General features: G+C 73.6%; 95 protein-coding genes, 2 tRNA genes and 1 pseudogene. 59 read left to right on the top strand and 39 right to left on the bottom strand.

What is annotated here, in order from left to right:
• Positions 1–84: 84 nt before the first annotated feature.
• The gene (locus CUT83_RS29190) at positions 85–627 is read right to left on the bottom strand and encodes a GNAT family N-acetyltransferase (RefSeq protein ID WP_240958452.1); all 543 of its coding nucleotides are present in this window, start codon (positions 625–627) and stop codon (positions 85–87) included.
• Between the two features lie 456 nt (positions 628–1,083).
• Between CUT83_RS29190 and CUT83_RS29185 the strand changes: the two genes are divergently transcribed.
• Together CUT83_RS29185 and CUT83_RS29180 are read left to right on the top strand one after the other, a co-directional pair.
• Positions 1,084–2,136 (top strand): helix-turn-helix transcriptional regulator, encoded by a 1,053-nt coding sequence (locus CUT83_RS29185; RefSeq protein WP_101258792.1) that lies wholly within the window; start codon positions 1,084–1,086, stop codon positions 2,134–2,136.
• Between the two features lie 151 nt (positions 2,137–2,287).
• Entirely contained in the window at positions 2,288–3,607 is a 1,320-nt protein-coding gene (locus tag CUT83_RS29180) for a S8 family peptidase (RefSeq protein ID WP_240958454.1), read from the top strand.
• Positions 3,608–3,815: 208 nt separating this feature from the next.
• Here the strand turns inward: CUT83_RS29180 and CUT83_RS29175 are convergent, their stop codons facing one another.
• Positions 3,816–4,463 (bottom strand): TetR family transcriptional regulator, encoded by a 648-nt coding sequence (locus CUT83_RS29175; RefSeq protein WP_101258791.1) that lies wholly within the window; start codon positions 4,461–4,463, stop codon positions 3,816–3,818.
• A gap of 129 nt (positions 4,464–4,592) precedes the next feature.
• Here CUT83_RS29175 and CUT83_RS29170 point away from each other — a divergent pair, with 129 nt between their 5' ends.
• The 3 genes from CUT83_RS29170 to CUT83_RS30200 all read left to right on the top strand — a co-directional run bounded on the left by CUT83_RS29170 (position 4,593) and on the right by CUT83_RS30200 (position 8,877).
• Positions 4,593–5,474, top strand: a complete 882-nt coding sequence (locus tag CUT83_RS29170; protein ID WP_101258790.1) for a VOC family protein — start codon at positions 4,593–4,595, stop codon at positions 5,472–5,474.
• 190 nt (positions 5,475–5,664) lie between these two features.
• Positions 5,665–8,190: a protein serine/threonine kinase AfsK gene (gene afsK / locus CUT83_RS29165; RefSeq protein WP_101258789.1), complete on the top strand. Its 2,526-nt coding sequence runs from the start codon at positions 5,665–5,667 to the stop codon at positions 8,188–8,190.
• A 180-nt stretch (positions 8,191–8,370) separates the two neighbouring features.
• Complete coding sequence (locus CUT83_RS30200) at positions 8,371–8,877, top strand: hypothetical protein (RefSeq protein ID WP_158239068.1); 507 nt, start codon at positions 8,371–8,373, stop codon at positions 8,875–8,877.
• Positions 8,878–9,428: 551 nt separating this feature from the next.
• On the opposite strand, the gene CUT83_RS29150 is transcribed toward CUT83_RS30200, so the two are convergent.
• The 4 genes and pseudogenes from CUT83_RS29150 to CUT83_RS29135 form a co-directional block, all read right to left on the bottom strand.
• The gene (locus CUT83_RS29150) at positions 9,429–9,587 is read right to left on the bottom strand and encodes a sigma-like protein (protein ID WP_101258786.1); all 159 of its coding nucleotides are present in this window, start codon (positions 9,585–9,587) and stop codon (positions 9,429–9,431) included.
• A gap of 230 nt (positions 9,588–9,817) precedes the next feature.
• Positions 9,818–12,769 carry an SARP-family global regulator AfsR gene (gene afsR, locus CUT83_RS29145; RefSeq protein WP_101258785.1) on the bottom strand — a complete coding sequence of 984 codons (2,952 nt, stop codon included), beginning with the start codon at positions 12,767–12,769 and terminating at the stop codon, positions 9,818–9,820.
• A gap of 207 nt (positions 12,770–12,976) precedes the next feature.
• Positions 12,977–13,192 carry a hypothetical protein gene (locus CUT83_RS29140; RefSeq protein WP_101258784.1) on the bottom strand — a complete coding sequence of 72 codons (216 nt, stop codon included), beginning with the start codon at positions 13,190–13,192 and terminating at the stop codon, positions 12,977–12,979.
• Positions 13,193–13,206: 14 nt separating this feature from the next.
• Positions 13,207–13,602, bottom strand: a pseudogene (locus CUT83_RS29135) (CehA/McbA family metallohydrolase); the annotation flags it as partial.
• A 201-nt stretch (positions 13,603–13,803) separates the two neighbouring features.
• Here CUT83_RS29135 and CUT83_RS29130 point away from each other — a divergent pair.
• Both CUT83_RS29130 and CUT83_RS29125 read left to right on the top strand, forming a co-directional pair.
• Positions 13,804–16,404 carry a bifunctional FO biosynthesis protein CofGH gene (locus CUT83_RS29130; RefSeq protein WP_165869657.1) on the top strand — a complete coding sequence of 867 codons (2,601 nt, stop codon included), beginning with the start codon at positions 13,804–13,806 and terminating at the stop codon, positions 16,402–16,404.
• A 280-nt stretch (positions 16,405–16,684) separates the two neighbouring features.
• Positions 16,685–17,809 carry an ADP-ribosylglycohydrolase family protein gene (locus tag CUT83_RS29125; protein WP_101258782.1) on the top strand — a complete coding sequence of 375 codons (1,125 nt, stop codon included), beginning with the start codon at positions 16,685–16,687 and terminating at the stop codon, positions 17,807–17,809.
• 148 nt (positions 17,810–17,957) lie between these two features.
• On the opposite strand, the gene CUT83_RS29120 is transcribed toward CUT83_RS29125, so the two are convergent.
• From CUT83_RS29120 to CUT83_RS29110, 3 genes are all read right to left on the bottom strand, one after another.
• Complete coding sequence (locus CUT83_RS29120; protein WP_101258781.1) at positions 17,958–18,167, bottom strand: DUF397 domain-containing protein; 210 nt, start codon at positions 18,165–18,167, stop codon at positions 17,958–17,960.
• A 213-nt stretch (positions 18,168–18,380) separates the two neighbouring features.
• Positions 18,381–19,241 (bottom strand): helix-turn-helix domain-containing protein, encoded by an 861-nt coding sequence (locus CUT83_RS29115; RefSeq protein ID WP_101258891.1) that lies wholly within the window; start codon positions 19,239–19,241, stop codon positions 18,381–18,383.
• 244 nt (positions 19,242–19,485) lie between these two features.
• Complete coding sequence (locus tag CUT83_RS29110) at positions 19,486–20,247, bottom strand: GOLPH3/VPS74 family protein (protein ID WP_093846799.1); 762 nt, start codon at positions 20,245–20,247, stop codon at positions 19,486–19,488.
• A 264-nt stretch (positions 20,248–20,511) separates the two neighbouring features.
• On the opposite strand from CUT83_RS29110, the gene CUT83_RS29105 reads away from it, so the two are divergent.
• Positions 20,512–22,809 (top strand): serine hydrolase, encoded by a 2,298-nt coding sequence (locus CUT83_RS29105; RefSeq protein ID WP_241524838.1) that lies wholly within the window; start codon positions 20,512–20,514, stop codon positions 22,807–22,809.
• Between the two features lie 178 nt (positions 22,810–22,987).
• The gene (locus CUT83_RS29100) at positions 22,988–24,046 is read left to right on the top strand and encodes a YihY/virulence factor BrkB family protein (RefSeq protein ID WP_338104289.1); all 1,059 of its coding nucleotides are present in this window, start codon (positions 22,988–22,990) and stop codon (positions 24,044–24,046) included.
• Here CUT83_RS29100 and CUT83_RS29095 read toward each other — a convergent pair.
• The 4 genes from CUT83_RS29095 to CUT83_RS29085 all read right to left on the bottom strand — a co-directional run bounded on the left by CUT83_RS29095 (position 24,011) and on the right by CUT83_RS29085 (position 25,928).
• Positions 24,011–24,379: a DUF3618 domain-containing protein gene (locus CUT83_RS29095; protein ID WP_101258778.1), complete on the bottom strand. Its 369-nt coding sequence runs from the start codon at positions 24,377–24,379 to the stop codon at positions 24,011–24,013. The genes CUT83_RS29100 and CUT83_RS29095 overlap by 36 nt on opposite strands.
• A complete protein-coding gene (locus CUT83_RS29090) occupies positions 24,376–24,810 on the bottom strand; it encodes a phage holin family protein (RefSeq protein WP_240958457.1) in 435 nt (144 codons plus the stop codon). The genes CUT83_RS29095 and CUT83_RS29090 overlap by 4 nt, the downstream gene beginning before the upstream one ends.
• Before the next feature lie 348 nt (positions 24,811–25,158).
• A complete protein-coding gene (locus CUT83_RS30445; protein WP_165869658.1) occupies positions 25,159–25,332 on the bottom strand; it encodes a helix-turn-helix domain-containing protein in 174 nt (57 codons plus the stop codon).
• Complete coding sequence (locus tag CUT83_RS29085) at positions 25,332–25,928, bottom strand: hypothetical protein (RefSeq protein WP_101258777.1); 597 nt, start codon at positions 25,926–25,928, stop codon at positions 25,332–25,334. Before CUT83_RS29085 ends, CUT83_RS30445 begins: the two co-directional genes overlap by 1 nt.
• 264 nt (positions 25,929–26,192) lie before the next feature.
• Between CUT83_RS29085 and CUT83_RS29080 the strand changes: the two genes are divergently transcribed.
• From CUT83_RS29080 to CUT83_RS29055, 6 genes are all read left to right on the top strand, one after another.
• Positions 26,193–26,636: a helix-turn-helix domain-containing protein gene (locus tag CUT83_RS29080; RefSeq protein WP_101258776.1), complete on the top strand. Its 444-nt coding sequence runs from the start codon at positions 26,193–26,195 to the stop codon at positions 26,634–26,636.
• 330 nt (positions 26,637–26,966) lie between these two features.
• Positions 26,967–27,383, top strand: a complete 417-nt coding sequence (locus tag CUT83_RS29075) for a hypothetical protein (protein ID WP_093846789.1) — start codon at positions 26,967–26,969, stop codon at positions 27,381–27,383.
• A 159-nt stretch (positions 27,384–27,542) separates the two neighbouring features.
• Positions 27,543–28,130 (top strand): phage tail tube protein, encoded by a 588-nt coding sequence (locus CUT83_RS29070; RefSeq protein ID WP_101258775.1) that lies wholly within the window; start codon positions 27,543–27,545, stop codon positions 28,128–28,130.
• A 147-nt stretch (positions 28,131–28,277) separates the two neighbouring features.
• On the top strand, positions 28,278–28,568 hold the full coding sequence (locus CUT83_RS29065) for a hypothetical protein (RefSeq protein WP_093846786.1): 291 nt from the start codon (positions 28,278–28,280) through the stop codon (positions 28,566–28,568).
• 215 nt (positions 28,569–28,783) lie between these two features.
• A complete protein-coding gene (locus tag CUT83_RS31765) occupies positions 28,784–29,017 on the top strand; it encodes a hypothetical protein (RefSeq protein ID WP_420882502.1) in 234 nt (77 codons plus the stop codon).
• 151 nt (positions 29,018–29,168) lie between these two features.
• Positions 29,169–29,453, top strand: a complete 285-nt coding sequence (locus tag CUT83_RS29055; protein ID WP_143688646.1) for a hypothetical protein — start codon at positions 29,169–29,171, stop codon at positions 29,451–29,453.
• 271 nt (positions 29,454–29,724) lie between these two features.
• Here CUT83_RS29055 and CUT83_RS29050 read toward each other — a convergent pair whose 3' ends face one another.
• On the bottom strand, positions 29,725–30,141 hold the full coding sequence (locus CUT83_RS29050) for a hypothetical protein (protein WP_143688645.1): 417 nt from the start codon (positions 30,139–30,141) through the stop codon (positions 29,725–29,727).
• A gap of 67 nt (positions 30,142–30,208) precedes the next feature.
• Between CUT83_RS29050 and CUT83_RS29045 the strand changes: the two genes are divergently transcribed.
• The 15 genes from CUT83_RS29045 (at position 30,209) to CUT83_RS28975 (ending at position 45,040) form a co-directional block, all read left to right on the top strand.
• A complete protein-coding gene (locus CUT83_RS29045) occupies positions 30,209–30,880 on the top strand; it encodes a hypothetical protein (RefSeq protein WP_101258772.1) in 672 nt (223 codons plus the stop codon).
• Between the two features lie 194 nt (positions 30,881–31,074).
• Entirely contained in the window at positions 31,075–32,289 is a 1,215-nt protein-coding gene (locus CUT83_RS29040; RefSeq protein ID WP_101258771.1) for a phage tail family protein, read from the top strand.
• 91 nt (positions 32,290–32,380) lie between these two features.
• Positions 32,381–33,724, top strand: coding sequence for a hypothetical protein (locus tag CUT83_RS29035; RefSeq protein WP_101258770.1), 1,344 nt, complete (start codon positions 32,381–32,383; stop codon positions 33,722–33,724).
• Between the two features lie 25 nt (positions 33,725–33,749).
• A complete protein-coding gene (locus CUT83_RS29030; RefSeq protein WP_101258889.1) occupies positions 33,750–34,715 on the top strand; it encodes a phage distal tail protein in 966 nt (321 codons plus the stop codon).
• A gap of 70 nt (positions 34,716–34,785) precedes the next feature.
• Complete coding sequence (locus CUT83_RS29025; RefSeq protein WP_101258769.1) at positions 34,786–35,913, top strand: hypothetical protein; 1,128 nt, start codon at positions 34,786–34,788, stop codon at positions 35,911–35,913.
• A complete protein-coding gene (locus CUT83_RS29020; RefSeq protein ID WP_101258768.1) occupies positions 35,910–37,010 on the top strand; it encodes a hypothetical protein in 1,101 nt (366 codons plus the stop codon). Before CUT83_RS29025 ends, CUT83_RS29020 begins: the two co-directional genes overlap by 4 nt.
• 3 nt (positions 37,011–37,013) lie before the next feature.
• Positions 37,014–37,724, top strand: coding sequence for a hypothetical protein (locus tag CUT83_RS29015; protein WP_101258767.1), 711 nt, complete (start codon positions 37,014–37,016; stop codon positions 37,722–37,724).
• A gap of 145 nt (positions 37,725–37,869) precedes the next feature.
• Complete coding sequence (locus tag CUT83_RS29010) at positions 37,870–39,327, top strand: phage tail protein (RefSeq protein ID WP_101258766.1); 1,458 nt, start codon at positions 37,870–37,872, stop codon at positions 39,325–39,327.
• A gap of 98 nt (positions 39,328–39,425) precedes the next feature.
• Positions 39,426–40,277, top strand: a complete 852-nt coding sequence (locus CUT83_RS29005) for a peptidoglycan-binding protein (protein ID WP_101258765.1) — start codon at positions 39,426–39,428, stop codon at positions 40,275–40,277.
• 84 nt (positions 40,278–40,361) lie between these two features.
• Positions 40,362–40,613 (top strand): hypothetical protein, encoded by a 252-nt coding sequence (locus CUT83_RS29000; RefSeq protein ID WP_101258764.1) that lies wholly within the window; start codon positions 40,362–40,364, stop codon positions 40,611–40,613.
• Positions 40,610–40,873 carry a hypothetical protein gene (locus CUT83_RS28995; RefSeq protein ID WP_101258763.1) on the top strand — a complete coding sequence of 88 codons (264 nt, stop codon included), beginning with the start codon at positions 40,610–40,612 and terminating at the stop codon, positions 40,871–40,873. Before CUT83_RS29000 ends, CUT83_RS28995 begins: the two co-directional genes overlap by 4 nt.
• A 178-nt stretch (positions 40,874–41,051) precedes the next feature.
• A complete protein-coding gene (locus tag CUT83_RS28990) occupies positions 41,052–42,455 on the top strand; it encodes an FAD-dependent oxidoreductase (protein WP_101258762.1) in 1,404 nt (467 codons plus the stop codon).
• Positions 42,456–42,610: 155 nt separating this feature from the next.
• Entirely contained in the window at positions 42,611–43,288 is a 678-nt protein-coding gene (locus CUT83_RS28985; RefSeq protein WP_420882507.1) for an esterase/lipase family protein, read from the top strand.
• 223 nt (positions 43,289–43,511) lie between these two features.
• The gene (locus tag CUT83_RS28980) at positions 43,512–44,408 is read left to right on the top strand and encodes a RhiA family protein (protein ID WP_206282686.1); all 897 of its coding nucleotides are present in this window, start codon (positions 43,512–43,514) and stop codon (positions 44,406–44,408) included.
• A gap of 158 nt (positions 44,409–44,566) precedes the next feature.
• Positions 44,567–45,040 (top strand): hypothetical protein, encoded by a 474-nt coding sequence (locus CUT83_RS28975; protein WP_101258760.1) that lies wholly within the window; start codon positions 44,567–44,569, stop codon positions 45,038–45,040.
• A gap of 317 nt (positions 45,041–45,357) precedes the next feature.
• Here CUT83_RS28975 and CUT83_RS28970 read toward each other — a convergent pair whose 3' ends face one another.
• From CUT83_RS28970 to CUT83_RS31285, 3 genes are all read right to left on the bottom strand, one after another.
• Positions 45,358–45,729 (bottom strand): hypothetical protein, encoded by a 372-nt coding sequence (locus CUT83_RS28970; RefSeq protein ID WP_101258759.1) that lies wholly within the window; start codon positions 45,727–45,729, stop codon positions 45,358–45,360.
• A gap of 429 nt (positions 45,730–46,158) precedes the next feature.
• Complete coding sequence (locus CUT83_RS28965) at positions 46,159–47,055, bottom strand: DUF4365 domain-containing protein (protein ID WP_240958458.1); 897 nt, start codon at positions 47,053–47,055, stop codon at positions 46,159–46,161.
• A gap of 278 nt (positions 47,056–47,333) precedes the next feature.
• Complete coding sequence (locus CUT83_RS31285) at positions 47,334–47,495, bottom strand: hypothetical protein (RefSeq protein ID WP_240958459.1); 162 nt, start codon at positions 47,493–47,495, stop codon at positions 47,334–47,336.
• A 165-nt stretch (positions 47,496–47,660) separates the two neighbouring features.
• Here CUT83_RS31285 and CUT83_RS28960 point away from each other — a divergent pair, with 165 nt between their 5' ends.
• The 3 genes from CUT83_RS28960 (at position 47,661) to CUT83_RS28950 (ending at position 48,808) form a co-directional block, all read left to right on the top strand.
• Positions 47,661–48,038, top strand: coding sequence for a DUF6193 family natural product biosynthesis protein (locus tag CUT83_RS28960; RefSeq protein ID WP_240958460.1), 378 nt, complete (start codon positions 47,661–47,663; stop codon positions 48,036–48,038).
• 386 nt (positions 48,039–48,424) lie between these two features.
• Positions 48,425–48,616, top strand: coding sequence for a mobile element transfer protein (locus CUT83_RS28955; RefSeq protein WP_101258758.1), 192 nt, complete (start codon positions 48,425–48,427; stop codon positions 48,614–48,616).
• 12 nt (positions 48,617–48,628) lie between these two features.
• Entirely contained in the window at positions 48,629–48,808 is a 180-nt protein-coding gene (locus tag CUT83_RS28950) for a hypothetical protein (RefSeq protein WP_101258757.1), read from the top strand.
• Between the two features lie 79 nt (positions 48,809–48,887).
• Here the strand turns inward: CUT83_RS28950 and CUT83_RS28945 are convergent.
• Both CUT83_RS28945 and CUT83_RS28940 read right to left on the bottom strand, forming a co-directional pair.
• A tRNA-Arg gene (locus tag CUT83_RS28945) sits at positions 48,888–48,960 on the bottom strand.
• A 78-nt stretch (positions 48,961–49,038) separates the two neighbouring features.
• On the bottom strand, positions 49,039–49,650 hold the full coding sequence (locus CUT83_RS28940) for a DUF2752 domain-containing protein (RefSeq protein ID WP_101258756.1): 612 nt from the start codon (positions 49,648–49,650) through the stop codon (positions 49,039–49,041).
• A 151-nt stretch (positions 49,651–49,801) separates the two neighbouring features.
• Between CUT83_RS28940 and CUT83_RS28935 the strand changes: the two genes are divergently transcribed.
• Both CUT83_RS28935 and CUT83_RS28930 read left to right on the top strand, forming a co-directional pair.
• Positions 49,802–50,152 (top strand): hypothetical protein, encoded by a 351-nt coding sequence (locus CUT83_RS28935; protein ID WP_101258755.1) that lies wholly within the window; start codon positions 49,802–49,804, stop codon positions 50,150–50,152.
• Between the two features lie 84 nt (positions 50,153–50,236).
• A complete protein-coding gene (locus CUT83_RS28930) occupies positions 50,237–50,977 on the top strand; it encodes a hypothetical protein (RefSeq protein ID WP_101258754.1) in 741 nt (246 codons plus the stop codon).
• A 50-nt stretch (positions 50,978–51,027) separates the two neighbouring features.
• Here the strand turns inward: CUT83_RS28930 and CUT83_RS28925 are convergent, their stop codons facing one another.
• Both CUT83_RS28925 and CUT83_RS28920 read right to left on the bottom strand, forming a co-directional pair.
• Positions 51,028–52,875: a glycoside hydrolase family 3 protein gene (locus tag CUT83_RS28925; protein WP_101258753.1), complete on the bottom strand. Its 1,848-nt coding sequence runs from the start codon at positions 52,873–52,875 to the stop codon at positions 51,028–51,030.
• Between the two features lie 416 nt (positions 52,876–53,291).
• Complete coding sequence (locus CUT83_RS28920; protein WP_101258752.1) at positions 53,292–53,813, bottom strand: GNAT family N-acetyltransferase; 522 nt, start codon at positions 53,811–53,813, stop codon at positions 53,292–53,294.
• Between the two features lie 182 nt (positions 53,814–53,995).
• Between CUT83_RS28920 and CUT83_RS28915 the strand changes: the two genes are divergently transcribed.
• Positions 53,996–55,012, top strand: a complete 1,017-nt coding sequence (locus CUT83_RS28915; protein WP_101258751.1) for a sigma-70 family RNA polymerase sigma factor — start codon at positions 53,996–53,998, stop codon at positions 55,010–55,012.
• Positions 55,013–55,267: 255 nt separating this feature from the next.
• Here the strand turns inward: CUT83_RS28915 and CUT83_RS28910 are convergent, their stop codons facing one another.
• Entirely contained in the window at positions 55,268–56,320 is a 1,053-nt protein-coding gene (locus tag CUT83_RS28910) for a P1 family peptidase (RefSeq protein WP_101258750.1), read from the bottom strand.
• 53 nt (positions 56,321–56,373) lie between these two features.
• Between CUT83_RS28910 and CUT83_RS28905 the strand changes: the two genes are divergently transcribed.
• The gene (locus CUT83_RS28905) at positions 56,374–56,571 is read left to right on the top strand and encodes a hypothetical protein (RefSeq protein ID WP_101258749.1); all 198 of its coding nucleotides are present in this window, start codon (positions 56,374–56,376) and stop codon (positions 56,569–56,571) included.
• Between the two features lie 46 nt (positions 56,572–56,617).
• On the opposite strand, the gene mscL is transcribed toward CUT83_RS28905, so the two are convergent.
• The 6 genes from mscL to CUT83_RS28875 all read right to left on the bottom strand — a co-directional run bounded on the left by mscL (position 56,618) and on the right by CUT83_RS28875 (position 62,774).
• A complete protein-coding gene (gene mscL / locus CUT83_RS28900) occupies positions 56,618–57,208 on the bottom strand; it encodes a large conductance mechanosensitive channel protein MscL (RefSeq protein WP_240958461.1) in 591 nt (196 codons plus the stop codon).
• Between the two features lie 156 nt (positions 57,209–57,364).
• A complete protein-coding gene (locus CUT83_RS28895; RefSeq protein ID WP_338104295.1) occupies positions 57,365–57,847 on the bottom strand; it encodes an RcpC/CpaB family pilus assembly protein in 483 nt (160 codons plus the stop codon).
• A 411-nt stretch (positions 57,848–58,258) separates the two neighbouring features.
• Positions 58,259–59,089: an S-methyl-5'-thioadenosine phosphorylase gene (locus CUT83_RS28890; protein ID WP_101258746.1), complete on the bottom strand. Its 831-nt coding sequence runs from the start codon at positions 59,087–59,089 to the stop codon at positions 58,259–58,261.
• Between the two features lie 108 nt (positions 59,090–59,197).
• Entirely contained in the window at positions 59,198–59,533 is a 336-nt protein-coding gene (locus CUT83_RS28885) for an FmdB family zinc ribbon protein (RefSeq protein ID WP_101258745.1), read from the bottom strand.
• 145 nt (positions 59,534–59,678) lie between these two features.
• Positions 59,679–61,016: an MFS transporter gene (locus tag CUT83_RS28880; RefSeq protein WP_101258744.1), complete on the bottom strand. Its 1,338-nt coding sequence runs from the start codon at positions 61,014–61,016 to the stop codon at positions 59,679–59,681.
• A gap of 276 nt (positions 61,017–61,292) precedes the next feature.
• The gene (locus CUT83_RS28875; protein ID WP_101258743.1) at positions 61,293–62,774 is read right to left on the bottom strand and encodes a potassium/proton antiporter; all 1,482 of its coding nucleotides are present in this window, start codon (positions 62,772–62,774) and stop codon (positions 61,293–61,295) included.
• 220 nt (positions 62,775–62,994) lie between these two features.
• On the opposite strand from CUT83_RS28875, the gene CUT83_RS28870 reads away from it, so the two are divergent.
• On the top strand, positions 62,995–65,784 hold the full coding sequence (locus CUT83_RS28870) for a penicillin acylase family protein (RefSeq protein ID WP_101258742.1): 2,790 nt from the start codon (positions 62,995–62,997) through the stop codon (positions 65,782–65,784).
• Between the two features lie 43 nt (positions 65,785–65,827).
• Here CUT83_RS28870 and CUT83_RS28865 read toward each other — a convergent pair whose 3' ends face one another.
• Positions 65,828–66,412 carry a 5-formyltetrahydrofolate cyclo-ligase gene (locus CUT83_RS28865; protein WP_101258885.1) on the bottom strand — a complete coding sequence of 195 codons (585 nt, stop codon included), beginning with the start codon at positions 66,410–66,412 and terminating at the stop codon, positions 65,828–65,830.
• Positions 66,413–66,663: 251 nt separating this feature from the next.
• Between CUT83_RS28865 and galU the strand changes: the two genes are divergently transcribed.
• The 9 genes from galU to CUT83_RS28820 all read left to right on the top strand — a co-directional run bounded on the left by galU (position 66,664) and on the right by CUT83_RS28820 (position 73,275).
• A complete protein-coding gene (galU, locus tag CUT83_RS28860) occupies positions 66,664–67,569 on the top strand; it encodes a UTP--glucose-1-phosphate uridylyltransferase GalU (protein ID WP_093846697.1) in 906 nt (301 codons plus the stop codon).
• A gap of 4 nt (positions 67,570–67,573) precedes the next feature.
• Positions 67,574–69,007, top strand: a complete 1,434-nt coding sequence (locus CUT83_RS28855) for a molybdopterin molybdotransferase MoeA (protein ID WP_101258741.1) — start codon at positions 67,574–67,576, stop codon at positions 69,005–69,007.
• Positions 69,008–69,071: 64 nt separating this feature from the next.
• Positions 69,072–69,581 (top strand): cyclic pyranopterin monophosphate synthase MoaC, encoded by a 510-nt coding sequence (gene moaC / locus CUT83_RS28850; protein WP_093846693.1) that lies wholly within the window; start codon positions 69,072–69,074, stop codon positions 69,579–69,581.
• A gap of 107 nt (positions 69,582–69,688) precedes the next feature.
• Positions 69,689–70,183 carry a MogA/MoaB family molybdenum cofactor biosynthesis protein gene (locus CUT83_RS28845; RefSeq protein ID WP_194074738.1) on the top strand — a complete coding sequence of 165 codons (495 nt, stop codon included), beginning with the start codon at positions 69,689–69,691 and terminating at the stop codon, positions 70,181–70,183.
• Entirely contained in the window at positions 70,180–70,806 is a 627-nt protein-coding gene (locus CUT83_RS28840) for a GNAT family N-acetyltransferase (protein WP_101258739.1), read from the top strand. Before CUT83_RS28845 ends, CUT83_RS28840 begins: the two co-directional genes overlap by 4 nt.
• A gap of 172 nt (positions 70,807–70,978) precedes the next feature.
• Positions 70,979–72,166 (top strand): divisome protein SepX/GlpR, encoded by a 1,188-nt coding sequence (gene sepX / locus CUT83_RS28835; protein WP_101258884.1) that lies wholly within the window; start codon positions 70,979–70,981, stop codon positions 72,164–72,166.
• Positions 72,167–72,269: 103 nt separating this feature from the next.
• Positions 72,270–72,343: transfer RNA gene (locus tag CUT83_RS28830), tRNA-Ala, on the top strand.
• A gap of 222 nt (positions 72,344–72,565) precedes the next feature.
• Entirely contained in the window at positions 72,566–72,832 is a 267-nt protein-coding gene (locus tag CUT83_RS28825; RefSeq protein WP_101258738.1) for a hypothetical protein, read from the top strand.
• Positions 72,829–73,275 carry a hypothetical protein gene (locus tag CUT83_RS28820; RefSeq protein ID WP_101258737.1) on the top strand — a complete coding sequence of 149 codons (447 nt, stop codon included), beginning with the start codon at positions 72,829–72,831 and terminating at the stop codon, positions 73,273–73,275. Before CUT83_RS28825 ends, CUT83_RS28820 begins: the two co-directional genes overlap by 4 nt.
• Before the next feature lie 164 nt (positions 73,276–73,439).
• Here the strand turns inward: CUT83_RS28820 and CUT83_RS28815 are convergent, their stop codons facing one another.
• Complete coding sequence (locus CUT83_RS28815; protein ID WP_101258736.1) at positions 73,440–73,700, bottom strand: GntR family transcriptional regulator; 261 nt, start codon at positions 73,698–73,700, stop codon at positions 73,440–73,442.
• A 391-nt stretch (positions 73,701–74,091) separates the two neighbouring features.
• On the opposite strand from CUT83_RS28815, the gene CUT83_RS28810 reads away from it, so the two are divergent.
• Both CUT83_RS28810 and CUT83_RS29925 read left to right on the top strand, forming a co-directional pair.
• Positions 74,092–74,277, top strand: a complete 186-nt coding sequence (locus tag CUT83_RS28810) for a hypothetical protein (protein ID WP_143688644.1) — start codon at positions 74,092–74,094, stop codon at positions 74,275–74,277.
• Positions 74,274–74,771 carry a hypothetical protein gene (locus CUT83_RS29925; RefSeq protein WP_143688643.1) on the top strand — a complete coding sequence of 166 codons (498 nt, stop codon included), beginning with the start codon at positions 74,274–74,276 and terminating at the stop codon, positions 74,769–74,771. Before CUT83_RS28810 ends, CUT83_RS29925 begins: the two co-directional genes overlap by 4 nt.
• A 231-nt stretch (positions 74,772–75,002) precedes the next feature.
• Here the strand turns inward: CUT83_RS29925 and CUT83_RS28800 are convergent, their stop codons facing one another.
• Entirely contained in the window at positions 75,003–75,536 is a 534-nt protein-coding gene (locus tag CUT83_RS28800) for an NUDIX domain-containing protein (protein ID WP_101258733.1), read from the bottom strand.
• Position 75,537: 1 nt separating this feature from the next.
• Positions 75,538–76,695 carry a MerR family transcriptional regulator gene (locus CUT83_RS28795; protein ID WP_101258732.1) on the bottom strand — a complete coding sequence of 386 codons (1,158 nt, stop codon included), beginning with the start codon at positions 76,693–76,695 and terminating at the stop codon, positions 75,538–75,540.
• Positions 76,696–76,803: 108 nt separating this feature from the next.
• Here CUT83_RS28795 and CUT83_RS28790 point away from each other — a divergent pair, with 108 nt between their 5' ends.
• The 5 genes from CUT83_RS28790 to CUT83_RS28770 all read left to right on the top strand — a co-directional run bounded on the left by CUT83_RS28790 (position 76,804) and on the right by CUT83_RS28770 (position 81,367).
• Positions 76,804–77,046, top strand: a complete 243-nt coding sequence (locus CUT83_RS28790) for a hypothetical protein (protein ID WP_101258731.1) — start codon at positions 76,804–76,806, stop codon at positions 77,044–77,046.
• 2 nt (positions 77,047–77,048) lie between these two features.
• Entirely contained in the window at positions 77,049–77,687 is a 639-nt protein-coding gene (locus CUT83_RS28785; RefSeq protein WP_101258730.1) for a DUF4383 domain-containing protein, read from the top strand.
• Between the two features lie 146 nt (positions 77,688–77,833).
• On the top strand, positions 77,834–78,673 hold the full coding sequence (locus CUT83_RS28780; RefSeq protein WP_101258729.1) for a DUF4397 domain-containing protein: 840 nt from the start codon (positions 77,834–77,836) through the stop codon (positions 78,671–78,673).
• Positions 78,674–78,678: 5 nt separating this feature from the next.
• The gene (locus CUT83_RS28775; RefSeq protein WP_101258728.1) at positions 78,679–79,347 is read left to right on the top strand and encodes a class F sortase; all 669 of its coding nucleotides are present in this window, start codon (positions 78,679–78,681) and stop codon (positions 79,345–79,347) included.
• A gap of 283 nt (positions 79,348–79,630) precedes the next feature.
• Positions 79,631–81,367, top strand: coding sequence for a COG1361 family protein (locus CUT83_RS28770; protein ID WP_439145015.1), 1,737 nt, complete (start codon positions 79,631–79,633; stop codon positions 81,365–81,367).
• Between the two features lie 90 nt (positions 81,368–81,457).
• On the opposite strand, the gene CUT83_RS28765 is transcribed toward CUT83_RS28770, so the two are convergent.
• Both CUT83_RS28765 and CUT83_RS28760 read right to left on the bottom strand, forming a co-directional pair.
• Positions 81,458–82,426: an arylamine N-acetyltransferase family protein gene (locus tag CUT83_RS28765; protein WP_101258726.1), complete on the bottom strand. Its 969-nt coding sequence runs from the start codon at positions 82,424–82,426 to the stop codon at positions 81,458–81,460.
• A 146-nt stretch (positions 82,427–82,572) separates the two neighbouring features.
• The gene (locus CUT83_RS28760; protein WP_101258725.1) at positions 82,573–83,052 is read right to left on the bottom strand and encodes a GNAT family N-acetyltransferase; all 480 of its coding nucleotides are present in this window, start codon (positions 83,050–83,052) and stop codon (positions 82,573–82,575) included.
• 22 nt (positions 83,053–83,074) lie between these two features.
• Here CUT83_RS28760 and CUT83_RS28755 point away from each other — a divergent pair, with 22 nt between their 5' ends.
• Entirely contained in the window at positions 83,075–83,872 is a 798-nt protein-coding gene (locus CUT83_RS28755) for an exodeoxyribonuclease III (RefSeq protein WP_101258724.1), read from the top strand.
• On the opposite strand, the gene CUT83_RS28750 is transcribed toward CUT83_RS28755, so the two are convergent.
• Both CUT83_RS28750 and CUT83_RS28745 read right to left on the bottom strand, forming a co-directional pair.
• Entirely contained in the window at positions 83,860–85,137 is a 1,278-nt protein-coding gene (locus tag CUT83_RS28750; protein WP_158239066.1) for an FUSC family protein, read from the bottom strand. The two genes, CUT83_RS28755 and CUT83_RS28750, sit on opposite strands and share 13 nt — an antisense overlap.
• Before the next feature lie 89 nt (positions 85,138–85,226).
• Positions 85,227–86,108, bottom strand: coding sequence for a MerR family transcriptional regulator (locus tag CUT83_RS28745; RefSeq protein WP_101258722.1), 882 nt, complete (start codon positions 86,106–86,108; stop codon positions 85,227–85,229).
• A 210-nt stretch (positions 86,109–86,318) separates the two neighbouring features.
• Between CUT83_RS28745 and CUT83_RS28740 the strand changes: the two genes are divergently transcribed.
• Genes CUT83_RS28740 through CUT83_RS28730 form a run of 3 tightly spaced genes read left to right on the top strand, consistent with a single transcriptional unit; the run spans position 86,319 to position 89,697 of the window.
• Complete coding sequence (locus tag CUT83_RS28740; RefSeq protein WP_101258721.1) at positions 86,319–87,839, top strand: flavin-containing monooxygenase; 1,521 nt, start codon at positions 86,319–86,321, stop codon at positions 87,837–87,839.
• Complete coding sequence (locus tag CUT83_RS28735) at positions 87,836–88,810, top strand: alpha/beta fold hydrolase (protein WP_101258720.1); 975 nt, start codon at positions 87,836–87,838, stop codon at positions 88,808–88,810. Before CUT83_RS28740 ends, CUT83_RS28735 begins: the two co-directional genes overlap by 4 nt.
• Positions 88,810–89,697: an SDR family oxidoreductase gene (locus CUT83_RS28730; RefSeq protein WP_101258719.1), complete on the top strand. Its 888-nt coding sequence runs from the start codon at positions 88,810–88,812 to the stop codon at positions 89,695–89,697. Before CUT83_RS28735 ends, CUT83_RS28730 begins: the two co-directional genes overlap by 1 nt.
• Positions 89,698–89,966: 269 nt before the next feature.
• On the opposite strand, the gene CUT83_RS28725 is transcribed toward CUT83_RS28730, so the two are convergent.
• Entirely contained in the window at positions 89,967–90,845 is an 879-nt protein-coding gene (locus CUT83_RS28725) for a helix-turn-helix domain-containing protein (protein WP_101258718.1), read from the bottom strand.
• A 97-nt stretch (positions 90,846–90,942) separates the two neighbouring features.
• Between CUT83_RS28725 and CUT83_RS28720 the strand changes: the two genes are divergently transcribed.
• A complete protein-coding gene (locus tag CUT83_RS28720; protein ID WP_101258717.1) occupies positions 90,943–91,737 on the top strand; it encodes an NAD(P)H-dependent oxidoreductase in 795 nt (264 codons plus the stop codon).
• A 45-nt stretch (positions 91,738–91,782) separates the two neighbouring features.
• Here the strand turns inward: CUT83_RS28720 and CUT83_RS28715 are convergent, their stop codons facing one another.
• Both CUT83_RS28715 and CUT83_RS28710 read right to left on the bottom strand, forming a co-directional pair.
• Positions 91,783–92,001: a hypothetical protein gene (locus tag CUT83_RS28715; protein ID WP_101258716.1), complete on the bottom strand. Its 219-nt coding sequence runs from the start codon at positions 91,999–92,001 to the stop codon at positions 91,783–91,785.
• A 46-nt stretch (positions 92,002–92,047) separates the two neighbouring features.
• Positions 92,048–95,485 carry a S41 family peptidase gene (locus CUT83_RS28710; RefSeq protein ID WP_101258883.1) on the bottom strand — a complete coding sequence of 1,146 codons (3,438 nt, stop codon included), beginning with the start codon at positions 95,483–95,485 and terminating at the stop codon, positions 92,048–92,050.
• Positions 95,486–95,493: the final 8 nt, after the last annotated feature.

Here is a 95,493-nt window from a genome sequence, read left to right as displayed (position 1 = left end):
TCTCCTCCTCCGCCTTGCGATCGCACGCACCAGACGCCGCGGAGCCCGCCCTTCGGGCGGACAGCGCTATTTGTCAGACAGGGCCTAGAACGGCAGCGACAGCAGGTGCACCGGGCCGGGCGGCCAGCCGGCGCCCTCGCGCAGCGGCGTCCACATGGTGCGCATCGGCATGGTCACCGGCCCGTCGGGCTGCTCGACGCGGACGTGCTCCTCCAGCTCCCGCCAGCCCAGGGCCTCGTAGACCGGCATCCGCTCCGGCCAGCAGAACAGCAGGCCGGTGTCGGGGCCCATACCGCGTGCGTGGTCCATCGCCGCGGTGACGACCGCCCGGGCCAGGCCCTGTCCGCGCAGTCCGGGGGCGACGATCACACCGCCCAGGCCCACCGCCTCGGTGCGCCGGCCCGCGACGGACACCGGCACGGTCACCAGACCCGCGTGCGCGACCAGGCGGCCCTCCCGCCGGATGCCGAAGTGCTCCCGCTTGGGCCGCCACGCCATGACCAGCCCCTCGATCTGGTAGGGGTCGGGGACACCCCCGCGGACCTCCTCCCGGTCGGCCCCGGTGTACTCCGGCAGCCGCACCACCGCGAACTGCTCCCCGCACGTTCTCGCGCTCGTCGTCGTCACACACCGATCCTGCTCCGGCGGGGGGCCCGCCAATCCGCGCGGTGCGCGAAGGGAACGGAGAGCGGGGGACGGGGGAGGCGACCGGGGAGCGGGGAGGCGACCGGGGGCCGCCGGGACGCCGGAACCCGGCGTCCCGGCGGCCCCCGGCGCGATGCGGGGAGGCATCGCCGATCGCATCCTTCACCGGTTCGTCCCCGTGTGCCCGGACCCCAGGACGTGGGACCTGCGCCCTGGAGTCCGGATACCCGGAGATCGCCGCCCTGCCTCCGTGCGCCGTGCGGCGCCCGGGGGGACCTTCCCGGGCGCCGGGCCGTGACCGTCGCCACGGAAGCGGGCACCACCCCGCCCGGCGACCGGGGTTGCGGGCCGGTCGGCGAGCGGCGTACGCAGACTTTGTACACCCGGGCGCGGACGGCCGGTGACACCTGCGGGACAGCGGCACTAAGGTGCCGCAGCGTGAAGCGCGACGGAGGCGGGGCACCGGCGCAGGAGCCGTGCCCCGACACCCTGGCGACCCATCTGTCCGCGCTCGGCGTGGACGGCGGGGCCGTCGACCTGTACGTGGCACTGCTGACGGACCGCCCGGCGCCCCCGGCCTCCCCCGGGGCGCGGCGCGCGCTGCTCGCGCTCGGCCTGGCGGCCGAGGTGCCCGCCGGCGAGGGGGACGGGGGCGAAGGGCGCGGCGGGGACGGGCACGGCGGGCGGGACCCCGTCGGCGGGCTGGTACCCGTACCGCCCGCGTCCGCGCTGGAGTTGCTCTCCCGGCGCGAGACGCTGCGGCTGGAGGAGGCCCGCCTGGCGGTCGCGCGCGCCTACGAGCGCTACCGCCGCCGTACGCCGTCGGCCGTGGGCGGCTCGGTCGCCGAGGAGGTGACCGGCGGCGACATCGAGCGGGTGCTGGGCGAGGCGCTGGGCGGAGCGCGGCGCGAGGTGCTGCGGTTCGACTCGCCGCCGTACTTCTGGGACACCGAGCGCGGCGCCAAGGAGGAGGTCGGGCAGTTGCGCCGCGGGGTGCGCTACCGGGTGGTGTACACCCGGGAGTCGCTCGCCCGCCCCGGCTACCTCACCGAGAACGTCCAGCCGTGCGTGGACGCGGGCGAGGAGGCCCGGGTGGTGTCCGGACTGCCGGTGAAACTGATGGTGGTGGACGACCGCGTCGGCTTCGTCTCGATGTCCATCGCGGACGTGGACGTCAGCCGCAGCATGCTCGTGGTGCGGCCGAGCGCGTTACTCGCCGCGCTGCGGGCTCTGTTCGAGGCGTACTGGGACCGGGCGCTGCCCGTCCACCCCGACAGCGGGGCCGCCGCGCCGGGCGGCGCCCGGCCCGGCCCGGCCGAGCGCCGCATCCTGGCGATGCTGGTCGCGGGGGTGCCCGACAGCCAGATCATCCGCGAACTGGGCGTCAGCCGCCGAACCTTCTTCCGCCGCATGGAGCTGCTGATGGCGCAGGCCGGCGCGGGCAGCCGCTTCCAGCTCGCCCTCCAGGCGCAGCGGCGGGGCTGGCTGTGAGCCCCGGCGGCACGCGGCCGGACCGGCACACAGGCGGCCGGACCGGCACAGAAGCGCACCGGGGCACCACCGTGCCACGACACCCCGGTGCCCCGCGGGTGACGCTCCATCGGCTAGAACCGTGAGCGCTCCCCCGCACACGCACCCCCCAGTGAAGAGAGAACACACCGTGAAGAAGGCCAGAAGACCCCGAATAGCCGTCGGCGCCGTCCTGGCGGCGCTCGTCCTGACGGGCACCACCGCCGCGGCGGCCTCGGCCGCCTCCCCCGGCCCGGAGCCCGCTCCCCTGGGAGAGGTCCGGGGCGCGGACGCGCCCGGCGCGCTGGACGGCGAGTACATCGTGGTGCTGAAGGAAACCGGTGACCGGGCCCGCGGCCTGAGGACGGCAGGAGGCGTACGGGACCGGGCCGAGAGGCTGACCGGCACCTTCGGCGGCGAGGCGGAGCGCACCTACTCCTCGGCCCTCAAGGGCTTCTCGCTGAAGGCCACCGAGAAGCAGGCGCGGCGCCTGGCAGCCGACCCCTCGGTGGCGTACGTCGAGGCCAACCGAGTCGAGCGCGGCGACGTCCTGCCGCAGGCGCCGGACCTGCCGCGGGCGCCGGGCCCGTCGAAGGGACCGGATGTGAGCGGCACCCTGCTGCAGGCCGATCCGGGCTGGGGCCTGGACCGCATCGACCAGCGCGACCTGCCGCTCGACGCGAGCTACGGCTACGGCGCCACGGCGCCGAACGTCACCGCCTACGTCGTGGACTCCGGCATCAACATCGCCCACGAGGACTTCGGCGGGCGCGCCTCCTACGGCTACAACTTCGTGGACGGGAACCGGACGGCCTCCGACTGCCACGGGCACGGCACGCATGTGGCGGGGATCCTGGGCGGTGAGACCTACGGTGTGGCCAAGAGCGTGAAGCTGGTCGCCGTGAAGGTGCTCAACTGCCAGAACTCGGGCACCACCGAGGGCGTGCTGGCCGGCTACGACTGGGTCGCGGAGAACGCCACCGGGCCCGCGGTCGCCAACGTGAGCATCGGCGGCCTTGCGAGCGACGCCAAGGACGCGGCGGTGCGGAAGATGGTCGAGGCGGGGATCACCGTCGTGGTCTCGGCGGGCAACAAGGCCACCGACGCGTGCACCCAGTCGCCCGCACGCGAGCCGTCCGTGATCACGGTGGCCGCGACGGCGCGGGACGACTCCAGGCCCAGCTGGTCCAACCACGGCGACTGCGTGGACGTGTTCGCGCCCGGCGCCTCCGTCCCGTCGGCCGGGATCGGCTCGCGGACCGCGGAGCGGACGATGAGCGGTACGTCGATGTCGGCGCCGCACGTGGCGGGCGCGGCGGCGCTCCACGTCTCGAAGAACCCGGAGGCCACGCCCGCGGCGGTGACCCGGGCGCTGCTGGACGCCTCCAGCCCCGGCCGGGTGACGGGGCCGGGGGAGGGCTCGCCGAACCGGCTCCTCTACAGCCGCTTCTGACGCCCCCCGGGCGCCCCCGGGCCTCCGGGCCCTGGGGCGGCCGGGCATGGAGAGGCTCCCCGGGCGGCCGGTGACAGGGGCCGGCCGCCCGGGGAGCCGGGCACGGACAGGAACGGAAGCGGGTGCGGAACGGCCGCGGAACGGGTGCGGAACGGCCGCGGGCGCGGGGCCGGGCAGGAGAGGGCCGCGGCCGGGCGGGGCCGGACCCCTACCGGCTGGGCTTGCGGCCCGTGACGCCCAGGTAGAGCAGATAGGCGAGGTTCGGCTTCAGATCGGACTTCTTGGCGCCCCAGCTCTGCGCGGCCTTCTGCTGGCCGGCCACCGAGGTGAGCATCGACACCAGTGAGCCGGCGACGGCCGCCGGACTGATCTCGGAGTCCGCCTTGCCCTTGGACTGGAGCTTCCCGATGGAGTCGGCCAGCGGGCCGGTGATCCCGCCGAGGACCTTCGCGCGGATCTTGGAGAAACGTTTGTCCCCCTCGGCCGCGCCCAGGTCCACCACCCGCAGGATCGCGTCGTTCTCCCGCCAGAAGGAGAGGAGGCCGTCCACCACCTCCTCCGCCGTCTGCCACCCGGCCTTGCCCGTCCACGTGCGGTCGGTGGCCAGCTCGCTCAGCGAGGAGCTCTCCCGGGCCATCTCGTCGGCCAGCTCCAGGACGGCGCCCTCCACGTCCGGGAAGTACTGGTAGAAGGTCGCGGGGGAGGTGCCCGCGCGCCGGGCGACGTCGATCACCCGGACATCGCGGTAGGGCGACGAGCTGAGCATTTCGTCGAGGCAGGTGAGCAGCTTCTGCCGCGTCGCCTGGCCACGGCGCCCGGCCACCCGACCGTCAACAGTTCGTACTTGTCCTGTCATGTCGTCAGCTTACCGAGGGATGATCGGCCCGCGATTCGACCGACCCCAAATGGGGTGGTCTACTGCAAGAGGGGTGATAAGCGGGCAGCGTTCGCCTGTCGGGACGCAGCCGCACGGAAGGAGTGGGAGATGGTCGCTGCCGAAGGCGTCTTCGCCGAGGGCGCACCCTGCTGGACCGACGCGATGCTCCCCGACCTGGAGGCGGGCAAACGCTTCTACGGCGAGCTGTTCGGCTGGACCTTCGGCGACCCGGCGCCCCCCGAGCGGCCCGGACAGCCCGGACAGCCCGGACAGCCCGGACAGCCCGGACGGTCCGAGCGGCCCGGGCACTCCGTACAGGGGGCCCGCACGGTCGCGCTGCTCGGCGGCAGGCGGGTCGCCTCACTCGTCCGCAAGCCGGACGGCCGGCTGCCGACGGTGTGGACGGTCTACCTCGCCGCCCCCGACGCCGCGGCGACCGCCCGGCGCATCCGCGCCGCGGGCGGGCAGCTCGTCACCGAGCCCGAGGCGGTCGGCCGGGACGGGGTGGCGGCCACCGCCGTCGACCCGGACGGCGCGGTCTTCGGCCTGTGGCAGCCGGAGGAACTGGCGGGCTTCGAGGCGGTGCGCGAACCGGGCTCGTACGTGTGGACGGAGGTGTGCACCCGGGAGAGGGAACCGGTGGACGCCTTCTACCGGGAGGTCTTCGGCTACGTCATGTATCCGGCCGGTGACGAGAGCACGGGCGAGGCGGCCGACATCATGGTCTGGGCCCCGCGCGGGGAGCCCGCCGACGACGAGCACGCCGTCGGCAGCCGTACGATGATCGACGAGACGTATCCGGTGGAGATGCCCGCCCACTTCCTCGTCCACTTCGCGGTCGCCGACTGCGACGCGGCCGTCCGCACGACCGTGCGCCTGGGCGGCCGTACGATCGACGGCCCGCAGGACACACCCTTCGGGCGCTACGCGGTCCTCGCCGACAACCAGGGCGCGCGCTTCGGGGTCCTGGACACCTCCACCGCGCTCTGAGGCCGGACCCGGCGGCGCGGACCGGACACGTCCCGGAGCCCACCGGCCGGGGAAAGGGCGACTCACCGCCCCCGGGTTCGCAACCGAGGGCTCCGCCAGGAAGAATCGCTGTCGGACCGCGGGACCGGTACGGCGGTGGAAGGCTGCGCGGGGCGGCGATCGTCGACCCCGACGGGGAGGTGGCAGGCAAGTGGTGGAGCAGCTGACGCAGCACGATCCGCGGCGTATCGGCCCGTTCGAGGTGCTCGGACGGCTGGGCGCCGGGGGCATGGGGCTGGTCTACCTCGCCCGTTCGGCCTCCGGGCGCCGGGTGGCGATCAAGACGGTGCGCACCGAGCTCGCCGAGGACCAGCTCTTCCGCGTCCGCTTCACCCGTGAGGTGGAGGCGGCCCGCGCGGTCAGCGGCTTCTACACCGCCGCCGTCGTGGACGCCGACCCGCGCGCCGCGGTGCCGTGGCTGGCGACCGCGTACGTGCCCGCGCCGTCCCTGGAGGAGATAGTCAACGAGTGCGGGCCGCTCCCGGCGCAGGCCGTGCGCTGGCTGGCCGCCGGAGTCGCCGAGGCGCTCCAGTCCATCCACGGGGCGGGCCTGGTCCACCGCGATCTGAAGCCCTCCAACGTGCTGGTGGTCGAGGACGGGCCGCGGGTGATCGACTTCGGTATCGCCTCCGGGGTGTCCAACACCCGGCTGACGATGACCAACGTCGCCGTCGGCACCCCCTCCTACATGTCACCCGAGCAGGCGAGGGACTCGCGCAGCGTCACGGGCGCCAGCGACGTCTTCTCCCTCGGCTCCACCCTGGTCTTCGCCGCCACCGGCCATCCGCCCTTCCACGGGGCGAACCCCGTCGAGACCGTCTTCATGCTGCTGCGCGAGGGCCCGGACCTGGAGGGACTGCCCGACGAGCTCGGACCGCTCATCGAGTCCTGCATGCGCACCGAGCCCGACCAGCGGCCCACCCCGGCCGACCTCCAGGCGCAGCTCGCCCCGCACCTGTTCTCCTCCGGCGGTGACGACAGCGGCACGGCCTCCGCCTGGCTGCCGGCCGGTGCGGTGGCGCTGATCGAGCGGCACCGGGGCGGCCGGGCGCGGCCCGTGAAGCCGGCGTCCCGGCCCGGGCACCGGGCGCCGGAGCACGCGTCCGCGGCCGCCCACGCTCCTTCCCGGGCCCCGGCGGCCGGCCCCGGCGCCGAGTGGCGGCCCCCGGCCGCCGACCCGCGGGGCGGGGGGACGCCCGCCGCGTCCGTGGCCGCGCCCCCGGCGCCGCCTGCGGTCCCGCCGCCCCCGCACGCCCCGGTCCCGCCGCCCCCGCACCCCCCGGCGGACGGCGGCTCCGTACTGCTGCCGGGCGCCCCGCTGCCCATCGGCCCCGGCCCCCGGCGGCCCCGGGCGCGCGTCACCGAGGTGAGCGCCCCGACGTCCTGGGTGCTGCGCGCGCCGGACGGCGGCGGTGCGGACGGCACCGGCGCCCACGGCGCCACCGTGTCCCACCCCCCGCCGCGCACCCCCTCCCAGGCGTCCCCCCACAGCCCTTCCGGTGCTCCCGGTGCTCCCGGTGCTCCCACCGGCGGCGAGACCGCCGCGCCGCCGCGCTGGCGGCCGTGGCGCTTCCGGATGTCGAACGACGTGTGGGGCACCCCGGTCGTCGCCGACGGCCTGCTGTACGTCACCTCCTTCGAGGTCCACGCGCTGGACGTGGCGACGGGACGGCGGCAGTTCAAGACCCGCGAGGTGGCGTGGTCGATGGCCGTCAGCAACGGCCGGGTCCACGCCTCCGACGGCCCGAGCCTGTACGCCCTGAACGCCCGCGACGGCTCCGACGTCTGGCGCCTGGCGGCCGACGGCTGGGTGTACGCGCTGCGCGCCGACCGCGGCACGGTCGTCACCGGCACCCGCGGCGGCGGCGTACAGGCGTGGGACGCGGCGAGCGGCGAGCGGCTGTGGGAGCTGTCCGGCGCGCAGACCGACTTCGAGACCGCCGAGGCCGGCCCGGTGATAAGGGGCGGCTCGGTCTACGTCTGGGGCGACGGGCGGCTGTACGCCCTGGAGGCGCGCACCGGCGCCGAGCAGTGGTCGTACCCGGTCGGCGACTCCTCGGCCACCGGCGGCGTCCCGGTGCGGCTGCTGCCCGCCGACGACGGCGCGGTGTACGTCAGCGCCGGCTCGCGCGTCTTCGCCCTGGACGCGGTCACCGGAGCGGAACGGTGGCGCTTCGACGCGCCCGCCGCGTTCCTGTGCCCGCCGGCCTTCGCGCCGGGCGCGGCGATCGCGGGCGGTGGCGTCTATCTGGCGGACTACCTGGGCACGGTGTACGCGCTGGACGCCGCGAACGGCCACGACCGCTGGCGGATCGCCACCGAGTCCCGCCAGACGGCCGAGCCGGTGGTGGTGGCCGACGGGCTGGTCCACCTGGGCAGCGGCGGCGCGCTCTACACGCTGGACGCGGTCAGCGGCACCCCCCGCTGGCGCTTCGCGACGGGCGGCGAGATCACCGGCGCCCCGGTGTCGGCGGACGGCCGGGTCCACTTCGGCTCGGCGGACCACTGCCTGTACACGCTGGACGCCGTCGGGGGCCGGCTGCGCTGGAAGCTCGCCACGGAGGGCGAGATCACCGGATCGCCGGTGGTCGCGGGCGGCGTGGTCTTCGCGTGCAGCCGGGACCGCTGCGTGTACGCGCTGGACGCGGCCAAGGGGACGGGCCAGGCCCGCGCCTGACCCGTCCCCGCCCCCGTTCCCCGTTCCCGCGTTCCGCGCCGCTCTGCCCGCTCCGGTTTCCGGCGAACCGCCATGCGTGGGAACCCCGTTGGCCGTTCCCCGCGTGAACCCTGGTAGAAAGTCCGGCAGTCAACAGCGAGTGCGTACGCGCACCGAGCGTCCACCGGGGGAGAACGCGCCATGAAGCGCTCTGTGAAGCGCCACCTCAAGCTGATAGCCGTCGTCACCGTCGTGACGCTGGCCCTGTCCGGTTTCAGCCAGGCCCGCAGCGGCGGTGGCAAGGGCGGCGGCGGCCGGGGGAGCAGCAGCAAGAGTGGAGGAGGCGGAGGCGGCGGCTGCGGCAAGGACAAGGCCGGCAGCCGGTCGAGCTACAGCGGCTACCGGGGCACGACCGCCGGCAGCGGTTCCTCCGGGTCCTCCGGCTCCTCGTCCCGCAAGGACGAGCCGGACGCCGAGATCATCTCGTGCGCCAAGGGCAGGAAGGGGACAGTGGTCGAACTCTCCGACGGCGACGCCGGCACCTACACCGTCCGCGTGTATCTGGTCGACGACTTCGGGGACGCCATCGACACCTCTTCCCAGCGCGTCAGCGTGGGAAGGAACCAGACCAAGCGCGTCGAGGTGAAGCCGCGGGACCCGAGCATGGTGGGGGCCGCGGACGACTGCAGTGTCTATGTGACCGACTGAACCGGTCCGGGAACGGCGAAAGCCCTGGCGGGAGCCGGGCATGTGCTCAACGGGGGCGAACTCCTCCTCCCGGGGGAAGAGGTGAGAGGCCTCGTCAACGTGTCTGGGCGGATATGCTGTCGCGGCTCCGCCCAGACACGTTGCCGCTTGTGTCAGCTGACGTGGTTGTCACCTTGCGTCTCGGCTGCGGGGCTGCCGCACCCCGGCGCGGACACGTGGTTGTCGCACGCTCCCAGGGTGGAGACCCCCTGGGGACCGACGGATACGTGGTTGTCGGCCATAGCCGGGGCAGCTGCACCGCCCGCCAAGGCTGCTGCCAGGGCGAAGGTGGCGAGAACCTTCTTCGGGTGCGTCATAAAGGCTCCTCTGTGGATAACGATGTTCCCTTCACGGGCCAACCTAGCGATAGAAGAACGGCCATTCGATCTTCATGTCCGGAAAACGATCCAACGGTGGCGCGATCCGTGTGTTGCGTCCCAATAGGGACCGGCCGCAGCGGCTCCCCCTCCCCGCCGCCGGGACCGGTCCCTTGTACCCCCGTGAGATATGGCTCAGTTGGCGCTGTTCCCGGAGGCGTGGTTCTCCTGGGTGGTGACCTCGCCGCCCGAGGCGTGGTTCTCCTGAGGCTTCGAACCGCCCTCACCGGGAACCGGCGCGTGGTTCTCGAGCTGCGGGCCGTCCTTCGCGATCTTCTTGCCGGTGTCGCTCATGTGGACCAACTTCCTCTTTCCGGTGGCGGGAGGTCCAGAGCGCGTCCGGCGACTCCCCCGTGGGCCGCCGGACGCGCTCTTCGGGCCGCTCATCCCGTTGGCTCAGGGGATGTCAGACCCGTCGACCCGCCTGCCCCCCGACGCGGCGGATCGACATGTATGAGCATGGCGGGCGGCGATAAACAATTGATGAACGCCCACCGCCGAAGATCGCGGGACCACTCGTCCCGCTACGCGGCGACGGCTGACGACAGCAGTTTCCGCACCACTGAGGCCTCCGGGGAGTTCAAGGACTCGAAGATATCCAGCGCATCCTGCCAGCACGCCCGTGCGCGGCCCGTCTGGCCAAGTGCGTCTAAGGCACGTCCCAACACGGTCAGCACATTCCCGCGCCGCCAGTCCCCACCGACCGCGCGCAGCGCGAGGGCCTGCTCCGCGTGGGAGGCCGCCTGCGCGGGGCGCCGAGCGGCCATATAGGCCTCGGCCATCCGCAGATGGGCCGCGCCCTCCCACATCGGCTGGCGGCTCTCCCGGAAGAGCGGGAGAGCCTGGTTGAGCTGGTCGAGAGCTTCCGTGGCACGCCCGGCACCGGTCAGGGCCATCGCCAGGGCGTACTGGGCGTTCGCGAGCCGCATGGTCATCCCCATGTCGGCGTAGATGGCCACCCCCTGCTCGGCGAGCCGGATGGCGCTGTCCGTCCGCCCCAGACCCAGATGGGTCCGTGAGAGGTTGCACAGCACACTGGCCTCGCTTGGACGGTTGCCGTCCGCGCGGAACACCTCGATGGCCCGTTTCAGATACTTCTCGCCCTCTTCGTACCGGCTGCGGGAAAGAGCGCTGATGCCGCGGTCATTGAGAGCGTAGCCTCCTGTCACCGGGTCATCGGTGCGCTCGGCCAGCTCCATGGCACGCCGTGCGTTGTCGTCGGCCTGGTCGAACCGGCCGGTCACGGTGTGAACATGGGTGAGCATGATCTGGGCACGCCCCTCGGCCCAGGCGTCTCCAGCGGCCTGAGACGCTCGGCACAGGGCGGCGGCGGCCCGCTCGTAGCGCATCGAGTGGACTCCGGAGTCGGCCAGGTCCTTGGCCGCGATCAGCAGGTCGGCCGCGCGGCGCAGCGCGCCGTTCTCCGTCGACTGCTCCACGCAGGCCAGCAGGCAGTCGGCCTCGGTGAACAGCCAGTCCAGCGCGGTGGTCCTGTCGTTGAACTCCAGCCCGGAGTGCTCTGTGGCCGTCAGGTGTTCCACGGTCCGGTCGCCAGGGCGGGCCAGCGCGAACACCCGGGCGGTGGTGGCCAGGTAGAAGTCCAGCAGCCGGGACTGCGCGGCGGCCCGCTCCGAGGAGGAGTCCTCGTCGCGCTCGGCGCAGGTGCGCGCGTAGAGGCGGACCAGGTCGTGGTAGCGGTAGCGGCCGGGAGCGGCGGATTCCAGGAGGGAGGTGTCGACCAGGGACTCCAGCAGGTCCTCGGTCTCCTCCGGGGTGCGGTCCAGCATGGCGGCGGCGGCGTGGACGGAGATGTCGGGGCCGTCGGCCAGGCCCAGCAGGCGGAAGGCGCGGGCCTGCTCCGCCTCCAGCTGGCCGTAGCCCAGTTCGAAGGTGGCCTTGACGGCCTGGTCGCCGGCCTGGAGCTCGTCCAGGCGGCGGCGCTCGTCGGCGAGCCTGCGGGCGAGGAAGGAGACCGTCCAGGTGCGCCGGGCGGCCAGGCGGGAGGCGGCGATGCGGATGGCCAGGGGCAGGAAGCCGCAGGCGGCGACGGTGTCCATGGCGGCCTCGCGCTCGGCGCCGACCCGGTCGGCGCCGACGATCCTGGTGAACAGCGTCATGGCCTCCTCGGGGCTCATGACGTCCAGGTCCACCAGGTGTGCGCCGGCCAGGTCCACCATCCGCACCCGGCTGGTGATCAGTGCCGCGCAGCCCTCGGTGCCCGGCAGCAGGGGGCGCACCTGGGCGGCGTCGCGGGCGTTGTCCAGCAGGGTCAGGATGCGGCGCCCGGCCAGCGTCGAGCGGTACAGGGAGGCCCGCTCCTCCACCCCGTCGGGGATCGCGGAGTCCGGGGTGCCCAGGGCCCGCAGGAACGCGCCCAGGACCGCCTCCGGCTCCGCCGGGGCCGGGCCCGCGCCCTGGAGGTCGGCGTAGAGCTGGCCGTCGGGGAAGCGGTCACGGGCGGTGTGGGCCACGTGCACGGCCAGGGTGGTCTTGCCCACCCCGCCGATGCCCGCGACGGCCGAGACGGCCATGACGCGGCTCTCGGCGGTGACGAGCTGGTCGCCCAGCTCCGATACGAAAGCGGTGCGGCCGGTGAAGTCCGGCACGGTCGCAGGCAGTTGCGCGGGCCGCACGAAGGTGGCCGTGCCCGGCGGCGCGGAATCCTCGACGGGCCGCGCCAGTTCCTCGTCGGCCCGCAGGATGCGCTGCTGGAGTTCGGCCAGCTCCGGGCGGGGGTCCACCCCCAGCTCCTCGGCCAGCAGCCGCCGGGTGTCGGCGTAGACGGCCAGGGCCTCGGCCTGGCGGCCGCTGCGGTACAGCGCCAGCATCAGCAGCTCGCGCAGCCGCTCGCGCAGCGGGTGCTCGGCGGTCAGGGCGGTCAGCTCGCTGACCACCTCGGCGTGCGAGCCGAGCTGGAGGTCGAGGTCGAGGCGGTGCTCCAGCAGGGACAGCCGCCACTCCTCCAGCCGGGTCCGCTGGTTCTCGGCGTACGGCCCGGGGAGGTGGGCCAGGGGCTCGCCGTCCCACTGCGCCAGCGCCAGGCCGTACAGCTCGCGCGCCCGGTGGCGGTCGCCGCCGGAGGCGGCCTTCTCCGCCTCCAGGGCGTGGGCGGCGGCCGTGTCCGCGTCGATCTCGGTGCCGGGGCCCAGCCCGATCGCGTAGCCGCCGGACTCGCTGATCAGGGCCTCGGCGCCGAGCGCCTTGCGCAGCCGGGAGGCGTAGGTGCGCAGCGCCGCCAGGGCGCGCTGCGGCGGCTCCTCGCCCCACAGCGCGTCCACCAGCTCCTGCGCGGTGGCCGTCTGCCCGCCGCGCAGCAGCAGGGCGGCGAGCAGGGCGCGCTGCTGGGGCGAGCCGACGCCGACCGGCTCGCCGTCCCGCCAGGCACGCACCGGTCCGAGCACGGCGAAACGCAGCCGGTGACGATCGTTGTCCGGCTGCCGCAGTCGTTCGCGTCCGGTGTGCCCCTCGCCGTCCATGGTGCCCCCTGCGAAGTGTGACGACCCGCAGCGCACAGTGTGCCTTGTCAAGGGTCGGTACGTCAGCCGTGCCCCCGCCTCTCCTCACAGTCACCGCAAACCCGCGACGGAACCGATAGTTGATGATCCGACAGATACGGAGATGTCCGACCACGGTCAAATCCTTTATTTGTCATGGGAGTTGGCGATCGGTCGGGCCGTCGGACTTCAAAGGTCCCCCAGCCAAAGAGGGTTGGTCATCGCCGCCATCGGGCCCGGCAGCCCCGCGCCGCCGCCCTGGCCCGGGTGGCGCACCTCGGCGCGCACATACGCGGCCAGCGAGGCGGTGGTGCGCCAGAGGACCGTGCCGGAGCCCGAGGCGGGCAGGCGCTCCGAGCGCATCTCGCCCTGGTCGGTCAGCAGCCGCACCGTGCCGTCCGGCACCCCCGACACCTCCAGCCGCACCGCCACCGCGGCGTCGCCCGCTCGGCGCTGATGGCGAACTCCGTGCGGAAGCCGCCCGACCAGCCCCGGAAACCGCGCCCGCCAGCGCCCGTGCCGCGCTCGTCGAAGATCCCGATGTCCAGGGCGTTGCCCGGTGTGCCGGAGGGCACGGCCGGCCTGTCGTAGGAGTACGAGACGGCCAGCTCCCGCACCCCGCGCGGCACCTGAACGGGCAGATGGACGAAGTCCGGCGCGCCGTTGGGCAGATGACCGCGGACCTTCCTGCTCTCCTCGCCGCTCCCGCCTTCCCTCCCGCGCTCCCGCGCGTGCGCGAAGCTCACGCCCCGGAGCGTGAGCACGCTCGCCGCCCCCGCGGCGGCGGACAGCCCCAGTACCTCGCGCCGGTCCATGACAGCCCCCGTCCTGCCGCCTCCGATGTGGTTCGGGTCACTTTCCCACGGGTGGGTGACGAGCGGGAGAAGGCCTGTGGACAACCCGTCCGACACCGCGTGACGGCGGGCGCGTCGGCGGGAAGGGCGGGTGAGGAACACCGGGCGGCGACCCTCGCCCGCCTCCCGGCCGGTGCCGGGGGCGCTCGTATGCTCACTCCCATGACTTCGTCGAGCGGGCAGGCAGCACCCACCGCACCCACCGCCAACGCCATGCGGCGCGCCCTGCGGCGGGCCCGGGACGGGGTCGCGCTGGACGCGGCCGAGGCCGCCGTGCTGCTCCAGGCGCGCGGGGAGGACCTGGCCGACCTGACGGCCTCGGCCGCCCGCGTACGGGACGCGGGCCTGGAGGCGGCCGGACGCCCCGGGGTGATCACCTACTCGCGCAAGGTCTTCATCCCGCTCACCCGGCTGTGCCGGGACCGCTGCCACTACTGCACCTTCGTCACCGTGCCGGGGAAGCTGCGCCGTGAGGGGCACGGCCCCTACCTCTCCCCGGACGAGGTGCTGGACATCGCCCGCCGGGGAGCGGCGATGGGATGCAAGGAGGCGCTGTTCACCCTCGGCGACCGGCCCGAGGACCGCTGGCCCGAGGCCCGCGAGTGGCTGGACGCGCACGGCTACGACGACACCCTCGCCTATGTGCGGGCCATGGCGATCCGGGTGCTGGAGGAGACCGGCCTGCTGCCGCACCTCAACCCCGGGGTGCTGACGTGGACGGACTTCCAGCGACTCAAGCCCGTCGCCCCGTCGATGGGCATGATGCTGGAGACCACCGCCACCCGGCTGTGGTCCGAGCTCGGCGGCCCCCACCACGGCTCGCCCGACAAGGAGCCGGCCGTCCGGCTGCGGGTGCTCCAGGACGCGGGGCGCTCGTCCGTCCCCTTCACCACCGGCATCCTCATCGGCATCGGTGAGACGTACGCCGAGCGCGCCGAGTCGCTGTTCGCGATCCGCCGCGTCCAGCGGGCGTACCGGGGCGTCCAGGAAGTCATCGTGCAGAACTTCCGCGCCAAGCCCGGCACCGCCATGGGCGGTATGCCCGACGCCGAACTGGAGGAGCTGGCCGCCGCCGTGGCCGTCGCCCGCCACGTCCTCGGCCCCGCCGCCCGCATCCAGGCCCCGCCGAACCTGGTCGGCGGGGAGTACGCGCCGCTGATCGGCGCCGGGATCGACGACTGGGGCGGCGTCTCCCCGCTCACCCCCGACCACGTCAACCCCGAGCGCCCCTGGCCCCAGATCGACGAACTCGCCGGGCACACCCGCGCGGCCGGCTTCGAGCTGCGCGAACGCCTCACCGTCTACCCGGAGTTCGTCCGGCGCGGCGAGCCCTGGCTCGACCCGAGGCTGCTGCCCCACGTCACCGCCCTGGCCGACCCGGACACCGGCCTGGCCCGCGAGGACGCCACCGTCACCGGCCGCCCCTGGCAGGAGCCCGACGAGGCGTTCACCGCCACCTCCGCCGGCCGCACCGACCTGCACCGCACCATCGACACCACCGGCCGCACCGCCGACCGCCGCGCCGACTTCGACGAGGTCTACGGCGACTGGGAGGCGCTGCGCGAGAGCGCCGCGCCCGGCATGGCTCCGGAGCGGATCGGCGCCGACGTACGCGCCGCCCTGGCCACCGCCGCCGACGACCCCACCCGCCTCACCGACGACCAGGCCCTCGCGCTGCTCCACGCCGACGGTCCGGCCCTGGACGCGGTGTGCCGCATCGCCGACGACGTGCGCCGCGACACCGTCGGCGACGAGGTGACCTACATCGTCACGCGCAACGTCAACTTCACCAACGTCTGCTACACCGGCTGCCGTTTCTGCGCCTTCGCCCAGCGCCGCACCGACGCCGACGCCTACACCCTCTCCCTGGACCAGGTCGCCGACCGGGCGGCGCAGGCGTGGGAGGTCGGCGCGGTCGAGGTCTGCATGCAGGGCGGCATCCACCCGGACCTGCCCGGCACCGCCTACTTCGACATCGCGCGGGCGGTGAGGGAGCGCGTGCCCGGCATCCATGTGCACGCCTTCTCCCCGATGGAGGTCGTCAACGGCGCCACCCGCACCGGTATGTCGATCCGGGAGTGGCTGGAGGCGGCGAAGGAGGCCGGGCTCGGCTCCATCCCCGGCACGGCCGCCGAGATCCTCGACGACGAGGTGCGCTGGATCCTCACCAAGGGCAAGCTGCCGGCCGCCACCTGGGTCGAGGTGGTCACCACCGCGCACGAGCTGGGCCTGCCGTCGTCCTCGACGATGATGTACGGGCACGTGGACCGGCCCCGGCACTGGCTGGGCCATCTGCGGCTGCTGGCGGAGATCCAGCAGCGCACCGGCGGCTTCACCGAGTTCGTCACGCTGCCGTTCGTCCACACCAACGCCCCGGTCTACCTCGCCGGGATCGCCCGCCCCGGGCCGACGGTGCGCGACAACCGCGCGGTGACGGCCATGGCCCGCCTGCTGCTGCACCCGCACATCACCAACATCCAGACCAGCTGGGTCAAGCTGGGCGCCGAGGGAGCGGCCGAGATGCTGCGCTCGGGCGCCAACGACCTGGGCGGCACGCTGATGGAGGAGACCATCTCCCGGATGGCCGGCTCCTCCTACGGCTCCTACAAGTCCGTCCGGGACCTGGTCGCCATCGCCGAGGCCGCCGGACGTCCGTCCCGTCCCCGCACCACCACCTACGGCGAGGTCCCCGGCGAGCGCGTACGGGCCGCCGAGGCGTCCGGCGGGCGCCTGCCGGAACTGCTGCCGGTGCTGGAGGACTGAGGGCCGCCGCCCCTTCGCGGGGCCGGGCGCCTTCACGGGGCCGGGCGCCTTCACGGGGCCGGGCACCGGATCGGCGCGGGGCACCGGATCGGCGCGGGGCACCGGATCGGCGCGGGGCGACTTCCGGCCGTCTTCCCGGGATCTCCGGCCCCCGTCCACCTCCGGGCCGCCTCCGCCCGCGCCCCGTCGTTTAAAGTGCGGTCCGAAACAGACGGGGACAGGACACGGGAACGGACCGGAGCGGACGAGAGCCGAGGGGCGAACGGGAGGGGACGGCACGGTGACCGCGACACCTGGCGGCGGCATCTGGGGCCGCACCGAGCAGCAGGACTTCCGCAGCCGGGTACGCGGCTGCCTGCTCGGCGGCGCGATCGGCGACGCGCTCGGCGCGGGAGTCGAGTTCGACTCGCTCGACGCCATCCGGGCCGCCCACGGCCCCCAGGGGGTGACGGACTACGTGCCCGCCTACGGGCGGCGCGGCGCCATCACCGACGACACGCAGATGACCCTGTTCACCGTCGACGGACTGATCCGCGCCCACGTCCGGCGCGACACCGGGGCCTGGCACCCGCCGACCGACGTGCACGCCGCCTATCTGCGCTGGGCCGCCACCCAGCGCGACTGGGGGCCCGACGAGCGCCGCACCGAGGACGGCTGGCTGGCCCGCCAGGAGTGGCTGTACTCGCAGCGCGCCCCCGGCCGCGCCTGCCTGACCGGGCTGGCCGACAGCCGGATGGGCACACTGGAGGCACCGAAGAACCCCGACTCCAAGGGCTGCGGCACCGTCATGCGCTCCGCGCCCTTCGGTCTGCTCGTCGGCTGGGAGCCGCAGCTCGTCTTCCAGCTCGCCGTCGAGTGCGCCGCCCAGACCCACGGCCACCCCACCGGCTACCTGGCGGCGGGCGCCTTCGCCGTCATCGTCCACGCCGTCGCCCGGGGCGAGAGCCTGGACGCCGCGGTGCAGCGGGCCCTGGCCCATCTGGCGGCCCACCCCGGCCACGAGGAGACCACGGACGCCCTCAAGTACGCGCTCGGCGCCGTACGCCAGGGCCTGCCGACCGCGGAGCGCGTGGAGTCGCTGGGGGAGGGCTGGACGGCGGAGGAGGCGCTGGCGATGGGCGTGTACTGCGCGCTGGTGGCCGAGGACGTACGCCACGGCCTGCTGCTGGCGGTCAACCACGGCGGCGACTCCGACTCCACCGGCTCGGTCTGCGGCAACCTGCTGGGCGTGATGCACGGGGAGACCGCCCTGCCGCCGGACTGGGTCGCCGAGCTGGAGGGGCGCGCCACCATCCTGGAACTGGCCGACGACTTCGCCATGGAGATGACCCAGGGGCCGGCCCTCCACAGCCCGGCCACTCCGGCCGGCTCACCGGGCTGGCTGACCCGTTACCCGCGCGCCTGACGGGACCGGGCCCCGCACACGGGGCCCGGTAAGCACCGAACCCCCTCGGCCGGGACGGCGAACCAGTCGAGAGGGCTTCGGCCGCGGTACCGCCCGGCACCGCGAGGCACGGCGCCGCCGTGGTGCGGCGCGCGGCGTGCGGGAGCGGTCAGCGCCGGGTGAGCGAACCCTGGCCGAGGGCTCCCACGAACGCCGTCCACGAACCGGGGACGAAGTCCAGCGACGGACCCTGCGGGGCCTTGGAGTCGCGCACGGCGACCGCCCGCGGCTCGGGGGACCGCACCTCCACGCACGCCCCGTTCCCGGCGGAGTGGCTGGACTTGGTCCACCTGTCGGTCATGCCCTGTCGGATTGCCATGTCTGCTCCGTTTTCTCCCAGACGGTGAAAATCGCCGGTTGGGCCCGGCGTGCGGCAGACGGTACCCCCCAACTGGGGCCTTCATTAACGCCGTTCACTCGACCGGATGGCATATTCCAGACAGCTCTTCACATCGACGCGCCGCCAGGTGTAACTTGCTGCGCCGCCCGTGCGCCGCCCGTGTGTCGTCCCCGCGCCACCGGCGCGCCGGCCTCAGCCCCGGGTGTACTCCTTGGCGATGCCCTCGACGAACTCCCGGGTCTGCTCGACGTTGAGGGCCTGCGCCCGCAGGTGCTCGTACATCACGCTGTAGCTGTGCACGTCGCCGGCCTTCTCCAGATAGAGGTCGCTGGTGACGCCCTCCAGATAGACCACCGTCGAGTCGGCCGCGTCCGGGAACTCCAGGATCGCGTACTGGCCGTTGAGCCCGGGATGCGCGCCCATCGCGAAGGGCAGCACCTGCACCGTCACATGGGGCAGCCGGGAGAGCTCGAGCAGATGCTCCAGCTGGTCCCGCATGATCTGCTTCCCGCCGACCACCCGGCGCAGCGCGGCCTCGTCGATCACCGCCCACAGGCGCAGCGGGCTCTTGCGGTCGTGGATGCGCTCCTGCCGGCGCAGCCGCACCTGCACCCGCTTCTCCACGTCCTCCACCGACGCCTCGGGCAGCGCGCCCGCGACGACGGCCTCCGCGTACCGAGGGGTCTGCAGCAACCCCGGCATGACCTGCGGCTCGTACACGCGCAGGGACGCCGCGTCCGTCTCCAGCCCGATGTACACGCTGTACGGGATGTCGCCGAACGCGTGCCACCAGCCCTGCTGCCTGGACTCCTTGGCCATCTGCATCAGCGAGTCGACTATCCGCTGGTCGTCGACCTCGTAGACGCCGCACAGATCGCGGACGTCGCGCTGGCTGATGCTGCGGCGTCCGTTCTCCAGCCGGCTGATCTTGGACTGGGACACCAGCAGCCGGTCGGCCACCTCCTCGGCCGTCATGCCTCTCTGCTCGCGGAGCCGGCGCAGCTCCTGACCCAGCCGGCGCCGCCTGACGGTGGGATTGACACTGGATGCCACGGTGCGCACACCTCCGCTTACGCCAACAAGACCGCTCCTGGAGCAGATTGCCACCAATGGCCGCGTCCGCGCTGGAAAACCGCCACACAGGGTGCGCACACGCACGCGCGGGGTGGCGGGTCGCACTCCGGGGTCGGAGTGCGGACCGCCACCCCGCGCTACGCGGCCGACGGGTCGGATTTCGGCCGAGTTCGGGAAATCCGCCGGGTGCCTGCCGGGTGCCGCCGGTGGGGGTGCGGCAGGGTCAGCGGGCGCCCGCGCGGGCCATCCCGCCCCGCCGTGCCTGTCCGGCGAGCGGCTGCGGCGCGGCGGACCGCGCCGCGGCCCGTCCGCCTCCCGGCCCGCCCGCGCCCCTGCCGGGGGCGGTGCGCCGGGGCTGTGCGACCACGCCGTTCTGCACGTCCATCACGGCGTGCGCGACGAGGCCGCCCATCGGGTCGTGCCTGATCAGATCCCTCAGCCGGGAACGGGATGACCGTCCCTCGTTGCCGGGGTAGAGGTGCTTGCCGAGGCCGACCGCATGGGCCAGCGCGGCGAGTGCGGCGGTCCGCGGGTCCGGCGGTACGCCGGTGCGGATCGCGTTGTCGAGCCGGGCCCTGATCTCCCGGCTCACGGCCGTGTCCGTCGCCTGGTAGCGAGTCGTCGGCAACACCCCGCACATCTGGCTGGATACGGCATGGACCATGCCGCAGCGCTCCAGGTGTGTGAGATAGGTTTGGCGCAGCCCGAGTCTGGGCCCGCCGATCCAGTGGACCGCGCGGACGGGGCTGCCGCGTCTGCGCAGCAGCTCCAGCGCGGAGTCCAGGGTTGGATCTCCGGTCGGCCGTGGCAGCACCACGGCTATGCGATCCCCGTCAGGGGCTATCCGTCCTGCGAGAGCCAGCTCCACGAGCTGGGCCCCGGCCAGGCCGAGGTCGAGCGACTGCGGCTGCGCCGTGGTACCCGTGGCCGGGTCCAGGGCCAGCAGCAGAAGCTCCTCCGGAATTGTTCTGCGGCTCCTGCCCATCCATGCCTCCCCGCGTGGATGCATGACAGGGTGACCCCTCTCACAGAGGTCTGTCGAGAGCGCCTGGGCGCTTTGTCATGGAACCAATAGGTATGTCGTTACCGTCTGGCAATTTAGCGGGCCCTCGCGGCCGCGAAACAGGGCCGGAGTGCCGGGGGAGGACCGGCGTTCAGGACACTGTTTACTGATACGACGAGTGGCGACACCAAGCGGGAGGCATAGGTGGCGGGCAAGTCCCCCGACAGTTCGGAACGGCAGACTTCGTTGGGGGAGACGACCGGAGAGGCCGGAACGGTTCCCGGGCAGGCGCGTGATCCCCGCGTGGCGCTGTACGAGACGCCCCGGGACGAGGACGTGGCCGGTGGCGAGGAACCCTCGCCGAACGGCGACGGCCCGGCGGGAGAGGCCGGGGAGGCCGGTTCCGCCGACGGCGGCGACACGGCGGAGGCGGAGACGCCGGAACCGGAACCGGAGCCGGAGCCGGAGCCGGAGGAGGCCGGGAAGCCGGAGCCCGCCGGTGAGGAGTCCGGGACCGGGCCGGTGGACCGGGCGACGGCGGTCTTCCGCGCCCCCGGGGACAAGGCCGGGGACAAGGTCGAGACCGGTAGGACCGGCAGGACCGGTGAGGCCGGCGAGGTCGGTGAGGACACCGACGCCGAAGCGGAGACCGATGGAAGCGGGGCTTCCCGGGAAGCCGACGCCGACGCCGGCGATGCCGAGGAGGCGGAGGGCGGCACCGACCCTGCCGAGGACCGCGACTCGGCCGAGGACCGCGACCCCGCCGAGGACCGCGACCCCGCCGAGGACGGCGGAGCCGAGGCCCGGCCGGTGGATCAGGCGACGGCGGTCTTCCGCGCCCCCGGGGACAAGGCCGAGGAGAAGGCCGGGGACGGCGGGGACGACGAGGGCGGTGAGGAGGCCGGGGCCGCCCGGCCGGTCGACCAGCCCACCGCGATGTTCCGGGTGCGCCCGGAAAGTGCCCCCGGGGAGCCGGGCCCGGAGGGCTCGGAGAAGACCGCGGACTCCGGGAACCCGGGGCAGACCGGAGAACCGGAGAAGGGCCGGGAGCCGGGGAAGGGCCAGGAGCCGGAGAAGACCGGCTCCCCTGCGAAGGCCGGGGAGCCGGCGGAGAGCGACGCCGAGCGGACGAGCCGCTTCGTACCGCTGCGCTCCGCCGACGCCCCCCGCGTGCCCCCGGCCGTCGTGTCGCCCGAGCAGCCGCCGCACACGCCGGGCCCCGAGCTGCCGGAGGCCGAGCGGACGAGGCAGCAGCCGCTGCCGCCGCACATGCCCCTGGAACTGCTGGCCGAGCTGACGAACAAGCCCGCTCCGCCCGAGACCCCGGTGCGGGTCGCCCTGCGGCGGATCAAGATCTGGTCGCCGCTGGTCCTGCTGCTGGTGATCGTTCTGGCGGTCGCGCAGCTCATGCGGCCGCTGCCCGCCCCCGAGCTGGTGCTCACGGCCTCCGCCACCCACACCTTCGAGGGCGACAGGCCCGCCCTGGAATGGCCGCCCGAGGGCCAGGCCGTCGTGGAGGTGGAGGGACTCGGTTCCCTCGGCTCGTACGGCGAGGAGAAGCCGGTGCCGATAGCGAGCGTGGCGAAGGTGATGACCGCCTACGTCATCCTGCGCGACCACCCGATCGAGGCGGGCGAGGAGGGCCCGATGATCCCGGTCGACGCGCAGGCCGAGAAGGACGCGGGGCTCAGCGCCCAGGGCGAGTCGACCGTCGAGGTGGAGGAGGGCGAGGAGATAACCCTCAACGAGGCCCTCCACGCCCTGATGATCGCCTCCGCCAACAACGTGGCCCGGCTGCTGGCCCGCTGGGACTCCGGCGGCTCGGAGAAGGCGTTCGTGGAGAAGATGAACGCCGCCGCCGAGGAGCTCGGCATGACCAACACCACCTACACCGACGCCAGCGGGCTGCGCAAGGACACCGTCAGCACGGCCGCCGACCAGGTCAAACTCGGCAAGAAGGTCATGGACTACGAGGCGTTCCGGGAGATCGTCAAGAAGCCCTCGTACGAGGACCGCAACGGTGTCAGCCACCGCAACTGGAACGGGCTCGTCCCCTACAACCGGGCGGTCGGCATCAAGACCGGTACGACCACCGCGGCCGGCGGCAACCTGCTGTTCGCGGGCGAGAAGGAGGTCGGCGGCACCACGCAGCTGATCGTCGGCGCGATGCTGGGGCAGCACAAGCCGCCGATCATCGACACGGTGATCGCCGAGAGCCGCGAGCTGCTGGTCTCCGCGCAGGAGGTCCTGAAGTCGGAGAAGATCGTCGCCAAGGGCGATGTGGTGGGCTACGTGGACGACGGTCTCGGCGGCCGTACGCAGGTGGTCGCGACCGAGGACGTCACGGCGGTCGGCTGGTCCGGTCTGAAGGTGGAGCTGGCCCTGACCGACGGAGGCAGGGGCGTGCCGGGAACGGCGGCCCCGGGCGACACCGTCGGCACCCTGACCGTCGGCAGCGGGCCGGGCCAGGTGAAGGTCCCGGTCGCCGTCCGGGGCGAGCTGGCCGAACCGGACCTGGGCACGAGGCTGACGCGCATCCTGTGACGCGCACCCTGTGACGCGCGTCCTGTGACGCGCGGGACGCGGGGCCCGTACGCGGGGCGCGGTACGGACGGTGCCTTCCGTCCGTACCGCGCCCCGCGCGCGTCCGGCCGGCCCGCCGTTACCCAGCCGTGCCCCCGGCCCGCACATGGCCGGGCCCGCGGCGGTAATCCTCAAGGCCATGGCGAAGACGTGGTGGGCCGTCGCACGGGGCGTGGCCAAGGAGTTTTTCGACGACGAGATCCCGGACCGGGCGGCGACCCTCACGTACTACGGTGTGCTGTCGATCTTCCCCGCCCTGCTGCTGCTCGTCTCGCTGCTCGGCGCGGTCGGCGAGACGGCGACCCAGTACATCCTGGAGAACCTCCAGCGGCTCGCCCCCGGCCCGGCCCGCGAGATCCTGAGCGACACGGTGGGCGAGATCCGGCGCGGCAGCGGCGGCGGCCTCGTGGCGGTCGTCAGCCTGCTGGGCGCGGTGTGGGCCTCCTCCGGCTACGTCGCGGCGTTCATCCGCGCGGCCAACCGCGTCCTCGACATCCCCGAGGGCCGCCCGGTGTGGAAGCTCACGCCGCTGCGGATCGGTGTGACACTGACCCTGATGGTGCTGCTCGCGGTGAGCGCGGTGATCGTGGTCTTCACCGGCGGGCTGGCCGAGCAGGCCGGGAAGGCCGTCGGCATGGGCGACCAGGCGCTGCTGGTGTGGTCGGTCGCCAAGTGGCCGGTGCTGGTGCTGCTGGTCGCGGTGATGATCAGCATCCTGTACTGGTCGGCCCCCAACGCCCGGCTGCGGGGCCTGCGCATGGCGCCGGGCAGTGTGCTGGCCGTGCTGCTCTGGCTGGCCGCCTCGGCCGGCTTCGCCGTCTACACGGCGAACTTCGGCTCGTACAACAAGACCTACGGCACCCTCGCCGGCGCCGTGGTCTTCCTCGTCTGGCTGTGGCTGTCGAACATCGCCATCCTGCTCGGCCTGGAGCTGGACGCCGAACTGGCCCGCCGGCGGGCGTACGCGGACGGGCTGCCGAAGGGGGAGGAGCCGTACGTGGAGCCGCGCGACACCGCCAAGTGGCCGCGATCGCTGCGGCTGCGGCTGCGGCGCCTCAGGTGGCTCAGGCGGCAGCGGGGCGGAGGCGGGCCCGCCCGCACCGCTCCGGAACGGGAGCCGGGCCCGGACCGGGGCCGGGCCCCGGGCTCGGATCCGGACGCCTCACGCGGCCATACGCTCGACAAGGCGGCGGACTGACGCCGGCGTCCGCGGGTCGTGGCGCAGCGGGTGCCGCTGCCGCGACACCTGCCGCCGCCGCAGCACCACGGCGGCCACGGCCAGGGCGAGCACGGCCCCGCCCGCCACGGCCAGCGGCACGGCGTTGCGCCGGCCCACCCGTACGGCGCCGGCCGCCTTGCGCTGCGCCAGGGCCCTGACGTCGGCCTTGGCCGCCAGTTCCTCGATGGTGTCGCCCAGCTCCTGGCGCGTGCGGTCGATCCGCTCGCGCAGCTCGGCGGGGGTGTCCGGGTCGGCGGGGATGCCCGGGGTGTCCGGGACCTCCGCCTGACTGGTGTCCCTCGAAACGCTCATCGCCGTACCCTTCCCCTGATCTCGTCCAGGTCGTCGTGCACGCCCCGCAGTGCCCGCTCGGGCTTGGCGGGCGTCGCCCTGCGCATCTGCTGCCGTCCCAGGATCGCCAGCACCCCGGCGACGAGGAACAGCACCGCCATGATCACCAGGGCGGACAGCCACACCGGCCACACCACGGACAGGCCGGCGATCGCGGCCGTCACACCGGCGCCCACCGCGTACAGCGCGACCACCCCGGCGCCGCCGAGCATGCCGCCGCCCATCCCGGCCCGCTTGCCCTTCTCGGCCATCTCCATCTTGGCGAGCTGCAGCTCCTCCTTCATGAGCTGCGACATCTGCGCGGTGGCCCGCGCCACCAGTTCGCCGACGGAGTGCTCCTGACCGGGGCCGTGCCCGTGCTTGTGTCCGTCCATCCGCTGCATCGTGCTCATCGTCGTCGCGCTCCCCTCATGGGTCAGCACTCCGAGTACCTCCGCTCACCGCCCGCTAACCCGGCCTCACCCGTTCGTCACGGCGTCCGGGGTGTGCGGGGTCCGGCGGTGGCCGACGGCGGCCGGGGCACGCGGCCGGGGCACGGGAGCGGTCACGGCGGTGCGTCCCCGTCCCGCCGTGCCGGCCGCCCGCATGCTTTCCCGGAGACCGGAGACCGGAGACCGGAGAACCCGGGGCGCCGAGCCCGGCTACCCGGGCGGTCTCATGCCGGAGGCTCCCGCGGCCGGTCCGCGCCACCCGGCACGGTGGCCGGGGCGGGCGGGGATGTGTCCGGGGAGCCCGGCGGGTCACCCGCCGGGCCGGCGGGCGGAGCGTTCGGCGGCGAAGACGTCCTCCAGGCGGTAGAGCAGGGCGCGCCCCTGCCGCCCCGCCGGGGCGAGGCGGCCGAGCTGCACCCATTTGCGGATGGTGGCCGGGGTGACCGAGACCTCGCGGGCGGCCATCGCCGCGGTGACCAGCATCAGGCGCCACCGCCCCGCGGGCCGTGCGGCAGCGTGTGCTGCGGCCAGGAGTGCCGGTGGGCGGGGTCGGTGCGGCAGCCGCACCCGGGGTCGTCGCAGCGGCAGCCGGGGTTGATGCACAGCACGGCCCGGCGCTCGGGGAAGGCGCGCAGGGAGACGGAGGCGCACCACGGGCAGCGCCCTTCGACGGCCGTCATCGCCTCGCTCCCGCCCAGCGCCCGCGAGCAGCGGCGGCTCATCCTGCGGGCTTCGTCCAGGACGTGCTCGGCGAGGACCGCGTCGCGGCCGATGCGGTCGAGCAGGCCCAGCAGGCGTCCGATCCGCCGGGGGATCCGTGCGCGCTGCGGGCGGGGGAGGCCGAGCCTGTCGTGCACGGCCTCCTCCAGTTCGGTGACGCCGTCGGTGATGTCGCGGATGGCGTCGGAGATGTGCAGGCGCAGCGGTGCGGTGGACCGGGCGCCCCCGGCGGGGCCGGGAGTCGGACTGGGTACGGCCGGACTGCGGCCGCCGGGCGCCAGTTCGGCGAGGAGCTCGGGGAACTGGCGGCGCAGTGCGTCCAGCCGGCGGGCGGTCTCGGTGCGGACGGTGTCGCTCACGCGGCCTCCCCCCTCTCTGCCGGCGCCGGCCGGTTCCGTAACAGATCGCGGCGGCCGGCGCCGGTCGGTGTGCGGGTGGCGGGTGCCATGGGCGACTCCCTCGGTGCGTAGCGCTGTTCGGTGCGGACCACATGATCCTACGTTGCGTGCTAGCGCGCAACAAATATTCGCCGGACACCGCCACGCCCGCCATTTCGTGCTCGATAGCACGTAATGCCGCGCGCGAAAGCACGTTATGCTGAGGGTCCACGAAGGGGGCGAGCCATGGCCGCAGCGCAGGATCTGGAAGCTTTCGCGACCTGGATCGAAGGGCTGATCCGGGAGCGGGGTTACGACATCGACAGCCCGCGGGGCGGCGGCAAGTCGCGTCTCGCCGACGCCGCCGGCGTCCACCGCGCGGCGATCACCCGGCTGCTGCAGCGGCACAGCATGCCCGACCTGGAGACCATGCGGCGGCTCGCCCGGGTGCTGAGGGTCCCGGTGCGGGAGATGCTCGTCCGCTCCGGCCAGCTCACCGCCGACGAACTGCCACTGCCGTCGTCCGCCGGGGGGCGCGCGGACGGCGGGGCGGAGGAGCCGCTCACCCTGGAGCGCGCCGCCGAACTGCTGGGCATCCCGGCCGGGCAGCGGGAGATGTTCGTCAGGGTGGCGAGCCAGTTCCTGCCCGAGGGCGGCCCCGCGGAGCCTCCCGCTCGCCGCCGCGCCTGACGCCGCGCCGCCACACGACCTCTCCCTCCGGCCCGGTCCCGCTCTCCCGCGGGGCCGGGCCGGACTGTCGCGGGGGTCGATGACGGTCGTCGGCGACGGTCACCGCCCGCCGGTCGCGGTGCCCCCCTTCTGGGCTTCGCGCCCCACTCCCGGACGGTGCGGCGCGGGCTCTCCGGAAAGTCGCCACGTCTTACTAGTTGCGCGCTCGCACGATCTGGTTCACACTTGGACGCAGCGGCGGAGCTGTGCCCGTATCCCGGGCGCGGCCCGCCGTTCGTCATGGGCGGGCCCCTGCGGCCCGCTCGCCCTCTTCAAGGAAGGAGGAGGCGTGTGGTTGATCCGCTGCTGGCGTTCCCGGACGTCGAGCGTCTGATCGTCGACTTCCTCGGCGACCGGCCGGAGCTCACCGGAGTGACGGTGGACAACGTCCCGCCGGCCGGGTTCGACGGAACCCAGCGCGTGGTGCTGGTCTCCCGGGTGGGCGGGGCGTGGGTCGACGACCTCCACCTCGACAACCCCCTGGTGGAGCTCGAGGTCTACGGGCCGGACAAGACCACGGCCCACACCGACTCGCTGGGCATGCGCGCCGCGCTGCTGCAACTGCGCGGCACCACCCACGGGACGGCCACGGTCACCGACGTGGTCGAGGCGGACGGCGTCCGCTGGCTGCCCGACTACAACCGGCTCGACGCCAACCGCTACCTGACCACGGTGCGGCTGTCGCTCACCCCGGTCCAGACCGGCTGAAGGCCGCCGCGCCGGCACCGCCGAAGCAACACCGAAGCAACACCGAAGCAACACCGAACCAACACCGAACCACCCCGTCACAGGGCCCCGCACGAAGCGGGGCCCTTCGCACGAGCGCGGAAGACGCGATCCGCGCTCCGAACCGAGGAGTCGCCTCACATGGCAGGTATGAACCCCAACCAGATCCGCGTGGCCGGCAACGGCCGCATCCTCGTCGCCCCGCTGGGCACCGCCGCCCCGGCCGACACCGCCTCCGAGTGGGGCACCGGCTGGACCGACGTCGGCTACACCAGCTCCGACGGCGTGAAGTTCGGCCGCAAGGAGAAGACCTCCCAGGTCGACACCTGGCAGTCCGTCGGCCCGGCCCGCTTCATCTACGAGGACCGGGACATGACGGTGAAGTTCAGCATGCTCCAGTTCAACCCGGACACCCTGCCGCTGTACTTCGGCGGCGGTGAGGTCAGGGAGACCGCGGCCGGCTCGGGCGTCTACCAGTACGACGTGCTCTCCGACCCGATCCCGGACGAGCGGTCGCTGGGCCTGGAGTTCACCGACGGCGAGGAGGTCGTCTACCGCTTCGTCCTGCCGCGCGGTCAGGTCACCGACACCGACGAGGTCGAGATGAACCGCAAGGGTTCGCTGAAGCTCGGCGTCACCTTCACGGCGATGGCGGTCGACGCCGCCACCCCGCTGGCCACCTGGCTGGTCAAGGACCCCGACTTCGCCGGCACCACCCCGGCCGCCTGATCCGTTCCGCAGGCTGGACCGCAGAGCAAACACAGCACAGCAAGCACAGCACAGCACAGCACCACGCAGCACAGGCGCCGGGCCCTCGGGCCCGGCGCCCTCCGCTTCCGTCCCGATCCCGACACCCCGGCAAGGAGCCGACCAGACATGACCACGTTCGACGTCAACGCCGCGCGCGCCCAGCGCACGGAGGCCCTGGGCCGCGCCTGGACCTTCACCATCGACGGCGACACCTTCGAGATGCCCGGCGAACTCAGCCGCCGCACCGCCCGCGCCCTGCGTGAGCTGGACGACAACGACATCGACGGCCTGCTGCGCCTGCTGCTGGGCGAGGAGCAGTTCGACCGCTTCGACCGGCACGACGTCTCCATGCAGGACGTCGCCGCGATCCTGGAGGCGTACGGGAAGGCCACCGGGCTCGGCCTGGGGGAAGGCTGAGCCTCGACGCGTTCGTCGACGAACACGCCGAGGCGCTGGAAGCCGACCTGCTGCGGTACTACGGGGTCGATCTTCTGGACTGGTACCGCGGCGGGCTCTCCTCCCGCCGCCTGGCCGTCCTGATCCGCCACCTGCCGCGCGACAGCGCGGTCAACCTCGCCGACCACGGGGAGGCGGCCCAGTGGGGCGCGGCCGAGCACCTGCTGGCCGCCGCCGTGGACCATCTGGCGGCGGCGAACTGGATGACGGCCGCGCTCCACCGCGACGAGGACGACGAGCCGCCGGAGTACCCGGAGCCGGTCCCCCGGCCCGGACAGCGGCCGGACGAGCCGGGATCGCGGGAACAGAAGCCGGACGAGAGGGAGTTGGGCGACACGCCCGGCGCTGAGCCGGAGCGCGCACCCGCCTCCGGTCCCTCCGCGCGCGAGCTGGCCCGCTTCTTCGGCTGACGGAGGCCGCCCACCGGGGCCGTCCCCGCCCGCTTCCCGGCGGCGGGGCCGGCCCCGGTCCGTACCAAAACAAAACTGTGTTCGATTTTTTGCTCCGTGCGGCCGTATGATGACGCTGGGTACGCAACACCCCCACCTCCGTTGCGCGCCCGTGACCCCCGTGTACGCATCCAAGCAGGTCATATGGCACCACGAGCCGGAGAGGGTGATAGGGGTGGCGACGGAGAGCTACGAGACCGGCCAGGACACGACCCGTGCGGAGGCCGCCGGAGAGCTCCAGCGACTGCTGGGCGGGATATTCCGGCGCCTGGACGGGCCCGCCGCGGAGCAACTGCTCCTCGCGGTCCGCGCGGAGCTGGACGCCCGCGACGCCCGCGCCTACGCCGCCGGCTGGCAGGACGCGATGGAGGCCGCCGGGGGCGAGCGGGCCGGGTGAGGGGGTGCAGTCGGCCGCCCTGGAACCCTGGGGCGGCCGCCCGGGCCCGCGCCATCGGTCGGCGGCGGGCAGGCGGGTGCGACCTCCTTCCGGCCGCTCCGGGCCGGTGAGGCGGCCGCCCGGAGGAAAAGAACGAGAAGCCGGCCGCGACGCCCACGCCGATGAAGGACCTGGACGCATCGAATACATCCACGACGACCGAAGTGAACTCGCCGTTGACGACTCTCCGGAGCACCGGAGACCGTAGCGGGACCGTGGACGGGATCAGAGGTCAGTTCAGGACGGTGATGCCCGAACAGATCAGGATGGTACCGAAAGCGAAACCCGCCAGCGCCAGCGGCCACAGGCGGCAGACCGGGTACTTCCCGGGCGGATAGATGAACCCCGGGTAACCGGGGTCGTAGTCGATCTTAAGAACGTCGCCGACGGAGATGTCCCGCCCCATGAACCTCCTCGGCGACCCCGTCGCTTCTCCTTCCGCCTTCTCCGGCGCACCCTCGCCTTCCTTCAGGAAGGCGAAACGGTATGAGACTCCTGACTCGAGTTCGACTGCGGAGACTATCTCGACCAGCGCGGTCCGGCTCCTCAGGTACTCGCGGAAGCAGGACACGGCCATGGAGACGCCCCATATCACCATCCCCGCCCCGAGTGTGACTCCCAGCCAGCCGGTGAACGTGCTTCCAGGCATGCCAGGAGAGTAGCAGGCGGCTGGGAGGCGGTCAGGAGAGCGAGGAAGACAACAGGAAGGGTGGAGTGTGACGGACAAGACGACGGACGAGCTGTCGCAGGAGATCGCGGACCTGCGTGATGAGATCGAGGGCAAGGCGGACTCCTCCTCCCTGGGGGGCCTTGTCAGAAAGGGCGACCTCAGGACGGGGGCGCTCAAAGGAGAGGAGGGTGCATCCGGGGGGAGCGGGGAAGCGCTCGCGACGCAGGCGTGGGTCGAGGAAACCACCGCGCATAGTTTCTTCCAGGGAATCAAGGATGCCGAGGTCATCATCGTGGCTGCGGCCATAACGGCTGTGAAGCTGGAGGCCGCCTCTTTCGTGAACCTGGATCCGGCGATTGAGGGACTTCTCAGGAAGATCAACGTCGAAAGAAACAGGTTCGGTGTTCTGTGGAAGGTCAAGAAAGCCGAACTGGAAAGGCGCCGAGCAGAAGCGGAAGAGGGGCAGGCGCGTCTGGTCAGAATGGAGAAGGGGATAGAGAGGCTGCAGGACCTGTCCGTCCAGGCGCACCGGAAGATCCGCAACTCCAACGTGCGCATCCAGGCGTTGGAAGGGAGGGTTGCTCGCCTGACCACCTCTTCGAACACGGTTCGGCGGCAGGTGCGGCATATGGAGTCCTCGCCGTCCCTGGCCGGGACGACGGACCGGGTGGCGCTTCTGGAGAGAAGGATCGGTCTGCTGGCCGCCGCGCTGTCGTGACCGCGATACCCGGGAGGCACCGGGACGGCAGACCGGACGCCTGTCGTTGCCGTTCGGACGGGGCGGTCGCGGTCTGGGAGGCGAGGTAAGCGGGGCGGACGGCCGGCGCAGCGGAACCGGACCCGAGGACGGCCGGGAAACGAGGAACAACTCCGCGGAGGGCCCGGCCGGCCCTCGACCGACGAAGGAGACCCATGTCACTCAGCAGTGCGCTGCAACGGGCCTCGGGCACGTTGCGGCAGTTCAAATCGGCCTCGGACACGGCCGGACGGGCCGCGACCGGCCTGGGCCGGCAGGCGGCCGCCGCGGACCGGAGCGTCACGCGGATCACCACCGGCGCGAGAAACACCAACAGGGAACTGACGACGATGAAGAGGGCGGCCGACCGGGCCGCCCTCTCCGTTTCCAAGCTGGGCCGCGAGGCCGTCAAGAGCGGTCCGCAGATGACGCGGATGCAGCAGGGGGCAAAGAAGGCCTCCGGCGGGTTCAAGCAGCTCAACAAGGAGATGAAGGGCAACATCTTCGGGATGCTGCTCTCGCTGCTCACACCGGTCATCGAGAAGATCGTCGCGATGGCCACCCAGTCGAGGACCATGCAGCGGGTGATGAAGAAGGTCTTCACCGTGGTCGGCGAGGTCCTCAAGAAGGCCATGAAGGTCATCGGGCCGCTGCTGAGCAGTCTGGGCAGGATCTTCAAGTCGGTCTTCAACGGCATCAGGACGGCCGTGTCGGTGGTGGTCAAGGTCATCGTGAAGGTGGTCAGGACCTACTTCGCCATCTGGAAGGCCGTCATCACCACGGCCGTCCGGGCCGTCCGCAACACCATCGGCGCCGTGATGAACGGCATCAGGAAGGTCGTCCAGCCCGTCGTCAACTGGATCAGGACCACGATCCCGGCGGCCTTCCGCGCCGTGCGGGACAGGATGAGCCAGATCTGGGGCCGGCTCTCCGGCATCGCCTCACGGGCCTTCGGCAAGGTCAAGAACGGCGTCAGAGGGCCGGTCAACGGCGTCATCGACATCATCAACCGGGCGATCCGGCGCATCAACGGCATCAGGGTGTCGATCCCCGGCTGGGTGCCGATGGTCGGCGGCAAGACCTTCGGCGTCAGCCTGCCCACCATCCCCAGACTCGCCGAGGGCGGTGTCGTCACCCCCCGCTCCGGCGGTGTGCCCGCGATCCTCGCCGAGGCGGGCGAGGCCGAGGCCGTACTGCCGCTGTCCAAGCTGGGGTCGCTGCTGGGACTGACCGCCGCCCGGGCGGGCCGGGGCGCGTCCGGGCCCTACGGCACGGGAGCCGCGGTGGCCGGAGCCGGCGGACTGCACATCGAGCACTACTACGCCGCCGAGACCGGCGACCCGCAGCGGACCGCCGACGCGCTGATGCTCCTGGCCAAGGCCCGCGGATGAGGGCCGGGCGCGCACCACACCCGGGGACGGAAGGAGCGGAAGGAACGGGGAGAACGGGGAGAACGGGGAGAACGGAAGGAGGTGAAGGGCCGTGCCGCTGAACCAACTGGCCCTGGCCCGGCCCGCGTTCGCCGGCTTCGGCGGAGCGCTGGGGCAGGCCCGCCAGTCACTGGCCGCCAACACCCGGGCGGTGCGGGCCGCGCAGCGGGCGGCGGCGGCCGTACGCGGATCCGCCCAGCGCTCCGCGGCCGAACTGCGGCGCACGCTCCCCGCGGCCGGGGCCGCCGGCCAGGGACTGGCGGGCCTGGGGCGCCGGGCGGGCGCCGCGCACCCGCAACTGACCGCGGCCCGGCCCAAGGCGGCCGCCGCGAGCCGGGAGCTGAAGCGGATCAGGAGCGGCGCGGCGCAGGCGGCGACGCTCTCCGGCGGCATCTCCAAGGGCGCCGGCCTCTTCGGCCGGCTCGGCGGCGTGTTCGGTATCGGACTGCGCCTGGGCGCCGGGGTGATGAAACTGGTCAACACCGTGATGAAGGCCAACCCCTGGGGGCTGGCGCTCTCCCTGGTCGCCCCGCTGGTCCTCTACCTGGTCGACGCCGCCGCGCGGTCCGAGGCCGGGCAGCGGATCATCCAGCAGGGCAGCGCGGCCCTGGCGCAGGGCGTGCGGACGGTCGCCAAGGTGATCGAGCCCGCCGTGCGGACGGTGGTGAAGATCGCCACCGGCTACGTACGGGGCTACCTCACGGTCGTCACCGCGGTGGTGAAGTGGCTGGCGGGCATGGTGCGCGACCCCATGGGCACCCTGCGCAGGACCGTCTCCTCGGCGGGCGGCGCGCTGCGCTCGATCGCCGGCCGCACCATGGGCCGGATCAGGGGTGCCGTCCGCTCGGCGCTGAACTGGCTCACCACCGGGCCCCGCAAGGGGTTCGACCGGGTCGCCGGAGCGACGCGCCGCGTCCTGGGCGGGATCGCCGGATTCCTGGAGTCGGGCATGCAGCTGGTGCTGCACGTCCTCAAGGCGCCGATCAACGGGCTGATCGCCTTCGCCAACTGGCTGATCGACGGCCTCAACAGCCTCAGCTTCAGCGTCCTCGGCAAGAAGTTCGGCGTGAACATCTCCAGGATCCCGCAACTGGCCGCGGGCGGCGTCGCCCTGCCCCGGCGCGGGGGAGTTCCGGCGGTCGTGGCCGAGGCGGGCGAGGCCGAGGCCGTACTGCCGCTGCCCGCGCTGCGCCGGCTGATGGACCGCGCCGCCCGCCACACCGCCTCCGCGCGGATGCGGGGCGGACGGATCGAGCACTACACCGAACCCGCCGAACGCGGACCGCTGGGCGTCGCCGACGACCTGCTCTTCCTCGCCCGCGCCGCCCGCCCCGCGCAGCCGGGCGCCGCGGTGCCGGTCGCGGAGGCGGTCGCGGGGACGGGAGCGGCACCGTGAACAGGAAGCGAGGACACCGAACGTGATCGACACCGGACAACTCCACAACGGCCAGGACACTCCCCCCGGCTCACTGATCACCCGCGACGGGCAGATCCAGTGGGCCGGGGCTCTTTTCGGCCCCGGCACCCCCTACCAGATCGACGCCAAGGGCATCACCGGCTGGGACGACCTGCCGGACCTGGAGACCGGCGACGTCGCCCTGCCCGACCGCCACGGCGCCTGGCCCGGCGCGCGCTGGGCCAAACCGCGCACCGTCTCGGCGACCGTCTGGCTGCTGCCGGACACCGCCGGGCAGGCGCGCGGCACGATGCGCGGCTTCCGCGCCGCCACCGTCCCCGACGGCGGCGAGCGGTGGCTGGCGGTACGGCTGCACGGCGAGACGCTGGCCTGCCGCGCCCGCGTCAGCCGCCGCGTCGTCCCCCAGGACCGCGGCTACGTGGTGCAGGGCGCGGCCAGGGCCGAACTGCAGTGGGTGGCCACCGACCCGCGCCGTTTCGGCGTCCGCGAGCAGCGCGCCGTACTGCGCCTGCCGCAGCCGGAGAGCGGCCTGGCCTGGACGGCCCCCGGCGCCCCCGAGCCCGGACCCGGCACCGGGGCGGAGGCCGGCCTGGTCTGGCCGCTGGACTGGGGCACCACCGGATCCACCGGCACCGTGACCGCCCACAACTCCGGGGAGACGGCCGCGCACCCGGTGATCGAGTTCCGCGGCCCGGCGCACCGCCCGTCGCTGACCCGGCTGACGGACGGGCTGCGGCTGAGCTACGGCATCACCCTCGCCGCCGGCGAGGTGCTGACCGTGGACACCCAGGCGGGGACGGTCGTCCTCAACGGGACCGCCTCCCGGCTGTACACCGCCACCGCCCGCTCGGCGCCCGAGCAGCTGTTCCTGCTGGAGCCCGGAGCCACCCCGCTGGCCTTCCGCTCCGGCGACACCGTCCCCGACCCCGGCGCCACCGTCACCGTGCGCTGGCGCGACGCCCACTGGTGACCGGCGGCCCGCCGCCGCACCCGCACCGCGACAACCCACCACGATCCACACGATCCACAGGAGGAACCCCATGCCCGTGCGCACCGCATGGCTGCTCAACCGCACCGAGGACGGCGCCGGCCAGTCCCGCGCCGACACCCGCCTGGCCCCGACCGGCACCATGACCCCGGCCGGACAGCTCGCCTCGCGCGACGGTGTGATCCCCGGCTCCCCGGACGGCGCGTGGGCGCTGTCCGGGCTCTACGTCTACGGCCAGTCCGCCGGCATGACCGCCACGGTCGCCTCCGGCCGGGCCGTCGTCCAGGGCGACGAGTCCGCCGGCGCCTACCCCGTCGCCCTCACCGAGTACACCCCGGTCACCTTCGCCGACGGCGACCCCGACAACCCCCGGATCGACCTGGTGGTGCTGCGGGTGTACGACGAGACCCAGGACACCTCCTCCGGCCGCACCGAGGCGGCCGTGGAGATCGTCCAGGGCACCCCGGCCGCCACCCCGGAGGCCCCCGCCACCCCGCGCGCCGCACTCGCCCTGGCCACAGTCCTGGTGCCCGCGGGCGCCTCGGAGGGCACCGGCGGCATCGACTGGAACTCGGCCGTCGGCGACCTGCGCCGCGCCACCGTCGCCGTCGGCGGCATCGTGCCCGAGGACTGGCCCAGGGACATCCCCGGCAGCTACCCCGGCCAGTACCGGGACGTCGGGGCCGGCGGCCTCCAGCGCTGGGACGGCACCGCCTGGCAGCCCTACCCGCCCACCCCCAGGTGGCGGGAGTGGACGCCGCGCTGGACCACCAGCACCGGCGCCAGGACCCCCTCGTTCGGCAACGCCACCCTCGAGTGCCGCTATGTGCACACCGGCACCCTGGTGCACGCCTCCTTCTACGTCCACTTCGGCTCCACCACCGTCTTCGGCGCCGGGGGGACGGGCGACAACTGGCGCTTCTCGCTGCCCGTCCGGGCGGCCGGAGCCAGCCAGGCGACCGGCTTCGCCGGACTCCAGGACGGCACCCGGGCCCGGCGCATCGCCCGGATACGCCTGACCACCGCCGACCACCTGGAGATGGAGGTCTCCTCCGGCGACCTCGACGGCACCGTGGCCGCCCACAGCGGTCTGGTGGACGCGGTCACCCCGTGGGACTGGTCGGCCGGCACCCAGATCGCCGGGACGCTGGTCTACGAGTCCGCGGAGCCGGCCGAGTGAGCGGGCGCACCGCCGTCCACCGCGCCGTCTTCTGCGACCTGCGCACCGACCGTGTGGTGGACGTACTGCCGCTGACCGAGGCGAAGTACGACGACTACATCGGCAAGCCCGGCTCGCTCACCGCCACCGTCCCGCTGCCGGACGAGGCGCTCGCCCGCCGGGCCCGCGCCGCGCTCCGGCCCGGCCGCACCGCGGTCTGGCTGGAGCGCGACGGGGACGTGCGGTGGGGCGGCGTGCTGTGGACGTGCACCCCGCAGTCCGACGAACAGGGGCGGATGAAGGCCGAGTTCCAGGCCGCCACCTTCGACTCCTACCTCGACCACCGCATCCTCTCCGGCGACGTGGTGGGCACGGCCACCGACCAGTTCGACATCGTCCGCGCGCTCGTCGACCACGTACAGGCGCAGCCGGGCGGCGACATCGGCCTGCGGTACGGGAGCGAAGTGTCCGGGGTGCGGCGGGACTTCGCTTACTCCTACACCGACCTGGCCCGGGTGCGGGAGCTGATCGACAAGCTGGCCAGGCTGGACGACGGCTTCGAGTGGCGCGTGCACTGCCACCGCGACGCACAGGGCCGCCGCGTCAAACGGCTCCAGCTCGGCCACCCCCGGATCCACACCGGGCACGCCGACATCGTGCTGGACCACCCCGGCGCGGTGCTCACCTACAGCCTGCCCTCGGACGCCACCGTGCAGGCCAACGTATGGGTGGCCAGAGGGGAGTCGGCCAACTCCGACCAGTCCCAGGAGTCGGTGCCGCTGACCGCGCGGCGGGTGGACGCCGACGACATCGCGGGCGGCTGGCCGCGGCTGGAGTCCAGCTCCGACCACACCTCCGTACGCGAGCAGGCCGTGCTGGACTCCCTGGCCCGCGCCGAACTGGCCCGGCACCGCCGCCCGGAGACCATCCCGCAGATCACCGTGCTGATGGACGGCCGGATCTCCCCGGCCCTGCTGGGCGCCCGGCTGCGGCTGCGCATCCGGGACCTGTGGCACCCGGAGGGGGCCGACGGCCGGTACCGGATCGTCGGGCTGGCCGTCACCCCGCCGCAGCGCGCCAAAGCCGAGACCGCGACCCTCTACCTGGAAGGAGCCTGACCGGTGGCGATCATCCCCACCGACCTGCTGGACCGGCTGCGCGAGCTGGAGCGGCAGGTGCGGGACCTGATGGGCAGCGCCAACAGCAGCCCGCCGATGAACCGCATCAGCGGCGGCGACGTCGTCATCGGCGACGGCGGCCGGCTGCGGGTGCGCACCCCCGGCGGCGAGGACCTGCTCTACCTCGGCCGCGTCCAGCCGGACCGCGCCGGCGGCGAGCCGCAGCAGGGCCTGGTGGTACGCCGCGACGACGGCTCCCTGGCGCTGACGGTGTGGACCGGCAGCCCGGACACCCTGCCCGACCAGCCGGTGCAGATCCTCGACCGCAAGGGCAACGTGGTCGTCGCCGACGACGCCCGGCGCCGCGGACTGGCCCGCCCCTACGTGCCCTACCCGCTGCCCGCACCGGTGGCGGTCAGCCGCTGGGAATCCACCGCGGCCACCTCCTGGACCACCCTCTTCCGCGGCCCCGGAATCGTCCAGCACCCCAGGCTGCACTGCCGCATCGCGGCGGAGGGACCCGAGGGCGCCGAGGTGCGGCTGCTGTGCGACGGCGGACAGGTGGGCCCGGCGGGCGGGCCGGACGGACTGGAGTTCACCGAGGTGCTGGGCGCCGACTACGGCGCGACGGTCACCTTCGAGGTGCAGGCCAGGGCGGCGGCCGGGGGCACCGTGCGCTGCCGCCCGCTGGCCCTGTACGGCGTGCAGTCCTGACCGGCCGGCACCCGCCACCGCCGGCCGCCGCCGCGCCCGCCGTACCCGCGCCGCGCCCGCCGTACCCGCGCCGCGCCCGCCGTACCCGCGCCGCGCCCGCCGTGCCCGCGCCGCATCCCGCAACGACAAGCAAGGAGACATCCGCATGCTGCCCGATTCCATACCCGTCGTCACCGTCACCGCGCGGTATCTGACCCCCGACGGGCGGCCGATGACCGGCACCGTCGAGTTCCGTCCCCCCGCACTGCTCACCCACGCCGCCACCGACGTCATCCTCGGCGGGCCGACCGTGGCCGCCCTGGACGCCGAGGGCCGCATCAGCACCGTCCTGCCCGCCACCGACGCAGAGGGCTGGAACCCGGCGCAGTGGACCTACACCGTCACCGAACAGCTCTCCGGGGTGGGCCGCAAGCGCAGCTACCAGATCGTGCTGCCCGCCGCCGAGCAGCAGGTGGACCTGGCCGACGTCGCCCCGGTGGACCCCGCCGCCCCCGACTACGTCGCCGTCCCCGGCCCGGCCGGACCGCCCGGAGAACCGGGCCCGGCCGGACCGCCCGGAGAGCCGGGCGCCGTACGGTCGGTCAACGGCCACACCGAGGCCGACATCGTCCTGGACGCCGCCGACGTGGCCGCCGTACCGGCCGCCTCGGCGGGCGCCCCCGGCGGCGTCGCCACACTGGACGCCCAGGGGCTGGTGCCCGCCGGCCAGCTTCCGGCCGGCACCGGCGGCGCGGTCGCCTCCGTCAACGGGCTGACCGGCGAGGTGGTGCTGACGGCCGCCGACGTCGGGGCGCTGGACCAGGCCACCGCCGACGGGCGCTACCTGGCCGCCGGCGACGCGCCGGTGCTCTCCGTCAACGGCCGCACCGGCACGGTCGAGCTGAGCGCGGGCGACGTCTCGGCCGTACCCGCCGGCCGGGCCGTCCTGCTGGACGGCGGCCAGACGGTCGGCGGCGCCAAGACGTTCACCGTCCCGCCCTCGGTCCCCGCCGACCCGGCCACCGGAGACCAGCTCGCCCGCCGCTCCTACGTCGACGCGGTCTCGGCCGCCGGCACCTGGTCGCCGGCCGCCATGGGCTTCGCCGGCTGGTCCTTCGACCCGGCCGCCACCGCGGCGACCTCGGCCCAGTACTGCATCAACGGCTGGCTGTACCTCATCGGCATCCCGCTGCACGCCCCGCACACCGTCTCCAACGTGGTGTTCTACACACCCGGCTACGTCGGCGGCACGCTCGGCGCCAACTCCTGGGCCGGCCTGTACACCGGAGCCGGGCAGCGGGTGGGGGTCACCGCGCCGCTGTCCCAGGTGATCCCGGCCAACGAGGGGCGCACGATCGTCATCCCGCTCGGCGCCCCCTACGCCGCCCAGCCCGGCAACTACTGGATCGCCCTGCTGGTCAACGGCCCGGCCGACAAGAACGACGGGCCCGCCTTCGCCCGCGGCGCCAGCATCGGCAACGCCCCGGCCGGCAGCGCCCGGATGCCCGGCGCGTTCATCCGGCACGGGCGGCTGTCGAGCACCGGGCAGACCTCGCTGCCCACTTCGTTCAACCCGACCAGTGTGGTCGCCGACTCCAACGCGATCTGGGCGGCCCTGTCCTGAGCACCCGTCCCGTCCGCCCGCACCGACAGTCCGCACCGACAGTCCGCCCGAGCCCCGCGCCGTCCGGCGCGGGGCTCCTTTCCGTACCGGAGGCACCCATGGCAGTACCGCTGACCCCCGGCCGGCTGCTCGCCGCCCTGCGCGACGAGGACCTGCACACCGCCGAGCACCGCGACTGGCGGCGCCACCACCGCAACCACAAGGGCGCCTGGGGCCCGGTGAACGGAGTGATGATCCACCACACCGTCACCCGCGGCACCGCCGCCACCGTCGACCTGTGCTACGACGGCTACGCCGGCCTGCCCGGCCCGCTGTGCCACGGCGTGATCGACAAGGCCGGCACCGTCCACCTGGTGGGCGCCGGCCGCGCCAACCACGCAGGACTCGGCGACGGCCGCGTCCTGCGCTCCGTCATCGCCGAGACCGCCACCCCGCGTCCGCTGAACGACGACACCGACGGCAACGCCCGCTTCTACGGCTTCGAGGCCGTCAACCTCGGCGACGGGAAGGACCCCTGGCCCGAGGAGCAACTGGAGGCCATCGCACGGGCGGCGGCCGCCGTGTGCCGCGCCCACGGCTGGAACGAGCGCTCCGTGATCGCGCACAAGGAGTGGACCCGCACCAAGATCGACCCACGCGGCTTCTCCATGGACCGGATGCGCTCGCGCATCGCCCGCCTCCTGGCCGCGTCCCCGCCCGCCCACCAGCCGTACCCGGGGGCGCGGTGGTTCCGCACCCGGCCCCGCTCACCGATCGTCACCGCGATGGGGCGGCGCCTGGTGGCCGAGGGCTGCTCGGAATACGCGGTCGGCCCCGGGCCGCAGTGGACGGACGCGGACCGGCGCTCGTACGCCGCATGGCAGCGCAGGCTCGGCTTCACCGGCGCCGACGCCGACGGCTGGCCGGGGGAGACCTCGTGGCGGGCGCTGCGGGTCCCCCGGGTGTCCTGAACACACCGCCGCCGGCACCGCGCCGCGACCCCGCACGGGCTTCCCGTGCGGGGTCGCGGAAGACGCGGAAGGAAAGGAAACACCATGTCACAAGAGGCCAAACGCGCCCTGCGCACCGTCGTGCAGACCGCTGTGGGCCTGGCCGTCGTCCTCCCCGCCGCCGTGGACGCGGCCGGGATCCCGCGCACGCTGCCCTGGGTGGCGGGGGCCCTGGCCGCCGCCGGCGGGCTCGCGCGGCTGATGGCCGTGCCCGGAGTGCAGGCTCTGCTGCCGGTCTGGCTGCGCACCTCCCCCGAGGGTCCTCCGGCGGCGGACGGCGGAGGGGAGCGCGCATGACGGATACCGAACCGAACAACCCCGTCGCCGTCGCCGTGGAACTGGAGCGGCTGCGCGGCACGGTCGAGGCCGGCTTCGCCCGGGTGGACGGGGCGCTCGCCCTGATGGTCCAGCGCAGCGACCAGAACGACAGGCAACTGGCCGACCACGAGGCGCGGCTGGACGCGCTGGAGCGCTCCCGGTGGCCGCTGGCGAGCATCACCGCACTGGCGGCGGTGGGCGGCCTGGCCCTCGGCGCCTGGCAGCTCACCGGCGGCTGAGCGCCCCGTCCCGCCCGCGCCCGCCCGCCCGCGCCGCGTTCACCCCGCCCGCGCGGGCGGGGTTGGGCGGCCCCGGGTACGGAAAGGAACGGACCGAACACACAAGGTCGCCGCCCTCGTGTCGCACCGCCCCGCGGACCGGAGCTGAACCGCCCCCGTACGGAACGGAGTTCCCACCATGGCCCCCACCCCCCGACCAGCCCGGCCGTCGGACCGGTCCCACGCCGTGGTGATCGGCGCCGGCCTCGCGGGGCTGACGGCGGCCCGCGCGCTCGCCGACGCCTATGAGCGGGTGACGGTGCTCGACCGGGACACGCTCCCCGCCGACCCGGCCCCGCGCCGCGGCGTACCGCAGAGCCGGCAGCTCCACGTACTGCTCGCCCGCGGCGCGCAGGCGCTGGAGGAGTTGTTCCCCGGTTTCCTGGAGGAACTGCTCGCGGCGGGGGCCACCCGCGCGGACACCCAGGGTGAGGCTCACTGGTACCTCGACGGCCACCTCCTGCGTCCGGCGCACTCCGGGGTGATCTCGTACGGTGCGAGCCGGCCCCAGGTCGAGCACCACGTACGCGCACGCGTCGCGGCGCTCCCCGGCGTCACGATCAGGGAGGGGACGGAGGTGCTGGGCCCGGTCACCACGCCCGGCCGCGGCCGGGTCACCGGAATCCGGGTGCGCCCGCGCGCCAAGGACACCAAGGACACCGAAGAGGAGACGATCCCCGCCGACCTGCTCGTCGACGCCTCCGGCCGGGGCTCGCGGGCCCCGGTCTGGCTCGAGGAGCTCGGATACCCCAGGCCGAGGCAGACGCGGGTACGCGCCGACGTCGTCTACGTCACCCGCCACTTCCGGCGCGAACCCCACCACATCGGCGGCCGCAGCGGCGTCGCGCTGGTGCCCTTCCCCGGACTGCCGCGCGGCGGGGCCATCGTCTCGGAACGGAAGGACCGATTCGCGGTCGTCCTGTTCGGCCTGCTGGGCGAGGAGCCCCCGGCCGACGAGGCGGGCATGCTGGCCTACGCCGAGTCCCTGCCCGGACCGGACGTGGCCGAGGTGCTGCGCACGGCCGAGCCACTGAACGAGCCGGTGAGGATGCGCTACCCGGCCAGTGCGCGTCACCACTACGAGAAGCTGGACCGCCACCTCGGCGGCTTCCTCGTCACCGGCGACGCCCTGTGCAGCTTCAACCCCACCTACGGCCAGGGCATGACGGCGGCGGCCCAGCAGGCGATCGTGCTGCGCGCGCTCCTCGCCCGGGAGCGGGACCGGGGCCGGGACGCCGACGGACTGCCGCGCAGCTTCTTCCGCGCCGCGGCCAAGGTCGTCGACACCCCGTGGCTGCTGGCCGCCGGCGGTGACCTGCGCTTCCCCGAGGCGGAGGGGAGGCGCGGCCCGGCCGACGGGCTGCTGGACCGGTACCTCACCCGCTACCGCGCGGCGGCCTCCGCCGACCCCGTACTGGGCCGGACGTTCCTGTCGGTGGCCCACATGCTCCAGCCGCCCGCCCGGCTGATGTCGCCCGGCCACGTGCTGCGCGTACTGCGCGCGCCGAGGAGGGCCGGCGGGCCGGTGGGCGCGGAGTCGTAGAGAAGTCGTGTACGCGACAGGAAAGGCGTGCACGGGTCTTGCCCGGCGCCGGTGACCGGTCAGTAACCTGCGATCCCCCCCACGATCCCACGGCGCAACCGCCTCCAACCCCCTTCCCTCCACATCCACTTGAGGTCACAGTGAAGAAGAAGTCACTGACCGTCGCGGCAATCGCGGCATCCGCGCTCGCACTCACCCTCCAGGCCCCGGCCGCGGCGGCCGAGGCGTCCCCCTCCGCCTACGGCCCCGGCAGCAACCCGATCCTCTTCGTCCACGGCTGGAACAGCAGTGGATCCACGTGGAACACCATGGCCGACCGCTTCCGCGCCGACGGCTGGCCCACCAGTCACCTGAAGCAGTGGACGTACAACACCGGCCAGTCCAACGCCACCACCGCCCAGCAACTCGCCACCGAGGTCGACCGCCTGCTCGCCGCCACCGGGGCGAGCAAGGTCGATGTGATCACCCACTCCATGGGCGGCCTCTCCTCGCGCCACTACGCCAAGAACCTCGGCGGCGCGGCGAAGATCGACGCCTGGGTCTCCCTCGGCGGCCCCAACCACGGCACCGACACGGCCAACTGGTGCTTCCAGACCTCCTGCACCGAGATGCGCATCGGGTCGAGCTTCCTGAACTCACTCAACTCCGGTGATGAGACACCCGGTTCGGCGCGCTACGCCACCTGGTGGTCGCCCTGCGACAGCGTCATCAACCCCGACAGCAGCGTCGCCCTGTCGGGCGCGGTCAACACCAGGACCGCCTGCCTGTCGCACTCGGGCCTGCTGAGCGACGCCACGGTCTACGGCCAGGTCCGGGACACGGTCGACAGCTGACCCCCCGGGTGGACGTCCCCGCCCCGCCCGGAGCGGGGACGTCCCCGCGGTGGCCTGGCCGTCAGCACGAGGTGACGAGTCCGGCCTGTGGTGATTGTCCTCCGCTCGCTGCGTCTATCCCTGTCCTGGAGCACACGGCGCTCCCCGGCCTCCCGGGGCGGGAAACCCCTGCCCTGGTTTCCGGGTACGCCGGCACGTCCGCACCGCACCAGGAGGAAGCAGGATGAACTTCGTCCTCATCGAGAGGCAGCAGAACAATCCACCCAGCGACGCCGTCATCAAGGCTGCCATGGAGCGCTGTGACGGCAAGGTCTCCGAGATCGTGGAGGAGAACCAGGACTCCGCCAAGCGTGTCTACTTCAGCGGCAGTGTGAACCACACCAGTTTCTTCAACGAGCTGCGGGCCCTGGTCCCGGGTAGCCGCAGCACCAGCTGGAACCTCGTGTGGGGGGACGCGATGGCCCTGAGCAGCGCGGCTACGGTGGGCACGTCCGGCACCCAGTACAGCATCACCATCCGCAACAGATCGCAGATCGACAACAGCCGGGCCATCGTCTTCCAGCAGGACCCGGCAGCGCCGTCGGACGTTGTGTCGCTGGCGTGGCTGTCGAAGACGTGTCACGCCGGCACACAGGTGACCTACACCTGGACGCTGGACTTCAACTTCGTCTGGGGTCAGAACGGGCAGCTGAAGCCGGGCGTGAACTACCAGGCCGGACAGGCGATCCCGGCCGACCTCACGGACAACAACCAGGTGACGCTCCAGTACGTGGACGGCGGGTTCGAGTTCGGCCCCACATCGGCCAGCGGAAGCCCCGGCACGCTGCTGATCCACGAAGCCGACAACGTCCCCGGGAACGGAAGCAGCGAGCAGGGGTCGGTCGGCATCGGCATGTACGGGCAGGGAACCTTCGTACGGCCGACCCAGTCCACAGGGCCGCAAGGTGGCATCCAGTTCGGTATCCACCCGCAGTACTGGGTGGCCTTCGGCAGTTACGAGCCGGGCGAGGTGGTCAACACATCGGTCCTGTACTACCCGAAGCAGGTGATGTTCTCCGCAAGCCAATTCAGGGCCGACTGCACCTTCGACGGCCGGAACTGGACGATCGCCTACTCGTGACCTGCCGTACGGAACCGGGCGGGCGCCCCTGCCCAGGCATGAGCCGGGGCGCCCGCCCCCCGGGAAAATCCTGGAGACCGTCAGGGCATGCTGACGATCCGGGCGAAACCGCCTCGGGTTTCCGGGAAACAGGAGCGTGATCGTCAGGATTGTCCTCCGTGACGTATACGGACGACCAACTGTGGCCCTATCTCTCCCCCAGCAGGCCGGGCTGGTGGCTGGTGAGCGGGACCCGCGGCCAGATCAGACGAAGTGTCTCCACCGAGTGCGACATGCGTAAGCGGGAGGACGACGCCTTGCCGATCGTGCTGAACACGCTCAGGAGCGTCGACCAGCTCAGGCGGAGCATGGACGATGACGTGCTGGTGCTGGTCGCGGAGGCCCACCGGCGCGGCGCGTCCTGGGCGGAGATCGCGGGCTGGCTCTACCGGACGAAGCAGACCGTCCACCGGCAGTACCAGCGCCGGATGTACTCCTGCCGTACCAGGGAACTGCTTCACTGCGACTACCTGGAGGCGACTCGGCGAGCCAGGGTTCTGTGCAGACAGGGTTGCCCGGAGGAGGTGGCCGAATCACGCGCTTTCCTGTGGACTTTTCGGCAGCCGGCGGGGCGAGCTGTCCCGGACGCATGACGCGCCTACCAGCGAAGCGGTCCTGCTCTGCTCTGTACGGTGCCCCATGCCGCTGCCCCCCGACCTCCGACTCGTCCACCCATCGCCGCCCGATGTCCCCCGCCTGCACGGTCTGACCGGAGCCGCGTAGGACGTCGCTGACGGAAAGCCCTCGCAGGTCCGGGCGTCTCCGCCGGCGCCTGGCCCCCTCCGCCTCCGCTGTGGTGCACCGGCCGCACCGACCTGCCCGGCCGCCCCCGCCCGGCCACCTGGCGCTGGTACGGCGAGCCGCGCCCCTGACCGCGTGCCCAAAGCGCGGCGCCGCCCCGCCCGTGCCCTTACGGCGAGGAGACGGCCATGGCGTGGACCCCGAGCGCCACCGCCAGGGCCAGACACGTCACGGCGCACACGGAGGCCGCGTACCGCAGCCGGGGGACGACCCCCGCCGCCGCGCAGCCCCAGGCGCCGAGCACCAGCAGCGGAAGCCACGCCTCCGCCCGGTCGTTCACCTCGTGGCAGTGCTCGGCGCGCGGACCGCTCCCACCGAAGTGGAAGGCGCAGTCGCTCCCGAAGTTCTCGGTGCCCAACCCGGCGAACCCCCACCACACGGTGGCCAGCACTCCGGCGAGCACCGCGAGGACCAATCCCGTCAGCCCCTCGCCCCGCTCCAGAGACGTGTCGTCCTCCCCGCCGTCCGCGTCCGCACCCATCACCTCTCCCTCCCCAGGACGATCCGGAAACCGAGCCCCCCGAACACCGCCCGGAACCTGGCGGCGCGGCCGTGCGGTTCGCCGCCGAACAGGGGCGCCTTTGCGTACACCTGCCGCTCCGGCCGACTGCCCGAGCGATGGGTTCACTCGCAGCCCGGGGCCCGGGCGAAGGCGGTGACGACAATGATGGGCGCGGGTGGTCGGGCGGATCGCAGGTGGTGCGGTTCCGTGCCGGCGACGCCGGAACGAACAACTGAGGCGGTGTACACCGCAGGTGCACACGGATCCGGAGACCCCCGCCCGTTTCGCCTTCCTCCGCAGGTCAGAGGCCTGTGAACAGTCTGCATCGCCCTACCGGTTCACGAGTGAGCCGTACCCGGCCCACCCAACATGCGCGTGCCCCGCGGACGCGGCCCCGGAAGGCAGGTCTCATGACCGGGGTTCCTGGCAGGCGGTCGCGCCCGACGCGCCCGTGCCCGGGCCGGGCGGGGACCCCGACTCCGCCTCCGCGCCTCGTCGTGCCCACTCCGTGGCGGAGAAGCAGGAGGAAAGCCACAGGGCCTCGGGCACGTTCAAGATGACCCCGCTGACCATCGGGAAGGGTATGCCGTGCCGGAGGTCCTCGGGGAAGTCGCCGCCGAACTCGAGCCCCAGAGACGAGCCGCCCGGGATGAGCAGTCCGCCAGGGGTGATCGGGACCGGGTTCCAGTCGAGGTCACTGTGAAGAAGGGTCGCGTACGACTGTCCGGGGCGCTGCCAGAAGATCAACTGTTCTTCGAACTCGTTGATCCAGTGAAGGACATGGTCGGAAGGGCCGAAGGTCACCCCTGCCATCTCACCGAGGTGGGCCAGGACGGCGTTCCGCCCCCGGTACCCGCCCACGTACGCGCGGGCCGTGTCTACGAAGGATGCCAGGGTCGTGTCGTCAAGCACTGCCGCGGCAGGCACCCTGACGGTGCGCTGCCGATGGCCTTCGCGGCCCCCGCGACGGAGCTGTTCGGTGGAGTTCGCCCAGTACAGCTGCTCCGTGTCCGGGTCGAAGACAACGCAGAAAACGGGCACGTTCCCATTCGCCCAGGTATCGCCGTGCTGCCGCACCGGTACGGCGTATCCATAGGACCGCCGCCATGAAGCACCGCCCTTGACCTGAACCTTGATGACGTCGTTGGTCACGCGGCCGGCGTCGGCGAAGGTGACGAACAGATCCTCGCCGTAGTCGTTCTGCCCCGAGATCTCTTCCACCACGTGGTCATGACTCTGGAGGAGAGCACGCAAGGTGTTCACGGCCGCCTGTTCCATCCGCCGTCCCTTGGGAATCGTCGTCAACGCCCTCTCCCTCACCACGCGATAACGTCCGCCCACCATGCCACCCCCCTCTGACACTTGGACACGGACAACGACCGGGACCGCCTCGGCCCTCAACCTCGGTGGAAGACCGGATGACAACGCCGGACCGGCGCCATGAGCTTGGGAATCACCGCACGTTCGGCCTGCACCGCGGCTCTGACCTGCGCAGGAGGTCCCATGAACCCCGCCGCTCGATACGCCGGAGCAACCGCTGTCACCCATGCCTTCCGGCCTGTCCCGGACGCATCCGGCGCGCGTCACTCCTGGTCGCATCGCTCCAGGGCCAACCGCGTGAAGCCGCCTTCGAGGCCGCTGCGCTCGTCCAGGTACAGGCGGGTCCCGTCCGGGGTGCCTTCCCGGGCAAGCGTGAACAAGTGACCGGTCAGGGTACGCAGCCCTGCGGCGTCGACCTCGATCACGCTCTTGTAGACGCCGGTCTCTTCGATGACCTCGCGCTGGAGGGCCTCGGGGGCGGCTTCTCTCGGGCCAGAGGTTCGACCGGGCGACTGCTGCGGCCTCGCTCGTCTCAGCAGCAGAACCCACTGCGGTCTTTACCCGCGGAGACACTTCGGCAAGCTCCTGCCATGACCGGAAGTAATGCGCCCGCAGACCCGATCGAGACCAGGTGGGAGGCGTTGCTCGACTCGGAGTACGTGGACAGCGAGCTGGTGCGAGCGGCCTACGCCGAGCCTCGGCTCCGGCAGCTCTTCCCTTGGGCCGGGATGTGGGAGCTGCACTTCAGCCGCTGCATCGAGCCCCCCTTCACGTGGGATGTCCTCTACATCGCTCCGCGAAAGGGCGGGGGCTTTCTGGTGGAAGGACCGTCCAGGGGCGAGTCGGTCGGCGAAGCCGACACAGCTGGGGTGGCCGTCGCGATCGTGGTTGACCACCTGCCGCAGGACTGTGACCGTGCGTTTGTCGGCAACCGGCACGACCTCGTCGTCAGAGACGAGGGTGTCTGACCACGACGACCCGAAGCCGAGCTCTCCTGCCGAGGGATCCGAACTCGTACACGCGTCGAGTCGATCCGAGAGGGAGGTGGTCGGTTATCCGGTTTCCCCTCCGCCCCCTTCCGGCGCTCCATGAGCGGGGCCAAACCGATGTTCACGAGCATCGGACAGGACAGAGCGAGTACCTGGTCCCAGCCCCAGCCCAGCCATGAGCGACTGGCTACCGCAGCACCCGTGAGGACCAGAGCCTCACCAATGAGGACCGAGATCACACGTGTTCGCCGGCCCACTTCACCCCGGTACCGCGTCCACTGCCCCACCCACCATCCGGATACGGCTCCCACCCGTCCTGGCCGACGTCACCACCGCCCGACCCGCATGACGAGAAGGACCGCATCATGCCCGCGCACCGCCGCTTCCGCCGCGTCGTCCGCATCGGCCCCGTCCAGGTCGGCACCGCCTACGACGGCCGGGGCCGCGAGAAGCACACCGCCGCCCGCACCGCGCCGCGCTGCGGCTTCTGTGCCGACTACGACAGCCGCTCGGCCGCCGATCCGGCCGCCCGTACCCACCGCTGCCCCGTCCGCTGACCGGAGGTTCCCGTGACCGTCTCCCTGCCCCTGGTGGCCGTCCTGGGCGTCATCGCCTGGGCCGCGATCAAGTTCCTCGGCATCAGCCTGTGGGGGCCGCTCTGGTCCACCGGCACATGGCCGATGACCGCGACCGTGTCATCGCCGACCGGGCTCGGGGCGATGGTCCGCGGGCACGCGGCCCCAGGGTGACAAGCGCGTGGCACGGATGCGAACACGCGGAAGGGCCGGTTGCACAGGACCATACGTCTGCAACCGGCCCTTCGACCCGTGCCCCCGGCAGGATTCGAACCTGCGACACCCGCTTTAGGAGAGCGGTGCTCTATCCCCTGAGCTACGAAGGCGGAGCTCACATGAGGCCCTGTCGGACCGCATGGCGCACTGCGGCGCCCTTCGGGACGCCTGACCGACAGGATACCGGATCAGGGCTCGGGCGAGCGCAGCCGTTCGGTGTCCGAGGCGGGGAGGGGGCGGGGCGCGGGCGGCCGGTGGTGGCCCGGGTGCCGTGAGCGGTACAGGCGTACGGCTACCGCGACCGCGGTGAGCGGCACGACGACCGCGTAGAGCAGCAGCCCGGTCGGTACTCCGGTCTCCGGGCCGGTGCGCAGCAGTTCGGCGTGCGCCTGCTGGTTGGCCGCCAGTGCGGCGAGCAGGACCAGGGCACAGACGACGGCGGTACGGCGGTGTGTCACACGGACGTTCAGCCAGCGGCCGCTCCTCCGGCCGACCGCCTCGCGGGCCACCGCGGCGAACGCGCCCACGAGCACGGGAAGGCCGAGCGGGTTGTACCGCCACGACTCGCCGAAGTGCCCGAGCGCGGCCGCGTGCACCGCACGGGTTCCACCGCATGTCGGGCCCATCACACCGGCGTAGTGCAGAGGGCTGTGCAGGTCCACCGGGGGCAGTCCGAAGACCGCCACGGCCGCGCCGGCCACGAGCCCGGCCAGCGCCGTCGGGCCCGCCCAGGGGTGCCGGTCCCTGCTCTCCAGGACCGGGCGGAGGGGCGGCCACCACCGCTTCTGTGTGTTTGCCATGTTCCTCCTCCGCGAGGTCGCCGACCGTCGCCGGCCGCCGGTTTTCGGTGGAGACCCTACAGGTCGCGGCGTCGTCACGGCCCTGGGCGGCTAAGGCCGACTGCTGTAGTTTGACCGGCCGGTGACAGGAGCGCGGAGGGAGCGGTTTCGGATGCGCGCGAGGACGGTGGTGCGCTGGCTGGTGATGGCGGCCGTCCCCGTCTTCGCGCTGGCGCACGGGTTCGCCGGGGCGGCCACGCATCTGCCGGACCACCCCGACCACGCGCTCGCGGCCGTGGCCGGTTCGTTCTCCGGCTCCGGTACGGACGAACACGGCGGGCACGACGGAGCGTCCTGCGAGGTCGTCACCGGAGGCGGCTCCCACCAGCCGCCTTTGATCGCGGGCGGCCGTGTCGTCGCACAGGCCCCGCCGGGCGACGGAACCGGGCCGTGCGGCGGGGCCGTGTCGTCGCGGTCGCCTCCGGGACCGTCTCCGGTCGCTCTCTCCGTGCTGCGGATCTAGAAGGTGCGCCGCGTACGCCGTCCGCACCGGGCGGCGTACGCGCCGGGTGACATTCGCGGATCCGACGGAACGGAGAGAACCAGAATGGGAACCAGACGCAGGACCAAGGGAGGGAACGAGGCGCGCACCGCGCCGGGAGGTGTGGGAGCGGACCGAGTCCTCGCGGCCTTCGCGTCGATGGGGGCCGCCGCGATCCATGTCGCGGCGGCCGCGGACCACTACGACCGGTGGTGGATCTCCGGGCTGTTCTTCTATGCCACCGGGGCCTTCCAGGCAGGCTGGTCGGTGATCGCGCTCCGGACGGGCCGCCCGTCCGGCATGGTGATCGGTCTGCTCGTCAACGTCGCCGTCATCGTCACCTGGGCGGTCAGCCGGACGGTGGGAGTGCCGGTGGGGCCCGGCGCGGGCGTGCCGGAGCACATCGGCCGGGCGGGCGTCACCGCTGTGGCCTTCGAGGTGGTGGTCTGCCTGGTGGCGGCCCGGTACGTGCGGCGCCGGGCCGCACGCGGCTTCACCTCCTCACTGCGGGCGGTGGTGCTGGCCGGTGTCGCCGCTTCGGCCGTGACGGGTGTGACGGTCCCCGCCGTGGAGAGCGCGGTCAGCCACAGTCACGGCACGGCGGAGGAGCCGTCGGCACCGCACGGCCATGGTGACGGCGGTGGAGGCGAAGGCCACGGGGAGGACGGCGACGGCGCTCCGGAGCCGGACGCGGGTACCGCGTCGACTCAGCCGGCCGAGCGGCCCGCGGACGGCGGGCAGGACGGGCAGGACGGGCAGGACGGGCACGGCGGCGACGGGCACGACGACGGGCCGCACGGGCACTGACGGCCACGCGGGCGGAGGGACGGTGACCGCCGGCCCTCCGCCCGCCGGCGTCAGTACGACAGGCCGTGTCCGAAGGGGTAGAGGGTGCCGGTGGAGCCGGCGTCCGGGACGGCGACCGGGAGCCGGCCGGCGGGGGAGAGGTCGCCGTAGGCGGTGCGGACGGCGGCTTGGAGGGAGGGGGCGCCGTAGGAGTAGGTGGCCAGGTAGGCGGGGACGCCGGGGAAGCGGCGGATGTCGTACGGGTTGCGGACGGCGACGGCGACGACGGGTGTGCCGGTGTCCATCAGTGCCTGTACCAGCCTCGCCTGGGCGGCGCCCTTCTCCGAGCCCGCCGCGGCCGCGTTGACGGAGACGATCACCAGGCCGTGGCCCGCCGCCGCGCCGGCCGCCTCGGTGATGCGGTCCGCGGAGGGGATCGCGCCCGTCTCCAGCACGGCGGCGCTCTGGCCGGGCCGCTCGGCGACGGCGTCGGCGAGGGCCCGGGTGGTGCCCACCCCCCAGCCGGTGACCAGGACGGAGCGGGCGCCGGAGGAGAGGGGCAGGAGGGGTCCCTCGTTCCTGACCAGGGTGACGGTGCGGTCGGTGATGGCCTGGGCGTCGGCCCTGTGGCGCTCGGCGCCGACGGTGCGCACCGCGTGCTGCTCGTCCACGTACGGGTGCCGGAAGAGGTCCCGGCGGAGCTTGTGCGCCAGGATCCGCTCCACCGAGGCGTCCAGACGGGAGACGGGGATCCGTCCGCCGCGTACGGCCTCCAGGACGGCGTCGTAGGCGGTGTCCAGCTTCGGCGCCAGGACGAGCTGGTCACAGCCGGCCATGAGGGCCCGGACCGGCGCCACGTCCGGCGGGAACTGGCCCGAGGCGCCCTGCATGTCCAGGGCGTCGGTGACGATCAGGCCCTCGAAGCCCATCTCCTCGCGCAGTAGCCCGGTGATGATCGGCTGCGACATGGTGGCCGGAACGCCCGACGGGTCCAGGGCCGGGACGACGATGTGGGCCGTCATGATCGTGTCGACGCCGCGCGCGATGGCGGCGCGGAAGGGCGGCAGGTCGATGTCCTCCAGCTCCTCGCGGGTGTGGTCGATCCGCGGGAGGCCGGTGTGGCTGTCGGTGTCGGTGTCGCCGTGCCCGGGGAAGTGCTTGGCGGCGGAGGCGACCCGGCCGCGGTGGTAGCCGCTCACGGAGGCGCCGACCAGGGAGGCGCACAGGGCGGGGTCGGAGCCGAAGGAGCGGACGCCGATGACCGGGTTCTCGGGGTTGACGTTGACGTCGGCGACGGGGGCGTAGTTCTGGTTGACGCCCATCGCCGCCAGCTCCAGACCGATGATCTCGGCCGAGCGCCGGGCGTCGGAGGTGGAGCGGCCCGCCGCCAGCGCCATGTTCCCGGGCAGGAGGGTGGCGGGGTCGGTGAGGCGGTAGACGACGCTGCCGCCCTCCTGGTCGATGGAGACCAGCAGCGGCACGCGGGCGCCGGCGCTGCGCGCGGCGCGCTGGAGGCCGTTGGACAGACGCGCGGTCTGGAGCGGGTCGCGGACGTTGTCGGGGCCGCGGCGGGCGTCGAAGTAGATGACCCCGCCCGGCCGGTACTTGGCGATGACCTCGGCGGGGGTGTCCACGCCGTACAGGGTGCGGTTGCCCGCGGACGCGGTGTCGGCGGCCTGCCCGTAGACCTCGACGACGAAGAGCTGCCCGACCTTGTCCTCCAGGGACATGCGGCGGGCCAGGGCCCTGGCCCTGGCGCGTACGCGGTCGCCGCCGGAGGCGGCGGCCTGCCCGGCGGCCTGTCCGGTGCCGGCGTTCGCCGGGGAGGGGAGGGCGGCGGAGGCGGTCAGCGCCGCGGTGACACCGAACAGGCCGGTGGCGAGGGCTTGTCTGCGGCTGGGAGTCGCGGGCTGCTGCATCGGGTCTCTCCTCACATGGGCGGACGGAGCGGGTGGGGCCGGTGGTACGCGTGCGGAGGGGACGGCATGTGGGGGTGGGCGCCGGAGCCGTGGCGGCCACATCGTTCCAGCGAGTCGGGCTTGCGGCCAGAGGGGTGCGGGACTGTCAGTGGTCGGGCCATTGGCGGGACGCGGACATGAGGCGCGGAGGGAGGGGGCGGGCCGGGCCGGGAGGGCGGCTTCGGGAGACGGGACGGGGAGGCGGTTCGGGCGGGTCCACCGGGATTGTGCGGTGGCGGCCGGTACCGGGCGCGGCGACGCGCGGCGGGCGCGCGGCACGGTGGTCCCGGAGGGTGACGGGAGGAGGCGTCCGGCGGGTGCCGTGGGTGGGTGGCGCCGTGCCCCGGACACCGGCCGTGCCCCGGACACCGGGGGCCTCAGGAGTTCAGCGGCCTCTCGTACCAGGCCACGTCCCAGTACCGGCCGAACTTCCGGCCGACCTCGCCGTACGTGCCGATGTGGCGGAAGCCGAAGCGGGCGTGGAGACGTACGGAGGCCTCGTTGGGCTGGGCGATGCCCGCGTAGGCGCGGTGGACGTCCTCGCCGCCGAGGGCTTCGAAGAGGTGCTCGTACAGCAGGGTGCCCACGCCCCGCCCGCGCGCGTCGGGAGCGAGGTAGACGCTGACCTCGACCGAGGTGGAGTAGGCGGACTTGGGGCGGAAGGGGCTGCTGGTGGCGTAGCCCTGGACGCGGCCGGATTCCGCGTCCAGGGCAACCAGAAGGCGGTGCGGACCGTCCTTGGGGTGGGAGAGCAGCCAGGGACGTCTGGTCTCGGGGGTGAGGGGCTCGGTGTCGAATGTGACGGGGGTCTCGCGGACGTAGTGGTTGTAGATGTCCGTCAGCCCCGGAAGGTCGCCTTCCTCGCCTGCTCTGACCTGGACTTCCCCGCGTTCCGTCATGGAAGGCCCCCTCTGTGTGGCGGCGCAGAATACCGCAAGATCCGGAAAAACGATGCGCGCCGTGGGAATTCTGTCCGGATTGAAGTCGTTGATTCCATCGGAACGGGCACCCGAACCAGGAGACGCCGGGTGGCTGGACCGCCACCGACCAGTTGTAGACCACGACTCGCAAGGGAGTACGCATGGCAACCCGTGCCGTCGCCCGTCGTCAGGCCGACCCCAACGGCGCTGACGAGGCACGACCTGTACGTACCTCGTCTGCAGGGGATGTAGCGGACCGGGACCTGGTCGGCATGTACCTCGACGAGATCGCCCGCACCCCGCTGCTGGACGCGGCGAAGGAGGTCGAGCTCTCACTCGCCATCGAGGCGGGCGTATACGCCCGGCAGGTCCTCGACGGCCAGGCCGAGCCCGTCTCGGGTGACTCGCCGGCCGCGACCGCGACCCGCGAGGAGCTGGAGGCCGTGGCCGCCGAGGGCGAGCGCGCCAAGGATGTCTTCATCCGCTCCAACCTGCGTCTGGTCGTCGCCGTCGCGCGGCGCTACCCCCGCAGCGGCCTGCCGCTGCTGGACCTGATCCAGGAGGGGAACGCGGGCCTGGTGCGGGCGGTGGAGAAGTTCGACTACCGCAAGGGCTTCAAGTTCTCCACGTACGCGACATGGTGGATCCGCCAGGCCATCACGCGGTCGATCGCCGACCAGTCGCGCACCATCCGCCTCCCCGTCCACCTGGTCGAGGAGCTGGGACGGATCCGGCGTGTGCAGCGGGAGTTCAACCGCGAGCACGGCCGCGACCCCGAGCCCGCCGAGATCGCCGAGGAGCTGGGCTCCAACCCCGAGCGCGTCACGGACGTGCTGGACTGGGCGCGCGACCCGGTCAGCCTGAACATGTCCGTGGACGACGAGGGCGAGACGCAGTTCGGCGACCTGCTGGAGGACACCTCCGCCACCTCTCCCGAGGACTCCGTGCTCGTGATGCTGCGGCGCGAGGAGCTGGAGGACATGATCGGCCGGCTCGACGACCGGACCGCCTCCATCATCCGGGCGCGCTACGGCATCGAGGACGGGCGCGAGCGCACGCTGACCGAGGTCGGCAAGCAGCACGGCCTGACGAGGGAACGCATTCGCCAGATCGAGAAGCACGCCCTGCTCGAACTGAAGAAGATGGCCCATGACACGGGCTTCGACGCGGCGGCGTGACGGCGTCCGGCGCGGCGTGGCACACCGCGCCGTGACGGGACACGACCGAAGACGACCGAGCACGCCCACTGGACAGGGACCCCGGCGCACTCCCCCCCCCAGCGCCGGGGTCCCGCTGTGTCCGGAGCCCGTGACGCCCGGTGTTTCGGGCGTGCGGGGGCGGCGAGGCGGTGCCGGAGACCGGTGCCGGAGATCGGGACCGCAGCCGGGAGCCGGGGCTGGGAGCCGGGGCCGGAAGCCGGGGCCATAACCGGCTCAGGGGCGGCCGTAGAGGTCGTGGTACGCCGGGAACACTCCGCCCGGACCGTCCACGCCCTCCGCGGCCCGCACCGCTTTGACCACCGCACGCGTCAGGGTGTCGGCGCCGGCCGCCAGCACGTCGTTGATCTCCTCCGCCTCCGGGCGGCGTGCGCCGGTGGACAGGGCGAAGACGGTGTCCCCGTCGGTGAGCAGATGCACCGGGCGGACCGCACGGGCCAGCCCGTCGTGGGAGGTGCCCGCCAGCTTCTGCGCCTGGGCGGGGGTGAGCTCGGCGTCGGTGGCCACCACGGCCAGCGTGGTGTTGAGCGGCGGGCGCACCGAGGCGGCCGAACGGCGCTCCGACTCCTGCTGGGCGGCGGCCAGGGACCGCAGCGCCTCGGCGTGCTCGGCCTCCGAGGGGAAGGCCGGGCGCCCGCCGTACAGCTCGCCGTAGAGCACGCCCGTGGCCGGGTCCAGAGCCGAGCCCACCGCGTTGACCACGGCCAGCGCGCCCACGGTGGTGCCCGAGGGCAGAACCGTGCTCGCGGTGCCCACCCCGCCCTTGAGACCGCCCGCAACGGCCCCCGCGCCGGCCCCGACGCTGCCCTGGGGAACCGGCTCGCCGACGCTCGTACGGGCGGCCGCCTCGGCCGCCTCCCGGCCGAGCGCGGCGTCGGGGCGGGCCCGCCAGGAGCCGCCGCGGCCCAGGTCGAAGAGGCAGGCGGCCGGGACCACGGGCACCACCTGATCCGGCTCCGGGCCGACGGGGAAGCCCCTGCCCCGCTCCTCCAGCCAGGCGGTCACCCCGCAGGCGGCGTCCAGCCCGAAGGCGCTGCCCCCGGTCAGGACCACGGCGTCGATGCGCTCCACCAGATTGCGCGGGTCCAGGGCGTCGGTCTCCCGGGTGCCGGGCCCGCCGCCCCGCACGTCCACGGCGGCGGTCGCCCCGCCCTCCGGGGCGAGGACCACGGTCGTGCCCGTCAGCCAGCCGTCGCCGATCCGCTGGGCGTGGCCGACCCGCAGGCCCTGGACATCGGTCAGTGCGTCGTTGACCCTCGAGGCGCTCATAAGGCCATGATCCTCCTCCCCGCGGCGGATCGGGGCCGCCGTACTCTGGGGGGATGAGCACCCCCGCCACACCCGGTCCCGGCGCGACGCCCCGCGACCCGGCCTCCGCGCTGGACTTCTCCGATCCGCTGAGCCGGCCCTCGGCCGACGACACCGACCGCGGCTGGGGAGAGCGCCCGGAGACGGGCGGCGACGGCGGTGCGGGCGATCTGGCCCGCTTCCTGGACGAGAAGCCCCCGCACCACCTGTGAGGCCACCGGCGAGACCGTTCGCGGGGCACTGCGGGGGACGCCCGCGTCAGGACTTCTTCGAGGTACCCCCGGATGTGCCGGACGCACCGGACGGCCCCTCGGAGCCCGGCCCGGAACCGCCCTCGGAGGCGCTGCGCTGCGCCGCCAGCAGGGCGGCGGCGTCCGTGGTGCCGTTGCCCTCGCGCTGGGCCAGCAGCGCGTCGCGGATCTCGGTGAGCAGCTCCACCTCGGTCTTCTGGACCGGAGTCGCGGCCTCCTCGACCGCCTCCTTGGCGCTCAGGGCGTCCAGCCGCTTCTTGAACCTGTTCATCGGCACGATCATCAGGAAGTAGACGACCGCGGCGGTGATCAGGAAGGTCAGTGCGGCGCTCAGCACCGAGCCCCACTTGATGGCGATGCCGCTGAGGGCCGCGCCGGTCGCCTCGTCGAACTCGCACGGGCCCTGGAGACAGGACTGGTAGCGGTCGAGGTCCTTGGGCCCGATGGAGCCCACCACCGGGTTGATGACGCCCTCCACCACCGAGTTCACGATCTTGGTGAAGGCCGCTCCGATGACGACGGCAACGGCCAGATCGACCACGTTGCCCCGCATCAGGAATGCCCTGAACCCGGCCAGGACGCCCTGCTTCTCGCTCAAGAGACTGCCTCTCCTCCGCACACGCGCTCCGGCCTCCGCCGGGTGAACGCAGCACACGCTGCACGAACACCGCGCGCACTGTCCAGCCCGGGGCGCGGTCAGGGCCACGGTCCGGGCCATGGTCCGGGGCGCGGTCAGGGCCCTGGCGGGCGTCGGTCAGCACAGCGTCACCGCCAGAACGGAGTGCGCCGCCGCGCCGGCGAGCCGGGCGGCCGTCGGCCGGGGCACCGAGAGCACCACCAGCGCCCCCTCCCGGCCGCCGGGGCCGGCCTCCGGGCCGGAGGCCGCCTCGGGCACGGCCGCCACCCGCACGTTCCGGGCGATGGTCCGTGCGCTGTCCGCCGGGCCGTCGGCGGGACCGCCTGCCGGGGGGTCGGCGGGCGCGGCCAGCACGTCCACCCTGTCCCCGGGACGCAGCAGCCGCACCGTCTCCGCGTCCGGGATCCGCACCGGGGCGTCCACCGTCGCGCCGCCTCCCTCCTCGTCGGGGGAAGCGGGCGGGGGCGGGGCTTCCGGAGCTTCTCCGGCCGCGGGCCGGGCCGCCGGGAGCGCACGATCCCCGTCCCTGTCTCCGTCCCCGCCCCCGGGAGTCCCCCAGAGGACGGCGCCCGCGGAGGCGACGGCCAGCAGCAGAGCCACCGCCCGGAACCACCGGCCCGCCGCCCGGAGAGGGCCGAGGGGGCCACGCCCCGCGCGCACCGGTTCGAACTCCGGCACCGGGCCGGCGGCCGGAGGGCTTGAAGAAGGAGGCAGGGAGTGGGGTGTGGAGCAGGAGGGGGACGGGGGCGAGGACGAGGACGAGGACGGGGGAGGAGCGGACTGGAAGGAAAAGGAAGAGGACATCGCGGTCACCGCCTTGTGGTGGAAACACCCCAACGATGTCCGGTTCCACGGCAGTCCGCCGGGCCCTGTGGGCTACTCACAGGTTGTGGACAACTCGCTCACCCGCACGAGGGACGTGAGCCGCACGAGCCGCCCCCGCCGCACCCCCGGCCGGGGGCCGGGATGTCGGTAGGCCGGTAGATCGGTAGGTCGGGAGGCCGGCGGCCCTCAGGGAAGCTCGATGCCCGGGTCCATCCCGTCCAGCGCCGTCGCGCAGGCGCAGTCCCGCTCCGCAGGCAGCCCGGCCACCGTGTCGAAGAGCACCTCGCGCAGCCGTCCGACGTTCTGCGCGAAGACCTGGAGCACCTCCTCGTGCGAGACGCCCTCGCCCGTCTCCGCACCGGCGTCCAGGTCGGTGACCAGCGCCATCGAGGAGTAGCACAGGCCCAGTTCGCGAGCGAGGATCGCCTCCGGGTGGCCGGTCATCCCGACCACCGACCAGCCCTGCGCCGCGTGCCAGCGCGATTCCGCGCGGGTGGAGAAGCGTGGTCCCTCGATCACGACCATGGTGCCGCCGTCCACCGGCTCCCAGCCGCGCCCGCGCGCCGCCGCGACGGCCGCCGCCCGGCCCGTCTCGCAGTAGGGGTCGGCGAAGGACAGGTGCAGCACGTTCGGCACCGAGCCGTCGGGCAGCGCCTCACCGTCGTAGAAGGTCTGGGCGCGCGACTTGGTGCGGTCCACGAGCTGGTCGGGCACCACCAGCGTGCCGGGGCCGTACTCGGGCCGCAGACCGCCCACCGCGCAAGGCCCCAGCACCCGCCGCACACCGACCGAGCGCAGGGCCCACAGGTTGGCCCGGTAGTTGATCCGGTGCGGGGGCAGATGGTGTTTGCGGCCGTGCCGGGGCAGGAAGGCCACCCGGCGCCCGGCGATCTCGCCGATGAAGAGGGAGTCGCTGGGCTCGCCGTACGGCGTGTCCACCGCGACCTCTATCACGTCGTCCAGGAACGAGTAGAAACCGGACCCGCCGATGACGCCTGTCTCCGCCTGTGCGCTCATGGTCGAACACACTAGCCCCCCATGCGGCGACCCCGCCTCGGTGCGCACCGCTGCGGGGTCGGGACAGGCCGGTTCCGGCTCCGGACCGGAGGGCGGCAGGCGGCGGGGTCAGGCCGCCGAGGAGCCGGCCTTGGACGACGAGTCGCCGGACGAGCCCGAGCTCTTCTCGGAGGAAGAGGACGAGGACGACGACGAAGAAGACGACGAAGAAGACGATGACGAGGACGACGACGTCGAAGAGGACGACGACGTGCTGCCGGACGAGGAGCCGCGGCTGTCGTTCCGGTAGAAGCCGGAGCCCTTGAAGACGATGCCGACCGCGGAGAACACCTTCTTCAGGCGGCCCTTGCAGCTCGGGCACTCGGTGAGTGCGTCGTCGGTGAACTTCTGAACCGCTTCCAGGCCCTCGCCGCACTCGGTGCACTGGTACTGATAGGTCGGCACTTGCTCCTCCTGGCACTCTTCCTTGTGGAGTGCTAACGACGCACCATGGTGCAGTATTCCGGCGGCTTAGTCCACCGGGAGCGGCGGACGGTGACTCTCGCCACGCCCCGGTGTGCCCCTCCCGTCCTCCGTCCGGAGCCCTCCGTCACCCGGTTCGCGGTTCCTCCCCGTCGCCCGTCCGCCCGTCGTCCGGCCTCAGCCGTCCGCGCAGCGCCGCCACCGTGACCAGCGCCAGAGCCGTGGCGGCCAGCGGCACCGTGAACCCGGCGCTCGCCCCGAAGCCGTCCGTCAACTGCCCGGCGGCCGACGCGGCGCCGGCCTGGCCCAGCGCCACGGCGCCGGCCATCCAGGTGAACGCCTCGGTGCGCACGCCCGCCGGAGCCAGCCGCTCCACCAGGGTGAAGCCGGTGATCAGGCTCGGCGCGATGCCCATGCCCGCCAGCAGTCCGAGGACGGCCAGCAGCGGGACCGCGTCCACCGCCCACAGCGGCGCGGTGGTCAGCGTCAGCAGCGCGTATGCCGCCAGCAGCCGCCGCTGCGGGGCCGAGCGCCAGGTCAGGGCGCCGAAGACGAGACCGGCGAGCATGTTGCCCGCGGCGAAGGTCCCGTACAGCACGCCGTTGAGGCCCGGCTGCCCGATGGAGTCGGTGAAGGCGGCCAGCGACACCTGCATCCCGCCGAAGACCGAGCCGATGCCGAGGAAGGCGACGATCAGCACCCGCACGCCCGGCACGGACAGGGCCGAGGCGTGCGGTGCGCCGTCCGCTCCCCGGGCGCGGCGGTGGGCGGGGGGCGCGGTACGGCGCTGGGCCGCGAAGAGCAGCCCGCCGACGACGGTCAGGGCCGCCTCGGCGGCCAGCCCGGCGGCCGGGTGCACCCCGGTGCACAGGGCGGTGGCCAGGACCGGGCCGATGACGAAGGTGAGCTCGTCGGTGACCGACTCGAACGCCGCCGCCGTCGACAGCAGCCGGGCGCCGTCCGGCCTGCCCGAGCCGCCCGGACCGCCCGGCGGGCCCGAACCGCCCCGCCCGTCCGGCGAGCCGGGCCCGCCTCTGAGCAGGTGCGCCCAGCGGGCCCGCACCATCGGGCCGACCTGCGGCACCGAGGCGCCGGCCGGTACGGCCGCCAGCAGCAGCGCCCACAGCGGCGCCCGGGACAGCGCCAGGGCCGCCAGCACGCCCACGGCGGCGGCGTGCAGCAGCACCCCGGGCACCAGGACCGCGCGCTGGCCGAAGCGGTCGGCGAGCCGGCCGCTGCGGGGTGCGAACAGGGCCATCGACACGCCGGTCACGGCCGAGACGGTGCCCGCCGTGCCGAACGATCCGGTGGTGTCCTCGACCAGCAGCACGATGCCGAGCGTCAGCATCGCGAAGGGCTGGCGGGCCAGGAAGCCGGGCAGCAGGAACGTCCACGCACCGGGCGTGCGCAGCAGGTCCCGGTAGCCGGGCTTCCGGTTCGTGACGGGAGTGACCGTGGTGGCCACGGCCGTACCTTTCTGCCGCCTGGTAGCGCGCCGCGGACCGTACGGCGCACGGCGGCGCGGTACGGCGGGGGCACGCCGAAGGCCGTCCTCTCGCACGGACCGCGGCGTGTGGTCGGCCGGGCGGCCGTGCCGGCCCTGCATCAGGCGGGGTCGAAACTCCGGTAGCTCCGAAAGTCGGACAAACGTACGGCCTCAGGGTAGCCGATCACCCCGCGGATCCGCCCCCGTCCCGCATCTGCCCCGTCCCGTCCCGCACCCGCCCCCGTCCTGCCTCCCTCAGCCCCTCCGCAGCGCCGAGCTGCCCGCCGTCCCCAGCCAGCCCGCCAGTTTGCCGCCCCGGCCCACGGCCATCAGCCGCCGCTCGGTGGCGTCGCGCACCGCGTCGGTGGCGATCACCAGCAGCTCGTCGCCGTGCCGCAGGACGGTCGAGGGCGAGGGCACGAAACTGCTGCCCTCCCGCACCACCAGGGTGACCGCCGCGCCTTTCGGCAGCCGCAGCTCGGCCACCTCCACGCCCTGCATGCGTGAGCCGTCGGGGATGGAGACCGCGATCAGATGCCCGCGCAGCCGTTCCAGCGGAGCCGACTCGATCTCCAGATCCTGTGTGTCGCCGGCCTTGTCCAGCCCGAGCCTGCGGGCGACCCACGGCAGGGTCGGCCCCTGGAGCAGGGTGAAGACCGCGACCAGCACGAAGACGATGTTGAAGATCCGCCGGCTGCCCGGCACCTGGTCGACCATGGGGATGGTCGCCAGGATGATCGGCACCGCGCCGCGCAGCCCCGCCCACGACATCAGCGTCTGCTCCCGCCAGGGGAGCCGGAAGGGCAGGGAGCACAGCACCACGGACACCGGCCGTGCCACCAGCGTCAGCACCAGCCCGACCGCCAGTGCCGCCCAGAAGTCGCGCAGCAGCTCCGAGGGGGCCGCCAGCAGGCCGAGCAGCACGAACAGGCCGATCTGCGCGATCCACGCCATGCCGTCGGCGAACCCCCGGGTGGCCGGGCGGTGCGGCAGCCTGGAGTTGCCCAGGACGACCGCGCTGACGTAGACCGCCAGGAATCCGCTGCCCTGCGCCAGCGCGCCCCCGGCGTACGCCAGGACGCACAGCGCCATCACCGCGATCGGATACAGGCCGGAGGCGGGCAGCGCGACCTGCCGCAGCGCGTACTCGCCCAGCTTGCCGACGGCCAGTCCCACCGCGAGCCCGATGGCCAGCTGCAGCGCGATCTGCCCGAGCAGGACGTACCACGACTCCATCGGGCCGGCCGAGGCGAAGGCGACGACCAGGATCACCACCGGGGCGTCGTTGAACCCGGACTCCGCCTCCAGCATCCCCGTCAGGCGGGGCGGCAGCGGCACCTTGCGCAGTACGGAGAAGACGGCCGCGGCGTCCGTCGAGGAGACGACCGCCCCCATGATCAGCGCCGGACGCCAGTCCAGTCCCACCAGATAGTGGGCCCCCGCGGCGGTGACGCCCACGCTGATCGCGACGCCCGCCGTCGCCAGCACGGCCGCTGCGGGTACCGCCGGGCGGATCTGGCGCCACTTGGTGCCCAGACCGCCCTCGGCGAGGATCACCACGAGCGCCGCGTAGCCCAGCACCTGTGTCAGTTCGGCGTTGTCGAACTCGACCCCGAGGCCGTCCTGTCCGATGACGAGCCCGATGCCGAGGTAGATCAGGAGGCTGGGGAGCCCCGTGCGGGAGGAGAGCCGGACGGCCGCGACGGCGACGAGCAGGACGAGCGCGGAGACCAGCATGAGTTCGTTGAGGCGGTCGACAGTCAGAAGCGGATCCTTCCGTGGGCGTGCGCAGGCAACGGCCGGGACCCGACCGCCGGGAAGTCATTTCTTTGCCTAACAATTTACCATTGCTTGGATCTCCGGCTCCTGATGCGCGGACTCCCTGCCGACCGGCGACCCGGCTCGTCCTATGGTTGCTCCAGCACCTCTGGTCCCACCCTGCCCTCGAAGGACAGCGATGCCCGCCAAGAAGACCCCGCGACGCGCCCGCCTTCTCGTGATCGCAGTCGTGCTGCTGCTCGTGGCGGGCGTCGGCTACGGCGCCTACTGGAGCGTCGGCACCGTCCGCGCGTCCTTCCCGCAGACCACCGGCTCGATAGAACTCGACGGTCTCTCCGCCCCGGTCACCGTCAAACGCGACGAGCACGGCATACCCCAGCTCTACGCCGACAGCGCCGAGGACCTCTTCCGCGCCCAGGGCTACGTCCACGCCCAGGACCGCTTCTGGGAGATGGACGTGAGGCGGCACATGACGGCCGGCCGGCTGTCGGAGATGTTCGGCGAGAGCCAGGTCGAGACCGACGCCTTCCTGCGGACCCTGGGCTGGCGGAAGGTGGCGCAGGAGGAGTACGACACCAAGCTGTCGGAGACCACCAAGAAGTACCTGCTGGCCTACGCCGAGGGTGTCAACTCCTATCTGGGCGGCCGCAGCGGCGCGGAACTCTCCCTGGAGTACGCGGCCCTCGGCCTGGTCAGCGACTACAGGCCGCACAAGTGGTCGCCGGTGGACTCCGTGGCCTGGCTCAAGGCCATGGCCTGGGACCTGCGCGGCAACATGCAGGACGAGATAGACCGGGCCCTGCTCTCCAGCCGCCTGACGAACAAGCAGATCGAGGCGCTCTACCCGGACTACCCCTTCGACCGGAACAAGCCGATCGTCCAGGACGGCGCCGTCAGCGCCCTCGACGGCGCCTACGACCCGAAGGGCACCGCGGCGGAGGGCGGGAACGCCGCGCAGAACGGCACCACGGCCCCCGGCACCACCGCCCCCGGCGGCGCCGGCCAGGGCACCGGGACCGGCCAGGGCACCCCGGCGGGCCAGACGGGCCAGGCCGGTCAGGGCGTGCGGACCCAGCTCGCCGCGCTGGCCGCCTCCCTCGACGCCGTCCCCGCCCTCCTGGGCCCCAACGGCGACGGCATCGGCTCCAACTCCTGGGTCGTCTCCGGCGAGTACACGACCACCGGCAAGCCGCTGCTCGCCAACGACCCGCACCTGGCGCCGCAGCTCCCCTCCCTCTGGTACCAGATGGGCCTGCACTGCAACTCGGTCGGCGAGGACTGCCCCTTCGACGTCGCGGGCTTCACCTTCTCCGGCATGCCGGGCGTGATAATCGGCCACAACCAGGAGATCTCCTGGGGCTTCACCAACCTCGGCGCCGACGTCACCGACCTGTACCTGGAGAAGATCGAGAACGGGACGTACCTCTACGACGGGAAGAAGGTCCCGTACGAGACCCGCGAGGAGGTCATCAAGGTCGCGGGCGGCGAGGACCGGAAGATCACCGTCCGCTCCACCCGCCACGGCCCCCTCGTCTCCGACCGCAGCAACGAGCTGGCCGGCGTCGGCGACCACGCCCCGGTCGGCGACGTCGCCCCCGACCGCGGCAAGGGCTACGCCGTCGCGCTGCGCTGGACGGCGCTGGAGCCCTCCAGGACCATGGACGCGGTCTTCGAGCTGAACACCGCCACCGACTTCAACGGGTTCCGCAAGGCCGCCCGGAAGTTCGCCGTCCCCTCCCAGAACCTGGTCTACGCCGACACCGAGGGCAACATCGGCTACCAGGCGCCCGGCCGCATCCCGGTCCGCGCCGAGGGCCACGACGGCCGCTACCCGGCACCCGGCTGGAACCCGGACTACGAGTGGGAGAGCTACATACCGCAGGAGGCCCTGCCCTGGGAGTACAACCCGGAGCGCGGCTACATCGTCACCGCCAACCAGGCCGTGATCGACGCGGAGAAGTACCCCTACCCGCTCACCGAGGACTGGGGCTACGGCGCCCGCAGCCAGCGGATCGACGACCTCATCCAGTCCAAGATCAAGGACGGCGGCAAGGTCTCCACGGACGACATGCGCACCATGCAGCTGGACAACAGCAGCGAGATAGCCAAGATCCTGGTGCCCTACCTGCTGAAGATCGACGTCGAGGACCCCTATGTCCGCCAGGCGCAGGAGCTGCTGGAGGGCTGGGACTACACCCAGGACGCCGACTCCGCCCCCGCCGCCTACTTCAACGGTGTGTGGCGCAACCTCCTCAAGCTCGGCTTCGGCAACAAGCTCCCCAAGGAGGTCCGCGTCGAGGGCGAGTGCCTGCGGGTCCGCCCGGCCGACGAGTCCGGCCCGATCGAGGACCTGAGCGGCAACCCGCGCACCGTCCGCGAGTGCGGCACGCGCGCCCCGGAGTCCGCGCAGCCCGACGGCGGCGACCGCTGGTACGAGGTCGTGCGCACGCTGCTGGACGAGCCCGACAGCGGCTGGTGGACCCCCGGCAGCCGCTTCGAGGAGGGTGAGGGCGACCGCGACGCGCTGCTGGCCCGCGCCATGAAGGACGCCCGCTGGGAGCTGACCACCAAGCTCGGCAAGGACATCGAGACCTGGAGCTGGGGCCGTCTGCACCGGCTGATGCTCAAGAACCAGACCCTGGGCACCTCCGGTCCCGGCTTCGTCCAGCACCTGCTCAACCGCGGCCCCTGGAACCTCGGCGGCGGCGAGGCGGCCGTCAACGCCACCGGCTGGAACGCCGCGGGCGGCTACGAGGTGATCTGGGTGCCGTCGATGCGGATGGTGGTCAACCTGGCCGACCTCGACGAGTCGAGCTGGATCAACCTCACCGGCGCCTCCGGCCACGCCTACCACTCCAACTACGTGGACCAGACGGACAAGTGGGCCGAGGGCGAGCAGCTGGACTGGGCGTTCAGCCGCAAGGCCGTCGAGGACGCGACCGAGGACACCATGGCCCTCACCCCGTAGCCGCCCTCACCCCGTACCGCCGCGAGCCCCGCGCCCGCCGGTCTCACGCCGTGAAGCGGTGCACCCCCTCGGGGGTCACCGCGGCGTGCACCGGACGGTCGTGGGGCTCCGCCGGTACCCGGCGCAGATACTCGCCGGAGTGCAGCAGCACCACCAGCGCCGGGGCGGCCCCGGACGCCTCGATCCGGGCCAGCACCCGGTCGTAGCTGCCCCCGCCGCGCCCCAGGCGCATCCCGCGCCGGTCCACCGCCAGCCCCGGCAGCAGTACGACGTCCGCCCCGGTCACGGCCTGCGGCCCCAGCCGCCGCCCGGTGGGCTCCAGCAGCCCCCGGCGGGCGGGGGAGAGGAACTCGGCGCCCTCGTACGCGGCCCAGTCCAGGTCGTCGTCCGGCAGCAGCACCGGCAGCAGCACGCGTACGCCGCGCCAGTGCAGTTCGTCCACCAGCGCGCGGGTGTCGGGCTCGCGTCCCACCGAGACGTACGCGGCGACGGTGCGCGCCCCGGCCAGCTCGGGCAGTTCCAGGGCGTGCCGGGCGAGCGCGCCGGCGAGCCGGTGGACACCGTCCTCCGGCAGGTGGGCCCGCGCTGCCAGGAGGGAGCGCCGCAGGGCCCGTTTCTCACCGGCCACCGCCTGCCGCCCTCCCCCCGGTGCCGTGTCCGGTGCCGCGTGCGTACCCCGGTGTGCTCCGGTGGTTCCGTCGTCCTTCACGCCCTGTTCATCTCCCCGGCTCGATTACGCCAGTCCCTCGCCATGGCAGGCGCATTATCATCCTGATGGCGCGCCAGCGCGGCCCCGAGCGCCGGGACGTTCCCCCGTGAACCGCAACGGACCAGTCAGACATGCGCGTTACGTGACAAACCAACGGCTATGGTGCAGACATGACTACCTCGCGTACACGGCGGATCACCAAGGCCGTCATCCCGGCCGCCGGGCTCGGCACCCGCTTCCTTCCGGCGACGAAGGCCACCCCGAAGGAGATGCTGCCGGTCGTCGACAAGCCCGCGATCCAGTACGTGGTGGAGGAGGCCGTCACCGCCGGCCTCCCCGACGTCCTGATGGTCACCGGCCGCAACAAGCGCCCGCTGGAGGACCACTTCGACCGCAACTACGAACTGGAGGAGGTGCTGCGCAGCAAGGGCGACGCGACCAAGCTCACCCGCGTCCAGGAGTCCACCGACCTGGCCACCATCCACTACGTGCGCCAGGGCGACCCCAGGGGCCTGGGTCACGCGGTGCTGTGCGCCGCCCCGCACGTCGGCGACCAGCCCTTCGCCGTCCTCCTCGGCGACGACCTCATCGACGCGCGCGACCCCCTGCTGTCGAGGATGATCGAGGTCCAGGAGACCTACGGCGGCAGCGTCGTGGCGCTGCTGGAGGTCGACCCGGAGAGCATCCACCTCTACGGCTGCGCCGTCGCCGAGCCCACCGGCGACGACGACGTCGTGCGCGTGTCGGACCTGGTGGAGAAGCCCTCCCGCGAGGACGCCCCCAGCAACCTGGCCGTCATCGGCCGCTACGTCCTGGACCCGGCCGTCTTCGAGGTGCTGCGCAAGACCGAGCCCGGCCGCGGCGGCGAGATCCAGCTCACCGACGCCCTCCAGACACTCGCCGCCGACCCGGGAATCGGCGGCCCGGTCCACGGTGTGGTATTCAAGGGCCGCCGCTACGACACCGGCGACCGCGGGGACTACCTCCGCGCCATCGTGAGGCTGGCGAGCGAGCGCGAGGACCTGGGCCCGGACTTCCGCGCCTGGCTGCGAGACTTCGTCAAAGAGGAGCTGTAGGCACTTGAGCGGTACCCGGTCCGTCGACGAGCACCTGGCCGACATCCTGCGGTCGGTCCGGCCGCTGGAACCCATCGAGCTCCACCTGCTCGACGCCCAGGGCTGCGTGCTCACCGAGGACGTCCTGGTGCCCGTCTCCCTGCCCCCCTTCGACAACAGCTCCATGGACGGCTACGCGGTGCGCGTCGCCGACGTGGAGAAGGCGGGCGAGGACGCCCTGGCGGTGCTGGAGGTCGTCGGCGACGTGGCGGCGGGCGCCGGCCGGCCGCCCGAGGTCGGCCCCGGCCAGGCCGCCCGGGTGATGACCGGCGCGCCGCTGCCGCCCGGCGCCGAGGCCGTCGTCCCCGTGGAGTGGACCGACGGCGGCGCCGGCGGCGGCCGGGCCGACGCCATGACCGCCCACAGCGCCGACCCGTCCGGCGCGGCCGGCGAGGTCCGCGTCCACCGCCCGGTGGCGGCACGGCAGTACGTGCGGGGCAAGGGCAGCGACGTACGCGCCGGCTCCGTCGCCCTGGAGGCCGGCTCCGTCCTGGGCCCGGCGCAGATCGGCCTGCTGGCCGCCGTCGGCTGCGGCACCGTCACCGTACGGCCGCGCCCGCGCGTGGTGGTGCTCTCCACCGGCAGCGAACTGGTCCGCCCCGGCGCGCCGTTGGGCCCCGGCCAGATCCACGACTCCAACAGCTTCGCGCTGACGGCCGCCGCCCGTGACGCCGGCGCCATCGCCTACCGCGTCGGCGCGGTGGCCGACGACGCCGCCACCCTGCGCACCGTCATCGAGGACCAGCTCGTGCGCGCCGACGCCATCGTCACCAGCGGCGGCGTCAGCGTCGGCGCGTACGACGTGGTCAAGGAGGCGCTCACCGGCCTGGAGGGCACCGTCCTGGGCGGCGCCGAGCCGCCGGGCGACGAGGACGGCCGCGACGGCGAGGACGGCCGCGACGGCGGCGGCGAGGACGCCGGAGAGCCCGCCGAGGCGGCCGGGAGCGCCGGCGACACGCCGCGGCCCCCCGCGCGCGTCGAGTTCCGCCGCCTGGCCATGCAGCCCGGCAAACCACAGGGCTTCGGCCTGGTCGGCCCCGACCGGATCCCGCTGTTCGCCCTCCCGGGCAACCCCGTCAGCTCCTACGTCTCCTTCGAGCTGTTCGTCCGCCCCGCCCTGCGCGCGCTGATGGGCCTGGAGCCCGTCACCCGGCGCACGGTCACCGCCCGCCTGGAGTGCCGGGAGCCGATCGCCTCCCCGGAGGGCAAGCGGCAGTTCCTGCGCGGCCGGTACGAGCCCCCGGCCGCCGGTGAGGAGGCGGGCACGGTCCACCCGGTGGGCGGCCCCGGATCGCACCTGCTGGGCTCCCTGGCCCGCGCCGACGCGCTGGTCGTCGTACCCGAGCGGACCACCGAGGTCGCCCGGGGCGACGAACTGGAGGTCGTGCTCCTGGACTGACGCGCCGGTGCCCGCACCGCGGCGGGTACCGTTGACGTCCGGAGCGGACCGACGCGGGAGAGCGATGAGCAGCGCGCGACAGGGGAGTCCAGCAGGCGGGGCCGCCGGCCTCACCCACATCGACGAGGCGGGCGCGGCCCGGATGGTCGACGTCTCGGCCAAGGACGTCACCGCCCGCACGGCGCGCGCCACCGGCCGCGTACGCGTCTCCCCCCGGGTGGTGGAGCTGCTGCGCGGCGAGGGCGTGCCCAAGGGCGACGCGCTCTCGGTCGCCCGTATCGCCGGGATCATGGGCGCCAAGCGCACCCCCGACCTCGTACCGCTGTGCCACCCGCTGGCCCTGTCCGGGGTGAAGGTCGACCTCGCCGTCGCCGACGACGCGGTGGAGATCGCGGCGACGGTGCGCACCACCGACCGCACGGGTGTGGAGATGGAGGCGCTGACGGCCGTGTCGGTCGCGGCGCTGACGGTCGTCGACATGGTCAAGGCCGTCGACAAGGGGGCCGTCATCACGGACGTGCGGGTGGAGGAGAAGACCGGGGGAGCCTCCGGGGACTGGAGCCGCGACCGATGACCGAGCCCGTGCCCACGCAGGCCTCCGGTCCCCAGCCCGAGCCCGAGCCCGAGCCCGTGCCCCAGTCCCAGCCTGAGCCCGTGCCGGCGTCCGGGCCGCCCGTGCCCATGGCCCGCCGCGCCCTCGCCGTCACCGTCTCCAACCGCGCCGCCGCGGGCGTCTACTCCGACACCACCGGCCCGCTGCTGGCCCAGGCCCTGGGCACGCTGGGCTTCGCCACCGACGGCCCGCGCGTCGTCCCGGACGGCGAGCCCGTCCAGGACGTGCTGCGCGAGGCCGTCGCCGACGGCTACGCCGTGGTGCTCACCACCGGCGGCACCGGCATCTCGCCCACCGACCGCACCCCGGAGATGACCCGGGCCGTACTCGACCACGAGGTCCCCGGCATCCCCGAGGCCATCCGCGCCGCCGGCCTGGCCAAGGTGCCCACCGCCGCCCTCTCGCGCGGCGTCGCGGGCGTCGCCGGCCGCACCCTGATCGTCAACCTCCCCGGTTCCACCGGAGGCGTACGCGACGGCCTGGCGGTCCTGGAACCCCTGCTGCCGCACGCCGTGGACCAGATCCACGGCGGCGACCACCCCAGGAAGGACACACCCCACTGAACGCACCCTGGCCGGTCGAGCTGGCGGACGGTGACATCACCCTCCGCCCCATAAGGCTGCGCGACCACCGCGTCTGGCGCGAGGTGAACCAGCGCAACCGCGACTGGCTGCGCCCCTGGGAGGCCACCGTCCCGCCCGCCCTGCCCGGCCGTCTGCCGCCGCGCCGCCCGACGTACCGGCAGATGGTCCGGCATCTGCGCACGGAGGCGCAGGCGGGCCGGATGCTGCCCTTCGTGATCGAGTACCAAGGCCGGGTGGTCGGCCAGCTCACCGTCGCGGGCATCACCTGGGGCTCGATGTGCTCGGGCCACATCGGTTACTGGGTCGACCGGGAGGTGGCCGGACGAGGTGTGATGCCGACGGCCGTCGCGCTCGCCGTGGACCACTGCTTCCGCACCGTCGGACTGCACCGGATCGAGGTCTGCATCCGCCCGGAGAACGGGCCGAGCCGCCGGGTGGTGGAGAAACTCGGATTCCGCGAGGAAGGGCTGCGGCCGCGTTATCTGCACATCGACGGCGCCTGGCGCGACCATCTGGTCTACGCGCTGACCACGGAGGACGTCCCCGACGGCCTGCTGGAACGCTGGCACCGGCGCTCTCTTCCCGGAGCCTCGCAGAAATAAAATAAATGTTCGATATTGCCTGAGGGTAAGACACCTTACAGTCATCGACCGGACACATTCGCGGAGGCAGGCCGCCTTAATCGCAAAAAACGGTTGAGATATCAGCCGGATCGTGCGACACACCGCGCCAATTGGCGTATCACCTTCGCGAAACCCCTCTACCGTGTGGTGGGTGAGCAGCAGCGGCCTCATCTACGCAGTCATCGTCGGGGCCTGGGCCGCCTACCTGGTGCCGATGTGGCTCCGCCGGCAGGACGAACTCAACGAGGCTCGTCCGACGGAGCGCTTCGGCACCGCCATCCGGCTGCTGTCCGGCCGGGCTGGCATGGAGCGCCGGTACGCCAGGAACCTCAAGGAGGCGTCCGGGGACGGCGGCCCCGCCGACGGTGACGACCAGGGTGCCCCGGGCGTCGACGTCCGGGCGCTCGCCGACCCCGTGACCGAGCACATCACGGTCCCCGGCCCCGCGACGGTCGCCCGCGCCGAGGCCCCCACCCAGGTACGCCGCCCCCAGTACGAGCAGCAGGACCGGCGCGGCGGGCCGAGTCGGCCCAACCCCCCGAAGCAGGGGCAGAAGGGCCGGGCCAAGCTCCTCGCCCGCCGCAGGCGCACCACGATGGTGCTCTTCCTCGCCTTCACGCTCGGCGCGATCGTCGCGGCGGTCGGAGGCATCGCGTTCCTGTGGGCCCCGGCGATCCCGGCCGGGCTGCTGAGCGCCTACATCGCCCATATGCGAGCCCAGGAGAGGCGCCGCTTCGAGTTCGTGATGGACCGGCGCCACGCCGAGGACGCCGCCCGCCACCTGCGCGAGCGCCGCACGGGCCGCGCCGACCGCATGGACCGCGCCGACCGCACGGGCCGTACGGGCCGTACGGAGCGGACGGACCGCGCCACCGGCAGCCGTACCGCCACGGGGCGCACTGCCACGGGGCGCACCGCCACCGGCCGTAACGCCTCCGCCCACACCCCCGAACCGGCCCTCGAGCCGGCCTCCGACCCGGAGGCCGACGAGCGGCGGGCCCTGGTGGAGCAGACCGACCACGCCGAGTGGGTGGACGCCCAGCGCCGCGAGCGCACCCCCGCCCCGGTGGAGAGCGGCTGGGAGCCCACCCCCGTACCGCTGCCCACCTACGTCAACGCCCCCGTCGCCCCGCGCACCGCCCGCGGCGTGGACTTGGAGGCCCCGGACGCCTGGAGCTCCGCCCGCTCCACCACGGCCTCCTCCGAGCCCTCCCGGCCCTCCGCCCCGTCCGCCCGGCCCTCCGCCCCGGCTTCCTCGCACTCGTCCTCCCCGCGCCGCCGGACCCCGCTCTTCGACCAGTACGCGGACGAGGACCGCCCCCGCGCGGCCAACGAATGACCCCGCCCGCCCCGGGCGCCCCCGCCGTCCCGCCCACCGTGACCAGGGCGGGAACGGATTTCCGCGCACGGGCATGGGGATGCTAGGGTTTCACCCGTTGCAAGGGCCTGTAGCGCAGTCCGGTAGCGCACCTCGTTCGCATCGAGGGGGTCAGGGGTTCAAATCCCCTCAGGTCCACACGGCAGCAAGAAGCCCCTCCCGGAATCCGGGAGGGGCTTTGTCGTTTCCCGCGGTCGTCAGCCCGCAGGGCTTCTGTGTCTGAGCCGCCACGGTGGTCCCGGTTTCTTCGGCACCCATGCCTGATGCCGATACGGGTGAGCGAGTGCGCCTCGCGCACTCTGCGCCATGGGGTGTCCGGAAGGCCGGGCCGCGCCACACAGGGCCTGGCATACTAGAAGTATGGCAACTCGGAAAATCACCATCACCGTGCCGGAAGAGCTGGTGGAATCGATCAAAGAGCGCGTCGATGCGCGCGGAGTGTCCGGTTACATCGCGGCCGCCGCCGCTCATCAGGACGCCATGGACCGGCTTCGCGAGTTGGCCGAACGCCTGGAGGAGGAGCACGGTGCCGTGACGGACGACGAGCAGCAGGCGGCGCTGGACCGCATCGCCGCCATCGACGGCTGGCACGACGAACAGCGGTCACGCTCGGGCGAGGCCGCGTGAGTCGCACCGCCCGGGCGGAGTCGCACCGGCCGCGACAGCGTGTCTTCGTATTCGACTCCGAGGCGCTCTCCAAGGCGGTTCAGGGGGACCGGGAGATGGCCGCGCTGATCAAGACGGCCCCGCGGCTCGACATCCCGGTCGTCACCTCGGCGCTCACGACCCTGGAGGCGTGGGATCCGCGCGAAGCGTCGAGGCAGGCGCTGTGGAATTGGACGCTGTCCCGGATTCGCGTCGCCCACACGGATGACCGGGTGATCGCGACGGCGCGCGACATGCTGAAGGCGGCCGGCCTGCATGGGCACAGGTACGCCATCGACGCGGTTCTGGCGGCTGTGGCCGGGCAGGAGGCCGCGCAGGGCGCCCAGGTGACCGTCTTCACCTCCGATGCCGACGACATGCGGCAACTCCTCGCAGACCACCCTGTGCGAGTCGAGAAGGTCTGACGAGGCGTCCACGTCTTTCCGTCAATGCCCCGCATGCATCTGTCGCCACACCCAGGGCAGAGGCGGTCAGTCCCGTAGGGCGTGGATGGATGGGCGGGAGTGCGGCCTCCCCGTGAGGCGGGTTCGACGGACGGCGCCGCTGGGGGGTGACGGCTTCTGGTCCGTTACTCGCCGTCCTCGTCGGCGGGCGGAGTCCGCGTCACGTACGTCCCCTTCGCGGGGAGCGTCACCACGAGTCCGCGCTCCCGGAGTTCGACGAGAGCGCGTCGAATCGTGCCCGCGGCTACGCCGTACTGCTCAGCCAGGTCGAGCTCACCGGGCAGGCGAGCCCCGGACCGGAGCTGTCCGCTGCTGATCTTCCGCTCGATGGCGTTGGCCACCTGTACATACACGTATTCCGGACGTCCGGGGTCGATTTCCTCCATGCGATGAAGGTACGCAGTGGGGTGCAGCGGGGCGCTTCAGGGAAGTGAGTGCAACTGCATGCAGTTGTATGTAGTGGACTAGAGTGGTTGTATAAGCAAACAGAAACCCCGGCGACGGTGGGCGCCGTCCCGGGGCATGGCCACCAACTTCCAGGGAGTTGATGACGTGCGGAACAATATCGCGCGTTTCCTGGGCTGGGCCCTGAGCCCTGCCCTTCTGTGGGCACTGACGCTGCTGTTTCCGGCCACCGGGAGGCGCCGGAGGGGGCGGGCACCGCAGCGCCGGGCGGCCTCGGTACGAGCCCTCCGGACCGGCGGGAGCGCGGCCTGCCCGGCCGTGGGGGCGGAGCCCGCACGGCCGGCCGGGCGGCCCGGCGGGGAGACATCGGACGTGGCACCCGTCCGGCCGTACTGGACGGCGCACGAACGGTCGGTGCGCCGGCGGCGCCGGCGGGTGCTGTGGATGGCGACGGTGGGGCTGGACCTCGACACGCGGAACATCCACCTCCAGACGCACGGCGTCCGCGCCCGGCCCGTCATGGGGCCCGGCTGGACCGTGACCGGAGGCGGTCTGTGAGCGGGGCGGGAACGGGCGCGGAGGGGGCCGGATACGTCTCCGTGCGCTGTGCGATCGGAGCGCACGGTGAGTGCGCCGAGGCCGAGCCGGGGGAGAGCGGCGTACCCGGAGTGCGTCATCTGGCGTGCGGCTGCCCCTGCCATCCGGGGCGGGAGGAGAGGGCGGCGCCCGCTCCCGTGCCGTCGCCCGGTGGTGAGGGCTGGTACCGGCTGTGCTGGGTCGCCCGCCCCGACAGGGAGTTGGACCGGCTGTTCCCGAGCGTGTCCTACGGAGTGCTGATCGGCCGGGACGTGCCGGTGATGCTGCGCGGGATGCGCGGCTGCCTGGCCCCCTCGGTCTTCCACGACCCCGCCCGCGTCCGTGAGCGGGCCGACACCGGACAGGGCTGGTCGTACGAGGACGGCAACCTCACCGTCCACGCCCACCGCATCGCCGAACCGGCCGGCCCGCAGCCGCTGTTCGGCGGCGCGGAGTGGAAGGGGGCGGGCCGGTGATGTCCCATCGCGGATGCCGCGGGCGCCACGGATGCCGCGGGCGTCTGGAGTCGTGTACGTGGACCACTCTCCTGGTCACGGTCTCGGCCGTCGCCATGGTCCTGCTCCTCCAGGCCGCCGCCCACCGGGGCTGAGACAGGGGAGACGGTCCGGCCGCGGGCCATGGGGCCGGTGCCCTTCCCGGATCCGGGAAGGGCACCGGCCGGTCGTAGGCGGGTGGAGTCCGGACGCTCAGGTGTCCCAGCGGACCAGGGAGAGCTGCGGGCCGCCGGTGAGGTAGTTGCGGAGGGCGCCGCCGCTGGAGGGGACGAAGTCCTCCGGGATGGCGTCGGTGGGGGTCCAGCAGACCTGGGAGTGCTTGCCCGGTTCCCGGTTCTCGGGCTCGCCCGACCACTCGTGGGCGGCGAAGACGACGGTGAGGTAGCCGTTCGGGGACTCGACACCCCAGGCCCCGTGGACGACATGGGCCAGGCGCAGGGACTCTGCCTTCACCACCAGGTTGGTCTCCTCGCGCAGTTCGCGCACCGCGGTCCCGGTGACGGGCTCGCCGGGATCGCTCTTGCCGGTGGGCAGGTCCCACATCCCCCGCGCGAACTTGGCCCGCGGGCCGCGCTGGAGGAGGAGGACGCGGTCGGCGGCCCGGTCGTGGACGATGACGGCCGCCACCAGCAGGGTCATCGATTCGAGCGCGGGCGGGAGAGCGGTGCGGGTCTCGTGCTCGGGCTGTACCACGGTGGTCCCTTCGGGAGTCGGGTTCCCGAGCATGTCAGGCCGGACGGTCCGGCGGCCGGGGTTCCGGCGGGGCGGTCAGCAGGTCGAGGGCGTCGCGCAGGCCGCGGGGGCGGGCGATGCCCGGCAGGCGCAGCCCCCGCCAGCCCGGCCCGGCGACCAGTACGGCGGGGCGCACGCGGGCGCCCCGCACGCCCCAGGCGGTGGCGCGCACCCGGCGGACCAGGGCGGGATCGGCGGTACGGCGGGTCTGGGACCACAGGACGACGGCGGACGGCCCGGTGCGGCGCACCGCCTCCTCCATCGCCCCGGCCGGGACGGAGGCGCCGAACATCCGGATGCCGACGCCGTGTTCGGCCAGCGCGGCGGCCAGGACCTCCAGCGGGAGGGTGTGGGTCTCGTCGGGCGCGCAGGCCAGCAGCACCGGGGCGGAGGGCGCGGACGTTCCGGAGGGCGCGGGGGAGGCGGCGGACGCGGGGGAGGCGGCGGACGCGGGGCGCGGCCGGGCCGTCACACGGCGCAGGGCCGAGGAGACGTGCCAGGACAGCAGGTGCTCCACCTCCACGTAGCGCTCGCCGGAGGTGACCCACTTGCGGCCCGCCGCCCGCAGGGTGGGCATGATCACCTCCTCCCAGGCGCCGGCCACGCCGTGCGCGGCGATCGCCCGGTCCAGCAGGTCGTCGAGGGCGGGGGCGTCCAGGCGTACGGCCGCGCGGGCCAGGCCCCGGCACTCCCGGCTCACACTGCTGCCCACGGGCAGGGTGTTGCCGCCGCCCGCGCGGGCCGGTACGGAGGAGGCCGGTTCGTCCGGTTCCGCAGGGGGTGCGGGTTCGGACGGGGTCGGCGGTTCCGTCGGCTGCACGGGCGCGGGCCGCGCGGGCGCGGGTGCCGCCGGACCGGGGGAGACGACGGCGCGCGCCTGGCGGGCGGCCTCCGCCGGGGGCACGCCGGAGGCGGTCAGACGACACATGGCCTCCAGCACCGCGATGTCCCCCGGCGACCACCGCCGGTGCCTGCCGCCCTCCCGGACGCTCGGCCCCAGCCCGTACCGCCGGTCCCACGAGCGCAGGGTGGTGGGCGCGACGCCCAGCCGCCGGGCGACGGCACCGGTGCTGAGCCCCGCCTGCCCGGGCCCCGCCTGCCCGGGCCCTGCCTGCCCGAGCGTGCGGTCATCGGTTTCCGGAGCATCCGACATGCGTCCAGAGTAGTCGACGCAGAAACGATGCGACTTGCTGCCACCCGTCATGCGATCCACCGTGGAACCACCGAAGCGCACCCCGCGCCCGGTGGGAGGAGCGAAGCCATGACGCCTGTGACGGTCCAGGTGGCGGCCGACGCGCCGGCCGGGCTGCCCGCGCCCCGGCGCCGGGTGCTCTTCCCGGCCCTCCACCAGGACCTCACCCACGCCGAGACGGCCCGCCGCACCGGCCTGCCCCTGGCACGGTCAGGGCACACGCCCGCAGGGGACTTCTGCGGCCGCGCCGGCGGATGGACGCCGTCCGGTACGCCCTGTGACCCTCCGTCGACTCCCGCGAGGGGACGGTAACCATGAAAATCCGCGACGAACTGCCCATGGACCACCGGCTGGCCGGTGTCTACCGCTACGGAGCCGCCGTCAGCGGTGCCATCCTGCTGGTCTTCGGAATCCTCGGATTCGCCAACCGGCTCGACTTCTTCGACACCACCGGTTCCGAGATAGCGGGGCTGTCCAGCAACGGCCTGCTGAGCCTGATCTCGGTGACCGTCGGAACGCTTCTGATCGCCGGAGCGGCCATCGGCGGCAACCTCGCCTCCACGCTCAACATGACGGTCGGCGTGCTGTTCATCCTCAGCGGCTTCGCCAACCTCGCCCTGCTGGAGACGTCCGCCAACATCCTGGCGTTCCGCATGCCCAACGTCATCTTCAGCTTCCTGATGGGCCTGGTCATCCTCACATTCGGGATGTATGGGCGGATAAGTGGCGGGCTGCCGCACGACAACCCATACTGGCTCAGGCGCCACCCTGAGCAGGCTGCCGCCGAGGAGGAGCGCAGGCGCCGCCTGGCGGCAGCGGGGATCGGCGCACCGGGCCGCACTCCCGAGGCCCTCGGAGCAGGGGGAATGCGGGGAACCGGCCCGGACCGGCCCGCTCTGAACCGTGACAACCACTGTGAAAGCGCCCGTGAAAGCGTCCGAGGAAGGGCGTAGTGGCACGCCGACCGACCGACCCCCACAACAGGCGACGGACCGTCAAACCGTGGAACCCGTCGCGAAGTGCATCCGAAAGGGCCGGCAGTCCGGAAGAGAGGGTGAAGTCCCGCGTCCGAGCGGGGCTCCCACGAAGGGAAATCCCGATGATGAACTCGCGCAGCAGGAAGATCGTCTCCGTCACCGCCGGTGCGTGCGCACTGTCCCTGGCCGTGGCCGTCCCCGCCTCCGCGGACAACCACACACAGGGCGAGAAGGCGTCGGTCTCGGTCTTCCACGGCGTCCCCGGCCTCACCGTCGACGTCTACGCCAACGGAAACGAGCTGCTCCCCGACTTCGAGCCCGGCACCCTGACCGAGCCTCAGTCCCTGGACCCGGGCACCTACGACATCGAGGTCTTCGCGGACGGCGAGGGACCCGACGGCGACCCCGCCATCCAGAAGAGCGTCGAGGTCCCGGCCGGCGCGAACGCCACGCTCGCCGCACACCTGAGCGCGGAGGGCGACCCGATGCTCACCGCCTTCGTCAACGACACCTCCAAGGTCCCGGCCGGGCAGTCCCGGCTGACCGTCCGCCATGTGGCCGCCGCTCCGGCCGTGGACGTCCGCGCCGGCGGGGAACCGGTCATCGAGGGCCTGACCAACCCCAACGAGGAATCGCTGGAGGTGCCCGCCGGCACGGTCAGCGCCGACGTGGTCCTCGCCGGAACCGACACCGTCGCCATCGGCCCCGCCGACCTGGAACTCGGCGAGGGCGCCAACACCGTCGTCTACGCCTGGGGCAGCGCCGAGGACGAGAACCTCGCGCTGAAGACGCAGACGATCAGCGGCATGGCCTCCGCGCCGGGCGGCGTGGACGCCGGTGAGAGCGGTGCGATGGCCGCGGACAACGAGTCCGCCACCACCTGGCTGGCCTGGGGCACCGCGGGCGCCGTCGCGGTCGCCGGCCTGCTGGCCGCCCGCCGCCGCTACGCCAGGGACGACTGACGGCCATGCGTGCCCTCACCGGGGGTGGGCGGCCCTCCGCGGCGGCCGTCACGGCCGCCGCGGAGGTCGCCGTCGTCCTGGCGGCGCTGCTGGCCTGGTCGCTGCGGCCGTCCGGAGCCGTGGTGCCGCAGGACTTCGGCGACCGGCCGCGGGCCCAGGAGCCCGCGGCCGGGGCGCCGTTCGAGGTCCACGACAGCCGGGCGGAGGACGGGGGCGGCGCGTCCGCGCCCGAACCGGTGGCCCTGAGCATCCCCCGGCTCTCCCTGGACACCCCCGTCCAGGGCGTCGGGGTCGAGGACGACGGCACGGTGGAGATCCCCGAGGACGCCGGGCAGGCCGGCTGGTACCGCTACGGCCCGGCGCCGGGCGCGCGGACCGGATCCGCCGTCGTCGTCGGCCACGTCGACGACCGCACCGGCGACCTGGGCGCCTTCGCCAAGCTGTACGGCGTCCGCGAGGGCGACGACATCACCGTCGAGCGCCAAGGCGCCCCGCCGCTGCGGTACGAGGTGACGGCCCGTGAGGTGGTCGACCAGGACAGCCTCCCCGACGAGGTGTTCCGGCGCGACGGACGGCCGGTGCTGACCCTGGTCACCTGCGCGCCCCCGTACGACCGCGAGAACGGCGGTTACCAGAAGAACCTGCTGGTGTACGCCGTCCCGGCCGGGGAGTGACGCCGGTCAGCCGGCGGGGGCGGCGCGTCGGTGTCGGTCACGCCGGGAACGCCGGCGACGCGAACGGCGGCGGGACAGCGAATATCGGCTTCCACCGCGCCACGGTGGAAGCCGGCGCGCGACGACGGGGTGTACCACGGATGACCGAAACGATACCGGGACGTGACCTCGGCGTGGGCAACCCCGCCGGGGTCCCGGAGGTCGGGAAACCCGGGCGCGGAACGCGCGGCGTACGCATCGCGTACGCGCCGTGCGCGCCCGGACACTTCCGACCACCGAGGAGATGCGAAGAGTGCGACGCCACTCGAGGCACAGACTGTGGCAGCGGGCCGTCGGCGGCCTGACCGTCGCCGGAATGCTGGCCGCCGGCGCCGTCGGCACGGCCAACGCGGAGGAGCCCGGGGGTGCCGCGCCGATCCCGGTGGCCTTCACCGGGCCCGACTCGTTCGACCTGTCGCTCCAGGCGGGGAAGCCCGCCGAGGGCGAGGCACAGATCGAGGTGGGGCTCAAGGGGCCCGGCGAGGTCGATCCCGACCACGAGGGCGTCATTCCCCCCATCCACCAGGGGGAGTACACCGTCACCATCGACGCGACCGGCCTGGAGGGCGTCGCGGACGTGGACCTGCCCTGCGAAGCCGACGGACTGGTGGCCGTCTGCACCGAGTACGAGCTCTACGCGGGCGACATATACAACCAGAACTGGGACATCGGCCTCGCGCCCGGCGCGGAGAGCGAGGCCGGGGACACCGGCACCATCACCGTCACCGGCGAGGGCGAGGGGCTGGAGTTCACCGAGCACAGCATCGACGTCCTCGTCGGCGGCCCCGAGTTCCGCATGCGCACGCTGACCGAGCCCGAGGGCTTCGCCGCCGGCGACACCTTCGAGGCCCCGCTGGGCTTCCGCAACGTCGGCGGCGTGGCCGCCGACGGCGTCATCCTGCGATTCGCCGGCTCGCGCGGACTGTCCTTTCCCGAGGAGTACGGCAACTGCGCGTACGCCGTGGAGAACGAGGACAACCTGATCCGGATGCGGCACGTCGCCCTGTGCGCCTTCGAGGGCACCTTCGAGAAGGGCACCTCCTACGAGGTCGGTCAGCCGGTGAAGGTGAGGACCGCCGACTTCGCGCTCCACGACGTCTTCTCCTACAGCTTCACCGCCCTCTCCCCCGAGGAGGCGGACCGGCTGCGCGCGGGCGGTGACTACCGCCAGGGCGAGGGCGCCGAACTGACGCTCAGGCAGGCCAAGGGCGACGGCGAGTACGTCCAGTACGCCGAGCTCGACTTCCCGAGGAAGAACACCTACGACCTGGACCTCACCGGGGACCGGGTGAAGGGGAAGAAGGGCGAGACGGTGGCGGTGGACGTCGCCATGCACAACCGCGGCCCGGGCTGGATCGGGTCGCTGCGCGCGGGCGGCGAGCCCATCGGCTTCACCGTGGACATCCCCGAGGGCGCGACGGTGGCCAAGGCGCCCAGGGCCTGCGGCCCGCACAACATCGAGGGCGTGGAGCAGCCCGACAGCTACCTGTGCTGGGCCGACACCCCGATGCTGGAGGACAGCCGGGAGGACTTCGCCTTCGAGCTGCGGATCGACAAGGTCGTCGAGGGCGCCAGGGGCCGGATCCACCTGCCCGAGTGGGACAACCCCTGGGAGGGGAACCCCGCCAACGACGACGGCTGGATCGTGCTCAACGGCACCGGCGACGAGGAGACCCCCGGCGACGGCGACTCCACCGGCGGCACGGGCGGCTCCGGCTCCGAAGGCAAGGGCGGCGGCGACGGTGACGGCAAGAACGGCGGCGAGGACGGCGAGGGCGACGGCGGCTCCGCCGGGACCTCCGGCGGCACCTCCGGCGGCGAGAGCGCGGACGGCAGCCTGGCCTCCACCGGCACGACCGCGCTGACGGCGGGCGGCCTCGCCCTGCTCCTGCTGGCCGCGGGCGGCGCGGCCGTGGTGACCGTGCGCCGCCGCCGCGCGGCGGGCGCCGGCGCGGACGGTACGGGCGGCGCGGCGGCCTGACCGACCGCGCTCCCGCAACACGGCCGCGCTCCCGCAACACACGGGGGTGCGCCCGCCGGAACCGGCGGGCGCACCCCCGTGCGCATGCCCTCAGCCGGCCGGTACGCCGATCGGACCGCCGTCGGCGGGAAGGCGCTCCACGGCGCCGGCGAGCGCCTCGGCGTCGGCCGCGTCCAGCTCGATGCCGAAGACGTCCCCCAGGATCTCGGGCACCTCGCGCGGCCTCAGCTCCCGCACCCGGCGCGAGCCGTCCGCGCGGGCGGTGGTCACCCAGCTCGCGCCGTACAGCGCCTGGCGGACGTCCGGGCCGGTGCGCTGGACGATCGGACGCCGGACGAACGGCGAGCGCGGATGGGTGGAGACGTAGTGGCTGCCCACCTCCCAGTCGATCGCGTACCGCGGGTCCAGGGTGAAGGTGTGCAGATCGCACCAGTCCTCCCCGGCCCCGCGCCGCTCGTGCAGCACCCACTCGCCGACCGACGCCGTCGCACCCTGGGGCGCGGTGCGGCGCTCCAGCCGGAACTCCCATCCGCTGCCGGAGGTCCGCGCGCCGTCGGCCAGCTCGACCGGCTCCAGCGGACTGCCTCCGAAGCCGACGTCGCAGATCCACACCCGCCCGGTGTCCGCCGTCTCGGCCGTCTCCACGCGCAGGACGGCGTGCGTGGCGGGACGTACGCGGCCCGAGCCCATGCCCACCCGCGAGGTCAGGCCGCCGACGCCGAAACCCAGCCGCTCCAGGGCGGCGGCGAAGAGCCGGGCGTGCTCGAAGCAGTAACCGCCGCGCGCCCGGCGCACGATCTTGTCCTGGAGGGCGGGCAGGCCGAGCGGGACCGGCCGGCCCAGGACGATCTCCAGGTTCTCGAAGGGGATGCCCAGCACGTGCGCGCGGTGCAGGGCGCGCAGGTTCGCCTCGGTGGGGGAGCGGTCCCCGGTGTGGCCGATCCGGGCCAGATAGGCGTCCAGGTCCAGCTCCGCGCCGTCCCAGCGCCGGTCCGCGCCGCCCTCGCCGGTGTTCTCCGCGTCCGTGTTCTCCGTGTCCGTGCTCTCCGCGTCCGTCATGGCCGTACGCCCTCCCCGTCGTGTGCGCCCGCGCGGGTCGGCGGGCGCCGGCCTGCGCGAACGAACGTATGACCTCAAGCGGGCTTGAGGTCAAGGAGTGGGCCGGTCCGTCGCGGGGACCCAGCGAGGAGCCCCGGCGCGGGGGCTCAGCGCAGGGGCTTGGCGTAGCAGCGGCTGTCGGGCTCGTGGCGGTAGACCCCGAACTTCTCGGTGGGCGTGTAGCCGCTCGACTCGTACAGCGCCATCGCCTCCGGCTGCTTGGTGCCGGTCTCCAGCACCATCCGCAGCCGCCCCGCCTCCCGCGCGTCCTCCTCCAGCAGGGCCAGGATGCGGCGGGACAGCCCCCGGCGCCGCGCCTCGCGGATCACGAACATCCGCTTGAGCTCGGCGTCGCCGTCGCGGTAGTTCTCCCCGTTCTCGTCCATCGCCCGCCAGCCGCCGGTGGCCACGGGCCGGTCCCGCTCGTCGTACGCGATCAGGAACAGGCCGCCGGGCGGCGAGAACATCCCGGGGTCCAGCGGTGTGACGTCGCCCTCGCCGCCGTAGCGCTCGGCGTACTCCAGCTGCACCAGATCGGTGAGCTTCGCGGCGTCGGGGTGGTCGTAGGCGACGGGCGTGATGCGCATGTCCGCATCGTAAGGTGCCGGGGTGCTGACGATTTCGACGGTCAATGTGAACGGGCTGCGCGCCGCCGCGAAGAAGGGCTACACCCAGTGGCTGGCCGCCACCGAGGCGGATGTGGTGTGCCTGCAGGAGGTGCGCGCCGAGCCGGACCAACTCCCCGGCGAGGTACGCGATCCGGAGGGCTGGCACGCGGTGTACGCCCCGGCCGCCGCCAAGGGGCGCGCGGGCGTGGCGGTGCTCACCCGGCGTGCGCCCGAGGAGGTGCGGGTGGGGTTCGGGGTGAGCGAGTTCACGGACTCCGGCCGCTATCTGGAGGTGGACCTGCCGGGCCTGACCGTCGCCAGCCTCTACCTGCCCTCGGGTGAGGTCGGCACCGAGCGGCAGGAGGAGAAGGAGCGCTTCATGGCGGCCTTCCTGCCCTATCTGGCCGGGCTGCGCGAGCGCGCCGCCGCGGCCGGCCGCGAGGTCCTGGTCTGCGGCGACTGGAACATCGCCCACCAGGAGGCCGACATCAGGAACTGGAAGGCCAACCGGAAGAACTCCGGCTTCCTGCCCGAGGAGCGCGCCTGGCTCGGCCGGGTCTTCGGCGAGGCCGGCTACGCCGACGTCGTCCGCCGCCTCCACCCGGACCAGGACGGGCCGTACTCGTGGTGGTCCTACCGGGGCCGGGCTTTTGACAATGACGCGGGGTGGAGGATCGACCTCCACGTGGCCACCGAGCCGCTGGCGCGGCGGGCGGTGAAGGCGTACGTGGAGCGCGCGGCCGACCACGCGGGCCGGTGGAGCGACCACGCGCCGGTGACGGCCGTCTACGCGCCCTGACGGCCGGAGGCACCGCCCCCGCCGCCCGCGCCGCCGCCGTCCCCGCCGCCGTTGCCCGCGCCGCCCTCGCCGCGCCCGCCCGGCAGGAGGCTCGTGGCCAGCCGGCGGGACTCCGCCAGCAGGGGGCCCAGCACCGACAGCCCTTCGGGTACGGCGGCCGCGTGCCGGGGGAGCCCGGCGCGGAGCCGGTCCTGCTCGACGCGGATCTCCCCGACGGCCTCGCGCAGTTCGCGGCGGGCCGTCTCGGGGGCGTCGCCGGTGACCGTGCGCCCGTAGGCGTCCAGGGCGGCGGCCACCCGGTGCAGGAAGTCGGCGTACGGGCGGGTGACCTCGTGGCCGGGACGGGGTACTTCGTCGCCCTCGTCGGCGGCCTCCAGCAGGGTCCGGGTCAAGGCGGTGAGGCGTTCGGCGACGTCCTCCAGGGTGGCCAGGGTCTCCTCGTACGCCGCCGTCAGCCGTGCCGCCTCGGCGCGGCGGCGGCTCTCGGGGTTGAGGCGCGTGCTCTCGCGGCTCCAGCCGACCGCGGACTCCACGCCGCGGATCAGCCGGGGCAGCCGGCAGGCCCGGTCGTACCAGGCGCGGACGCGGTCGTACTCCCAGGGCTCGTCCAGGCCGTCCGCGACCTCGGTGACGATCTCCCGCGCCTCGCGGACGGCGGAGTCCACCGCCTCGCGCGCGCTGCGCAGATGGACGGGCGGCAGGAGCAGCGCGTTGACGCCGATGCCGACGGCGGTGCCCAGCAGGGCGGCCAGGGTGCGGGAGACGGCCGAGTCGAGCGTGGCCTGGCCGGGGACGAGGGTGAACAGGGCGGCGGTGGAGGCGTAGATGCCCTGGGCGCCGAAGCGCGGCCAGTTGCCCAGCAGGGTGGTGACGGGCAGGACGAGGATCATCACCAGCACCGGATGGCCCAGCGGGATGACCAGGGCCGCGGCGAGCACCGTGCCGACGGTGATCGCCATCGTCTGCTGGAGCCCCTGCCACACCGAGCGGTAGACGGTGGCCTGCACCAGGACCACCGCCACCCAGGGCGCCATCAGGGCGAAGGCGTCGGGCAGCAGCCAGGCGGCGGCCAGCCAGGCCAGGACGGCGGCGAGCGCGGCCTTGAGGGACTGGACGACGGCGTCGCGCTCCCGGCCCGGTCCCTGCCAGGCGCGGTGCAGGGAGCGGCCGCCCCAGACGGCCTCGGCACGCACCGCGCGCAGGGCGCGGGTCGCGGGGGAGGGGTGGTCGGAGCGCGTCGTGGACCCGGACTGTGTGTGCGCCATCGGGGTACGGGTTGCCGCGCGGACGGCGGTCATACATGCACTTCGCGGGCATGGCGCGGCGAAAGGGTCGCGCTCCGGTCAGCCGCCGGTCAGCCGCCGGACGGGCTCCGCGGCTCCCCGCTTGGTCCCGGTCCTCCGGGTTCCCCGCCCGGCCCGCTCTGCCCGCCCGGCCGCGACCAGCTCTCCAGCTCCGCGCGGACGCGGCGGTCCATGGCCAGAGCCAGTTCGACGTCGACCACCTGCTTGGCCAGCGGGCGCAGCCGGTCCATCACGTCCGACAGGCGGCGAAGGTCGTCGGGGGAGAGCTCGCGGACACCGGTGAACAGATGGGCGCGGACGAGGTTGGTGAACAGGTCGGCGACGGCGTCGGCGTGCTCGCGCACCACGCGCCCGGCCTCCAGCACGGCCCCCAGCGGGATGCCCTCGCCCACCAGGGCGGTGGAGGCGTCGAGCAGGCGGCGGCTGACGTGGACGACCTCGTCGCCGTCGACGGCGACGTAGCCCAGGTTCAGGGCGGCGGCGAGGTTGTCGGAGGTGACCTCGTCGGGGAAGTGCGCGGCCAGGTCCTCGGGGGTGAGGCGGACGGGGGTCTCCTCGGACCAGGGGGAGACCAGCGCGCTCTCCAGGCCGAGCAGTTCGGCCGCGCCGCCCGCGTCCCGGCCCTTCTCGAAGGCGTCGATCAGGTCGGCGATCCCGCCGAGGGTGTGGCCGCGGGCCAGCAGTGCGGAGATCGTCCGCAGCCGGTTGAGGTGGTGCTCGTTGTACCAGGCGATGCGGCCCTCGCGGCGCGGCGGCGGGAGGAGTCTGCGCTCGCGGTAGAACCGCAGGGTGCGCACGGTGATGCCGGCCGCCCTGGCGAGTTCGGCCGTGCGGTACTCGGCGGGCGGGGCCGTGCCGTCCTCCTCGGGTCCGGTCCGCGCGTGTGCCGCGCCGTCCGTCCGTCCGCTGTCCGCCGATGTTCTGTCCGCCACACCGGAGAGCCTATGCGGCGTCGGCGGCCGGACGCCCGGGCCAGGGGTGCAACCGGCGGTAACTTTCCCCCGCCGCACCCCTACCCATGGGTACGTTCCTACTCTACTCTCCAACCATGCCAGTGATTACTGGCATGTTTCGCGGGTGAGACCACGCAGGACAGCAACACGCAGGACAGCAAGCAGGACACACCGGAGTCGGGAGGCGGCATGGCCGGACACGAACACGTACGGGTGGCGGTGATCGGGTCGGGATTCGGCGGCCTGGGCGCCGCCGTACGACTGCGCCGCGCGGGCATCACGGACTTCGCCGTACTGGAGCGCCGCGACTCCGTGGGCGGCACCTGGCGCGACAACAGCTACCCCGGGTGCGCCTGCGACGTGCCCTCCCACCTCTACTCGTTCTCGTTCGCGCCCAACCCCGACTGGCCGCGGAACTTCTCCGGGCAGGAGCACATCCGCGCCTACCTGGAGAAGGTCGCCGACACCTTCGGACTGCGCCCCCACATCCGCTTCAACTCCGAGGTGCTGAGCGCCCGCTGGGACACCGGAGCGCTGCACTGGGAGATCGAGACCGCCCGCGGCACCCTGACCGCCGACATGCTCGTCTCGGCCACCGGACCGCTCTCCGACCCCAAGATCCCCGACATCCCCGGCCTGGACGGCTTCACCGGCAAGGTCTTCCACTCGGCCCAGTGGGACCACGACTACGACCTGCGCGGCAAGCGTGTCGCCATGATCGGCACCGGCGCCTCCGCCATCCAGATCGTCCCCTCGATCCAGCCGCTGGTGGACAGACTCACCCTCTTCCAGCGCACCCCGCCGTGGGTCATGCCGCGCATGGACCGGAAGATCACCCAAGCCGAGCGCTGGCTGCACGCCAAGGTGCCCCCCACGCGCGCGCTGCGCCGCCAGATGCTCTGGCTGATCAGGGAGTTCCAGGTCGGCGCCTTCACCAAGCACCCCGCACAGCTCGGCCTGGTGGAGAAGCTCGCCGGACACCACATGACCAAGGTCGTCAAGGACCCGGTGCTGCGCGCCAAACTGACCCCCGACTACCGCATCGGCTGCAAGCGCATCCTGCTGTCCAACACCTACTATCCGGCCCTGGTCCAGCCCAACGTGGACGTGGTCGCCTCCGGTCTGAAGGAGGTGCGCGGCAACACCCTGGTGGCCGCCGACGGCACCGAGACCGAGGTGGACGCGGTGATCTTCGGCACCGGCTTCCACGTCACCGACATGCCGGTCGCCCGGCGGATCACCGGAGCGGACGGCATCACGCTGGCCGAGGCCTGGAAGGACGGCATGGAGGCGCTGCGCGGCTCCACGGCCACGGGCTTCCCCAACTTCATGACCGTCATCGGGCCCAACACCGGCCTCGGCAACAGCTCGATGATCCTCATGATCGAGGCGCAGCTGAACTACATGATCGACTACCTCGGGCAGCTGGAGACGCTCACCTCCGGACCGGGCGGCCGGGCCGCGCTCGACGCCCGCCCCGAGGCGGTGCGCTCGTGGACCGACCACGTCCAGCGGCGGATGACGCGCACCGTGTGGAACACCGGCGGCTGCGACAGCTGGTACCTGGACGCCAACGGCCGCAACACCACCGTGTGGCCGGGCACGACCGGCGAGTTCAGGAAGGTGACCAGGCACGTGGACCTGGCCGAGTACGAGGTGCTGCGGGCCCCGGCCCGCGCCGGACAGCGGAAGGCGGAGGCGAACCGATGAGCCGTGGACCCCGAACGACCGGCGGGCCGTACGCCCCGCCCACCCCCCGCCGCGAGCTGACCGTGACCTCCGCCGACGGCTCCCGGCTGCACGTCGAGGAGCACGGGCGCGAGGACGGGCCGACCGTCGTCCTGGTGCACGGCTGGACCTGCTCGACCGCCTTCTGGGGCCCCGTGGTCCGGCGGCTGGCCGAGGACCACCGGGTGTTCGTCTACGACCAGCGCGGCCACGGCCGCTCCCCGGCCGTCGGCCCCGACGGCTACAGCACCGACGCCCTCGCCGACGACCTGTGCGCCGTCCTGGACGTAGCCGGGTCCCGGGCGGTCGTCGCCGGGCACTCCATGGGCGGCATGACGGTCATGGCCGCCGCCGGGCGCCCGCAGATGCGCGAGCGCGTCGCCGCCGCGCTGCTGTGCAACACCGGCAGCTCCCGGCTGCTGGACGAGTCCACCGTCGCCCCGCTGAGAGCGGGGAGACTGCGCTACCGGATCCAGAAGGCCGTCCTCGGCTCCAGCCTGCCGCTGGGGCCGGTGACGCCACTGGGCATGCGCGTCCTGCGGTACGCCACCATGGGCCCCGGCGCGACGAAGGAGCAGATGCGGGCGTGCGCCCGCATCGTCCACGCCTGCCCGCGCACCGTACGCGCCTTCTGGGCCCGGAGGGTCCTGGCCGTGCTGGACCTGGACGCCAACCTCGCCTCCCTGGACCTGCCCGTCGGCGTCATCGCCGGCGAGAAGGACCGGCTCACCCCGCCGGTGCTCTCCCACCGCCTCGCCGAGGCGCTGCCGAACTGCACCGGCCTGACCGAACTGCCCGGCCTGGGGCACATGACGCCCCTGGAGGACCCCGGCGCCGTCGCCGGCGCGGTGGCCGCGCTGGTGCGCGACCACCTGGCGGACGGCGTACGGCAGGAAGCCGAACAGCGGAACACACCGCCGGCCGGAACGCCGGCCGGGAAGGAGAGCGCGTAATGGCACGCAGGGACCTCCAGGGCCAGGTCGCGGTGGTGACGGGCGCGGCCCGGGGCGTGGGCGAACTCCTCGCCCGCAAGCTGGCGGCGCGCGGCGCGAGGCTCGCGCTGGTCGGGCTGGAGCCGGACGAGCTGAGGAAGGTCGGCGAGACGCTGCCGACGGACTCCGCGCACTGGCACGCCGACGTCACCGACCACGCGGCCATGTCCCGGGTGGCCCGCGAGGTGCGCGAGCGCTTCGGCGCGGTGGACATCGTCGTCGCCAACGCGGGCGTGGCCACCGGCGGTCCCTTCACCGACTCCGACGAGACCGCCTGGCGCCGGGTCATCGAGGTCAACCTGCTGGGCAGCGCCACCACCGCCCGCGCCTTCCTGCCCGCCCTGATCGAGTCGCGCGGCTACCTGCTCCAGATCGCCTCGCTCGCCGCGCTCACCCCGGCCCCGATGATGACGGCGTACTGCACCTCCAAGTCGGGCGTGGAGGCCTTCGCCCACAGCCTGCGCGCGGAGGTCGGCTACCAGGGCGTGCGCGTCGGCGTCGGCTACCTGAGCTGGACCGACACCGACATGGTGCGCGGCGCCGACCAGGACGAGGTGCTGCGCGACCTGCGCGGCCGGCTGCCCTGGCCGACCAGCAGGACCTACCCGCTGGGCCCGGCGGTGGACCGGATCGTCGCGGGCATCGAGCGGCGCTCGTTCCACGTCTACGGGCAGTGGTGGCTGCGCGGCATGCAGTCGATCCGCGGCTATCTGCCGGGGATCATCGGACGGGTCGGCCAGCGCGAGATGAAGCACTTCGCGCCCCGCCTGGCCGCCTCCGGCGGCGGTCCCCGCGGCCTGGTCGGCGCGGGCGGCGCGGCGGACGAGAAGGAGCGCACGGAGGGCTGAGGCACAGAAGGCCGCTCAGACACGGAAGCGGGCGCGGTCGCCGTACGGCGACCGCGCCCGCTTCCGTGTCAGCCCCTCCCGGGGCCACGGCCGGCCGGGGCCCCGGCAGCAGTCGCCCCACCGGTGGGTGGAGACGTTGCCGTCCAGCGTCTGACCGCCCCCGGTGCCGTTGCGCGGGGAGCCCGGCCTCCCCGGGGACCCGGGGAGAGGCGTCGCGCGGCCTCCGTCCGGAAGCGGGTGAACCCGCGCGGTGGGTGGACGGGGGCCGGTCATGCCCCGTCCGCGCCCGCCCGGCCGTCCTCCCCGGCGCCGAACACGTGCAGCACCAGACCGGTCTCGCCGGGGGCGGCCGGTATGTGCAGGGTCTCGTAGTCCAGGGTGAGCAGCAGCCCGGCCGTCGGGTGCCGCAGCCGTTTGCGCCCCGCCGTGCACATCACGATCTCCCCGGTGGCCCAGATCCGCCGGAACTCACAGCTGTGCGCGGACAGTTCGGCGAGCAGCGCGGCGAGTTCCCGATCCTCGGGATAGCGCCCCGTGGCGACCCGCAACTGGCCCACCGCCTCCACCGCCCTGTCCTCCCAGTCGGGGAAGACGGCCCGGGAGGAGGCGGGGTCCAGGAAGAGGTACCGGGCCTGGTTCCGCTCGCGGCGGCCGGGGCCGCCCAGGCCGCCGATCAGTTCGGCGCCCAGCTCGTTCCAGGCCACCACGTCGGTGCGGTGGTTGGTCACGAAGGCCGGCAGATGGGCCATGGAGTCCAGGATCCGCCGAAGCAGGGGGCTGACCCGGGTGCGGGGCGCGGGCCCGTGCCGGCCCGCGGTCAGGGTGTCGAGGTGCCCGCGCTCCGCCGCGTCGAGGCCGAGTGCCCCGGCGAGCGCGTCGAGCACCTCGGGGGAGGGCTGGGTGGCCCGGCCCTGTTCGAGGCGTACGTAGTAGTCCACGCTGATCCCGGCGAGCTGGGCCAGCTCCTCGCGGCGCAGCCCGCGCACCCGCCGCCGGCGGCCGCCGGGGAGGCCGACCTGCTCCGGTGTGACGCGCCCCCGGCGGGCGCGCAGGAAGGCGCCGAGCGCCCGCCGGGTGTCACCGATCCCGTCGATTCTGCCGGTCCGGTCGGTTCCGCCGGTCCCGTCGATGAGGTTCCCGCCGTCCATGCGCCCAGTATGGGTGGCCCTCGCGGTACCAGGACCGCCGTTCCACCGGCCGAAGCGGGTACTGGCTGCCCGGACGCGCCCGGGGGAGTGTGGCGGCATGACCGAAGCCCTACCGCAGCAGCGCAAGAAGATCCTTATCGTCGGCGCCCACCCCGAACCCCGCTCGCTCACCGCCTCCCTGACCGCCTTCGCGGCCGGGCACCTGCGCGGGGCGGGGCACGAGGTGCGGGTCTCCGACCTCTACGCGATGAAGTGGAGGGCGGCGGTGGACGCCGACGACTTCCCCGACCACCCCGCCGACCGGCGGCTGGACCTGCTGGCCGCCGCGGAGGAGGCCGTCCGGACGGGACGGCCGGCACCGGACATCGCCGCCGAGCAGGGGAAGGTGCGCTGGTCGGACGCGGTGGTCCTGCAGTTCCCGCTGTGGTGGTTCTCGGTGCCCGCGATCCTGAAGGGCTGGATGGACCGGGTGTTCGCCCGCGGATTCGCCCACGGCCCCGGACTCCCCCCGCCCTACAGCGAGGGCGTCCTGGCGGGGCGGCGGGCGCTGATGTCGGTGACGGCCGGCGCCCCGGAGTCCTCCTTCTCCGACCGGGGCGTGCACGGGCGGCTGGCGGACCTTCTCCACCCGTTCCAGCACGGCCTGTTCTGGTTCACCGGCATCGCGCCGCTCGAACCGTTCGCGGTGTACGACGCGAACGTCCTGTCCCGGGAGCGGTTCGAGGCGGCGAAGCGGGAGTACGGGCGGCGGCTCGACCGGCTCTTCACGGACGAGCCGGTTCCGTACCGGTCGCTCACCGACGGCGACTACGACCGCGGCATGCGGCTGCTGCCGGGCGTGGAGGCGCCGGGGACGAGCGGCCTGGACCTGCACGTCCGTCCGCGCGGCTGAGCGCCCGGAAGACCGCGCGCCCGGAAGACCGCGCGCGCGGTGGCGCTACGCGCCCGGATCGTCCTCCCCGCCGCGCTCCGCACGGCTGTCCGGAGCCGGCTGCCAGGCGTCCTGTTCGCGGTCGCGGCCCGTACGCCACGGGGGAGGGGCGCCGCCCTCGCGGGAGGCGCCCCGTGCGGTACGGCGCCCGCCCCCGCGCTTCCGGGGCTCCCCGGTCCTCTTGGTCCTCCCGGAGTCGTCCGGGTGCTTGTCCGGCTCGTTCACGGTTCCTCCCGGAAAGTCGTCGGAACGGTCGGTCCGTCCCCGGCCGTCAGGGCCGCGGCGGCAGCGGGGGGCGGCTGCGGTCGGGGACGTCGTCGTAGCCGGGCGGGGCGGCGGCCGGATGGCGTTCCAGCAGGTTCAGCGCGGTGCGCACGGCCGTCTCCAGCATCGGGTGGTGGTCCTCGGCCCAGTCCGTCGGGGTGCGCAGCACCTCGATGTCGGGCTCCACGCCGTGGTTCTCCACCGACCACTTGTACTCGTCGAACCACGCCGCGTTCATCGGCACGGTGATGACCGTGCCGTCGCCGAGCCGGTGGCGCCCGGTCATGCCGACCACCCCGCCCCAGGTGCGGGCGCCGACCACCGGGCCGATGCCCAGCAGCCGGAACGCGGCGGTGATCATGTCGCCGTCGGAGGAGGTGGCCTCGTCGGCCAGGGCCACTATCGGGCCGCGCGGGGCGTTGGAGGCGTAGCTGACCGGCTGGGAGTGGCGCACCAGGTCCCAGCCGAGGATGGTGCGGGTCAGCGCCTCGACGACCAGTTCGCTGATGTGGCCGCCCGCGTTGCCGCGCACGTCCACGATCAGCGCGGGCCGGGAGACCTCCATGCGCAGGTCGCGGTTGAACTGCGCCCAGCCGGAGCCGCCCATGTCCGGGATGTGCAGATAGCCGCACCGGCCGCCGCTGAGCCCGCGCACCACCGCGCGCCGCCGGCTCACCCAGTCCTGGTAGCGCAGCGGGCGCTCGTCGATGAGGGGGACGACGGCGACGCGGCGGGGGCGCCGCGGTGCGGCGTCCGGGCCGTCGCCGGGGTCGGGAGTGAGGAAGGCCAGCTCGACGGTGGTGCCGCCGGCCGCGGCCAGCAGCGGGAACGGGCCGGCGTCCGGGTCCACCGGGCGTCCGTCGACATGGGTGAGCACCGCCCCCTCGCGGACGCCGGAGCCGGCCAGCGGGGAGCGGGCCCGGGAGTCGGAGGAGTCGCCCGGCAGGATGCGCTCCACCCGCCAGCGGCCCTCCCCGTCGCGGGCGAAGTCGGCGCCCAGCAGCCCGATCGGCCGCTGGTAGTGGGCCGGCCCCTCGTTGCGCCGGGCCGGCGAGACGTAGGCGTGCGAGGTGCCCAGCTCGCCCACCGTCTCGCGCAGCAGGTCGGCGAACTCGTCCGGCGAGGCGACCCGTTCGACCAGCGGGCGGTACTGGTCCAGGATCGCGTCCCAGTCCACGCCGGACATGCCCGGGTCCCAGAAGTACGAGCGCATGATCCGGCCCGCCTCGTCGAACGCCTGCCGCCACTCGGCGCGCGGATCGGCGTCGTGCAGGATGCGGCGCAGGTCGAGGTGGGTGGTGGAGTCGGCGTCGGCGTGCTCGTTGGCGGGTACGGCCCGCAGGTCGCCGTCGTCGTTGACCACCAGGCGGGTGCCGTCGCCGCTGACCGCGAACCAGTCGATGTCGCCGGTCAGCTCGGTGCGCTTGGCCTTGACCAGATCGAAGTGCTCCAGGGTGGGGCGGCCGGAGGTGTCGGCCGGGTTGGCGAAGGTCTCGCCCAGCGCCCCGGAGATCGGCCAGCGCAGCCAGACCAGCCCGCCGCCGCCGACCGGATGGAGCGAGGAGTACTTCGAGGCCGCCACGGGGAAGGGCGTGACGCGGCTGGCCAGCCCCTCGGCCTCCACCAGCACCGTCCCCTCCTCCCCGGCCGCCTCGCCGAGGGCGTCCGGGTCCAGGCCGCCGGCCGCCGGGCGGCCCTCGGGGGAGAGGGCGAACGGCGAGGGCGTGGCCGAGGACAGCGGCACCAGGTACGGGCGGCAGCCCAGCGGGAAGGACAGGTCGCCGGTGTGCACGTCGTACACCGGGTCGAAGCCGCGCCAGGACAGGAAGGCGAGATAGCGGCCGTCCCGGGTGAAGACGGGCTGCTCGTCCTCGAAGCGGCCCTCGGTGACGTCCAGGACGGTGCGGTCGGACAGCCGGGCGATCCGGATGCGGGTGAGCGCGCCGTCGGTGCCGGGGTGGGCCCAGGCCAGCCACTGGGAGTCGGGGGAGAAGGCGAGGTGGCGGACGGGGCCGTTGACGGAGCGGACCAGTTCGGCGACACCGGCGGCTTCCGGGGCTTCGGTGGTCCCGGCGGCTTCGGTCCCGGTCGCTCCGGCTCCGGCGGCCTCGGTCGCTTCGGCGGCTCCACCACCCCCGCCTCCGTCCCCGCTTCCGTCCCCGCTTCCGTCCCCGGCGTCCACCAGCAGCAGCCGCCCGTCGTGCGATGCGACGGCCAGGGTGGCGCCGTCCGGGGAGGCGATCAGCTCGTGCACCCGCCCCAGCCGCCCCGCGGCCAGCCGCACCGGCTCGCGGGCGCCGGTGGCCCGCGGCAGGTCGGCGATCTCCACCGCGTCCTCGCCCTCGGCGTCGGTGACGTAGGCGATCCGGCCGGTGGAGCCGAGCATCTCCGGCAGCCGCACCCGCACCCCCGGGGTGTCGGCGATCACCCGCGCCGGGCCGTCGCGGTGGGTGAGCCAGTACAGGCTGCCGCGCACCCCCACCGCGCTGGCGCGCCCGGTGGTGTCCACGGCCAGGGAGTTCACATGGCCCGCGGCCGACACCTGGTAGACGCGGCGCCCTGCGCGCGGCCCCGCCAGCCGCACCGGCAGCCGGCGCGGCTTCGCGTGCGGCGAGAAGTCGTCCACCAGCCACAGCTCGCCCGCGCACTGGTACACCACGCGCTCGCCGTCGGTGGAGGCGTGGCGTGCGTAGAAGTCGGCGTGGTCGGTGTGGCGGCGCAGACCGGTGCCGTCGGGCAGGCAGGAGTAGAGGTTGCCCACCCCCTCGTGGTCGGAGAGGAACGCGATCCGGCCGCCGACGATCATCGGGCAGTCCAGATGCCCGTACAGCTCCGGCACCAGGCGCTCGCCCTCCAGCCACAGCCGTCCCATCGCGCCGCCGCGGTAGCGCTTCCAGGAGGCCGGCTCGTGCGGCGGGGTGCCGGTCAGCAGCAGGGTGCGCCGCTTTCCGTCCAGGTCGGCGACGGCGAGGTCCGACACCGGGCCCCAGGGCAGCTTCTCGCCCGGACCGCCGCCGGTCGGCAGCCGGTGGGCCCAGGCGAAGTGCGAGAACGGCTGGCCGTGCGAGGCCACGGCCAGGATGTCCCCCTCGGGCGTCCAGCCGCGGACCTGGGTGTCCACCGCGCCCCAGTACGTCAGCTGCCGCGACGGCCCGCCGTCGACCGGCGTCAGGTGCACCTCGGGGTCCAGGCTGCGCCAGTTCGTGTACGCGATGTGGCGGCCGTCGGGGGAGAAGCGCGGGTGCCCGAGGCGGGTGCGGTCCACCGTCAGGCGCCAGGCGCGCGGCGGCCGGTCGGCCCCGGGCGCGAGCGGGGCGATCCACAGGTCGTCCTCGGCGGTGAAGCAGAGCAGTTCGCCGTGGAGGTGCGGAAACCTGAGGTACGCCCCGGAGGGGTCCGGGGAGGGGGGAACGGGAGTGCCTGGGGATCCGGAGGTCGCGGTCATCCCTCCCA

It is taken from the genome of Streptomyces barkulensis (assembly GCF_002843305.1).
Taxonomy (GTDB): domain Bacteria; phylum Actinomycetota; class Actinomycetes; order Streptomycetales; family Streptomycetaceae; genus Streptomyces; species Streptomyces barkulensis.
The sequence above is the reverse complement of the archived record's forward strand: the minus strand, read 5'-3'. Positions and strand labels throughout refer to the sequence as shown.

What these genes read in the sequence shown, in the direction of transcription:
- CUT83_RS29040 (WP_101258771.1), top strand. Translation starts at nt 31,075, where the DNA reads ATGTCACTCAGCAGTGCGCTGCAACGGGCCTCGGGCACGTTGCGGCAG.
- CUT83_RS29170 (WP_101258790.1), top strand. Translation starts at nt 4,593, where the DNA reads ATGGTCGCTGCCGAAGGCGTCTTCGCCGAGGGCGCACCCTGCTGGACC.
- CUT83_RS28785 (WP_101258730.1), top strand. Translation starts at nt 77,049, where the DNA reads ATGAAAATCCGCGACGAACTGCCCATGGACCACCGGCTGGCCGGTGTC.
- CUT83_RS28775 (WP_101258728.1), top strand. Translation starts at nt 78,679, where the DNA reads ATGCGTGCCCTCACCGGGGGTGGGCGGCCCTCCGCGGCGGCCGTCACG.
- CUT83_RS28735 (WP_101258720.1), top strand. Translation starts at nt 87,836, where the DNA reads ATGAGCCGTGGACCCCGAACGACCGGCGGGCCGTACGCCCCGCCCACC.
- CUT83_RS28790 (WP_101258731.1), top strand. Translation starts at nt 76,804, where the DNA reads ATGACGCCTGTGACGGTCCAGGTGGCGGCCGACGCGCCGGCCGGGCTG.
- CUT83_RS29130 (WP_165869657.1), top strand. Translation starts at nt 13,804, where the DNA reads ATGACTTCGTCGAGCGGGCAGGCAGCACCCACCGCACCCACCGCCAAC.
- CUT83_RS29080 (WP_101258776.1), top strand. Translation starts at nt 26,193, where the DNA reads ATGGCCGCAGCGCAGGATCTGGAAGCTTTCGCGACCTGGATCGAAGGG.
- CUT83_RS28915 (WP_101258751.1), top strand. Translation starts at nt 53,996, where the DNA reads ATGGCAACCCGTGCCGTCGCCCGTCGTCAGGCCGACCCCAACGGCGCT.
- CUT83_RS29100 (WP_338104289.1), top strand. Translation starts at nt 22,988, where the DNA reads ATGGCGAAGACGTGGTGGGCCGTCGCACGGGGCGTGGCCAAGGAGTTT.
- CUT83_RS29005 (WP_101258765.1), top strand. Translation starts at nt 39,426, where the DNA reads ATGGCAGTACCGCTGACCCCCGGCCGGCTGCTCGCCGCCCTGCGCGAC.
- CUT83_RS28730 (WP_101258719.1), top strand. Translation starts at nt 88,810, where the DNA reads ATGGCACGCAGGGACCTCCAGGGCCAGGTCGCGGTGGTGACGGGCGCG.
- CUT83_RS28910 (WP_101258750.1), bottom strand. Translation starts at nt 56,320, where the DNA reads ATGAGCGCCTCGAGGGTCAACGACGCACTGACCGATGTCCAGGGCCTG.
- CUT83_RS28890 (WP_101258746.1), bottom strand. Translation starts at nt 59,089, where the DNA reads ATGAGCGCACAGGCGGAGACAGGCGTCATCGGCGGGTCCGGTTTCTAC.
- CUT83_RS28935 (WP_101258755.1), top strand. Translation starts at nt 49,802, where the DNA reads ATGCGCGCGAGGACGGTGGTGCGCTGGCTGGTGATGGCGGCCGTCCCC.
- CUT83_RS28720 (WP_101258717.1), top strand. Translation starts at nt 90,943, where the DNA reads ATGACCGAAGCCCTACCGCAGCAGCGCAAGAAGATCCTTATCGTCGGC.
- CUT83_RS28740 (WP_101258721.1), top strand. Translation starts at nt 86,319, where the DNA reads ATGGCCGGACACGAACACGTACGGGTGGCGGTGATCGGGTCGGGATTC.
- CUT83_RS29025 (WP_101258769.1), top strand. Translation starts at nt 34,786, where the DNA reads ATGCCCGTGCGCACCGCATGGCTGCTCAACCGCACCGAGGACGGCGCC.
- CUT83_RS28870 (WP_101258742.1), top strand. Translation starts at nt 62,995, where the DNA reads ATGCCCGCCAAGAAGACCCCGCGACGCGCCCGCCTTCTCGTGATCGCA.
- CUT83_RS29065 (WP_093846786.1), top strand. Translation starts at nt 28,278, where the DNA reads ATGACCACGTTCGACGTCAACGCCGCGCGCGCCCAGCGCACGGAGGCC.
- CUT83_RS29010 (WP_101258766.1), top strand. Translation starts at nt 37,870, where the DNA reads ATGCTGCCCGATTCCATACCCGTCGTCACCGTCACCGCGCGGTATCTG.
- afsR (WP_101258785.1), bottom strand. Translation starts at nt 12,769, where the DNA reads ATGGACGGCGAGGGGCACACCGGACGCGAACGACTGCGGCAGCCGGAC.
- CUT83_RS28795 (WP_101258732.1), bottom strand. Translation starts at nt 76,695, where the DNA reads ATGTCGGATGCTCCGGAAACCGATGACCGCACGCTCGGGCAGGCAGGG.
- galU (WP_093846697.1), top strand. Translation starts at nt 66,664, where the DNA reads ATGACTACCTCGCGTACACGGCGGATCACCAAGGCCGTCATCCCGGCC.
- CUT83_RS28925 (WP_101258753.1), bottom strand. Translation starts at nt 52,875, where the DNA reads ATGCAGCAGCCCGCGACTCCCAGCCGCAGACAAGCCCTCGCCACCGGC.
- CUT83_RS30445 (WP_165869658.1), bottom strand. Translation starts at nt 25,332, where the DNA reads ATGCTGGTCACCGCGGCGATGGCCGCCCGCGAGGTCTCGGTCACCCCG.
- CUT83_RS28800 (WP_101258733.1), bottom strand. Translation starts at nt 75,536, where the DNA reads ATGCTCGGGAACCCGACTCCCGAAGGGACCACCGTGGTACAGCCCGAG.
- CUT83_RS28780 (WP_101258729.1), top strand. Translation starts at nt 77,834, where the DNA reads ATGATGAACTCGCGCAGCAGGAAGATCGTCTCCGTCACCGCCGGTGCG.
- CUT83_RS28970 (WP_101258759.1), bottom strand. Translation starts at nt 45,729, where the DNA reads ATGGGTGCGGACGCGGACGGCGGGGAGGACGACACGTCTCTGGAGCGG.
- CUT83_RS30200 (WP_158239068.1), top strand. Translation starts at nt 8,371, where the DNA reads ATGAAGCGCTCTGTGAAGCGCCACCTCAAGCTGATAGCCGTCGTCACC.
- CUT83_RS28980 (WP_206282686.1), top strand. Translation starts at nt 43,512, where the DNA reads ATGAACTTCGTCCTCATCGAGAGGCAGCAGAACAATCCACCCAGCGAC.
- CUT83_RS28750 (WP_158239066.1), bottom strand. Translation starts at nt 85,137, where the DNA reads ATGGCGCACACACAGTCCGGGTCCACGACGCGCTCCGACCACCCCTCC.
- CUT83_RS28710 (WP_101258883.1), bottom strand. Translation starts at nt 95,485, where the DNA reads ATGACCGCGACCTCCGGATCCCCAGGCACTCCCGTTCCCCCCTCCCCG.
- CUT83_RS29150 (WP_101258786.1), bottom strand. Translation starts at nt 9,587, where the DNA reads ATGAGCGACACCGGCAAGAAGATCGCGAAGGACGGCCCGCAGCTCGAG.
- CUT83_RS28990 (WP_101258762.1), top strand. Translation starts at nt 41,052, where the DNA reads ATGGCCCCCACCCCCCGACCAGCCCGGCCGTCGGACCGGTCCCACGCC.
- CUT83_RS28995 (WP_101258763.1), top strand. Translation starts at nt 40,610, where the DNA reads ATGACGGATACCGAACCGAACAACCCCGTCGCCGTCGCCGTGGAACTG.
- CUT83_RS29110 (WP_093846799.1), bottom strand. Translation starts at nt 20,247, where the DNA reads ATGGGCAGGAGCCGCAGAACAATTCCGGAGGAGCTTCTGCTGCTGGCC.
- CUT83_RS28725 (WP_101258718.1), bottom strand. Translation starts at nt 90,845, where the DNA reads ATGGACGGCGGGAACCTCATCGACGGGACCGGCGGAACCGACCGGACC.
- CUT83_RS29000 (WP_101258764.1), top strand. Translation starts at nt 40,362, where the DNA reads ATGTCACAAGAGGCCAAACGCGCCCTGCGCACCGTCGTGCAGACCGCT.
- CUT83_RS28960 (WP_240958460.1), top strand. Translation starts at nt 47,661, where the DNA reads ATGACCGGAAGTAATGCGCCCGCAGACCCGATCGAGACCAGGTGGGAG.
- CUT83_RS28825 (WP_101258738.1), top strand. Translation starts at nt 72,566, where the DNA reads ATGGCAACTCGGAAAATCACCATCACCGTGCCGGAAGAGCTGGTGGAA.
- CUT83_RS28905 (WP_101258749.1), top strand. Translation starts at nt 56,374, where the DNA reads ATGAGCACCCCCGCCACACCCGGTCCCGGCGCGACGCCCCGCGACCCG.
- CUT83_RS28955 (WP_101258758.1), top strand. Translation starts at nt 48,425, where the DNA reads ATGCCCGCGCACCGCCGCTTCCGCCGCGTCGTCCGCATCGGCCCCGTC.
- CUT83_RS28875 (WP_101258743.1), bottom strand. Translation starts at nt 62,774, where the DNA reads ATGCTGGTCTCCGCGCTCGTCCTGCTCGTCGCCGTCGCGGCCGTCCGG.
- CUT83_RS28765 (WP_101258726.1), bottom strand. Translation starts at nt 82,426, where the DNA reads ATGACGGACGCGGAGAGCACGGACACGGAGAACACGGACGCGGAGAAC.
- CUT83_RS29175 (WP_101258791.1), bottom strand. Translation starts at nt 4,463, where the DNA reads ATGACAGGACAAGTACGAACTGTTGACGGTCGGGTGGCCGGGCGCCGT.
- CUT83_RS29090 (WP_240958457.1), bottom strand. Translation starts at nt 24,810, where the DNA reads ATGAGCACGATGCAGCGGATGGACGGACACAAGCACGGGCACGGCCCC.
- CUT83_RS29120 (WP_101258781.1), bottom strand. Translation starts at nt 18,167, where the DNA reads ATGGCAATCCGACAGGGCATGACCGACAGGTGGACCAAGTCCAGCCAC.
- moaC (WP_093846693.1), top strand. Translation starts at nt 69,072, where the DNA reads ATGAGCAGCGCGCGACAGGGGAGTCCAGCAGGCGGGGCCGCCGGCCTC.
- CUT83_RS28920 (WP_101258752.1), bottom strand. Translation starts at nt 53,813, where the DNA reads ATGACGGAACGCGGGGAAGTCCAGGTCAGAGCAGGCGAGGAAGGCGAC.
- CUT83_RS28930 (WP_101258754.1), top strand. Translation starts at nt 50,237, where the DNA reads ATGGGAACCAGACGCAGGACCAAGGGAGGGAACGAGGCGCGCACCGCG.
- CUT83_RS28815 (WP_101258736.1), bottom strand. Translation starts at nt 73,700, where the DNA reads ATGGAGGAAATCGACCCCGGACGTCCGGAATACGTGTATGTACAGGTG.
- CUT83_RS28770 (WP_439145015.1), top strand. Translation starts at nt 79,631, where the DNA reads ATGCGAAGAGTGCGACGCCACTCGAGGCACAGACTGTGGCAGCGGGCC.
- CUT83_RS28845 (WP_194074738.1), top strand. Translation starts at nt 69,689, where the DNA reads ATGGCCCGCCGCGCCCTCGCCGTCACCGTCTCCAACCGCGCCGCCGCG.
- CUT83_RS29095 (WP_101258778.1), bottom strand. Translation starts at nt 24,379, where the DNA reads ATGAGCGTTTCGAGGGACACCAGTCAGGCGGAGGTCCCGGACACCCCG.
- CUT83_RS29070 (WP_101258775.1), top strand. Translation starts at nt 27,543, where the DNA reads ATGGCAGGTATGAACCCCAACCAGATCCGCGTGGCCGGCAACGGCCGC.
- CUT83_RS28760 (WP_101258725.1), bottom strand. Translation starts at nt 83,052, where the DNA reads ATGCGCATCACGCCCGTCGCCTACGACCACCCCGACGCCGCGAAGCTC.
- CUT83_RS29050 (WP_143688645.1), bottom strand. Translation starts at nt 30,141, where the DNA reads ATGCCTGGAAGCACGTTCACCGGCTGGCTGGGAGTCACACTCGGGGCG.
- CUT83_RS28940 (WP_101258756.1), bottom strand. Translation starts at nt 49,650, where the DNA reads ATGGCAAACACACAGAAGCGGTGGTGGCCGCCCCTCCGCCCGGTCCTG.